General features: G+C 49.6%; 102 protein-coding genes, 4 tRNA genes and 1 pseudogene (2 of these 107 cut by a window edge). 56 read left to right on the top strand and 51 right to left on the bottom strand.

Translation table 11 applies throughout. The features are described from left to right. The 7 genes from PORAS_RS07920 to PORAS_RS07890 form a co-directional block, all read right to left on the bottom strand. Positions 1 to 951: the 5' portion of a leucine-rich repeat domain-containing protein gene (locus PORAS_RS07920; protein ID WP_013760853.1), read on the bottom strand. Its footprint begins 930 nt before the window's first position; 951 of the gene's 1,881 nt are visible here — the first part of the coding sequence; it begins with the start codon at positions 949 to 951; the stop codon falls past the left edge of the window. 231 nt (positions 952 to 1,182) lie between these two features. Beyond that, positions 1,183 to 2,409, bottom strand: coding sequence for a type IX secretion system ring subunit PorN/GldN (gene porN / locus PORAS_RS07915; protein ID WP_013760852.1), 1,227 nt, complete (start codon positions 2,407 to 2,409; stop codon positions 1,183 to 1,185). Between the two features lie 39 nt (positions 2,410 to 2,448). Further along, positions 2,449 to 3,999: a type IX secretion system motor protein PorM/GldM gene (gene porM / locus PORAS_RS07910; protein WP_004331392.1), complete on the bottom strand. Its 1,551-nt coding sequence runs from the start codon at positions 3,997 to 3,999 to the stop codon at positions 2,449 to 2,451. 55 nt (positions 4,000 to 4,054) lie between these two features. Beyond that, entirely contained in the window at positions 4,055 to 5,113 is a 1,059-nt protein-coding gene (gene porL / locus PORAS_RS07905; protein ID WP_013760851.1) for a type IX secretion system motor protein PorL/GldL, read from the bottom strand. Positions 5,114 to 5,166: 53 nt separating this feature from the next. Next, positions 5,167 to 6,531, bottom strand: coding sequence for a T9SS ring complex lipoprotein PorK/GldK (gene porK, locus PORAS_RS07900; protein ID WP_281674186.1), 1,365 nt, complete (start codon positions 6,529 to 6,531; stop codon positions 5,167 to 5,169). A 197-nt stretch (positions 6,532 to 6,728) separates the two neighbouring features. Continuing rightward, on the bottom strand, positions 6,729 to 7,784 hold the full coding sequence (locus tag PORAS_RS07895) for a PorP/SprF family type IX secretion system membrane protein (protein ID WP_052306463.1): 1,056 nt from the start codon (positions 7,782 to 7,784) through the stop codon (positions 6,729 to 6,731). 85 nt (positions 7,785 to 7,869) lie between these two features. After that, positions 7,870 to 8,091, bottom strand: coding sequence for a DUF2795 domain-containing protein (locus tag PORAS_RS07890; protein WP_004331394.1), 222 nt, complete (start codon positions 8,089 to 8,091; stop codon positions 7,870 to 7,872). Positions 8,092 to 8,764: 673 nt separating this feature from the next. On the opposite strand from PORAS_RS07890, the gene PORAS_RS09040 reads away from it, so the two are divergent. From PORAS_RS09040 to PORAS_RS07840, 12 genes are all read left to right on the top strand, one after another. Continuing rightward, entirely contained in the window at positions 8,765 to 8,905 is a 141-nt protein-coding gene (locus PORAS_RS09040; protein ID WP_013760847.1) for a hypothetical protein, read from the top strand. A 200-nt stretch (positions 8,906 to 9,105) separates the two neighbouring features. Beyond that, the gene (locus tag PORAS_RS07885) at positions 9,106 to 9,996 is read left to right on the top strand and encodes an OmpA family protein (protein ID WP_013760846.1); all 891 of its coding nucleotides are present in this window, start codon (positions 9,106 to 9,108) and stop codon (positions 9,994 to 9,996) included. A gap of 55 nt (positions 9,997 to 10,051) precedes the next feature. After that, entirely contained in the window at positions 10,052 to 10,210 is a 159-nt protein-coding gene (locus PORAS_RS09035) for a hypothetical protein (RefSeq protein WP_013760845.1), read from the top strand. 19 nt (positions 10,211 to 10,229) lie between these two features. Beyond that, positions 10,230 to 10,646 carry a tellurite resistance TerB family protein gene (locus PORAS_RS07880; RefSeq protein WP_013760844.1) on the top strand — a complete coding sequence of 139 codons (417 nt, stop codon included), beginning with the start codon at positions 10,230 to 10,232 and terminating at the stop codon, positions 10,644 to 10,646. A gap of 29 nt (positions 10,647 to 10,675) precedes the next feature. Continuing rightward, complete coding sequence (locus PORAS_RS07875) at positions 10,676 to 10,990, top strand: hypothetical protein (RefSeq protein WP_013760843.1); 315 nt, start codon at positions 10,676 to 10,678, stop codon at positions 10,988 to 10,990. Positions 10,991 to 11,077: 87 nt separating this feature from the next. Continuing rightward, positions 11,078 to 11,521 (top strand): OmpA family protein, encoded by a 444-nt coding sequence (locus PORAS_RS07870; protein WP_013760842.1) that lies wholly within the window; start codon positions 11,078 to 11,080, stop codon positions 11,519 to 11,521. A gap of 414 nt (positions 11,522 to 11,935) precedes the next feature. Further along, the gene (locus PORAS_RS07865; RefSeq protein ID WP_013760840.1) at positions 11,936 to 12,580 is read left to right on the top strand and encodes a hypothetical protein; all 645 of its coding nucleotides are present in this window, start codon (positions 11,936 to 11,938) and stop codon (positions 12,578 to 12,580) included. A 13-nt stretch (positions 12,581 to 12,593) separates the two neighbouring features. Next, entirely contained in the window at positions 12,594 to 13,931 is a 1,338-nt protein-coding gene (locus PORAS_RS07860) for a hypothetical protein (protein WP_013760839.1), read from the top strand. Between the two features lie 35 nt (positions 13,932 to 13,966). Beyond that, entirely contained in the window at positions 13,967 to 14,170 is a 204-nt protein-coding gene (locus PORAS_RS07855) for a hypothetical protein (RefSeq protein ID WP_013760838.1), read from the top strand. A gap of 59 nt (positions 14,171 to 14,229) precedes the next feature. Beyond that, positions 14,230 to 14,472, top strand: a complete 243-nt coding sequence (locus PORAS_RS07850; protein WP_013760837.1) for a hypothetical protein — start codon at positions 14,230 to 14,232, stop codon at positions 14,470 to 14,472. A 35-nt stretch (positions 14,473 to 14,507) separates the two neighbouring features. Further along, positions 14,508 to 15,113 carry a pyroglutamyl-peptidase I gene (locus PORAS_RS07845; protein ID WP_013760836.1) on the top strand — a complete coding sequence of 202 codons (606 nt, stop codon included), beginning with the start codon at positions 14,508 to 14,510 and terminating at the stop codon, positions 15,111 to 15,113. Next, entirely contained in the window at positions 15,091 to 16,782 is a 1,692-nt protein-coding gene (locus PORAS_RS07840; protein WP_013760835.1) for an ion transporter, read from the top strand. The genes PORAS_RS07845 and PORAS_RS07840 overlap by 23 nt, the downstream gene beginning before the upstream one ends. Before the next feature lie 219 nt (positions 16,783 to 17,001). On the opposite strand, the gene PORAS_RS07835 is transcribed toward PORAS_RS07840, so the two are convergent. Both PORAS_RS07835 and PORAS_RS07830 read right to left on the bottom strand, forming a co-directional pair. Further along, positions 17,002 to 19,455: a transglutaminase domain-containing protein gene (locus PORAS_RS07835; protein WP_013760834.1), complete on the bottom strand. Its 2,454-nt coding sequence runs from the start codon at positions 19,453 to 19,455 to the stop codon at positions 17,002 to 17,004. A gap of 44 nt (positions 19,456 to 19,499) precedes the next feature. Next, complete coding sequence (locus PORAS_RS07830) at positions 19,500 to 20,219, bottom strand: copper homeostasis protein CutC (protein WP_013760833.1); 720 nt, start codon at positions 20,217 to 20,219, stop codon at positions 19,500 to 19,502. Between the two features lie 563 nt (positions 20,220 to 20,782). Between PORAS_RS07830 and PORAS_RS07825 the strand changes: the two genes are divergently transcribed. From PORAS_RS07825 to PORAS_RS07760, 14 genes are all read left to right on the top strand, one after another. Beyond that, positions 20,783 to 22,999: an InlB B-repeat-containing protein gene (locus PORAS_RS07825; protein WP_013760832.1), complete on the top strand. Its 2,217-nt coding sequence runs from the start codon at positions 20,783 to 20,785 to the stop codon at positions 22,997 to 22,999. A gap of 402 nt (positions 23,000 to 23,401) precedes the next feature. After that, positions 23,402 to 25,681 carry an InlB B-repeat-containing protein gene (locus PORAS_RS07820; RefSeq protein WP_013760831.1) on the top strand — a complete coding sequence of 760 codons (2,280 nt, stop codon included), beginning with the start codon at positions 23,402 to 23,404 and terminating at the stop codon, positions 25,679 to 25,681. A gap of 346 nt (positions 25,682 to 26,027) precedes the next feature. Further along, entirely contained in the window at positions 26,028 to 26,525 is a 498-nt protein-coding gene (locus PORAS_RS07815; protein WP_013760830.1) for a Fur family transcriptional regulator, read from the top strand. Positions 26,526 to 26,546: 21 nt separating this feature from the next. Further along, a complete protein-coding gene (locus tag PORAS_RS07810) occupies positions 26,547 to 27,836 on the top strand; it encodes an adenylosuccinate synthase (RefSeq protein ID WP_013760829.1) in 1,290 nt (429 codons plus the stop codon). Beyond that, a complete protein-coding gene (locus PORAS_RS07805; RefSeq protein WP_013760828.1) occupies positions 27,826 to 29,151 on the top strand; it encodes a bifunctional folylpolyglutamate synthase/dihydrofolate synthase in 1,326 nt (441 codons plus the stop codon). Before PORAS_RS07810 ends, PORAS_RS07805 begins: the two co-directional genes overlap by 11 nt. Before the next feature lie 51 nt (positions 29,152 to 29,202). Then, entirely contained in the window at positions 29,203 to 30,612 is a 1,410-nt protein-coding gene (locus tag PORAS_RS07800) for an MFS transporter (protein ID WP_174258529.1), read from the top strand. 183 nt (positions 30,613 to 30,795) lie between these two features. Further along, positions 30,796 to 31,500 carry an energy transducer TonB gene (locus tag PORAS_RS07795; RefSeq protein WP_013760827.1) on the top strand — a complete coding sequence of 235 codons (705 nt, stop codon included), beginning with the start codon at positions 30,796 to 30,798 and terminating at the stop codon, positions 31,498 to 31,500. A 96-nt stretch (positions 31,501 to 31,596) separates the two neighbouring features. Continuing rightward, a complete protein-coding gene (locus PORAS_RS07790; RefSeq protein ID WP_013760826.1) occupies positions 31,597 to 32,601 on the top strand; it encodes a polyprenyl synthetase family protein in 1,005 nt (334 codons plus the stop codon). A 78-nt stretch (positions 32,602 to 32,679) separates the two neighbouring features. Continuing rightward, positions 32,680 to 33,471, top strand: a complete 792-nt coding sequence (locus PORAS_RS07785; RefSeq protein WP_013760825.1) for a TatD family hydrolase — start codon at positions 32,680 to 32,682, stop codon at positions 33,469 to 33,471. A gap of 198 nt (positions 33,472 to 33,669) precedes the next feature. Beyond that, a tRNA-Ser gene (locus tag PORAS_RS07780) sits at positions 33,670 to 33,757 on the top strand. A 48-nt stretch (positions 33,758 to 33,805) separates the two neighbouring features. Continuing rightward, positions 33,806 to 34,633 (top strand): MotA/TolQ/ExbB proton channel family protein, encoded by an 828-nt coding sequence (locus PORAS_RS07775; RefSeq protein WP_013760824.1) that lies wholly within the window; start codon positions 33,806 to 33,808, stop codon positions 34,631 to 34,633. A 9-nt stretch (positions 34,634 to 34,642) separates the two neighbouring features. Then, positions 34,643 to 35,113 carry a hypothetical protein gene (locus tag PORAS_RS07770; RefSeq protein ID WP_004331418.1) on the top strand — a complete coding sequence of 157 codons (471 nt, stop codon included), beginning with the start codon at positions 34,643 to 34,645 and terminating at the stop codon, positions 35,111 to 35,113. Between the two features lie 26 nt (positions 35,114 to 35,139). Next, positions 35,140 to 35,745 (top strand): ExbD/TolR family protein, encoded by a 606-nt coding sequence (locus tag PORAS_RS07765; RefSeq protein WP_013760823.1) that lies wholly within the window; start codon positions 35,140 to 35,142, stop codon positions 35,743 to 35,745. Between the two features lie 23 nt (positions 35,746 to 35,768). Further along, positions 35,769 to 36,245: an ExbD/TolR family protein gene (locus PORAS_RS07760; protein WP_004331409.1), complete on the top strand. Its 477-nt coding sequence runs from the start codon at positions 35,769 to 35,771 to the stop codon at positions 36,243 to 36,245. Positions 36,246 to 37,261: 1,016 nt separating this feature from the next. Here PORAS_RS07760 and PORAS_RS07755 read toward each other — a convergent pair. The 3 genes from PORAS_RS07755 to PORAS_RS07745 all read right to left on the bottom strand — a co-directional run bounded on the left by PORAS_RS07755 (position 37,262) and on the right by PORAS_RS07745 (position 38,406). Beyond that, positions 37,262 to 37,337 (bottom strand) — tRNA-Gly (locus tag PORAS_RS07755). A 76-nt stretch (positions 37,338 to 37,413) separates the two neighbouring features. Then, positions 37,414 to 37,496, bottom strand: a tRNA-Tyr gene (locus PORAS_RS07750). Between the two features lie 424 nt (positions 37,497 to 37,920). Beyond that, a complete protein-coding gene (locus PORAS_RS07745; protein WP_013760822.1) occupies positions 37,921 to 38,406 on the bottom strand; it encodes a ferritin in 486 nt (161 codons plus the stop codon). Between the two features lie 229 nt (positions 38,407 to 38,635). Between PORAS_RS07745 and PORAS_RS07740 the strand changes: the two genes are divergently transcribed. The 7 genes from PORAS_RS07740 (at position 38,636) to PORAS_RS07710 (ending at position 43,821) form a co-directional block, all read left to right on the top strand. Continuing rightward, a tRNA-Ser gene (locus PORAS_RS07740) sits at positions 38,636 to 38,723 on the top strand. A gap of 359 nt (positions 38,724 to 39,082) precedes the next feature. Continuing rightward, positions 39,083 to 40,324 carry a site-specific integrase gene (locus tag PORAS_RS07735; RefSeq protein ID WP_174258538.1) on the top strand — a complete coding sequence of 414 codons (1,242 nt, stop codon included), beginning with the start codon at positions 39,083 to 39,085 and terminating at the stop codon, positions 40,322 to 40,324. Positions 40,325 to 40,351: 27 nt separating this feature from the next. Next, entirely contained in the window at positions 40,352 to 40,825 is a 474-nt protein-coding gene (locus PORAS_RS07730) for a DUF1896 domain-containing protein (RefSeq protein ID WP_013760821.1), read from the top strand. A gap of 167 nt (positions 40,826 to 40,992) precedes the next feature. Then, the gene (locus PORAS_RS09115) at positions 40,993 to 41,325 is read left to right on the top strand and encodes a hypothetical protein (RefSeq protein WP_044211558.1); all 333 of its coding nucleotides are present in this window, start codon (positions 40,993 to 40,995) and stop codon (positions 41,323 to 41,325) included. 127 nt (positions 41,326 to 41,452) lie between these two features. After that, complete coding sequence (locus PORAS_RS09160; RefSeq protein WP_425357262.1) at positions 41,453 to 42,121, top strand: hypothetical protein; 669 nt, start codon at positions 41,453 to 41,455, stop codon at positions 42,119 to 42,121. A 22-nt stretch (positions 42,122 to 42,143) separates the two neighbouring features. Then, positions 42,144 to 42,560, top strand: a complete 417-nt coding sequence (locus PORAS_RS07715; protein ID WP_013760818.1) for a PcfK-like family protein — start codon at positions 42,144 to 42,146, stop codon at positions 42,558 to 42,560. Then, on the top strand, positions 42,544 to 43,821 hold the full coding sequence (locus PORAS_RS07710) for a PcfJ domain-containing protein (RefSeq protein ID WP_004330610.1): 1,278 nt from the start codon (positions 42,544 to 42,546) through the stop codon (positions 43,819 to 43,821). The genes PORAS_RS07715 and PORAS_RS07710 overlap by 17 nt, the downstream gene beginning before the upstream one ends. 10 nt (positions 43,822 to 43,831) lie before the next feature. Here the strand turns inward: PORAS_RS07710 and PORAS_RS07705 are convergent, their stop codons facing one another. From PORAS_RS07705 to PORAS_RS07630, 16 genes are all read right to left on the bottom strand, one after another. Further along, complete coding sequence (locus tag PORAS_RS07705; protein ID WP_004330612.1) at positions 43,832 to 44,776, bottom strand: HNH endonuclease; 945 nt, start codon at positions 44,774 to 44,776, stop codon at positions 43,832 to 43,834. A gap of 130 nt (positions 44,777 to 44,906) precedes the next feature. Beyond that, entirely contained in the window at positions 44,907 to 45,644 is a 738-nt protein-coding gene (locus PORAS_RS07700; RefSeq protein WP_013760817.1) for a hypothetical protein, read from the bottom strand. A gap of 272 nt (positions 45,645 to 45,916) precedes the next feature. Then, the gene (locus tag PORAS_RS07695; protein WP_013760816.1) at positions 45,917 to 46,348 is read right to left on the bottom strand and encodes a DUF3872 domain-containing protein; all 432 of its coding nucleotides are present in this window, start codon (positions 46,346 to 46,348) and stop codon (positions 45,917 to 45,919) included. Between the two features lie 12 nt (positions 46,349 to 46,360). Next, positions 46,361 to 46,942, bottom strand: a complete 582-nt coding sequence (locus tag PORAS_RS07690; RefSeq protein ID WP_044211448.1) for a conjugal transfer protein TraO — start codon at positions 46,940 to 46,942, stop codon at positions 46,361 to 46,363. Beyond that, entirely contained in the window at positions 46,942 to 47,883 is a 942-nt protein-coding gene (gene traN / locus PORAS_RS07685) for a conjugative transposon protein TraN (RefSeq protein WP_013760814.1), read from the bottom strand. Before traN ends, PORAS_RS07690 begins: the two co-directional genes overlap by 1 nt. A gap of 36 nt (positions 47,884 to 47,919) precedes the next feature. Continuing rightward, positions 47,920 to 49,167, bottom strand: a complete 1,248-nt coding sequence (gene traM, locus PORAS_RS07680; protein ID WP_013760813.1) for a conjugative transposon protein TraM — start codon at positions 49,165 to 49,167, stop codon at positions 47,920 to 47,922. Further along, positions 49,157 to 49,444: a hypothetical protein gene (locus tag PORAS_RS07675; RefSeq protein ID WP_013760812.1), complete on the bottom strand. Its 288-nt coding sequence runs from the start codon at positions 49,442 to 49,444 to the stop codon at positions 49,157 to 49,159. Before PORAS_RS07675 ends, traM begins: the two co-directional genes overlap by 11 nt. Before the next feature lie 4 nt (positions 49,445 to 49,448). Further along, a complete protein-coding gene (gene traK / locus PORAS_RS07670; RefSeq protein WP_004330615.1) occupies positions 49,449 to 50,072 on the bottom strand; it encodes a conjugative transposon protein TraK in 624 nt (207 codons plus the stop codon). A gap of 384 nt (positions 50,073 to 50,456) precedes the next feature. Beyond that, a complete protein-coding gene (gene traJ, locus PORAS_RS07665; RefSeq protein WP_007364700.1) occupies positions 50,457 to 51,494 on the bottom strand; it encodes a conjugative transposon protein TraJ in 1,038 nt (345 codons plus the stop codon). Between the two features lie 32 nt (positions 51,495 to 51,526). Beyond that, complete coding sequence (locus PORAS_RS07660; RefSeq protein ID WP_013760811.1) at positions 51,527 to 52,156, bottom strand: DUF4141 domain-containing protein; 630 nt, start codon at positions 52,154 to 52,156, stop codon at positions 51,527 to 51,529. Positions 52,157 to 52,182: 26 nt separating this feature from the next. Next, on the bottom strand, positions 52,183 to 54,699 hold the full coding sequence (locus PORAS_RS07655; RefSeq protein WP_013760810.1) for a TraG family conjugative transposon ATPase: 2,517 nt from the start codon (positions 54,697 to 54,699) through the stop codon (positions 52,183 to 52,185). Then, positions 54,699 to 55,025, bottom strand: a complete 327-nt coding sequence (locus PORAS_RS07650; RefSeq protein WP_013760809.1) for a DUF4133 domain-containing protein — start codon at positions 55,023 to 55,025, stop codon at positions 54,699 to 54,701. The genes PORAS_RS07655 and PORAS_RS07650 overlap by 1 nt, the downstream gene beginning before the upstream one ends. Further along, a complete protein-coding gene (locus tag PORAS_RS07645; RefSeq protein ID WP_004330933.1) occupies positions 55,025 to 55,330 on the bottom strand; it encodes a DUF4134 domain-containing protein in 306 nt (101 codons plus the stop codon). The genes PORAS_RS07650 and PORAS_RS07645 overlap by 1 nt, the downstream gene beginning before the upstream one ends. A gap of 66 nt (positions 55,331 to 55,396) precedes the next feature. Further along, positions 55,397 to 55,921 (bottom strand): hypothetical protein, encoded by a 525-nt coding sequence (locus PORAS_RS07640; RefSeq protein ID WP_245528020.1) that lies wholly within the window; start codon positions 55,919 to 55,921, stop codon positions 55,397 to 55,399. A 227-nt stretch (positions 55,922 to 56,148) separates the two neighbouring features. Next, positions 56,149 to 56,682, bottom strand: coding sequence for a DUF3408 domain-containing protein (locus tag PORAS_RS07635; protein ID WP_013760806.1), 534 nt, complete (start codon positions 56,680 to 56,682; stop codon positions 56,149 to 56,151). Continuing rightward, positions 56,679 to 57,470, bottom strand: a complete 792-nt coding sequence (locus tag PORAS_RS07630) for a ParA family protein (RefSeq protein WP_013760805.1) — start codon at positions 57,468 to 57,470, stop codon at positions 56,679 to 56,681. The genes PORAS_RS07635 and PORAS_RS07630 overlap by 4 nt, the downstream gene beginning before the upstream one ends. Before the next feature lie 651 nt (positions 57,471 to 58,121). Between PORAS_RS07630 and PORAS_RS07625 the strand changes: the two genes are divergently transcribed. Next, positions 58,122 to 58,532 (top strand): plasmid mobilization protein, encoded by a 411-nt coding sequence (locus PORAS_RS07625; RefSeq protein WP_013760804.1) that lies wholly within the window; start codon positions 58,122 to 58,124, stop codon positions 58,530 to 58,532. Beyond that, positions 58,532 to 59,728 carry a conjugal transfer protein MobB gene (mobB, locus tag PORAS_RS07620; RefSeq protein WP_013760803.1) on the top strand — a complete coding sequence of 399 codons (1,197 nt, stop codon included), beginning with the start codon at positions 58,532 to 58,534 and terminating at the stop codon, positions 59,726 to 59,728. The genes PORAS_RS07625 and mobB overlap by 1 nt, the downstream gene beginning before the upstream one ends. Before the next feature lie 377 nt (positions 59,729 to 60,105). Here mobB and PORAS_RS09155 read toward each other — a convergent pair whose 3' ends face one another. The 4 genes from PORAS_RS09155 to PORAS_RS07595 all read right to left on the bottom strand — a co-directional run bounded on the left by PORAS_RS09155 (position 60,106) and on the right by PORAS_RS07595 (position 65,816). Next, positions 60,106 to 60,309, bottom strand: coding sequence for a DUF262 domain-containing protein (locus tag PORAS_RS09155; RefSeq protein WP_013760801.1), 204 nt, complete (start codon positions 60,307 to 60,309; stop codon positions 60,106 to 60,108). A gap of 432 nt (positions 60,310 to 60,741) precedes the next feature. After that, on the bottom strand, positions 60,742 to 62,208 hold the full coding sequence (locus PORAS_RS07605) for an RNA-binding domain-containing protein (protein ID WP_044211445.1): 1,467 nt from the start codon (positions 62,206 to 62,208) through the stop codon (positions 60,742 to 60,744). A gap of 188 nt (positions 62,209 to 62,396) precedes the next feature. Next, positions 62,397 to 65,579 carry a hypothetical protein gene (locus PORAS_RS07600; RefSeq protein WP_013760799.1) on the bottom strand — a complete coding sequence of 1,061 codons (3,183 nt, stop codon included), beginning with the start codon at positions 65,577 to 65,579 and terminating at the stop codon, positions 62,397 to 62,399. A 42-nt stretch (positions 65,580 to 65,621) separates the two neighbouring features. Continuing rightward, the gene (locus PORAS_RS07595) at positions 65,622 to 65,816 is read right to left on the bottom strand and encodes a helix-turn-helix domain-containing protein (RefSeq protein ID WP_013760798.1); all 195 of its coding nucleotides are present in this window, start codon (positions 65,814 to 65,816) and stop codon (positions 65,622 to 65,624) included. Positions 65,817 to 65,916: 100 nt separating this feature from the next. Here PORAS_RS07595 and PORAS_RS07590 point away from each other — a divergent pair, with 100 nt between their 5' ends. Further along, positions 65,917 to 66,306, top strand: coding sequence for a helix-turn-helix domain-containing protein (locus PORAS_RS07590; RefSeq protein WP_013760714.1), 390 nt, complete (start codon positions 65,917 to 65,919; stop codon positions 66,304 to 66,306). Then, positions 66,293 to 67,333, top strand: coding sequence for an IS3 family transposase (locus PORAS_RS07585; RefSeq protein ID WP_013760460.1), 1,041 nt, complete (start codon positions 66,293 to 66,295; stop codon positions 67,331 to 67,333). Before PORAS_RS07590 ends, PORAS_RS07585 begins: the two co-directional genes overlap by 14 nt. A gap of 113 nt (positions 67,334 to 67,446) precedes the next feature. Here PORAS_RS07585 and PORAS_RS07580 read toward each other — a convergent pair whose 3' ends face one another. From PORAS_RS07580 to serB, 11 genes and pseudogenes are all read right to left on the bottom strand, one after another. Beyond that, on the bottom strand, positions 67,447 to 69,048 hold the full coding sequence (locus PORAS_RS07580; protein ID WP_245528019.1) for a DUF4435 domain-containing protein: 1,602 nt from the start codon (positions 69,046 to 69,048) through the stop codon (positions 67,447 to 67,449). A 6-nt stretch (positions 69,049 to 69,054) separates the two neighbouring features. Further along, positions 69,055 to 69,509: pseudogene (locus PORAS_RS08950) on the bottom strand (PDDEXK nuclease domain-containing protein); the annotation flags it as partial. Between the two features lie 122 nt (positions 69,510 to 69,631). Next, complete coding sequence (locus PORAS_RS07575) at positions 69,632 to 71,143, bottom strand: GH3 auxin-responsive promoter family protein (RefSeq protein WP_013760797.1); 1,512 nt, start codon at positions 71,141 to 71,143, stop codon at positions 69,632 to 69,634. A 17-nt stretch (positions 71,144 to 71,160) separates the two neighbouring features. After that, positions 71,161 to 72,432 carry a type IX secretion system plug protein gene (locus PORAS_RS07570; RefSeq protein ID WP_013760796.1) on the bottom strand — a complete coding sequence of 424 codons (1,272 nt, stop codon included), beginning with the start codon at positions 72,430 to 72,432 and terminating at the stop codon, positions 71,161 to 71,163. 374 nt (positions 72,433 to 72,806) lie between these two features. Beyond that, positions 72,807 to 74,009: a tetratricopeptide repeat protein gene (locus PORAS_RS07565; protein WP_013760794.1), complete on the bottom strand. Its 1,203-nt coding sequence runs from the start codon at positions 74,007 to 74,009 to the stop codon at positions 72,807 to 72,809. Positions 74,010 to 74,070: 61 nt separating this feature from the next. Then, positions 74,071 to 76,653 (bottom strand): DNA gyrase subunit A, encoded by a 2,583-nt coding sequence (gene gyrA, locus PORAS_RS07560; RefSeq protein ID WP_004330347.1) that lies wholly within the window; start codon positions 76,651 to 76,653, stop codon positions 74,071 to 74,073. Positions 76,654 to 77,303: 650 nt separating this feature from the next. Next, complete coding sequence (locus PORAS_RS07555; protein WP_013760793.1) at positions 77,304 to 78,032, bottom strand: glycosyltransferase family 2 protein; 729 nt, start codon at positions 78,030 to 78,032, stop codon at positions 77,304 to 77,306. Then, complete coding sequence (locus tag PORAS_RS07550; protein WP_013760792.1) at positions 78,029 to 79,282, bottom strand: glycosyltransferase; 1,254 nt, start codon at positions 79,280 to 79,282, stop codon at positions 78,029 to 78,031. The genes PORAS_RS07555 and PORAS_RS07550 overlap by 4 nt, the downstream gene beginning before the upstream one ends. A gap of 2 nt (positions 79,283 to 79,284) precedes the next feature. Beyond that, on the bottom strand, positions 79,285 to 80,250 hold the full coding sequence (msrB, locus tag PORAS_RS07545; protein ID WP_044211442.1) for a peptide-methionine (R)-S-oxide reductase MsrB: 966 nt from the start codon (positions 80,248 to 80,250) through the stop codon (positions 79,285 to 79,287). Between the two features lie 4 nt (positions 80,251 to 80,254). After that, positions 80,255 to 80,575, bottom strand: coding sequence for a Dabb family protein (locus PORAS_RS07540; protein WP_004330356.1), 321 nt, complete (start codon positions 80,573 to 80,575; stop codon positions 80,255 to 80,257). Positions 80,576 to 80,606: 31 nt separating this feature from the next. Next, on the bottom strand, positions 80,607 to 81,896 hold the full coding sequence (serB, locus tag PORAS_RS07535) for a phosphoserine phosphatase SerB (RefSeq protein ID WP_013760790.1): 1,290 nt from the start codon (positions 81,894 to 81,896) through the stop codon (positions 80,607 to 80,609). 245 nt (positions 81,897 to 82,141) lie between these two features. Here serB and gltX point away from each other — a divergent pair, with 245 nt between their 5' ends. The 5 genes from gltX to rprY all read left to right on the top strand — a co-directional run bounded on the left by gltX (position 82,142) and on the right by rprY (position 87,250). Beyond that, positions 82,142 to 83,674, top strand: a complete 1,533-nt coding sequence (gene gltX / locus PORAS_RS07530; RefSeq protein ID WP_013760789.1) for a glutamate--tRNA ligase — start codon at positions 82,142 to 82,144, stop codon at positions 83,672 to 83,674. Between the two features lie 53 nt (positions 83,675 to 83,727). After that, positions 83,728 to 84,192, top strand: coding sequence for a S4 domain-containing protein (locus tag PORAS_RS07525; protein ID WP_004330348.1), 465 nt, complete (start codon positions 83,728 to 83,730; stop codon positions 84,190 to 84,192). Positions 84,193 to 84,245: 53 nt separating this feature from the next. Next, the gene (locus tag PORAS_RS07520) at positions 84,246 to 84,821 is read left to right on the top strand and encodes a histidine phosphatase family protein (protein ID WP_004330352.1); all 576 of its coding nucleotides are present in this window, start codon (positions 84,246 to 84,248) and stop codon (positions 84,819 to 84,821) included. Positions 84,822 to 84,959: 138 nt separating this feature from the next. Further along, complete coding sequence (locus PORAS_RS07515; protein WP_155811479.1) at positions 84,960 to 86,450, top strand: sensor histidine kinase; 1,491 nt, start codon at positions 84,960 to 84,962, stop codon at positions 86,448 to 86,450. A 68-nt stretch (positions 86,451 to 86,518) separates the two neighbouring features. Next, entirely contained in the window at positions 86,519 to 87,250 is a 732-nt protein-coding gene (gene rprY, locus PORAS_RS07510; RefSeq protein ID WP_004330344.1) for a response regulator transcription factor RprY, read from the top strand. A gap of 409 nt (positions 87,251 to 87,659) precedes the next feature. Here rprY and nhaA read toward each other — a convergent pair whose 3' ends face one another. The 8 genes from nhaA to PORAS_RS07470 form a co-directional block, all read right to left on the bottom strand. After that, positions 87,660 to 89,024, bottom strand: coding sequence for a Na+/H+ antiporter NhaA (gene nhaA, locus PORAS_RS07505; protein ID WP_013760787.1), 1,365 nt, complete (start codon positions 89,022 to 89,024; stop codon positions 87,660 to 87,662). Between the two features lie 431 nt (positions 89,025 to 89,455). Beyond that, positions 89,456 to 91,006 (bottom strand): potassium/proton antiporter, encoded by a 1,551-nt coding sequence (locus PORAS_RS07500; RefSeq protein WP_013760786.1) that lies wholly within the window; start codon positions 91,004 to 91,006, stop codon positions 89,456 to 89,458. A 147-nt stretch (positions 91,007 to 91,153) separates the two neighbouring features. Then, on the bottom strand, positions 91,154 to 93,790 hold the full coding sequence (locus PORAS_RS07495; protein ID WP_013760785.1) for a DUF5686 family protein: 2,637 nt from the start codon (positions 93,788 to 93,790) through the stop codon (positions 91,154 to 91,156). A gap of 6 nt (positions 93,791 to 93,796) precedes the next feature. Then, positions 93,797 to 95,275, bottom strand: coding sequence for an RNA polymerase factor sigma-54 (rpoN, locus tag PORAS_RS07490; protein ID WP_013760784.1), 1,479 nt, complete (start codon positions 95,273 to 95,275; stop codon positions 93,797 to 93,799). Next, positions 95,269 to 96,645 carry a UDP-N-acetylmuramoyl-tripeptide--D-alanyl-D-alanine ligase gene (locus PORAS_RS07485; RefSeq protein ID WP_013760783.1) on the bottom strand — a complete coding sequence of 459 codons (1,377 nt, stop codon included), beginning with the start codon at positions 96,643 to 96,645 and terminating at the stop codon, positions 95,269 to 95,271. The genes rpoN and PORAS_RS07485 overlap by 7 nt, the downstream gene beginning before the upstream one ends. Positions 96,646 to 96,669: 24 nt before the next feature. Continuing rightward, a complete protein-coding gene (gene coaD, locus PORAS_RS07480) occupies positions 96,670 to 97,134 on the bottom strand; it encodes a pantetheine-phosphate adenylyltransferase (protein ID WP_004330359.1) in 465 nt (154 codons plus the stop codon). 28 nt (positions 97,135 to 97,162) lie between these two features. After that, a complete protein-coding gene (locus PORAS_RS07475; protein WP_013760782.1) occupies positions 97,163 to 99,184 on the bottom strand; it encodes a toprim domain-containing protein in 2,022 nt (673 codons plus the stop codon). A 67-nt stretch (positions 99,185 to 99,251) separates the two neighbouring features. Beyond that, positions 99,252 to 100,379 (bottom strand): protein-tyrosine phosphatase family protein, encoded by a 1,128-nt coding sequence (locus PORAS_RS07470; RefSeq protein WP_004330338.1) that lies wholly within the window; start codon positions 100,377 to 100,379, stop codon positions 99,252 to 99,254. A gap of 254 nt (positions 100,380 to 100,633) precedes the next feature. On the opposite strand from PORAS_RS07470, the gene PORAS_RS09025 reads away from it, so the two are divergent. The 14 genes from PORAS_RS09025 to PORAS_RS07400 all read left to right on the top strand — a co-directional run. After that, positions 100,634 to 100,951, top strand: coding sequence for a hypothetical protein (locus PORAS_RS09025; protein ID WP_013760781.1), 318 nt, complete (start codon positions 100,634 to 100,636; stop codon positions 100,949 to 100,951). Between the two features lie 113 nt (positions 100,952 to 101,064). Continuing rightward, positions 101,065 to 101,979: an aspartate carbamoyltransferase gene (gene pyrB / locus PORAS_RS07460; protein WP_174258537.1), complete on the top strand. Its 915-nt coding sequence runs from the start codon at positions 101,065 to 101,067 to the stop codon at positions 101,977 to 101,979. A gap of 9 nt (positions 101,980 to 101,988) precedes the next feature. After that, positions 101,989 to 102,474: an aspartate carbamoyltransferase regulatory subunit gene (pyrI, locus tag PORAS_RS07455; protein ID WP_004330342.1), complete on the top strand. Its 486-nt coding sequence runs from the start codon at positions 101,989 to 101,991 to the stop codon at positions 102,472 to 102,474. A gap of 38 nt (positions 102,475 to 102,512) precedes the next feature. Continuing rightward, positions 102,513 to 103,133, top strand: a complete 621-nt coding sequence (locus tag PORAS_RS07450) for a LemA family protein (RefSeq protein WP_004330337.1) — start codon at positions 102,513 to 102,515, stop codon at positions 103,131 to 103,133. Positions 103,134 to 103,264: 131 nt separating this feature from the next. Beyond that, complete coding sequence (locus PORAS_RS07445; RefSeq protein WP_004331227.1) at positions 103,265 to 104,557, top strand: TPM domain-containing protein; 1,293 nt, start codon at positions 103,265 to 103,267, stop codon at positions 104,555 to 104,557. 31 nt (positions 104,558 to 104,588) lie between these two features. Further along, positions 104,589 to 105,611 carry a calcium/sodium antiporter gene (locus PORAS_RS07440; RefSeq protein WP_013760780.1) on the top strand — a complete coding sequence of 341 codons (1,023 nt, stop codon included), beginning with the start codon at positions 104,589 to 104,591 and terminating at the stop codon, positions 105,609 to 105,611. 456 nt (positions 105,612 to 106,067) lie between these two features. Further along, positions 106,068 to 107,807 carry a lysine--tRNA ligase gene (gene lysS, locus PORAS_RS07435; RefSeq protein ID WP_013760779.1) on the top strand — a complete coding sequence of 580 codons (1,740 nt, stop codon included), beginning with the start codon at positions 106,068 to 106,070 and terminating at the stop codon, positions 107,805 to 107,807. A gap of 57 nt (positions 107,808 to 107,864) precedes the next feature. Beyond that, positions 107,865 to 108,872: an NAD(P)H-dependent glycerol-3-phosphate dehydrogenase gene (locus PORAS_RS07430; RefSeq protein WP_004331237.1), complete on the top strand. Its 1,008-nt coding sequence runs from the start codon at positions 107,865 to 107,867 to the stop codon at positions 108,870 to 108,872. A gap of 59 nt (positions 108,873 to 108,931) precedes the next feature. Further along, a complete protein-coding gene (locus tag PORAS_RS07425) occupies positions 108,932 to 110,299 on the top strand; it encodes a glucose-6-phosphate isomerase (protein WP_013760778.1) in 1,368 nt (455 codons plus the stop codon). A gap of 20 nt (positions 110,300 to 110,319) precedes the next feature. Further along, positions 110,320 to 111,006: a DUF4290 domain-containing protein gene (locus tag PORAS_RS07420; RefSeq protein ID WP_013760777.1), complete on the top strand. Its 687-nt coding sequence runs from the start codon at positions 110,320 to 110,322 to the stop codon at positions 111,004 to 111,006. Between the two features lie 44 nt (positions 111,007 to 111,050). Beyond that, a complete protein-coding gene (gene murA / locus PORAS_RS07415; RefSeq protein ID WP_004331208.1) occupies positions 111,051 to 112,361 on the top strand; it encodes a UDP-N-acetylglucosamine 1-carboxyvinyltransferase in 1,311 nt (436 codons plus the stop codon). After that, positions 112,354 to 112,899 (top strand): ribosome maturation factor RimM, encoded by a 546-nt coding sequence (gene rimM / locus PORAS_RS07410; RefSeq protein WP_013760776.1) that lies wholly within the window; start codon positions 112,354 to 112,356, stop codon positions 112,897 to 112,899. The genes murA and rimM overlap by 8 nt, the downstream gene beginning before the upstream one ends. 32 nt (positions 112,900 to 112,931) lie before the next feature. Next, positions 112,932 to 114,077 carry a 1-deoxy-D-xylulose-5-phosphate reductoisomerase gene (dxr, locus tag PORAS_RS07405; RefSeq protein WP_013760775.1) on the top strand — a complete coding sequence of 382 codons (1,146 nt, stop codon included), beginning with the start codon at positions 112,932 to 112,934 and terminating at the stop codon, positions 114,075 to 114,077. Between the two features lie 457 nt (positions 114,078 to 114,534). Then, positions 114,535 to 115,343 carry the 5' portion of a PBP1 and LysM peptidoglycan-binding domain-containing protein gene (locus PORAS_RS07400; RefSeq protein WP_013760774.1) on the top strand. 715 nt of this gene lie beyond the right edge of the window, so 809 of the gene's 1,524 nt are visible here — the first part of the coding sequence; its start codon is at positions 114,535 to 114,537; the stop codon falls past the right edge of the window.

The raw sequence follows: 115,343 nt of genomic DNA, 5'->3' as shown, positions 1-115,343 counted from the left end.
CGAGCGCACCTTGCCACGTATGACTAGATTAGGGCTTTCGAGCAGGTAGTAGCGACGTCCATTGGCAGTGCTGTGATAAGTGCCACCCTCGACCTCAAAGTCTTCGTCGGGATAGGCCTCTATACCGAGCGGGATGTAGTTCTCGCCCTGACCGATGGTCAGTGTCGTGGTCAGTCGGATCGTCTCATCGGAGATGTGCTGCTGGTATCCAGAGCCGGGGTACTCCTCGTTGTCTGCTGTCTTAATGATCCAGTTTTTATCCCTTGCTTGTCGCACCTGCTTTGCAGTGCAGACATTGCCTTCGTCTGTCAAAGAGGGGTAAGTGTCTATGACAACAATGTAGCCAGTCGACTGGTCAACACGAGAGGGTAGGGAGGCTATGAAGGCACCCATCTCGGGCTCCTTGATCTGGTTGCGGTGCATAAATATGACGTTGAGGTTGTCGCACCCAGAGACATCTAGCGCAGAGAGATTGTTTCCTCCGATACCGAGTAGAGAGAGCTGCGCCAGCCCCTGGAGCTTGATCTGCTTTAACTCAGCCATCTGAATGCCGATCTTGGTGATGTTGGGACACATCGAGAAGTCCGCCTCTTGAATCGTCTGTTTCCCTCTGTCCCGCTCCTCAGAGAAGAAAACATCTAAATCGGGAGCCTGCTCGATCTGTAGGCTCGCTAGCCTAAATGAGGTTGCCTCGATCTTTGTTATGGATCCAGTGATCTCGACTTCCTGACGAATGACCTTGTACCAATTGCAGTCGTTGCCCACAGCATTGACTCCACTATGGTCTAGCTGTAGCGCATCGCTAATGATCGCCTCGTCATTGACTGCGAGAGCCACCTGCGATCCGACAGGAGCTGATGTGCGCAGGGTGACCTTGTCGCCCTCTGCGTATAGTAGAGCTGGTAGGCAGAGGAGCAGGGAGAGTAAAGTGCGTAGAAGTGTCTTGTACATAGTTATATTCGTAATGGTTTGTTTTGCCAAAGGTACATAATTTCCCAACCCACACAACTACCCCTTCGACACTGTTCACTATGGGATCTCCCTCACTAGTGACAAGGTCGGCTAGTATAAGACTCATATCATAAAGAGAGGGCTGAGCCCGTTGTGACGAGCCCAGCCCTCTGTGGGTGGTTGGTCGCTTAGTAGCTGGTGGCTAGAAGCGGTTGCTTGTGTGGTGTGTGGCTAGAAGCGGTTGCGTACGGAGCGTGTGGAGCTGCTCTTAGACTGCTTCGGCTGCTCTGTCTTAGTAGCTTTGGGGGTAGTCTTTTTAGCACGCTTCTTGTCAGCGCGGCTCTTCTTCTTTGCCTTGGTCGCTTTTGCAGCTTTGCGCTGGTTACTCTTGCCCTCGCGGAGCTCTTGCGAGCGACGGGCACGGGCTGTGTCGAGCTGCGAGTCGTCCTCTCCGTCACGTCCCTCCTGGAGGTCGCTGTCGCTCGTTGCAGAGGTGGTGTACTCGGTGCCGTAGAGGCTCTCCTCAAACTGCTTGAGCTCGCCCTCGATCTGGTTGTGGAAAGCTTGACGAGCAGCCATAGCTGTCGAGTCGCTCATCTCGCTATTGAGCTCAGCGGTCTCACCGCCTAGCGTCATCGAGATCTGTCCACGGTACAGGTTGAGGCTGAAGAAGTCGTCCATCGTAGCTGTCGTGGCGTTATTCTTGGTCGAGAGCATGACAGGCTGCTGCGAGAGGTAGGGCTGCAGGTCGGAGTACTTGACCCAAAAGAGCGGTATGCGTACGCTACCCTCCATAGAGATCTCGTCGTCCATCACGGGGCAGATCGCTACGATCTGACTGCTTACGTCGCTGGTCTTGACATCGTAGTAGTACTCCTCCTTGACGTAGTAGCTGCGGATAGACTGCGTGGGGATGTCTACGGGGAGGATCTTGAAGGAGCGATTGCCAGTCTGGCTGGGGTCTTTGTCATATACGATGCCAAAGCGGTCGAGGAAGTCCTCGAAGCGCAGCTGTCGCTCTGGAGTTAGGTTTTCGTAGCCTAGGTCTTCGTACTCATAGACGGTGATGCTCCCCTCGTTGAAGCGGTTGAAGAGGAGCGAGAAGAGGCTCTGCAACTTTCCCGAGGGACGTACAGGACGGAAGATCGGGGCATTGGCTAGGCTATCTATCGAGAGCTGTCGGTAGACGACTCGACGCCAGGGGGCTGTCTCTGTATCTTTGACCTGCTGGTCGGCGTAGTTCTTGGCGCGCATGGAGATGCCATTGGCCTGTGTCTCCTGCTCCTGCTCTTTCTGAGCACGTCGCTGACGTGCCGTAGGGCGCCGGCGTGGCAGCTCCGTGGCGACTTGTGTCGAGTCGGTCGGAGTAGCGGAGAGCGGGTCGAAGTTTTGCGCCTCAGCGGTCAGTGTGAGCGTGAGGGCAAGGAGTACTATGAGTAGAGACTGAATGCGTTGCATAGTATAGTGGGAATGGGTCTATTCTTAAAGCTGTGAAGACTATCGTACGATTACTTCGATGGCTGGGATCTGTCGCTCGATACCATCGGGACCACGAGCGGTCACTTCGCTCACGAAGAAGCGCTTACCCTTTGCCATATTGCGAATTTTGTCTCGCTGTCTTGCGGAGAAGGTGGGGCCATTGGACACCTCAGGGATAACGCCACCGACAGAGTCAAAGAAGAGGAGCTGGAAGCGCACTACTTGGTAGGGGACGTCTAGCAGATCATCGTCGATAGCTGCTCCGATACCATTAGCGGTGAGGAGGTCGCGCTTGGCGATACGTCCACCCTTAAAGCGCTTGGTCGCACCATTGGCATCGGTGTACTGTATATAAGGTAGCGGGTCGGGGAGTGCTCGTACCCGTAGCGATGTCTCGGCCATCTTGGTGGTTCGTCCGTCTGCCTGCTTGGCCATGACGGTGATGACGGCGGGAGTACCGATCTTAGCGGGCTTAGCTATCCAGCTATTGCCTTGGCGGGTGAGCGTCCCATTGGTCATCGTGGCGGTCACGTTTTGCGAAGGGACGCCAGGCACGGCGATGCTGATCGGGTTGTTGATACCCGCATAGAGCACGTTCATCATGGTAGGAGCGACCGTCGCAAAAGGCTCAGTGACATAGTACTCCGACTGGAAAGGTTGCTTGACAGCAGTCCCGTCGGGCAGCTCGGTCTCGATGTAGCCTGAGATGGGGAAGGTGCCAGCCTTTGTCGCTGTGACACGATAGACGCCCTCTGCGCTCTCGGGGAGCGTAGTGCCATTGACTACGATCTTGGGAACGCGTGTCGAGTCGTAGCTGGAAAGGACGATGCTCGCCTCGTACTGGCTACCCTGCATGACGAGCTGACTGCGTGGGATCACTTGCGCCGCTATCTTATTGACGCGGAGGTCGCCGCTGTCGATATTCTGGACAAGGTCACTCAGTACGTCTCCCTCGACGGAGCGTATGTCGCTCTGGAGCTTCGTGAGCATCGTGAGCGAGGCGATGGTGGGAATGTTTTCAAAGATCTGCTGCTCCCAGCTCAGTCCGCCCGCGCGCTCCGTGCTGAGCATCTCGGAGATATGCTCACGACGGCTGTCGCTACGAACCATCTGCGTGGTGTAAGTGCGGAATGCCTCGATCGACTCCCTTAGCTTAGCGCCTCGCCGTGTAAGAGGGTTGAGCATGACGGTCGTGGGGGCATTCATATCGTCCTTGCGGGCCACTTCGTTGGGATTGGCATCTTTACCATCTGCTTCTTGTGCTATGAGGAGGCGCAGCTGGTCTATCTCGTTATAAAGCGAGTCGGCATAGGCGGTGAGCGCTAGTCCTTTGCGATACCAGGGCTCCGCTTTGCTAGGATTTTTGGCATAAGCAGTCGAGAGCCCCTTCATGATGTTGTCATTGCTCTGCTGCGCTCCCTCGATGGTGTGCGTGAGACTGCGCTCCACGAGGACAAAGCCCGAGAGCACCTCCGAGGAGACATTGAGTGCTACCATCGCAATGAAGACGAGATACATCAGATTGATCATCTTCTGCCTATTGCGGTTGCCACTACTTCCTGCTGCCATAATGCCTAGATTGTGTTAGATGAATAGCTATCGAGTAGATGAAGAGGAAAGCGCTCTACTCTTGTGGCTCCTGTGGTGCGCCCGCATTGCGTGGTGCTTGATAGGGCTGTGATGCGTAGTAGTCAGGACGTGCCGACGGATACTCCTGCCTTGGAGCGTAGTAGCTAGGCTCGTAGCCTCCCTGATAAGGACGACCAGCCATGCCGGGAGCGCCCATATTGACTGTCAGCGCCTCCAGAATGCGAGCGTAGACACGGTTTAGCTCAGAGAGCTGCATGGTCAAGCGCTCATTTTGCGTGCGGAAGGTGGTACTATCGATGGCGGAGTCTTGGTACATATTCTTAATATGCTCCAGCCCTTGGTTGATCTGGTCAATGGTAGCGACCTGTCCTGTGATGCTTGCTAGCTGAGACTCGTAGATCTGGTTGAGACGAGCCAAGTGCTGTGAGGTCGTGTCCATCTGCGTCTGATACTCGACGGCACTCTCACCGAGGGTGCGACCGTCTTGCTGCATAGCAACCCACTGATCGGTCATCTGCTGAGACAGCTCGCCCAGTCGGCTCAGCTGCGAAGCGGCATTGGCTAGCTGATCAATGGCCGAGGAGAGACGCTCCACTTGCACTTCAGAAGCTGGCGCACCGTAGCCACCCTCAGGAGTGACGTAGCTCGCCTGAACTTGTGTCTGAGTTTGTTGTTGTGCTTGCGGTTGAGCAACGTATGCCCTCGCTGGTTCGTGATGCTCACCCTCAGGATAGGCGTAAGAGGGGGCAGGCGCTGCGGCTGCCTCTTGAGCTTTGCGGAGGAGGTACTGTCGGCGAGCCTCCATCTCCTGCTTGTCCATCGGGTTCTTAGAGTCTAGCTCGGGGAAAACCTGCTCCCACTGGTAATGCTCCTCAGGCTGCTCAAAGCCTGAAATGAAGAAGACGAAGAACTCGGTGATCATACCGATGAAAAGCATCTCATTGCCAAAAGGGAAGTGGAGCAACTTAAAGAGCGCTCCTAGGATAACCACTGCGGCACCCCAGCTGTATGCGAAGTTGAGCACTCTGCGCCCTTTCTTACTGGAGAGATACATCTCCAGTCCATTCTTGTAGCGTCTATATTTCTTTGCCATGAGTCGATCTATCTGTAGGGTTAAGCCGTCGTTGGGGCTGTCTGTTGCGTTGCTTATTTGGAGTTGTTGATGATGCTACGTACACAGCGGAAGCCAATGTAAGAGTGTGCCTCATCTTGTGGTGCGTAGATGCGTCGTGTGGATCTGATGAAGCGGAGGACGTCCTTCCACGAGCCTCCCTTGGCGACCTTGCGCCGTAGCATCGTGTTGTCTTCGCGAGCTGCGTTGTAGCGCATCTGCGGATTGACATCGTCCATCATCTCGTAGCTAGAGACGAAGTAGCTTGAGCTGGTCCACTCCGCCACGTTGCCCGCCATATCGTAGAGCCCGTAGTCATTGGGCGAGAAGGTACTTACCTGCGAAGTGATCACCTGCCCGTCGGCTGCGTAGTCTCCCTCGAAGGGCTTGAAGTTCGCCAAGAAGCAGACGTCCTCCGAGTCTAGGTCTTCGCTATTCCATGGGAACTTCGTGTTAGTTCGTCCAGCTCGCGCTGCGTACTCCCACTCCGCCTCGGTGGGCAGTCTAAACTCCGGGACGATAGCTCCGTCTGGGAGGTTCAGCCCCTTGCGGTAGTTGTCCGTGCGCCAGTGGCAGAAAGCGGTCGCTTGCTCCCACGTGACACCCACCACGGGGTGGTTGTCGTAGCGAGGGTGGTTGAAGTAAGTGCGGGTGTAGATCTCATTCTTAGAGTTGGGGTAGTCGTTGACCCAGACCGTCTCATCGGGGTAGATCGCTACGATGTAAGTATTGAGGAAGTCGTACTCACTAGCGAGCTGACGTGTGATCGTCTCACGGATTATCTCGCCACGGTCGTTGACGTAAGCCGTGTCTTTAGAGATCATCACTGGCTCCTGAACGCCCTTGCTAGCACGTACCTCCTGCTGTAGGTTGTTGCGGTAAAGCGCCGCTGCGTGGTAGTCGTAGACCTCATACTTGTAGAGCATCTGCTTAGGATCGAGCTTGCGCTCGCCCGTCACGGGGTTCGTGTAGTAGACACTCTCCATCGCCTCCAGCTCCTGCTCTAATGCACGCTTAGGAGTGGGTAGAGGCTGAGACCAGTCGAGGTAGGGCTTGACGGGATCACCATACTTGTCTGTAGTAATCTTGTAAAGCGGGTTCCCTCCGTAAAGCGGGTCTGCTAGACGCTCGCGAATGATCGAGTCGCGTACATAGTAGACGAACTGTCGCCACTGCGCATTGGTCACCTCCGTCTGATCCATCCAGAAGGCATCTACCGAGATCGCCCTGTACTCTGCGGGTAGTCCCCATACGGTGTCCGCCTCACGCTCGCCCAGCACGATATGTCCTTGCGGTATCTGCACCATGCCATAGGGCGCCGGCTCACTCCACGAGGAGAGACCCACGCCCACCAGCTCGGCGCTCACGCCAGAGCCACGCTTGGGAGCGCAGCCCACCATGCCCAGCACGGAGATAAAGAGTAAGAGTAGTGCCAAGGCACCTAGTAGGGGCAAGGCTCCCGCTCTGATTCTAGTTCTAAGCCTTTGTACGGAACGGGCGTCATGCGCGCTCTCGGACGGACTGCAGTATGTCGGCAAAGCTTCTTTCATAGCTTCTAAGTTGTTTCAGAGTTCTATTTAATAAAGAGACACACGGGCTAGAGGAGTCGGATGCTCTTGTAGCTGTTGGTCCCTTTCTTGTGGCTAGACATCGGGAGTGCATAGGTGATCACCAGCTCGTGACTGCCCCAGTTGCCTCTCGCCAGCTGACTCGTAGGCATCTCAAAGAGATAACCCACGTGACACTTGCCAAAGAGCGCTCCCAGCCGTAGCCCCGCAGCTTGCAAAGGTCGGTACATCAGACCAGCCTCCCATCGCTGAGCAAGGCGCACATCTAGGTTGACATCCACCCGCCATGACGTCAAGTTTGTCGAGGCAAATAGTGAGGGGTGCCACGATAATAACGCACCTGGGGGTGTAATATTGTACCCACAGACCGCATTGATATGTATCGGCACCTTCTGGTAGTAGAGCCTGTCGAGGGTGATGCGCGGCACCGTGAGGTGACGTCCCGAGACACCGATGAAGTAGCGAGGCGTGTGCCATAAGATCCCTGCAGAGAGGTCAAAGTTGCGCCCCGACACAGGCGTCTGTGGCAGCGAAGGGTCATTTGGTGTCATAGCTCCTCCGTCTGGTATGTGCGCCTTGGTGCCGTCATATAGAAGGTTAATCATGCCCAGCCCTGTGCCGATAGAGAGGATCTTGTCTCCCTTCCAGCGCAGCTGAAAGGCATACTCCGCCTGCGCCTCTGTACGGGTAAAGAGTCCCGCACGCTGCGCTACGACCACCAGCCCCACGCCGTGGTAGCTCTTGCCCCACTGCTGCTCCGTATGAGCCGAGACAAAAAGGTTCGCAGGAGCTCCCTCTATACCGATCCATTGCTGATGATAGGCTGCCGTCAGAAGCAGATCTTTCTGCAGACCGATAGCTGCCGGATTGTAGTAGTTCTGTAGCCGTCGGTAGTCCGAGAAGAGCGGATCCACCTGTGCCAGCGAACGCATCGGGAGCCAGCAGGTCACGATGAGCAGACATAGCAGAAGTCTCACGAGAGACTTGCGCCTCCACCTTTCCGTAGCGCATACGCCCCCCTCCGACTGGTGCTCATCTGGCGCAAGCCGTATAGCGCAGATCCGAAGTGGGTGCGTCTGTATCATCCTAGGTGGCGTGTAGTCATAAGCTAATAGCTATGCAGAGACTTCCTGATTATGAGTCAGTGTCTTGTATCTCTAGAGCGACGAGCTAGTACTCCTCCTCGTTGAAGAAGAAGTCCTCCTTGCTAGGGTAGTCCGGCCATATATCCTCGATGGTCTCATACTCCTCGCCCTCGTCTTCGATCTCCTCAAGGTTCTCGATCACCTCGATGGGCGCACCCGAGCGCTGAGCATAGTCGATGAGCTCATCTTTGGTAGCTGGCCAGGGAGCATCCTCTAGCTTTGAGGCCAATTCTAACGTCCAGTACATAGTTAATCTATATCAGTGGTTATATAATAGGGAGTATTCTATCGGAGAGAACGGCAGTGTCGCTAGATTATTGCACACCTCCGCCGACTCGTCCCATAGCGCATCTCCTACGAGCGTGCAAATATAGACAACCTAGACCACATTTACAACTCTTCAAATTTCTACTCCCGCAGATCTCACGAACAGCGACATAACGGGTGACGATTTGTCGGAGGGGGCAAGCGAGATGTGTAGGGATGCACGGGAGTGCCGAGCCGGAAGGCCTCCGTCCATACATGGCGATGTCTTAGCTGTTCGTATCGTGTTGATTTTTTAGTATATACGAGTTCCAAAAATAGTTCCCCTCTTGGAACTTTTCAGTTCCAGCGGAGGAACTTTCTAATTCCAAGGGAGGAACTGAAAAGTTCCTCCCTTGGAATTGTTCACTCTCCACGTGGAGAACGCCAAATTTCCACGTGGCTATTTTCTTACGACGCTCGCTTTTCGGAAATCCCTGAGTCTAGTTAGGAAAATTCGATCAGCTCTTGTGTTGTGTGCTTGTCCAGAATAGGTCTTTACGTCACATCGTTTTCTGATTCTTCATGTAAGTGTTTTTTTTTGTTAAACATTTCGTACCTTTGTCGGTGAAGTTCTTATGGAGTTGCCAATTCCATAACATAATCACTAAAAAACTATGAACTTAGCCACATCCGTACGAGAGAATATAGTTGCAAACTTTGCCAAGACTCAGAAGTTGTGCTTTAACGAGCACAACCTCTGCATGCTACGTGGCTCTGCTGCTGATTATGTGGAGTATTTATATCAGATAATATAACCCCTATGGGACGCAAACGATCGACACCAATACCAGGCCTCTCCTTCTCATGGCAGAGAGCCGTGGGCGTATCAAGGCTCAGACAGCGAGTATCTCGGCGTACAGGTATTCCAACGAGCAAGAGTGGTCTGAACCAAAAGATAGGCCGTGGCATCTTGAAGAAACTATTCGGACGATAAAACTATAACACTATAAACCTCATGGACAAAATCAAAGTATTTGGCAAAGCCCAAAACCGTACAGCGCTAGGCATCGTACATGCCTACATGATTATGTATCCACATGCTACCCTCGCAGACCTGCGCAAAGCATTTCCTAACGAGCTGAATCCAGACAAAGGTGTACCAGAAACCTTTATCTATGCAGAGGAACAGGGAACTACAGCCAATTGGAACGGCTACTTCAAGGCTCCCGACGAGCTACTCACTATGGGTGACGGCAAGAAAGTTGCTGTCGTCAGTATGTGGACCAAGCCAAGCTTCGAGAGAATCGTACGACATGCTACACAGTATGATATTGTGGTAGCAGAGTTTGAAAAAGCTGGACGAGTTGGCGAGAAGGGAGGCTTCCGACTAGAGTATCTCAACGGCTATATCCCCCCAGTGGCTAAGAAGAAAGGACTCCCCTGGTGGCTCTGGCTCATCATCGCACTGCTCCTGATAGGTGCCATCATAGCATTTTTCCTACTTCGTAAGCCCCAGGTGGTCGAGGTGGAGAAGGTCGTCACCGTAGAGAAGGTAGTTTATAAAGACCGTATTGAGGAGATCGAGAAAAACTTCAATGCAGCTAAGTTTGTCCAGGGCAAAGCAGACCTAACAGACGAGACTAAGTTTGTCCTCCATGATCTAGCCAAACTGATGGAGGCTAATCCTGACCTAAAGCTCAAGATCGAGGGGCACACCTCAGAGGAGGGCGATGAGGCCTTCAATCAGCGACTCTCAGAGGAGCGAGCTCAAGTTGCTGTAGACTTCCTCATCAGCCAAGGCATCTCAGCGGACCGCTTGCAAGCTGAGGGCAAGGGTTCTAGTGAACCGATTGATCCAAACAACCCAGAGGTCAATAGACGCACTGAGTTCATCGTCATAGAGTGAACAAGCTGAGGCTAATCATCTCAACGCTACTAATAACCAACTAAGTAATACCACAATGGCAGTAAAACGAACTAAATCAGGTAAGATCGACAAGCGTACCAAGGAAGGTAAAGCTATGCTCGAAAATCTAGCAAAGGCTCGCGCAGCAGCCGCAAAAAAACGTCGTCAAGAAGACGCTAGTCTACTCAGACGTATCAAACGAATGCTCAAATAAAAAAGACAACGACAGAACTATGAAATCAAACATAAAGAATGTAGCAGCTTTTCTGGCTGTAGCCATCTGGGCAGACGGTGTATACTCCGAGGAGGAAAACGAAATGCTTACTGACATCGCTGAGGCGCTTGGCATAGACTCCGCGACTCTCATTCAGCAGGTTCAGGAGGCGGTCAACGCTCTAGAGGAGAAGGATGGTGATGCCGTCCAAGAGTATCTCATCGACAAAGCTTCAGCTATCGAAGAGGATGATACAAAAAAGCTCTTGCAGTGCGCTATCGAGATCGTCATGGCAGACAACGTTGTCACTGTGGATGAGGTGCAGGTTCTCTTTGACCTAGCTGACGCTATGGGCGGAGAAGTCGAGCATGCCGATGTGACGCTCATGCTGCTAGACCTTGTTAAGTACAGCCCAGAGATCGAAGTCGAATTCTAACCATACTAATAACCAATAACTATAATAACATGGCAGACTTTCGCATTGACAGCCGCATGAAGGTTAAGACCCTCAAGGCAAACTTTAAGAAAGAATTTGGAGCTACGCTCCGCGTCTATACGACGGAAAACTGTAAAGCAATGGCCGATGACGAGGCTACAATCGGATCTCTTATGACATCTTCCGCAAAGGGTGGTATGCTGACTGTAGGTGGCAACCTAAGAGTCGGTAACTTCGAGAAGAAGATTGTCGAGCTATACGGCATTGGCGTGCAAGTGGCCAATGCTAAGAACACTGAGCTCAGTAGCGACAACATCACACTAGTCGCTGCAGGCAAGAAGTAACCTAAGTAGATGTCAATGGAGCACTACCCCTCAGTAGTGTCTCCATTGACTATCGTCCCACCCACACGTGGCTAAGCTATATCCCCTATGAGCAAGAAGAAGATTATAACTTACATTGTCCTGGTTCTCATCGGCATCGGATTCATTGGAGATTGTGTTAATAGAAGACAAAGGAATAAACTCTATCGTGAGCGGGTCGAGGAGCTGGAGCAGAACTTCAACGATGTCAAGTTCGCCAAGGGCAAAGCTGATCTGACCAGAGAGGCGCAGCTCGTCCTATGCGACCTTGCTAAGTTTATGGAGAGTCATTCAGGCCTAAAGCTCAAGCTAGAAGGACACACTTCAGAGGAAGGCGATGAGACCTTTAACCAACGGCTCTCAGAGGCTAGAGCTCAGGCAGCTGTGGACTTTCTCATCAGTCAAGGGGTCTCTGCAGAGCGTCTAGAAGCAGAGGGCAAGGGATCCACAGACCCTATAGACCCAGACAGTCTAGAGGTCAACCGTCGCACAGAGTTTGTCGTGATAGAGTAAGTCTCATAAGCTAACAACTAAAACCTAACGAAACTATGGCACGGCGAACAAAGCTCGGAAATCTAGATATGCGGTTCAAGTCAAGCCATAGGATCGTAGCTCGAAGGAACTTCTTCGGATGTCTAGGCTCAGTCCTATCAGTTCCATTTATATTGTTTTGGAACCTGATACGAACTGTGGCTGTGAAGACTTACCCGCAGATCCACAATTCTGTGACATGGTACTCTAGCAGTATCAAGTTACTCCGCCGTGAACTTGGTCCGAAAAAAAATCCGTCTCTGTCTCAAAGTCATTCTTGTCTCTTCTTTCATCCTAAGTTTTATTCTCCTCACTATTCTTACGCTGATATCATTGGGAACCTATTCTTCTTAAGCATTCGCTCTATCCATCTAGAGTGTTATTAGACCCATTCTTATGAGTACGAAGAAGATTATCATTTATGCTGTTCTAGCCCTTCTAGGGATTGCATTCATCGGCAACGTAATCAGCACGGCTTGTAGCAGTAGTGCTGTCAAGCAGTTTAAAAAAGCCCTCGAAGAGGGTAACCTCACCGAAGCATCCAAGTATATTGAGCAGATTGATGACAGCTCCGACAAGAAGAGCTGTGCGCTACGTCTGATACGCGTCTACCTAGAGCTCGACAATCCTAAGCAAGCTATCTACGTATACGAGGTACTCACGCCATATCACAAAGGTCGAGATGATATCTCGTACTCCCTTTACCCCTACGAACGAGATGCTTGTAAGCTACTCAGAGACTACCTAGTCAAGCATGGAGACTACGAGACCGCTTGGAACTACTATCCCCTAAAGGCTCTTGATGAAAGCTATATAGGTAATGCCCCCTGTCTCTACGACTACATGAATGATGTCGTAGTGGCTATGTGTGCTGCTGGACGACAAGATGAGGCTAGTCAGTTTGTAAGGAGCAAGCTATCGTGGTTTGCTACCTATGTAGACGCAAGCAGTAGTCAGTACGCCAGTGAGTATGCGGCATTTCAGAGTGATCAGGTGAGAGAGCGGTTAGAACAGCTCATCGATGAGTCTTATAACTACTAGACAGAGAGAAGGTATGAAATGGCTGTTACAGATACTCTATGGAGGTTTGCTCCTCTGCATACTTATGACTTGTGCTGGGTGTGGGCAAGGCAATAAGGAGGATGCAAAGCTCGACAAGATCTCTGAGCTGGAGCAGATGAAGTATGACAATATATCGCAAAAGCTAGACCTCATCTGCTCAAAAGCTCAAAGCTTGCATTCAGATCAAGACTTAGAGGCTCTCTATACAGAGTTATGTCGGATCGAGTACGACTACAATCCTGACGGTATGGGCGAGCGTGCACAGCAGAAGTGTCAAGAGCTCAAGGAGCGGCTCTCAGAGCTACAAGCAGCTCCGAGTAGTCTACTTCAGTCATCACAGACTGAATCTACATACACTAGTGTATCTACATCAACCCGCTCCTCAGGCAGAGTCCTCATCTCTAGAAGACACATGAAGGTAGATGCCGTCAAGCGTTACCCTTATTACTTCAAGGCTCAAGACAAGCTCAGCATCTCCTTGACCCCACAAGGATCGGTGCACCTCACTCTCTTTGGTATCGATCATCAGAAGCGTATCAAGCAGTGGCGTGTGCGGGGAGCTCTAGAGGAGCTTGTGACTATCCCCTCAGATGGTATCTATATGGTCGAGTTGCGGCCCGATGGTGGGGAGCTTATCACCGATCTCTCGCTCTCATATGAAGGCGTAGATGACGACAAGCGACCACGCGTATCGGAGCAGATAGTGAGCTGTAAGCAAGGAGACTTCCTGGCAGAAGCCACTGAGAGTGTGCGGGTATCGGCGGTGTTTAAAGAGCCTAAGAAAATCGGACTCCGAGGTAATCTCAAGTCTATATTCTCTGGTAAGTCTCGAGCTTTGATATCTGTACCTGTACCTGCTGGTAGTGATGCCATACTATACTCTCTCCGTATATCTACCAATGAGAAGACAGCTCCCAGCGATGGCAAGTTTGCCGACAACTTATCCCTCGCCTCTAAGCAGATCAAGCTTTTGGGCATCAAGGTGTACGAAAAGCGTACCATCAGTAGCAACGTCATCGACCGACTACTCTTTAATACACGTCCAGCTCGTGAGGAGGATGCCTTTTGCAATATGTATGTCTTGACCGATGCTACGCAAGCCAAGAAGTTTCAAGACGAAACAGCCTCTTCAGGACACTACAAGTATGATGTCAATCAGTCTCAGATGGGGACTCAATCATGTAATGGTGAATTAAGACCCCAAGGACATAAGATCATCTACCTAGGCTTCGAAAACGAGCGTATGCGTTACGACAACTACATCTGGCTAGAAGTAGCCTCTTTGACACATACCAAGGAGTATACCAGACCAGTGTATTTCACTAGATAATTCTTAGAACCAAACTAAAACCAACTAAAAGAACTATGGCAAAGAAAACAGTAACCACAGGAGAGTACATCCTCAACAAACTAGACAACGGTAGTATTACCGTGTACCGCGTATACGACAACGTAAAGGGAGCCCTACGTGAGATAGCAGAGCAGGAGGGCTTTGAGTACGACAACGACTGGACGACACGCCAGTTTGGCTCCAAGCTGATGACCTTTCTAGAGGATAGAGAAGGCTAGTATCGTCCTTCCGTAGTCATCCATCATATATATGATAGCATAAGAAGCAAGCAGATGTCATGAGCAAAGAACACTATAAGAAAAAGATCATAGATCTACGTGCATCTATAGCAAGAGAGCGAGAGAAGAAGAAGCGAGACAATGAGTACTACGCAAGTAGGATCAGGAGTGCTTCGTCTCCTTCATCAAAAGCCTCTTACCGCAAGAGCAAGATAGACAAGTCAGCCTATCACGATCGTCAGATTGAGAACTATAAGAGTCAGATCGAGAGTGCTAAGGCTAGCCTCAAGAGGTGTAAGTAAGGACTACAAGAACACGCAACGTGTATACCGTACTTGTGACAGGGTTCGAACCTTACTGGAACTACCCTGAGAACTCATCGTGGGTGGTGGCTCAAGAAGTAGCCACCCACGATCTAGCTGGTGTCCGTATCTATACGGAGTTAATGCCTGTTAGCTTCCATCAAGTGGCGGCGGCTCTCCGTAGGGCTATCGATCAGCACACTCCAGACCTAATCATCATGTTAGGACAGTCTGGAGGTAGCGATCGTGTCAAGCTAGAGCGTATCGCTATCAATATGATGGACTCCAAGCTCCCCGACAACGAAGGCTATCTCCCCGATGAGGAGATCATCTATGCCAATGGAAGTTCGGCTCTATTCACCAATACAGCAATCAAGGAGCTACGCACCACCATCGAGCAGCTCGGGATAAAGGTCAAGATCTCCAACTCTTCTGGACTCTACGTCTGCAACCGCCTCTACTACGAGGCTCTCTCGGTCGCTCAGAGCAGACCGTCCACTCAAGTCCTATTTGTACACCTCCCATATTATGAGGGTCAGCCCTCTGCTAAGCCTGAAAAGCCTACGATGCCTCTAGACGATATGGTGCGGGCTATCGTAGCCATAATCGAACGAACCTGTGGAACGCATCAAGCAATTTAAGCATCAGCTCGGTCGGGTCTTTGATACAAACCTTGATACCAAGCAGTGGGGTAATTATGTCGATTACACCATCGTCGGACTGATTGTCCTGAGTACGCTCTCGGTTTTCATATCCACCTTTGACATATCCGAGGGCTGTGAGCGTGTACTCCATGTGATAGACATTGTCACTGTCATCATATTTACGATAGAGGTGTCTCTACGTATTTGGACCGCTGATGTGCTTAGCCCCAAATACAAAGGTTTTTGGGGTAGGGTGCGTTACTGTCTCACCTTCTACGGTATGATAGATATACTCTCTACCTATACCTTCTATCTTGCATTCGTCTTCCCGCTGCCCTATCAGGTACTCAAGTCTCTACGTGTAGTACGTGTCTTGAGGATCTTTCGCTATATGCGATCGTTCCGTCTCTTACAGCAGGCGATCACCTCAAAGTCCAAAGAGATACTCATCTCACTACAGGTGCTCCTAGTCGTGACTTTGATGCTATCGTTCGTTCTCTTCTTCTATGAGCATGAGGCACAGCCCGAAACCTTTGATAATGGTATGACTTCCGTGTTGTGGGCTTTTGCACAGTACATAGGTGATCCAGGTCAGTTTGCCGAGACCCCGCCAGTAACTCCCGTGGGGCAAGTCGTCGCCTTTGCCGTAGGGATCCTTGGCATCGCTCTCTTTGCTATACCGGCAGGTTTGGTCGGAGCGGGCTTTTCGGAGACACTCGAAGAGGAAGCTCACAAAGAAACTATTAGAAAGAACAAGGAGAAGCTACATAGAGCTTTCGAGCGAAAGCTAGACCGCCCGACAGGTTTTCAGATTGTACCTCAGCATCTCTCTATATGTGATCTACAAGCTCGCATAGGTCTCAAGGTGGGAGATATATTAGATGTAGTGGACGAGGCATATGATTTTCGTCTGATCAACCTTGCGACCACTCAGACCATCGATGAGCGACCACAGGACAAGCTTGCTGTAGAGCATTTTATAGTCAATAAGCCTTACGGCTACTATATAGACAGGGGATCTAAGGTGACGATCATATCTCCATCTAGTCTAGCTGATGCCGCAATCGGCAACTTCTCATACTACCTTGCTATGATCGGGGGATTTAATTACATCAGTCGCGAATTAGGAGAGATGAGACCGTATAAGTCCTACTACTCCTTTGATGATCGTCAAGTCGAGCCCAATCTAGCTCAATATATGGAGGACCTAGAGGTGCTCACTTCACGTCCTGGTAGCTGGACCTTAACCCCACTTGTAGCTAGCGGAGCCAACGAGCCGAGTTATCCGACCATCTTCCACTTCTCTGCAGGAGGAGTTAAGGGCGATGAGAGCTTTACGGGAAACAATCTAATCGTGCAGGATATGGAAGCGTATCAAGCCTTTTACCAAGACTTGACAGCTGAGTTAGAGCAGCGCTTTGAGATGACTTCAGATCATCAGAGGTATCACAACTTGAGCTCTCCACGACTCTTCGCTCGCCACTTTAGTGAGGGACGAGGATCTCGCAATAACATAGTCCTGCGTATCGCGTGGAGTGCCTGCCTGTGGGACTCGAGGCGTATAGCTATCGCAAAGACAATAGCCGATTCCCTAAATCGTCACTTTGAGAGCGACATAGATAAAGAGTATTCACCTGAGCTAAAGATCAAGCGAAGTGGATATTAAAACATAAACACAGGGCTCGGACGCACCGAGTGGTGTGTCCGAGCCCTGTTCGTTTCGAGCAGCACGGCGGGGAGTCGTGTACGGGCGTGAGGGGCGTCCGTTGTGTCCAAGCGACACGTGTAATCCGTTGTGTCAAAGGTTACAGCGCCGTGGTTTTAACGGGGACGGACGCACGAGCCGTGCGTCCCTACAAATCGCTACTCGTGTTGCGCGGCGCTACTACAGTTGCTTGAGTACCTTCACGAGATGCTCACCGATGTTGATGGTGTAGCCCTGCTGGATGTAGACGACTCGATTGAATGTGTCGCAGATGAGGAAGATGGGTAGCGAACTAGACGTGAGCTTCATCTCCTCGCGAATCTCCTTGAGTATAGCGCCCTCTGAGTCTATGCCCCAAACCACCTGAGCGGGTAGATCGAAGCCTTCGTCGATAAATCGTGTGGCGGCGTCTTGGCTCTCAAAGAGTAGTACGACAGACTGGCCCCACTCCTCGAGAGCGGACTTGTAGATGGCGATGTCTCGTAGCGTATGATTGCTCGGCTCGTGATTTGGAGCGATCAAGCCTAAGATGTAGTAGCCACGTCCGGTGGTTGAGATGAGGCTCTTGGTGGTCTGTGTGGCGAGGTCGTAGTAGAGGTTCTCCGCATTAAAGCTGCCGATGACCTGTACCCCCTCATTGCTCTCTCGCATGGTGAGCTGTATGGTAGTGGTCTCCCCACGCTTGATCTCAAAGACTTCGCTATGCGTCAGCACGGCACCGCTGGCCATACGTGTGCCGGTGGTCAGTAGATACCGACCCTCGTCTAGCTTGATGCCCTTGGCAAAGTCACGACTCCAGGTAGCCTCCTCGTCGAAGGTCAGCAGCGAGGTCTTGCCATCGACGATGCGACTGATGGTAAAGTGCGCATAGTACTTAGGATCGCTAATATACTTCGAAGGGGTATAGCTTAATTGGAGTGTGCCCTGAGGGGCGGTGGCTATGGGGCTGGCTTGGTCGTGCCAGAGGACGTCGACCCAGTGATCGTCTGTGTAATATTGTAGCTTGCCATTGATCTCATTGATGCGTGCAGGCCATCCGAGACTACGAGCAGCCGCTACGAAGAAGATATTTCTGCCCAGATCATCTGCCTGTCGCTCGCGGTAGACGCTCATCGGCTGCATCCTCAGGCGTTGCGGGTTCTGGTCCGTTACTAGCTTAACGTTGGCGAGCGTCCAGTCGATCAGCTCTTGTGGTGAGCGGAGAGCTGCCAGCTGCTCACGGAGGAAGTGCTTGTATGGTGTGAGCCACTCTAGCTCTACGCGGGGATTGAGGACGTACTTGCAGTAGATCTCTGACTGATTGGTCTCGGCGGTCTCACTGTCTTGTAGGACTTCGAGGGAGATGTCTCGCAGATCTTTCTTCGTTAGGACGGAGAGGAGCTTCTGGGCCATCTCTTTGTTGTTCGCTTGCTTCATAAACTGCTGAATGGTCACATAGTTGCCTCGTGACTCATCGACCATCGTCGCTTCGTAGGCTTGCCGGATGCTATCCTCGTAAGCTAGGCGCTCGTTGTTGATGCGTCGCATCTCTTCGGAGACTGGAGGCAGGGAGCCTGATATGCTAGGCGGTGTAAGGGTCTCGTCAAGAATCTTCGGCAGGCTCTCGGACGATAGGATCACGGTCTCCACGGGCTTGGCACCGAAGGTGACTTTCTTCAAGGCTATGTCTTCGCCTTTTTCGACCCATACCATCATATCCCCGCGCCCAGCCGTGAGCTTGGCTCTGCCCAAGGCGTCGGTAAACTTAGAGGCTACGGTGTAAAACTCTGCATAGTTGTACAGCTTGAAGTCTACTCGCGCATTAGCTACAGGCTCGCCAGTGGGCGTCTTCACCTCGATGGTGAGGTCGGAGCTGGGGGCATAGTGGTCGATCACATTAATCTCTGTGAAGAAGGGTGTCTGGAGGATCACCTCTTCGGGTCCGTCGTACGCTCCAAACACTTTGGTGTGCATGAGCATACCACGCGAAGCACTCTCGTTGAACCACCCTAGGTTGAGTACGGGCTCAGGTTCACACGCTCCTAAGAAGTACCACTGGCCATCGACCCACGCCTCGACCCACGCATGATTGTCGTCCGTATGCGCCCAGCGAGGCGTGTAGACCTGTCTGGCGGGGATACCCACAGAGCGGAGCGCCGCGACGAGCAGTGTGCTCTCCTCGCCACACCGTCCGTAGGCTGTACGCACCGTTGCTAGCGGGCTACTGGTGCGGGCATCAGTGGGGCGGTAGGTGACCTTCTCGTGGCACCAGTGATTGACCTCCAGCACGGCGTCATACATAGGCATGCCGTTGACACGATTCTTGAGCTCCTTGTAGAAAACCTCTCGGCTATTGTCTAGGTTCTCATTATTCACCCTGATCGGTAGGACGAAGTGTCTGAACTCCCGCTCGGGTATCCGCTTGCCCCACGGCATCTCCTGGCGAGTCTGTAGTGAGAGTCGCACATTGTGCTCGTAAAATGCTCTGCTATAGTCACACCGGTCGGGTAGGGGTAAGTATTGATAGAGGAAGTCTAGGTACTGCTCGACCTGATCGCTACTCGTTGGGGTAGCGGTTGGTTTCGTTTGCGCTAGAGCTAGTGATCCGCTTAGGAGCATCACTGTGATGAGGTAAAGGAGAGCTTTTCGTGTCATAAGATTTAGATAGAGAGTTGTGTTTGCTGTGCAAAGATAAGTGTTTAGTGAATAGCCTTTAGGAAGTCGCGAACGATATCTGCGTCAGTCTCCTGCCGACCATCTGGTAGACGTAGAGAGGCCGAGCCATGTATCTCCTGAGCGCCTGTCTCGGTGAGTATGCGCTTGATGTTGCTCGCCGTCACACCGCCCCCGGGGAGTATGGTAATCGCGCCTGTAGCTCGCTCGATGAGCTGACGAATGATCGGTATACCCAGTTCGGCAGTCTCCCGAGTACCAGAGGTGAGGATACGGGTGCAGCCTAGTGCGCAGATCCTCTCCATATCCTCTAGCGGACTCTGCGACTCATCAAACGCCCGATGAAACGTAAAGGAGACGCCCTGAGATCGCTCCAAGAGCCGTCTCGTAGCGACCACATCTACTGTGCCAGCGGGGGTCATAGCGCCACTGACGATAGCATCAGCGTAGGGTAGTGCCGCCTCGATGTCTCGCTCCATGACGCGTAGCTCCTCCTCGGAGTAGACGAAGTCTCCCTCCCGCGGGCGAATCAAGACATGGATGCGAAGCTCGGGATAGAGGGTGCGCACCTCTCTGAGGAGTCCTAGGGAAGGCGTTAGTCCCCCCACGGATAGTGCTGAGCATAGCTCTATACGCTTAGCACCTCCCGCCACAGCGGCCTGCACACTTCGCATACTTGCTGTACACACCTCTAGCGTGTAGTCTCTTACCTCGCTGCGCTCGCCAAAAGTCACTTCCTGCGTCATACTATAATTGGGTGGATTGTTTCTTTGCCGTGACAAACTTACTAAAAACGGCTCGTAATACACACTTCCTGCTACTCCCCTCGATGTCGCAAATCTCACCATAAGTCAGCCATACGTCACCACGTGTAGTCCTACATCGGACCATACACTTTATATTCGAAGGGCTTTAGAACGATAGCTACGTGGAAATTCTCAAATCTCCACGTGGCTATTTTTTATTCTCTACGTAGGCGCGAAAAAATTCTTCGGACTTATCATTTGATTCCTCCGAAGTTTCATTTCTCGCCCACGTGGAGAATTTTTCTTTTCCACGTGGAGATTCGCAATTCTCCACGTGAATATTGTGCGTGATTATCGAAGATGTCCCCGAACGACAAGACGTCTATCGATTAGCTTTCTAACTTCTAGCTTCTAATCTCTAACCTCTAATCTCTAACTCCCCATCTCTTGCTCAATTCCTAATAAAGGTATAACTTCGCAGAAAACATCATTCATTCGGCAGAGCCATCACAGCTCCCCACCACGCTACAACGAAACACTAACCTCTAATCTCTAGCTACACTATGAGCAAGCAACTACGCATCTGGCTCTTCGTCCTCCTCAGCACGCTCCTCGCTTCCAGCTCCCTCCTCGCCGAAGGGGTCATCACCCTAACCACGACTCAATCATCCGGCGAGACAATCTATCTGACCATTCAGGCAAATGGCGATATTACCATAGAAGGGGTTCAAGAGGCTCCTAGGCTAGACGAATTAAGGAAACCCTATACCCTCACTGGCCATACGGTGACCATCCGAGGCGATGTGACTGCGATTGACTGCTCTTACAATATAGTGACCAATTTGGAGGTGTCGGGTTGTACCTCTTTGACTACAATTCATTGCCAGCAAAACCTACTGGATAGCTTGGACGTCTCGGGCTGTACCGCCTTGACAGAGCTTATATGCTCTGGGACTCACTTGACCAGCTTGAAGATGTCGGGCTGTACTGCCTTGAAGAAGCTTGAGTGCCAGTGGAATCAGCTAACTAGCCTGGACTTGTCAGACAAGCCTTCCTTGACAACGCTCAACTTCGAATTCAATCAGTTAACTAGCTTGGATGTGTCGAGCTGTACCGCCTTGGCAGATCTTATATGCTCTGTAAATCGATTGACCAGCTTAAATGTGTCAGGCTGTACCGCCTTGACAACGCTTGACTGCTCTAGCAACAGGCTGACCACCTTGAACTTGTCAGGCTGTACCGCCTTGAGAGCACTTACGTGCTGGGATAATCCGCTGATAAGTGTAGATTTCTCTAATTGTAGATCGCTAAAGGGAGCTGTCGTGAGTAATGGCAAGCTAACTAGCTTGAAAGTGTCGGGCTGTACCGCACTGACAAGGCTTGCATGCGATGACAATCAACTGACCAGCCTAGATCTTTCGGGCTGTACCGCTCTGACCAAGCTGGACTGCACTAGAAATCCGCTAACAAGTATAAACCTCTCTAATTGTAGATCGCTAACGGAGTTTACTTGGCGCGAAGGCAACTTGACTAGCTTAGACGTGTCGGGCTGTACTGCCTTGAAGAAGCTTGAGTGTCAGAGGAATAAGCTAACCAGCCTGGGCTTGTCAAATACGCCTTCCTTGACAACGCTAAACTGCGAATTTAATCAGTTAACCAACTTGGATGCGTCGGGCTGTATCGCCTTGACAATCCTTCTCTGCAATAAGAATCCGCTGACGAGTATAAATCTCTCTAACTGTAGATCGCTCAAGGAGTTCTCCTGGAAACTTAAAAGATTGACCAGCTTGGATGTCTCGGACTGTACCTCCCTGACGACACTTGCGTGCAACAACGATCAACTGACCAGCCTGGATGTCTCGGGCTGTGCCTCCCTGACGACACTTGCGTGCAACAACAATAGGCTGACCAGCCTCAAGCTCTCGGGCTGTACCTCCCTGACCAAGCTGGACTGTAGCATGAATTATGTGGACCGCCTGGACATGTCGGGCTGTACTGCCTTGACAACTCTTAACTGCAGTGACAACCTCCTGAGAGAAATAGATCTATCAGGCTGTCCTCGCATTGACTCCCTGATTTGCGATATCAATCAGATTAAGGAGCGTGAGATGACTAAGCTGGTCAATAGCTTGCCTGACTTACAAGGTAAAGGCGTGGGACTCTTTAGAGTGTTTAATGAGACGAGTAAGCGTGAAGGAAACGTCTGTCTCTCGGATCATGTAGCGACCGCCAAAGCTAAAGGTTGGAAGACTCAGTTTAAGCGTGGCCGTTATTACGACATATGGTACGACTATGCAGGAGCAGACAAACCTACTTTTGTTGTAACTGATGAGTCAACTCGTGGAGGTACCGTTACGATCACGGGCACTAGCGACCTTAATATAGTCGCATACGGTACCGAGCTGACCATAGAAGCCACCCCTGATGAGGGCTATAAGCTGACGGCACTCACAGCCAATGGTGTGGACATCCTTACTACGATGAAGGTGGTCGTGACGAACAATGTGACTATCAAGGCGACCTTTGAGGATCACACAGGCGTGGAGAGGGCCGTCAAGCAGCAGGTGAAGCTCTACCCGAATCCAGCGACTGACTATGTCATCGTGGAGGGTGTAGCACCTGCCAGCGAGGTAACGCTGCACAGCATGACGGGCGAGCGGCTCTATGCGGGTCGTGCGGATAGTCGTGGCTCGCTACAGATTGACTTGACGCCCTATGCGGACGGGGTTTACCTAGTCTGTGTAGCGGGCGAGACTTACCGAGTGGTGGTAAGGCACTAGAATCAAAAAAGGGGCGAACCAACTAGCGGTTAGCCCTTTTTTAGAGATTAGAGGTTAGAGATTAGAGAGGACGTGTAACGATTTATAAGGGTTCACGAGACGAGTATCCCTTTGTATGGACGCATGGTCGTGCATTTGTTGTGTCAAAGCGAGACAAGTAACCCGTAGGGATGCACGGAAGTGTCTAGTGGGAGGGCGTCCGTTGTGTCAAAGCAAAACGGCGTCAGGGTTTTAACGGGGACGGACGCTCGACCGAGCGGCCCTACACCAGTTACTCGTCTAATCTCTAACCTCTAACTCCCCATCTCTTGCTTAATTCCCAATAAAGGTATAACTTCGCACGGCAGAGCCCTCACAGCTTCCCCCACTTCTAACCTCTAACCTCTAATCTCTAGCTACACTATGGGCAAACAGCTTCGTATCTGGATCTTCGCCTTTCTCGGCACACTCCTCGCGAGCAGCTCCCTCCTCGCCGAAGGTGTTATCACCTTAACCACCTCCAAAGCTGTCGGAGAGAAAATCGGACTGGGCATTGAGGCAAAAGGTAATGTCACCATCGAGGGAGTTCAAGAGGCTCCTCGGATAGACGAGTTTAAGAGATCCTATACACTCACTAGCCAGACGGTCGTCATAAGAGGCGATGTGACTACGCTTGACTGCGCCTTCAATAAGTTGGACAGCTTGAAGCTGTCGGGCTGTACCTCTTTGACCACTATTCACTGCCAGAAAAACCCACTGACTAGCTTGGATGTATCGGGTTCTACCGCTTTGACAGAGCTCGGATGTTTCCTGAATGAGCTGACCAGCTTGAACGTCTCGGGCTGTACAGCCTTGATAAAGCTTGAGTGCCAGTGGAATCAGCTAACTAGCCTAGACTTGTCAAACGTGCCTTCCTTGACAACGCTCAATTGCGAAACCAATCAGTTGACCAGCTTGGATGTGTCAAGCTGTCTCTCCTTGACAACGCTTAACTGCAATTATAATCAGTTGACCAGCATGGACGTGTCAAGCTGTCCCTCCTTGACAACGCTTGCCTGCCAAAGCAATCAGCTAACCACCTTGAACGTGTCAGGCTGTACCACCTTGACAGGGCTTGCCTGCAATAGTAATCAGCTAACCACCTTGAACGTGTCAGGCTGTACGGCCTTGACATGGCTTGACTGCACTAGAAATCCGCTGGTAAGTGTAGATCTCTCTAACTGTAGATCGTTAAAGAAGTTGTCTGTGACCAGTGGTAAGCTAACTTGCTTGAATGTGTCGGCCTGTACCGCACTGACGGAGCTTAAATGCTCTAGCAATCAACTGACCAGCCTAGATCTCTCGGGCTGTACGGCTTTGACCAAGCTGGACTGCACTAGGAATCCGCTAACAAGTCTAAATCTCTCCAATTGCACGTCGCTAACGGAGTTTACTTGGAGCGAAGGCAACTTGACTAGCTTAGACGTATCGGGCTGTACTGCCTTGACCAAGCTGAGTTGTGGTTGGGGGCAGCTGACTAGCTTAAATCTTTCGGGATGTACCGCTTTGGCAGAGCTCTACTGCTCTAGAAGTCAACTAACTAGCTTGGACGCATCGGGCTGTACCGCCTTGACAATCCTTCACTGCAATGTGAATCCGCTGACGAGTATAAATCTCTCTAACTGTAGATCGCTCAAGGAGTTCGAATGGAAGCTTGAGAGATTGACCAGCTTGGATGTCTCAGGTTGTACCTCCCTGACGACGCTTGAGTGCAACAACAATATGCTGACCAGCCTGAAGGTATCAGGATGTACCTCCCTGACCAAGCTGAACTGTAGTATAAATTATGTGGACAGCTTGGACTTGTCTGGATGTACCTCTTTGACAGAGCTTAATAGCTCCAGAAATCAGCTGACTAGCTTAGACCTGTCAGATCAAAAAGGTTTGACAACGCTTAACTGCAGTGACAACCTCCTGAGAGAAATAGATCTATCAGGCTGTCCTCGCATTGACTCCCTGATTTGCGATATCAATCAGATTAAGGAGCGTGAGATGACTAAGCTGGTCAATAGCTTGCCTGACTTACAAGGTAAAGGCGTGGGACTCTTTAGAGTGTTTAATGAGACGAGTAAGCGTGAAGGAAACGTCTGTCTCTCGGATCATGTAGCGACCGCCAAAGCTAAAGGTTGGAAGACTCAGTTTAAGCGTGGCCGTTATTACGACATATGGTACGACTATGCAGGAGCAGACAAACCTACTTTTGTTGTAACTGATGAGTCAACTCGTGGAGGTACCGTTACGATCACGGGCACTAGCGACCTTAATATAGTCGCATACGGTACCGAGCTGACCATAGAAGCCTCCCCTGATGAGGGCTATAAGCTGACGGCACTCACAGCCAATGGTGTGGACATCCTTGCTACGATGAAGGTGGTCGTGACGAACAATGTGACTATCAAGGCGACGTTTGTGGATCACACAGGCGTGGAGAGGACCGTCACGCAGCAGGTGAAGCTCTACCCGAACCCAGCGACTTACTATGTCATCGTGGAGGGTGTAGCACCTGCCAGCGAGGTAACGCTGCGCAGCATGACGGGCGAGCGACTCTATGCGGGTCGTGCGGATAGTCGTGGCTCGCTGCAAATTGACTTGACGCCCTATGCGGACGGGGGTTACCTAGTCTGTGTAGCGGGCGAGACTTACCGCGTGGTGGTAAGGCACTAGAGAAAAAAAGGCGACGCCTTTTTTTAGATATTAGAGATTAGATGTTAGAGATTAGATGTTAGAGGTTAGAGAGGTCGCTGCTCGTGGGCTTTGCGGAGCGGGGATGGCCGAGAGGTGGCGTAAGTAAAGTAATTTGTATAACTTTGCGACATCGGTCAGATCCTGCTACACTCGCTGCTCTCTAGTTAGAGGCGCAGTGACGTGAAGAGGGTTGCCGTGGAGCGTGTCGCACGAAGTGGTGACGCGTCTCGCTGTGGGGCTACGACAGAAGTGGTGGTACTCACGAATGTGTAACGCAGTAAAATGGTAGTATGTCGCGTCTCCTACGATAGGAGAGTGGCGCAGTATGATGTCGGATTTGGTGTCGCCTTTTAAGGCCTTTCTCAAGCAGCACGGCTATCAGCTGACTTCTGAGCGAGTAGAGATCGCCCAGGTGGTCAGTCAGCAACGTCGTATCTTTACGACCGAGGAGCTGATGGCTCAGCTTAAGGAGGGGGGCTATCGCCAGAGCCGAGGCACGGTCTATAGTACGGTGCGTCTGCTAGCTGAGGCGGGTCTGATCGTACAGCTTCCGCAGTCGAGTGAGGCGCATTACCTCACGAGTGAGCAGGCTAGTCTTTATGCTGTCTGTCGCTGTCGTTGCTGTGGCGCTGAGGTGCTCTATAGACAGCCTCGACGTCTTAAGGCGCTACGTCATACTACGATGCATCGATATCGTCTGGCGCAGCCGCTGCTGATCTTCTACGGGCTATGCCAGCGCTGCGAGCGTGAGACTGCTAAAACGAATAATAAGAAGTCGGCGACTCAATCGAGTGGGCTACAAAAAGCCACCTCAAACCGCTGACTGATAGAGATATATTAAGATATGAACAAGAAAAAGGTAGACGTCCTACTCGGACTACAATGGGGCGATGAGGGCAAAGGCAAAATCGTTGACGTCCTAACCCCAGGCTATCAGATGGTAGCACGCTTTCAAGGAGGTCCTAATGCAGGGCATACACTGGAGTTTGAGGGACAGCGCTACGTATTGCGTTCGATCCCCTCAGGTATTTTTCAGGGCAACAAGCTCAACCTGATCGGCAATGGTGTCGTACTCGACCCCGTCCTGCTACGTGAGGAGGCTGAGCAGTTGGCGCAGAGCGGTCATAACATCAAGAAGCGGCTAGTCATATCCCGCAAGGCACACCTGATCCTCCCGACGCATCGTCTGCTAGATGCTGCTCAGGAGCTCTCTAAGGGCGCTGCTAAGATTGGTACCACAGGCAAGGGTATAGGACCCTGCTATACGGACAAAGTGGCTCGTACGGGACTGCGTGTCGGTGATATCGAGCGAGACTTCGCGACCCGCTACAAGGCTGTACGGGATCGTCACGTGGATCTATTGCAGAAGATGGGTGCTGACCTCTCTAAGCTACCTGAGATGGAGGAGGCCTTCTACCAAGCCATTGAGTACCTCAAGGGCTACCAGTTTGTAGACAGTGAGATCCTTGTCAATGAAGCCCTAGAGGAGGGACTGAACGTCCTTGCTGAAGGCGCTCAGGGCTCGCTACTAGATGTGGACTTTGGTACCTACCCCTTTGTGACGAGCAGTAACACGGTGAGTGCCGGGTGCTGTATCGGTCTTGGCATCTCGCCCAAGGCGATAGGTCGCGTCTATGGTATCTTCAAGGCATACTGTACACGTGTTGGGTCAGGTCCCTTCCCCACAGAGCTACAAGATGAGGTGGGGCATATGATGGCAGATCGAGGCCATGAGTTTGGCGCAGTCACGGGTCGTCCTCGTCGCTGCGGCTGGATAGACCTTGTAGCCCTGCGCTACACGATTATGCTCAGTGGCGTGACTCATCTGATCATGATGAAGAGTGATGTGCTCGATACGCTCTCTACGATCAAGGCTTGTGTCGCCTACCGCATAGGAGATAAGGAGTACAAGAATATGCCGTACTCCCTCGAGGCAGACATAGAGCCTATCTACCAGGAGCTCCCAGGATGGCAGACACCGCTAGATGGCTGTCGCTCGGAGCAAGATCTACCAGACGCTTTCCGTCACTATGTAGCCTTCCTAGAGGCACAGCTACGAGTACCTATCTCGATCATATCTGTAGGGCCTGACCGCTCACAGACCATCATGCGCAAGCTCAACAATGAACTATAAAGAAACGGTAGACTATCTCTACCAAGCGACCCCTTGCTACCAAAACCAAGGGGACGATGCCTATAAGCCTGGCCTAGAGCGTATGCAGCAGATGTGCGAGGCTATAGGCAATCCTCAGCGATACATACGTACCATCCATGTGGGCGGTACAAATGGTAAGGGCTCGACTACCTCGCTCATAGCTTCTGTGCTGACAGCTGCAGGCTACAAGGTGGGACTCTTTACCTCGCCACACCTAGTGGACTTTCGTGAGCGCATACGGATCAATGGCGAGATGATCTCCGAGGAGGAGGTGGTCGCTTTTGTCGAGCGGACGCGTCCCCTGATTGAGTCTGTCGGACCCTCATTCTTTGAGTACACGACCTTGATGGCGTTTGAGCATTTCCACACCCATGATGTGGACTATGCTGTCATTGAGGTGGGGCTAGGAGGACGACTAGACAGTACCAATGTGATACTGCCTAAGCTCTCGATCATAACTAACATAAGTATCGACCATACGCAGTATCTCGGTAATACGCTTGAAGCAATTGCCTATGAGAAGGCGGGGATCATCAAGGAGGGCGTCCATGCAGTCATTGGGAATGCTGGAGGCTCTGTACGTGAGCTCTTTGAGCAGGTGGCTGACGAGCGTCATGCACCGATTACGTTCTGCGAAGATGAGCACACGATCAAGCGATACGATGAGCTACACCCTGGTATGCGACTAGACACCGTCGACTATGGTCTCATAGAGACTCCGCTCTCGGGTGATGCGCAGCTGGAAAATGCGCATACCGTCTTGACGGCATTACGCATCTTGGATGACAAAGTACTCGACACACCACTCACTCATGAGGTGGTGGCACGAGGCTTTGCTGAGCTATACAAGCTCTCGGGACTGCGTGGTCGCTGGGAGACGCTCTCGACAGATCCACATATCGTCTGCGACACGGCTCACAATCCCGCTGGGATCGCTGTCGTAGCTCATCAGCTCGAAGAGGAGTCCTATGATCACCTATATATAATAATAGGTATGAGTGCCGACAAGGATATAGATACCAATCTGGCACTCCTGCCCTCATCGGCTCGTTATTACTTCTGCACGACGGCATCACAGCGTACACTACCCGCCGAGGAGCTACAGCAACGAGCTGAGGCTATCGGTCTAAGGGGAAGAGCCTATCCCTCGGTAGAGGAGGCTCTGCGAGAGGTCGTGGCACTCGCCAATGCCGGTGACTTGATCTTCGTCGGTGGTAGCAACTTCATTGTTGCCGAGCTACTCAAGAGCTATCCATTGATACAAAAAGAGCGTCCAGTCCCTATGGAGGGCTAGACGCTCTATCTATAAATACGCATCAACAAACTAAACATACTACATAAAGTAATGACTGAAACTATGCAACTAAAGACCCTGCGAGACAACGCAGGGATGAGATGGCTAGCACTGGCACTAGTCGCACTCACGATGTTCTTTGCCTACATGTTTGTGGACATCCTCTCACCTGTCAAAACGATGGTTGAGTCCGAGCTCAACTGGAACTCCACCGTCTTCGGCACCTATGGAGGTAGTGAGTTCTTTATCAACGTATTCTTCTTCTTCCTCATCTTCGCTGGTATCATTCTAGACAAGATGGGTGTACGCTTTACATTCCTCCTATCAGGCTCTCTGATGGTGATCGGAGCTTTGATCAAGCTGTACGCACTGAGTCCCTCGTTTAATGCAGGAGGCTTCGGGTATAACTTCTTCAATAGCTTCTGGCCAGCTATGCCAGCCTCTGCAAAGCTAGCTTGTGTGGGCTTTGCGCTCTTCGGCTGCGGTACAGAGATGGGAGGCGTGACGGTCTCTCGATCGATCGTTAAGTGGTTTGAGGGCAAGGAGATGGCTCTAGCAATGGGTATTGAGATGGCAGTAGCTCGTCTAGGTGTCTTTGCTGTTTTTTGGCTATCACCGATGATCGCTGAGCAGTATGGTACTGTACGTGCGTCTGTCTTCTTTGGCACCTGTCTCCTTGTAGTAGCACTACTCCTTTACGTCGTTTACTTCTTTATGGATAGAAAGCTCGACCATCAGCTAGAAGCAGCTCACGCTGCTATAGAGCAAGAGGAGGAGGAGCCCTTTAAGTTTAGAGACCTCGGCCATGTCTTTGGCAATTCGATGTTTTGGATCGTTGCGATCCTCTGCGTGCTCTATTACTCAGCTATCTTCCCCTTCCAGAAGTTTGCTACTGAGATGCTTGTGAGCAACGTAGGCTTTGAGGCTGATGTAGCTGCTAAGATCTTTAGTCTCTTCCCAGTAGGTGCTATGGTTATAACCCCAATCTTGGGCTTCTACCTAGATGCTCGTGGTAAGGGTGCGACGATGCTTATAATTGGAGCTATCCTGATGATTGTCTGCCATGGTACGTTCGCTTTCTTCCCATTCAGCACGGTATCTCATGGGCTGGCGGCTACGATCGCTATCATAGCAATCGTAGTACTAGGTATCTCCTTCTCTCTAGTTCCAGCTGCTCTGTGGCCTTCTGTACCTAAGATTATCCCAGGTAAGGTGCTAGGCTCCGCTTACTCAGCTATCTTCTGGATTCAGAACATCGGTCTGATGGCTGTACCTATGCTCATCGGTGCTATCCTCGATGCTAACAACCAAAACGTAGCTCCTGGACAGCCTAAGGACTACTTCCAGGCTATGCTCGTCTTTACTGCATTTGGTGTAGTAGCTCTCATAACGGCTATACTCCTTAAGGCAGCAGATAAGAAGAAGGGCTACGGTCTTGAGTTGCCGAACATTAAGAAGTAACTTATCCATCGGAGAAGGGGGGCTTTTGGTGTGTGACATCGTACCTTTTAGTGAAGACTTAACTAGAAGGTGTAGGCTACTCACAAAAATCTTCGTACATTTGTGCCGAGAGAGCTGGCTTTACTTGATAGCGCGCTCCAAAAGAACTACCCTTCACACCGAAGAAATAAGATAACTCGCTATATGGAAATCAAGAAATCACCCCAAGCAGACCTAAGAAGGACGATACCCTTATCGTTGGCTATAGGTTTCGTCTTAGCTCTAGGTATCCTTTATACCGCTCTAGAGTGGACCTCTACAAAGGACGATAGTGCAGATGAAACGACCGCACTCAATATCGCTGATATGGAGGATGCGCTCATCATCAATGAGCAGCAAGAAGAGCAACCTGAACCAGAACCTGAGGCTCCACAGGAGGTCGTAGAGGTAGCACTACCTGAGGAATTTAAGGTTGTGGACGATAATAAGGAGGTTGCTAAGATTTCAATTGTCTCTGTAGACCAAGATCGTGAGCTACCACCGCCACCCGTTATTGTACAGCCTGTACAGACCGTCGAGGAGCCTGAGGATCAGATCTTCGAGATCGTCGAGAATCCCGCCGTACCACCCATGGGAGATATCCCCTCAATGCTTAAGTGGATTGCTAATCACATCGAGTATCCACAGAGTGCTCTAGACAACAACATACAGGGCAAGGTCGTGCTCCGCTTCGTCGTGGAGAAGGACGGCTCTATCGGAGATGTAATTGTAGCACGCAAGGTAGACCCGGCACTAGACAAAGAGGCTATCCGTGTGCTTAAGTCTATGCCTAAGTGGACGCCAGGTAAGCAGCGTGGTAAGCCCGTACGCTCTTACTTCACACTTCCTATCGCCTTTACCATTGGTTAAGGTGTAACATATAATTACGATGAGATGGTATTGATGTCTCCCTATACTGCTAGTCTAGCTAGGCATTTATACCATCTTCATACTGACTGAAAAGGGATGTCTCATTCATTAGAAGCCAAAGACCTGAAAGCTTGTCGTCAGATAGTGCAGGATACGCTGCAGAGTCTGATGCTAGATAAGCGCACTCCTCAAGCTCTTTACGCTCCGATACGGTATACGCTGGAGCAAGAGGGGGCTAAGCGTGTGCGTCCTGTCTTGGCTCTCTTGATGCAGGCGTACTTACGTCCTGAGGCGCCCTTGGCAGCATCTCCTATAGTAGCTCTAGAGGTCTTTCACAACTTCACGCTACTACATGATGATGTGATGGACAATTCCCCCGTGCGACGTGGCAAGCCGTCGGTCTATGCTAAGTATGGACTGACACCTGCCATCCTCTCGGGAGATGCTATGCTAATTCTAGCTTATCAGATGCTTACAGAAGGTGTCTCTCCTGAGATGCTCCCTGATCTGATACAGAACTTTAATAAGATGGCTACGCTCATCATGGAGGGTCAGCAGTTAGACCTAGAGTATGAGCAGCTAGACTATGTCTCTAAGGAGCAATACTTAGAGATGATCGGCTATAAGACAGCGGTCTTGATAGCCACGGCAACGCGCTTTGGAGCTATCCTCTCTAAGGGGAGTGTTACAGAGCTCGAGTCCTCTTACGCTTTTGGGTGGAACCTCGGGTTAGCCTTTCAGCTTCAAGATGACTACTTAGATCTATACGGAGATAGCGAGACCTTTGGCAAGCCTCTCGGAGGTGACATCCTAGAGGGCAAGAAGACTATCCTCCATACACTCGCCTATGCAACCGCTTCTCAAGCTCAGCGACAAGCACTCACAGAGACGATGCGTAGATCTAACGAGCAGGCTGAAGAGAAGATCTCTGCAGTCAAGACTCTATATGACGAGATGGACATAGCTACCCAAGTGCAGGCACTCGTGCGAGACTACTTAGCAGAGGCGCAGAAGGCACTAGACGCTTTGGAATCCGCTTTGGGTAGAGAGGCTACGCAGTTGCGAGCTTTTGTATCCAAAATAGCTGAGCGCAACACTTAAATGCTTAGTCCTTAGCGAAGGACTAGCAAGCTTGTAGCGAAAGGGAGAGCTTCCCTTTGGTAGAGGTAGGACAGGGATATGCTGATAGATACCCACACACATATATATGGTGTCGAGTATGACTCTGATAGAGAGGCGGTCATCTCAGCAGCCGGTCAGGCGGGGGTAGGCTATATGGTTATGCCCAATGTAGATCTCACGTCACTCCCTCTACTAGTCGAGACGCACCACACCTATCCTGATCGTACAGCGATGGCTCTAGGACTGCACCCCACCTCCGTGGAGACAGACTACGCAGAGCAGCTACGTCAGCTACGCCAATACATAGCTGAGTCTAGTGAGGCAATCGTAGCGATAGGGGAGGTCGGACTAGACTTCTACTGGGATCGTACCTACGTTGACGAGCAGCAGAAAGCTCTCATCGAGCAGGTCGGATGGGCTACAGAGCTAGATCTACCGGTGATACTACATGTACGGTCAGCCCTGGACGAGACAATCGACCTCTTGACCTCTCACTTCGCTCCCGAGAAGCTCCGTGGAGTTTTTCACTGCTTCGAAGGCGAAGAGACACAGCTGCAGCGCATATTGGATCACTTGCCACTGATGATGATAGGGGTCAATGGCAACGTAACCTATAAGCGGTCTCGCACCGCTCGACTACTGTCTCAGATCCCTCTAGACAAGATGTTACTAGAGACAGACGCACCCTATTTGGCTCCTATTCCCCAGCGGGGGAAGCGCAATGAGCCAGCATATTTAGTTCATACAGCTAGCTATGTCGCAGATCAGATTGGCATCTCACTAGAGAGCCTGGCAGAGCATACGACAAGTAACGCTATACGACTCTTTTCCTTAGACTTAATCGCTTAGTCCTAGATGATGAGAGGATCGCAACGATCCCTCGATTAGGTTGAGAAAAGAGAGATCAAAGGTCTAGATGCGTGCTAAGTCGCCAAAATTCTTTAGATTTGCACTACTAAACGGATCAAGAGAACCGATTTACTGAGACACATAGCTGGAAAGAACAAGCAAACATAGTAGGAAAGAACAAGAAGAATAGTCCCATAAGGAGAGATGCTCGAGTGGCTGAAGAGGCACGCCTGGAAAGCGTGTAAACGTCGAAAGCGTTTCGAGGGTTCGAATCCCTCTCTCTCCGCAGTAATAACAATCAAACTAGAAATAATCAACTAACACAACTATCGCAATGAAAAAGTTATTTGCAACGTTATCATGCATGGCTCTACTCACACTGGGCCTCACACAGATGACCTACGCACAGGAGGCTACCGCAGATGCTGTAGACTCTGCAACTACAGAGCAGGTGACACCTACTCCCGTTGAAGAGGCTGTCGAAGTCGACATGGAGGCTGTCATGGAGCAAGATGCTACCGCTGATCAGTCTTTCCACCAGGCTCTTAAGACCAAGTTCATCGAGGGTGGTGCTGACTTTATGGCACTCATCGCACTCGTCTTGATCCTCGGTCTTGTTCTCTGCCTAGAGCGTATCATCTACCTCAACCTAGCAGACAATAACTACGAGGCATTCCTACGCAAGCTCGAGGAGGCTCTCAACCGCGGTGACATGAACGGAGCTAAGGAGATCGCACGCAACACACGCGGTCCTGTTGCTTCCATCGCATACCAAGCACTCATGCGCTTTGATCAGGGCATCGACGTTGTCGAGCGTTCTATCGTCTCCTACGGAGGTGTACAGGGTGGACTTCTTGAGAAGAACCTCTCTTGGATTACCCTCTTCATCGCTATTGCTCCTTCACTCGGATTCCTTGGTACCGTCGTTGGTATGGTCATGGCATTCGATAAGATTGAGAAGGTAGGTGATATCAGCCCGACGGTCGTCGCTGGTGGTATGAAGGTGGCTCTAATCACGACCATCGGTGGTCTGATCGTCGCCATGATCCTACAGGTCTTCTACAATTACATCCTATCTAAGGTTGAGTCTATCCTCAATCGTATGGAGGATGCTTCAATCACGCTAGTTGACTTTGCTATCAAGTACAACCTCCATAAGTAATACGCAACCATGGCAGTAACCAAAATTCGTAAGATCTCTAGCTGGACACTACTAGTACTCTTAGTAGTCTCCGTTGCGGTCTGCCTTGCGTTCTTCGTCGGGGGAGTCGAGCTAGATGCTTCGGGCAATAAGGTCTATGCCAATACAGATTTAGTCTTGTATTGGGGCTATGCGCTTGTAGCGCTGACGCTTATTGCGACCCTTGCATTCTCGATTATCTCTTTGATACAAGGATTCCGCGCTAATCCTAAGAGAGCTCTTCAGAGCCTCTTAGTCTTCATCCTATTGATAGTCATACTTGCTATCACCTATGCTATAGGCGATGGTACCCCTATGTCTGTCAACGAGGATTCAGCACAATACAACACTCCAGGGTGGCTTAAGACCATCGATATGTGTATCTACACTGCATACACGCTCGTGGCTCTTATCATCGTAGGTGTCATCTGGGGTGGCATCCGCAAGCGTCTTGCCAAGTAAGTAATCAAACATATCAGTAAAGAGCAATGTCTAAAACTAAAAAGAAGGTACCCAGTATCAATGGGTCATCCATGGCCGACATCTCTTTTATTCTTCTGATCTTCTTCTTGATTACTACTTCAATGGACACCGATCAGGGACTAAAGAGGCGCCTACCGCCGTTGGTTCCCCCCGAGCAGCAGCACCAAGATATTGAGATACGTGATCGTAACGTACTTCGTATCCTTGTGAACCGCTCGGATCAGATAGCTATCATCAAAAAAGATGCGTCAGGACGTGACGATATGGCTATCGTACCTCTTGATAGGCTTAAAGATCGTACTGTCGAGTTTATCCTTAACCCTCAAGATTTGCCGCATCTCCCAGAGAAGGAGACTCGCTACATCGCAGGACTAGGAGATCGACTCGTGACGATATCTTCGTATGCTATCTCGCTCAAGAACGAGGTCGAGACCAGCTATCAGATGTATATCGACGTACAGAACGAGCTACTTCGTGCTTACAATGAGGTATGGGATATCGTCGCTCAGAAGGAGTATGGTCAGCCGTACAATGACCTTACACCAGACAAGCAGAAGGTGGTAGTCGACTGCTATCCGATGCACATCTCTGAGATGCCACTCAACTCCTAATCTTCAACTTATAGCGCATTATTATGGGTAAGTTCAAACAAGCTGGAGGGCGTACGATGCCTGAGCTGAATACATCCTCATTGCCAGACTTGATTTTTGCCTTTCTGTTTTTCATCATGATGGTGACGAGTATTCGAGAGGTCACTCCGAAGGTAGCCTTTCAGAATCTCCCCACAGCGACAGAGCTAACCAAGTTGGAGGAGAAGTCCCTTGTATCCTTTATCTACGTAGGCAAGCCTATACCTGAGCTCCAGTCTAAGTTTGGTACAGCGCCAGCTATTCAGCTCAATGACCAGATTACTACGGATGCCTCTGCTGTTTATGGCTTTGTCAAGGATCAAGAGGCTCAGATACAGGATGAGCGTCGCAAGCTGATGACCATCTCTATCAAGGGCGATGCCTCTACCAAGATGAAAATCATAGCAGATATCAAGCAAGAGCTACGTCGTGCTGATGCTCTGAATATATCATACTCAGCAAGACCTAAGCGAGATAACTAAAAGAGACACGTTGCGCTAAGCAATAGACTCTATCACTTAATAATGAGGAGGGTGCTACTAAAAGAGATGTAGCTCCCTCCTCTCTTTTTATAGACTCTCTGTGAAGACACTTCATCGAGAGCGTGGCATAAAAAGGAGTCTGTAGTAAAGTGGGGGGGGGGGCTAGTACTTTAGCTATGGATAGGTTTACACGTTTGGAATAGTATAGCGCAAAGATTCATTCGCGCGACAAGTGTATGTGGAAGGGCGTCCGTCTCCATCGAAGCGAAGCGAGTAACCCGCTGTAGGGACGCACGGCTCGTGCGTCCGTTGTATCAAAGATTATGGTGTCAATACGCGTCTTGTCGTTCGACAACGGACGCATACCGTCGGTGCGTCCGTCTCCATCGGAGCGAGACGAGTAACCCGCTGTAGGGACGCACGGCTCGTGCGTCCGTTGTATCAAAGATTATGGTGTCAATACGCATCTTGTCGTTCGACAACGGACGCATACCGTCGGTGCGTCCGTCTCCATCGGAGCGAGACGAGTAATCCGCTGCTTTCTAAGTTCATATGCAAGTAAAATGCGAAGTTTTTTCTCGTTTCGCAAGCTCGGTCGACTTCTCTTCGGGTGAACCGCTCGTCGGGGTGGGGGCTCCCACCGTAGGGGCGGACCTGTGTGTCCGCCCGTCCTCACCTGAGCGCAGTCTATTTTGCGGGCGGACACGTAGGTCCGCCCCTACACAAGCTACGTCAGCACGACAATTCCATTCATCAAACGCTGTAACCTCGATCTGTAGGGACGCACGGCTCGTGCGTCCGTTGTATCAAAGATTATGGTGTCAATACGCATCTTGTCGTTCGACAACAGACGCTCGACCGAGCGTCCCTACAAAGGGTTACACGTCTCGGTTTGATACAACATTATTCGTGTCGGTTTGATGTAATGGATGCATGAGCCGAGCGTCCCTACAAGGTGTTACCCTATGATACGAAAATAGAGCGACAAGTGCCGCTCTATCAATTGTTTATCTACTTGGAGCGGAAGACGGGGCTCAAACCCGCGACCCTCAGCTTGGAAGGCTGATGCTCTATCAACTGAGCTACTTCCGCATACTATGCGACTTTATCTATCCATAGCCTATTGACGGCTTGCAGACTTAGTCGCTTGAAGACGTAAACCTCATCGTGGGCAGTGATGGATTCGAACCACCGTAGGCTTGCGCCAGCTGAGTTACAGTCAGCCCCATTTGGCCACTCTGGTAACTGCCCCCGAGGTCGTACAGATTGCTCTGCTAACGCCTTCGTGAGTGCAAAGGTACAAAAAACTTTTGTCTTTGCAACCATCTAGACCAATCTAAAGAAAAAATGGGCTAATGGCGGCTAATTCCTATGTTGAGGTGGGTGTAGAGGTGACACGTGACAGACAAGATCTTTCAGGGCACGATAGATTTTGCTTTAGAAGGGGGTAGCCCCCCACGTGGAAATTCTCAAATCTCCACGTGGCAAATTAAAAATGCCTACGTAGGAATGAAATGAAACTTCGGAGGAATCAAACGAAACTTCGGAGGAAATGATTCGTCCTTACGTAGGAAATCAAAAATAGCCACGTGGGCAATGTCAAATCTCCACGTGGCTATTCCGTTTTATATTACATTCCTTGAGGACTATGTCTCATCGCATAGTCTTGCTCTATCTATTGTCTCTTAGAGAGGTGTGCGTTGACGAGATAGATACCCTTCTCGCCAGCCATGCGTAGCTGATCGATGATACCGAGTACGCTGTTCTCCTCCTCGACCTGCTCATCTATGTAGCGCTTAAAGAAAGAGCTAGTAGCGTAGTCACTCGTCTCTAGAGCCTCTTTGTATATGTTGTGTATTAGCTCCGTCACATGGCACTCATGCTTGTATGCAGCCTCAAAGAGCTCGATGGGCGTACCAAAGTGCTGTGACATCTCAGGTATGCCTGTGATATGTGGCTGTCCAGAGCGTGCCTGTAGGTAGTGCGCTATCTCTAGGGCATGCTCGATCTCCTCGTGATACTGCTGAAGGAACCAGTGGGCGAATCCATTGTACCCCTCTTCCTCCATTTGAAAAGACATAGCGAGGTAAAGGTATGCTGCGTGAAACTCTTCGTTGACTTGAGCATTGACCATAGCGGCCATTTTTTCGTTGATCTTCATATTGCTTTGATTTAAGTTTTACTGGGCGGGTACTTACCGTCCGCCGCTGCAAATATAGCAAATATTCTTCAGTTCATTGCTACGATCTTTGCCTTTTTTTGAAGGAAGAAACAAGGGGGATAATTCGATCTCGTACGTGCCCGTTTTGAGGAAGCTAACAGTTGCTCATTTGGATTATAGTTGCTACCTTTGTACTCTGTAATTGGGGGTAAGGAACTTCTCCCCCTTAGGAGAGATGCCAGAGTGACCGAATGGGCCGGACTCGAAATCCGGAAAGCGGCTTGTCCGCTTCGGGGGTTTGAATCCCTCTCTCTCCGCTTTAAGTACTCTGGCAGTACCGCTAGAGAGCACTACCGAAAAAGTATAAGTATCGTAATTCCAACGAGTTACGATACTTTTGTTTTATAGTCCTATACCTCTTCAGAGTAGTTACAGAGATAGCCGAAACGCCCAAAATACTCTCCAATGGCTACAATCTGGCTACACTTTTTTCTCGCAAAAAATAATTGTAGCCAAGAGTACGTAGAGAGTCTGTTTAGAGTACTTGTACATTGCTGTAGTTCAAACAATTATGTGCAACTTTGTAGGCGAGTTGTAGAGAGTTATAGCACCATAAATGTGTAGCTTTTCTGGTCGCAAACTTTCTATGCTTGGCTACAATAAAAACAGACAATGTATGCAATCAATTTTCAGAACAGCATTCTACCTTCGCAGCAACTATGTGAACAAGGAAGGAAAAACGCCAGTAATGCTACGCATCTATCTCAACAATGAACGGATGTCACTAGGCTCCACTGGCATCACCATCGTGCAGTCCCAATGGGATCGCGAAAAAGAGCGAGTAAAAGGGCGTCACACCGAAGCTCTGAATACGAACTTGCAACTGGATAACATCCAAAGTGGTTTACAAGCCATCTTTCGCAAGTTAGAAATGACTGATGAGCTTTCGTTAGAGCGTATCAAGTCAGAACATCTTGGCAAAAAACAAGATATAGATACCATCATGCAACTCTTCGACAAACACAATGAAGATGTTGCAGCTCGAGTTGGCATCTCAGTCTCTGCGCCCACTCTTCAAAAGTATAAGGTCTGCAAAAGACGCTTTTCTGAGTTCCTAAAAGATAAACTCAGACGCAGAGACCTCAAGCTCACGGAGCTAACCTATATGATTATACATGATTTTGACCTGTACCTACGCACAGTGGTGGGGCAAAATCCTAATACAGCCACTAAAACGATGAAGACCTTCAAGACTATCGTCATTTTGGGACAAAAGTTGGGCGTACTACATCACGACCCATTTGTCAACTTCCGATTTCACTTAGAACCAGTGAATAGAGGGTTCTTGACTGATGAAGAGGTCTTACAGATCGTCAACAAGGAGTTGAATATCCCGAGATTGGAGCTGGTACGAGACATTTTCATCTTTTCCTGCTTTACAGGTTTAGCTTACATTGATGTGGCTAATCTTACACCCGACAATATCGTGATGCTTGGTGGCAAAGAGTGGATTATGACTAAGCGACAGAAGACAAGCGTGGAGACCAATGTGCTGCTCCTCGACATCCCTAAGCGCATTATCAGTAAATATAGCCACCAAACTTATCGTGATGGCAAGCTCTTCCCTATCCTTAGCAATCAGAAGACCAATTCATACCTCAAAGAGATTGCAGATATATGTGGTATCAAGAAGAACTTGACTTTCCACCTAGCTCGACATACCTTTGCGACAATGTCACTGAGCAAGGGAGTTCCGATAGAGAGTGTATCTAAGATGCTGGGGCATACCAATATCCGAACAACGCAAATCTATGCCCGGATTACCAATAAGAAGATTGAACATGACATGGAGCAGTTTGCTGACAAACTAGGCAAGTTCAATACGGCAATGGGTATCGGGGAGAATAGCTGGCAATAAGTGCAACCATTAAAACCAAATAAGAAGATGAAGACAACGAATAAGAAAGAACTATCCTACTTCCGCTTAAAGCTAGAGAGCTACCTTAGTGAGCATTTTCCTGAAAAGGTGGAAGACAAGCCATTTATCACGGCACGAGCTGATGAAGCTCTTACTACCTACTGTGATGCTGTAGAAGAAGGATTCTCATATCCCGAAGCAGAGAGTATGGCAAGTGAAGTGCTGTATCATGACCTGCATTTCTCCAAATACGACACGCTTGTGTCCGTCTTGGAGAATGAGTTTGAAAAGGAGCTCCCCTCCCCACTCCCCGAACGACTTGCTCCGATATTGCTAAAGAATCGAGCGATCCAAGAGACCTTTGACAAATACAATCTTACGGATGAATTTGTTGCAACACCTGAGTATGATGCGCTCTACACAGAACTGACAGGAACAGTTGTACTTCTTATCGAAGCTAATCAACTTCCCATGATAGGCGATGTGAATGCATTAGAGTAGACAATGTAGATTATCCCTCTCTCGTGAGCCTTTTGAGCTTCAAGAGCCAAGATAGTCTCTCTGCTCCATACGTCAAGAGTATATTCTATCTCTTGTCTTTATGTCGCATAGTCTCTTGGCTCTGCTCTTGAAAACTCTAAAAGACTCCGAATATGAATAAATCTCTCATGAACAAAGACCTGCACAGTCCAGCCTTCATACGGGCAAGTGTTCCTGCAGATAAAGAGGAACCATTACAAGTTGCGTCCAAAACAACTTCGAGCAACGGCATCAAATGGTCTCGCATCATCCGACTTGCCTTACTTATGGGTATCCTATCGGGTGGAGTGTACTTACTCTCTAAGTTAGTCACAGCACAGGTCGTAACGGCTCTATTGATACTGATTGGTTTTGTGGTACTACGATTCATCGTTCGTACCATTCTGCAAATCACATTTACGCTTCTACGCTACCTCTTTTGGATTGTTGTACTAGCCGTAATACTACTTTGCGTGCTATGATATAGCACCTCTTTCTCTTCAGAGAAACAACTCTTTGGGTGACTGGCGCTTTTGTGAGGCTGGTCACCCTTTTTGCTTCTTGTGTTTAGGCATTGCACTTCTGCTTCTCAGTCATAGCTCCCCCGTTATGCAGTGGTCAAATCGGGAGCTGATTCTTTTTCATCGCAAAGGTAGTACGGGGCTTAAAGACTTTCACAAGGTCGGGCCATTCGGTTTGTCTGGAAAATCTCCACACCTATGCTGTTCGCTTCGGGTAGTATTTTCCGCCAAAACCTTGTGTAAGTCTCGCCCCGCTACCTTGTTTTTGCTTGAAAAAAGGAATCAGCATACTCCGATCTTTGAACGCATAAAAAAAAGGTCTCTTATGAATAAGCAGAAAGTAAATATGACATCATCAACGAAAGAAAAAGGATATAGCTCCTCCTCTCATTACCGCATAAGTTCTGAGTTTGAACAAAGTGAGCAGGCGTTGGCTACCAAGTTCGTCCATTGGGACGTCCCCCCATTGGAAAGCCTTTGTGACAGCTCTGTATATCTCCTGAGAGCAAAGCTTAATCGTGGCGAGCGAATGAGCCGTGAGGATAAGGATTGGCTCTGTGAAGCGGTGAACTCAAACACCTATTTCCGCACAGCTGTTCCCCTACAAGGATGGCGATTTGACTTCATCGATGTATTGAAGAAGTGCCTCGTCAATCAATATGGACAGTGGGCAGAGTACTATGCTCCCGACCGCACCAGCCTACGCAACTACCTCTATGGACCTATCAACCAAATCGTAGAGATACCCAAGCAGTAACAGCACTAATACCGATAAGACAATGAAAGGAACAGAACAATTTACCCGAACGATAGCAGAATACCTTAATGGACGTGCGATGACAGACCCTTTGTTTGCGCCCAATCTACAGAAGCCCCATAAGAACATAGAGGAGTGCATTCTCTATATCTTGAGTGAGGTGCAAAGAAGTGGTTGTAATGGTTTTGCCGATGAGGAGATATACTCAATGGCAGTTCACTACTATGATGAAGATGATATAGAGGTGGACAAAGTCTCTGGTTGCAATGTTGTAGTCAATCACGTTGTAGAGCTCTCCGAAGAAGAGAAAAAGCAAGCACGGCAGGAAGCTATCAAGCAATACCCGCAGCTCACCAAGCGAGCTAAAGCACAACAGTCAAACAAGCAGAAGCAGTCACCATTCAGAAGACACTCTTTGACCTATGAAACCAAGAACTAAATTACAGAAAGAGGTGGCGGAACTGAGCCGTCACCTCTCCAAGATAACCGAAACTCAAAAGAATTGGGCAAAGAAGCATTGCTTTCCTCATCTTGCCAAGCGTACTATCAAAGGCGAGTATACTTGTATGGAGTGCGGATACCGCTGGAGCGAACGTCACAATCATAGCGATAGAGTCAGTTGCTTTCATTGCTCCTCAGAGTTGGAGGTGACTACCACCCGACAGAGGGTTTTCAAGCAGTCAGAATATCTCACAATACTTACTACCTACAAGGGTTTCCAGGTGGTGCGACACCTCTTTCTCCAACAAAGTTACATCTATGGTTATTCTGCGGTGTACACGATAACCGAAGTGCTACAGCTCTGGCTCTCCCCAAAGGGCAAGTTCGTAACCATTGCTCGGCTTCGCACTATGAATAGCTGGATAGACAGCTGGTTACTTCATAGTGATTTGGAGGTTCGCCCAAATAGAGACTTTTACGACATCGTACCGACTGAAATCTATCCTCACAAGCGAGTACTACCTATACTCAGGCGGAATGGTTATCGTGATAACTTCCATAACCTCACCCCATTTGAGCTATTCCTCGCACTGCTGACGAATAGCAAGGCGGAGACCCTCCTCAAAGCCGGTCAGCACGAATTGCTCCGCTACCTTGTACGCAACAACGATCGTAGTATAGAACACTATTGGGGTTCCATTCGTATCTGCATCCGCAATGGCTATACGATTGAGGATGCCACTCTTTGGTGCGACCTTATCCGTATGCTTCACATCTTAGGCAAAGACCTACACAGCCCGAAGTATATCTGTCCTAATGACCTCAGAGAAGCTCACGACCAAGCCGTAAAAGCAGTAGAGCGACAGCGGGAGCAGGAAGTGCAGAAGCAAAGACGACTTCAAGCTAAAGAAGCCGAAGCCCTCTTTAGAGAGCAAAAGGGTAAGTTCTTTGGTATTGCCTTTACCGACGGCATTATCCAAGTTCGAGTGCTTGAAAGTGTACAAGAGCACATAGAGGAAGGTACAGCGATGCACCATTGTGTCTTTGCAAGCGAGTACCACCTCAAGCCTAGTTCCCTCATTCTCTCCGCCACCATCAATGGCAAACGCATAGAGACCATCGAACTCAGTCTTGAGACCCTCAAAGTCGTTCAAAGCCGTGGTGTCTGCAACTCCACCACCGAGTACCACGACCAAATCCTCGCTCTCGTCCAACGCAACATTGGACAAATCGCCGAACGGGGCAAAGCGTATAATTAGGTATGAAATCTTATGATTGTTGGAGATCCAGTTCTTCCATATCAGAAAAACTAAGAGTCATAACAATATCTTCATTAATTACTTTTTTCGTTGAAGTAAGGTCATGACACTCTATTGAACAATGTACTTTTTTTTCGTCAAGTGGAGTCGGAATATATGGCATTGTCATGTTAGCTCCTTGTTTGCTTAAGTCTTTTTTGCATAGAGGAATGGCTATCTGAATAAAGAAACTATAGTAGGCAAGGCCAAAAATATATGCTGGAACTTGCATTGAGTCGTTCTTTCGTTTGAATATCATACAAGAATCGAACATAAATGGATTGATCCCTATATACATCCTCTGTATAACAATAAGTTTTCCGCCACAAGTCCTTTTTCCTTGAAGCCATTGTAAGGTGTCGCTGAAATAAATCATTTCTTCTTCGGGCATTATAGATAATGCCATCTTGACAATTGCCTTGAATACATCTTGTGGAATATAACTTCTTTTCCCTGTGATTTTAACTTTTTTATGCTCTTTATCTATATCACACCTCAGGTCTTCTCCTTCAACGCAGGTAACATTAAAGTTTCCATTTTCTACTCTAATATTAGATTTTTCAGAGGAATTGTTTTTGAACTTTGGAACTTTAGAGCCTCCTCCTTTGCTCACCTGTGCAAACACATGGGCGAATTTCATGTATTGGGTAAATTGACTTTCATACTTGCCAAAAAGTTGATTACATGTGTCGCATTCGTACTTTGATTTAAGAGTTCTGTTTCCAATGCTATGTGGGATTGTGTGTGCAGCACTATTAAATGTCACATTTGGTTCTTGTTTGCCACAAAATCTACAACTGGTTGATTCTGTTGAGTCAAGTAATATCTCCTCTTCGGTGTTTAAGTGATAATGCTTTACTATATCATAGTGTTCTATTAAGTTTTTAAGCATTTCATTAAATGGTAATTGTTGCATAGTGTGATTTCTCTTTTAGTTATTTGTTAAGACGGAAATACTAATAGATAATATTCTAAGCCTTCCTGTTTTCTTTTAATCAATAAATGACTCTTGCTTCTGTTAGTAGTTGTTTTATAAAAACCATCACTCAGTTAACTATCTCTAGTCCTCCTTTCCTGTTGGATTTAATTAATTCTTGAAGTTCTTCATCTTTGTCAACTGAAATTGTAGAATGTGAAGGGAGGGATAGTTTGTCAGGAGAAAATATACAATATGTGTTGCTAGAAAATAACTCCATAAATATATACCCTTCAAATCCTTTTTCGCATAGTTGATGTCTGAATTCTATTCCATTTTGGAAATCTGTGAGTAATTGACCAAGTAATGGAGTATGGTTAAAGAAGAACTCATCTATTCTTGTTGCTGCCTTATTTTTAATGGAAGGATCTTGCGAATAAAGTTTTTCTAAGTCAGAGTGGATTGTCTCAAATGTTTGTCCCTTTTGATAATTTGTAAAACTTTGATTTGTGATTTCTATTCTCAATTCATGCAGAAGTGAGATAATATGACAGCATCTAGAAAGACCTTTCTCTAGATCTAATAGCTTAATCTCTTCATTAACAGTTACAGTCGTGATGGTACCGTTTTTAATTGATATCCCCTTATCCTGTTGATTATTTATTGCTGTAGCTAATACTTGTTTGGCAGAAATTTCTTTGTCATATAAGAATATAGCACCTATACAATTCTTATTGCCAAATTGACTTCCTGCATATTCTGTATTATGAAAATTATCGTCCCATTTGCTTGGTAAGCCAGTGCAGATGTCATACCTGTATAACCTGTCTCCTCTTTCTAATATTATCGTGTTGTTCTTCTTTCTCATATATTGTCTACAACAAATAGTTATCTACAAACACTTCTATTTCACAGGTGGTTTGGATTAAACATCCTTTCCTGTGATTGTTGTTTTGCAATAGCAAAGTTACTGCTTTTGTTGTATCAAGACATAACAATATGAAGAAAACAAATTTTGCCATAGATAAATAACTAATGTTTTTAATGTAAATAAACAAGACGACTGGCTATCACAACTAGTCGCCTTGCACATAAAAGTTACTAAAAATACTTATTCAGCAAATCATAAAGAAAATCTCATTATTCTGTACGCTCATTGTTGAAGTTGAAAGTCCGTTGCTGAAGCTGTCCGAAGTTGTCCTCCACGTAGATATCAATCGTTTGTCGATCAGTAGAGCGTGAAGTGTAATAGAGCCGGAAGGCATCTTTCGTGAGCGGATAGCGGTCATTCGGTTTGAATATAGTGCCATCATCCATCTTCAAGCAACCCTTGCCATCCGGCTGGAAGTAACGGATCGTGTATTGCGTATTGGCAAAGCGACCACTTCTTTTGAGACTACAGCGTATTTCAGCCGTTTCCCCCTTAGCTATGGAGTTCTGCACAGGCATCACTTCGAGCGAGAAGTCATAAGCCTGCTGTACATCCAGCTCGCGAGTACAAGCAGATAGACAAAAGAGGGCGAGGGCAACCCCTCCCACAGCCCATATCGTATTCACTAGGAACTTTTTCATTGTTGTTGGTAGTTAGATATTGAACTTGAGTCCTGCTGAGATAGCAGGACGAAAACGATGCAGGTCAGAGCCGAAGAACAGTCGCCCTTGAGCTTTGAGGACGAAGAGCAGATTGTCTGTTAGGAACAGTTCCACCGAGCTATGTATCGCCCCACCATAAGTAAAGCGAGATCGGTCCAGGAGTGTAGCCCCATCGGGTAGTAATCGTTTATCCTCGTTCAGCTCTTCATAACCGCAGAGAGCGGATAGACCCAAGTAGCCAAAGACATTCTTCCCCCGATCTGAGAGTATCGGGTGCATATAGCCAAAATGCAGTAGCGCATCACGCAGTGGAACATTGTAAGAGCGATAAGTCAACCCTTGCTGCTCATATTCCGCCAAGAGAAAAGCGTAGTTCGCTCGCTTGAAGTAGTGTGCGAACGCTAGACCTACCCCAAAGCTCTCCTTTGCGAATAGTTTCTCCCCCTTGATAATCGGCATAGAGCCGACCAGCTCAACGCTATTTTGCCTAGGGATTAGTCTCTGTGCGTACGATGGCATAGCAGCAGCCATAGCCACCATCACGCAGACCATCATGGATAACCATCTCTTCATCACCACTTCAGTTTAAGGTTGTCAATCTTCTTAGTGAGCAAAAGGTCTTCAGGCTCCACATAGAAAGTGAGCGTGCGACTGCCATTTCGCTCATAGAGCGTCACTTCCAGCTGCTTATCCTCCGATAGCGTGAACTGCTCCAAAGCAAAGACTATTCTCTCAGAGCGTCCCGCCCCAATCCACATCACTTGATGAAAGGCACGTAAAGGTTGTAGCATTCGCTCCTGTATAGCTGTATGCTTCGCCACCTTCTTGTCCACCACCTTGAACGTAATGAAGTCCACCGCATACGGCATATTAGACTCATTATCCATACGGACATGGAAGTAAAGCAACCCATTGTGGGCATATAATCCACGAAGTAAGAAGCGCATCCCGAATTGCTTCGCTCCAACATGCTTGATAATTCGCTTATCATTTTGGTAGATGCTCTTCATAATCAGCTTAACCAATATGGGCGACTCACTTCCCAGCTCCTTGAAGTAGATGTCCGCACGATTGCTCGGCAGTCTTCCCTCCGTAGGAGATAGAAAGTCCTTCATCTCAATGCTGAGCTTCTCTGGTTCATCCGCATACTTCACATTGAATGCGTAAAATGAACCATCCTCACAGATGACGCTCATATTGGTCTCCGTCTCAAACTCTCGAACGGCAGCCTTTACACGTAGCACATTCTCCGCATCGTCAGCCTTCCCTGCAATAATGTTTTGCGACCCGAGGTCTACATAGCGTATAGCTGCAGGAAAGATGAGATGCACCGTCTTTTCAAACGTGACCTCCAGCCCGTAGGGCAATACGACCCGTCCATTCGGTATCGATCGGCTCATCCCTTGGTAAAGGTCTCCGCTACTCAGTAGTTGATTGTTTCCCTCTACTTGTTGTGCCATAGCGGGAAGCGTTATCGTAGCACAAACTACGATAGATAAAATCCATTTCTTCATAAGTATATCAGTTGTTATTGTTAGAGTTCTAAAAGCTTACTTCGTCTGTACAAGGAATAGTCTATATCCTCCTTTGAGCGTCACCTTAATCGTGCGGAGCTTCTTCTGTAGTAGTTGTCCAGCTCCCTGCATCACGCCTCTAGTCACCTCGGAGATGATTTGGTCTTTAGCCGAAGAGGAAAAGGTGAAAGAGGTTCCCATTGATCCCCCGACATTTGCCCCCATCTCCTTGAGTGCTGACACCTCTTCAGAGCCAGGAATATAGACTCCCATCTGTCCGTCTGTATCATAGGCAGATAGTTTGACTGGCAGAATGCGACCATTCACCTCTATGCTCTTAATCAGTAGCTGCATTCGGTTGCCATCTATCTTAGCTTGTGCCATCAAGAGACTATGCTTTGGGATTGAAGTTTGCTGCACACGAGCCGTCTCCAGCAGGCGAAGGGCAACGTAGTCACCCTCTTTAAGAGTCGTTGTTTTGTCCACCACTACGCAAAGGGTATTGCGACCGTCAGTGTGTGCGGAGTTATTAGAGAGCGAATGAAAGCTCATATTCCGCTCCTTAGCTCCGTACATCTCTATAAACTCCTCGTCACTCATTGGCTGGTCCAGTGCTGATACCAACGGCTTGTGGTCAGCTATAATCTCCATTGGAGCCTCTTCCTTGGCAGCTCCACCGCTAGGCGGAGAGACCATCTGAGACTGCTCACCCATAGGCATAGCTCCATGGGCAGGAGAGGCACCAGCTGCGGGCAAGTACTTAGCCGCCATTTGGTAGCTCTTCTCCATAAGAGCTAGTTGCTTAGCTTCCTCGTCATCGTCTTGTTGGCTAAGCTCGTGCAGTTCGCGTCTGAGGTCATCAATCTCCTGTTGCATAGCTTCTCGCTCCTCCTCATAAGGGTCAGAGCCGTAGAAGTCCGCTAGCAGACGGTTGTTCTCCTCGTAGCGTTGCATTGAAGACTCAATCTTATTGCCAACGACCGCCTCCTGCGGGTTGCTCTCAGACGAGTTTCCCTCCTGCTGAAAGTACTCCGCCAGTCTCCCCACCTCCTCACGAGCTTGCTCCTCTTGAGTTGTATGGTCAACTAGTTCGTAGGCTTTGAGTTTATTCTCCGTAAGCTTTTCGGTCGTAGCTTGTGGGATGTTGTCATTCAACCCCTCACCAGCGTCCGTTTGCTCCTTAGTGGCGGGTGCAAATATAAACCACATAGCAAGGGCAAAGATAATCCCTAGCCCTGCGAAGACTAACACCTTCTTCAATTGTTCTTTCTGTTTATGCTCCATAGTTACTAATCGCTAAATGTTCCATTCTCTTGATGTAGGTTGTATCCCTCTGTATCGGGCTGTCCACCAGCTCCCCCATAGGGATAGGTGGCATCTCCTCACGGTGCGGGAGGAAGAATTGTGCCACCATCCAGATTGAGCAGACTAGGTAGACGAAACTCAGTCCATAGACAATAATCTGTCGCTGTCTGTTCGTTAGCATATTGCACCGCTCTCTTAGCCGTACCTGCCCCCTCAAATAGCTTCTTCTGAGGGTAGGTCTACTTCTTCGCTTCATAGACTTATCGCTTGTAAGTTTGGATGTCACGATTCTCTCGTACGAGGAAGTGCTCCATCAGAAACCCTTGCGGATTGTTGTCCGAGCGAACCGAGTTTTGCAGCGAGCAACTAGTCACCAAGCTCCGCTCCGTGACATTGCTCTGTCGGATAATAAACTGCCGAGCAAAGGTGGTTACTTCGTAGGGGTAAGAGTCAAAGTCACACCGTATGGAGTCAATCTCTATACGTTGGTTGACATTGCCCGAGATAGCTCGATTGTAGTACCCCTTCTCTGCTAGATCCTTGTAGTAGTTAAAGGCGGACTTGTCGCATAGTTGGAAAGCACGCTCCATATTCTTCTCGATAGCATCCTTGTCGGGCGCAATCGTGAAGAAAAGCTCGTGAAAGCGTCTTACATGCTCTCGAGCCTCCACCGGGCGGTTCATCGAAGCGTCTTGGCTCAGAGCCAGCATCAGAGACTTCCCTTGGTCTAGTACGTACACCTTCTCACGCTGCTTCTTAGCAAAGCTGTACGAAGCGTAGACCGCATAGCTACTGACCGCTATGCAGACTATCGCAAAGATGATGGCGTAGAGCCTAATCTGCTTGAAAGAGGTCTCTATGTTTGTGAGTGATTTGAATTCCATATTCCATTATTCTAATTGTCTTATCTCTAAAAACTTCTGAGGGGTAGTCTAGTGCCAATGCGCCTTGGCACTGTAGTGCCATACGGGTGAAACTCGAGTGCCAACCCCACTTGGCACTGCAGTTTCATACGGAGGGAACTGCAGTTTCATAGGTAGGAAACTCTAGTTTCATAGGTAGGAAACTCTAGTTTCATAGGCAGGAAACTCCAGTGCCACGGGTAGGAAACTGTAGTGCCACACGGCAGGCACTACGCTTACCTCCCCAGCTGCTACATTAACCCACATAGGAGGAGCTAATCCTACCCACCTGACCGTCATACGACCGTCACGTGGTCATCGCATCCTCATCAAGCGTGTCATAGCCACCCTTCGGCTGAAGGGACGCTATTTCCCCTTGATAAGTGCCCCTTTGATACGTCCGCCTACGTTGCCGGCCATAGACCCCGTGGCACCAGCTACCGCTTTACCTCCCGTATAGGCACCTTGAGCACCTCGTTGCGCCGTCTGATTGACATTGCGTCCGTATGCCCCGATACCACCACCAGCCTCTATAATCCAGCCCGCTACCGTAGGAACACAGAAGTACCCCACGATACCAATCAGGAAGAAGACAATGTAGTACCAGCTACCCGAATCGGGCAAATAGTTAGGGTCACTCAATGCTGCAATATCCTTCTGCACCATCAACACCTGTATCTTTGTGAGGAGAGCCGAGAGGACAGAGCTCACGGGTAACCACAGATAGACCGATATGTAGCGTGAGAACCAAGCCGTAAGCGACCCCGACAAGCCATCCCAAACCGCAATACCAAAGACGATTGGTCCCAGTATGCTCAGCACGATAAGAAAGAAGGTACGGAGCGTATCAATAATCAGAGCAGCTGCATGGTATAGCAACTCTATGAGGTCATGGAGTTGCTTCATCAGCCACTGCTTTGTTTTGTAAGCAGCACGTTCGGCATACATCCCAGCGATGGTCACCGCATCGCTCGGCCCGATGATCCCCATCTCCTCTATCTTTTGGTCAAAAGCTTCATTGGAAACCAAGTAAGCCGTCTCGGGATTACGGAGATAGGCAGCCTCTTGTAGTTTGTCACGCTTAGCGATCAACTTGTCTAGTTGTACCGTCTGCTTATTGACCATTCGCTCTGTACCTTGTACCACAGGAGAGAGAATCGTATTCATCGTACCCAGCACAATCGTTGGGAAGAACATAATACAGAAGCCCAGCACAAAAGGTCTCAGTAAGGGGAAAAGGTCAATCGGCTCGGCACGAGACAACGAAGACCACACCCTTACGGCTACATAGAAGAGCGCTCCTAATCCCGCAATCCCCTTGGCAATGCCCGTCATCTCTCCACAGAGAGGCATCATCTCCTGATAGGTGGAGCGGAGTAATTCATGTAGTGATGCAAAGTCCATAGATCCTAACGGCTATCTTTACATAGATGTTCTTACCAATATCGGCTCTCTGGATTTCCATAAAGCGCTTTGACCGATGCCAGATCATTCTTCTCGTGAGCACGTACATAGCTCACGGAGATATTCTTTCGGGTGTAGTAAGAAACAATCGATCGATACTCACGTAGTGTCGTATAGATGCGGTCTATCATCTGCATACGCTCGCTATCATTCATCGAGAACACCTTGCTCTTAGCTACAGACTTCAGCTCCTTAAGACTCTCGCCACTCAGTTCCAAGAGCTTGGCATAGCCAGCAGCCATCGCGGCTAGCTCTGTGGGGCGGAAGTTTGGGTCCGTTAGCATCTTCTTGTAGGAGGTTACATAGATCTCTGATATGTCTCCCACCATTAGGATGCACTCCTTCACCTTGTAGGCATCGCCTATAAGGTTGTTAACCTGCTTGAGTGCATCGTAGTACTTCTTGGTGTCGTTGTACAGTTTCTCCACCTCCTTAAAACCACTTAGCGTGTTTTTGACCGTCTTCGACGCGGTGGCAATCTCCTTAATGGAGTTAGCTATGTTGCCAGCAAAGTTCCCAGGGTCGGTAACCACCCACTGAGCGTGGGCTTGAGGGATAAATAGGCTCATTGCAAAGAGAGCCATCAGCAGATACTTTTTCATTGTCACTAGGTATTTGATTGTTACTATTATTGCTTATCTCTTTTCTCTATGGCGAGCTGTCGGATGGCCGACTCAATGTCTCCTCCCAGATGCTCCGCACGTTGCATGACTTCCAGCTTCTCTCGCTCCTCTGTCGTATAGGTGAGATACTCCTCCATACTCACCTCTGTAGCATAGACGGCACTCTGCATACCTCCCAGCCCGACCCACACCTCTTTGTAGAGTCGGTGAGGATCATTGTTCTGATTGATTGAGAGGATTTGGCTCTTCTCCTTTTCGGAGAGACCCAGCATCGATTGGATACCATCAAACTTGGTCATGTACTTACGCTGGTCCAGTAGGATCTTGCAGTCGGAGTTATTGATGATACTCTCCTTCACTACGGGTGAAGAGATGATATCGTCTACCTCCTGCGTCACCACAATAGCCTCTCCGAAATACTTTCTGACCGTTTTGTAGAGATACTTAATGTAGTCCGCCATATTCTCCGAAGCAATCGCCTTCCAGGCCTCCTCGATAAGGATCATCTTGCGGATACCCTTCAGTCGGCGCATCTTATTGATAAAGGCTTCCATGATGATAATGGTCACCACGGGGAAGAGGTCTTTATTGTCCTTCACTTGGTCAATCTCGAAGACGATAAACCGTTTAGAGAGCAGGTCTATGTTCTTATCCGAGTTCAGTAGGAAGTCGTAACGACCACCTTTGTAGTACTGCTTGAGCGTAGTCAGAAGGTTATTGATATTGAAGTCTGAGAGCGTCACCTTGATATCTCGCTGCTCCATATCTTTTCGATAGACATCTCTAAGGTATTCGTAGAAGCTATTGAAGTTCGGGACAATACTAGCATCTGAGCAGATGAGTTCGATATAGGCATTGACAGCAGAGCCCAGCTCTCCAGCCTCAGTCTTGGTGACCCGCTCATCGGCACTCTTCCAAAGCGTCATCAGTAGGGTGCAGATACTCTCCCGTTTCTCAACATCAAAGAACTTGTCATCCGTATAAAAAGGATTGAAGGAGATAGGATGGTCATGGGTGTAGGTGAAGTAGACTCCATCCTCTCCCTTTGTCTTACGATGGATTAGTTCGCACAACCCTTGATACGAGTTACCCGTATCAACCAAGAGGACATGCGCCCCCTGTTCGTAATATTGTCGTACCATATGGTTCGTAAAGAAACTCTTACCACTGCCGGAAGGTCCCAAGATAAACTTGTTACGGTTGGTAATGATTCCTTGCTTCATCGGCAGATCAGATATGTCGAGATGTATCGGCTTACCAGATAATCTGTCTGCCATCTTAATCCCAAAGGGTGAGAGTGAGTCCTTGTAGTTGGTCTCTGCCGTGAAGAAACAGAGAGCCGGCTCAATGAAGGTGTAGAAAGACTCTTCTGCGGGAAAGTCCCCTGCATTACCCGGGATAGCCGCCCAGTAGAGGGTCGCTGTATCGATGGTGTTATGTCTAGGACGGCACTCCATCAAGGCAAGTGCAGAGCCCACATCATTCTTGACTTGTCGTAGCTCCTCTTCATCGTCACTCCATGCCAAGACATTAAAGTGAGCTCTAATGGAGGTGAGTCCCTGAGAGTGTGCTGTGTTGAGATACTCCTGTATCCACTCTTCGTTGATTTGATTACTACGGCTGTAGCGCGCTAGAGAGTGCATATTTCTAGCCTGCTTCTCAAAACGCTGCAAGTTAGCCTCGCTATCTTCAATGAAGAGGTATTGATTGTAGATATGGTTGCAGGGGAGCATCAGCCCCACTGGAGAGGCAAAGGAGAGGCGGCAGTCCGAGCGGTCTGTTGATAATCGCTCATAGCGACCATCGGTACTGACCGTAGTGGGTAGATCATCCGTATCCGAGAGCGTATGTAGGCACAGCATATTGTCTCCCACACGTACAAGGTCTGCCCCTAGACGTATATCCTCCAATGTGCCGTGTCTGCTATCTGATAGAGTGAAGTAGCGATCTAAGAGAGCAGCTTGCTCCCTAGAGCCAACCAGCTCAGCCTCGCTCATTCGAGCCAGCTTTATCAATTCGGATTCATTGATGATGCGTTCGAACTGATCCACCGACTCCATAAACTTCACCATCTCCTCTTCGTTGGTAATCTCTTTAGGGAGTAGATGACCTCTACAAAGCGTTGAGAAGCTACTCTGCTGTGCCATACGCTGTCGATTGCTCTTCGTGATAAAGAGGTAGACGGTATGGTTTAGATAGGGTCGCTCATTGAAATGTCTCTCAGAGGCACGAGCGAGAAAGCTCAAAGGCTTTTCCTGACCACGCTTGCAAGTTGTATGGTAGCACTCCTTGATGAACCAATCTTGCTTGTGGACGATCGTGAAGTTGGGTAGCACCTTGATTGCTTTATGCCAAGTAGAGTGCATCGTCTCATACTCTGCAGATGTGACTGTAAAAAGCTCGGGTAGCTCCACTCGAAAAGCAACCGTCACATCAGCATCCTTACTGACAATGCACCCATGCTCTACACTCAGCAAGGGGAACTTTGACTCCAAGATGGTTATCTTGCTTCTGTTTCTCATCATCTAGAGCTATTGAGTTGGTGAAAAAGCTGATAAACCGAACGGCGGTTCAAGAGATACCTCGGGTGTCTTCTTATAGCTCCTCGCTTCATCAATCCATATTGACCATACTTGCGATTCATGGCGAACGTTTGCCACACCACAACGGTGGCACCCACTACGCCTATGCCCAAGCAGATGATCTGACTGATGCCACAGAGATAGAGAATCACTACAAGGATGAAGATACCCAGTAATCCTCCTGCAAACAGGAAGAGGTAGTGAGCCTTCAATCCCTTGAACTCCACCGTCCGACCGACTCCTTTATTTACTTCCCAACTAGCCATTAGAGGAAGAAGCTACGCAGGATGGTAGCAGCTACGATGAGGAAGATACAAGCTCCAAACCAGCTTGCAGCTGTCTTGCTCGTATCGGGGTCTCCTGAGCTAAACTTATTGTACACCTTGACACCGCCTATCAAGCCCACCACTGCCCCAATGGCATAGATGAGCTTGGTGGCTGGGTCAAAATAGGAAGTGACCATCTTGGTCGCTTCGTTGATGCCCGCCATACCATTGCCTTGGGCAAAGGCTGTCGCACCTGTCATCATCAGGGTCAGGGCAAGCATCGCTAGGCGTTCCTTGCTAATCATTCGTCTGTTCATTGTCTGTCGTTATATCAAGTTGTTAAAGAATAATCTTGCTGTTCTATTGTTGGGTTACAAGTAGTAAGAGAGCGGTTTCTCTTCTTCACCCGCTTCTGCCTCTACTTGGGAAGGTGCGGGTTCCTCTTCTAGCTCTTCAGCTTTCCGCAGGGCTGCAAAGAGATTGCGGTGAGCTTCCTCCACTTGTAGCGTGTACTCTTTGAGCCGATCCATAAGCTCCGTTCCTCGCAGGGTGCGGAGCGTCTGGCACACCTCCTCTTCATTTTCATTAGTCAGTGAATCCTCTTGCTTGCTCCATTGGCTAATACGAGATAAATCTCTTGCTAAGATGGCGGTCGGGGAGAGTTCGGGCAGTGCTTCGCTGGCAATCTGTAACTCCTCCCGCAGGATGCTCTCCTCATCTAGATCCTCCATCGTGTAGGTGACTTGTATCTCGTTTTCTGCCTCAGGGATAGTTTCGCTTTCCTCTTCTAAAGGCTCTCTAGCGTCATCTCTTTGCGTTGACTTATCACTATCTAACTCTGCAAATGTAGCGGGATTATCGTCCGCTTTTTCAGACGAGGAACTCTTAGGAACCATTGGGAAAGATGAGGAAACAAAAGGCTTACTCTTGCCGACTAGTTCGTCTCTAACTAGGTCCTTAGACTCTTGATTGGAGTCTGCCTTTTCCGTCTTTTCTTTCTTGGCTGTAGCCTTTCTTGTAGGGTCTTGCTTGGAGCTGTTCAAGAGTCTCCGCCAATATGTGATGCCAAAGATTACCCACACAATCCCTAATAAGAGCAGTAAGCATCTCAATGTCTCTTCAATCATAGGTCAATAGTCTTATCTCGTCTCCGCTGAGAGACGATTTGGTTTAATAGCTCCTGGTGCGTTTTCAAGTGATCCAGTATGATGTTTTCAATATAGCTTGTGATGGAGGTCTCTACACGGAGATCACTCACCACATTTCGAAGTAGCTGTAGCACTTCGGTATGAATGCTGAAGCCAGACTTGTTGCGTCCGTCTCGTACAGATGTCAGGAAACGCTCTTCGTATGCTGCAAACTCTAGTGTCGATGAGCAACTCCTAGGATTAGGCTTCTCCTCCCCCTTGTCCGAAAGCTTTCTTTTAGAGCTGTGACGCTGAGATGCTTGAGGAGAGGAGGTCGGAGTAGAGGATGTTGTTTCCTCGGTCTCTGAGACGACATTATACTCCTCTTCAAGCGTTGGCTCTTCATCCAAATCTATCGGCTCATCAAAGTCTGGGATATTCTCTGCGGTACGCTTGGTGACCCCTATATTTGCCATCTCTCTCATCTTAGCTTGGAGCAGTCGCTCTCGCTGTTCTTTAAGTGAGCTCATACGCTTGTACCTTTTTGTAGTTCTAGCTTTTGCATCACCTCTTCGACCCATTCATCCACACCCGTCTGAGGGCGTAGCGTGGTAGCTGGAGGTAGATAAGAGCAACGAAAGACTCCCTTGACACCCCCTTGAGCTAGCTCACGACTGAAGCGAACGGAGTGATAGATACGAGCGTCTAGGATCTTCAAGCCCTGCTCTTGGGCATGCTGACTGAACAGTTCAATGACCACAGTGCTGGCACTGCGATTTACTTTGTTCCAAAGCAAAAAGAGATCTTGGATTTGAGACTCGGCAAAGCCTACACCTAGCTCTTGGATTGTCTTGGCATAAGCAAAGCTTGATGCCAGCGATTGCGGGTCAGCCTCTATGGGGGAGATGATATAGTCCATCATAATGGATAGCTCCATCATAGCACTGGTAGCAACATGACCTGGGAAGTCGAATATGACGAGTTGGGGAGCTATCGGTGCTTTACTCAAGTATTGCTCTGTATTGCTTATCGCCTGCTCTAGATTGCTTCGGATAATCTGGTAAGACTTCTTCCCATATTGGGCAAGTCGCTCGTGGAGTGCTTTCCCTATATCTGGAGAGGTTCCAATAAGGTCTCTGTCACGCTCTCTGAGCTTGAAAAATGACTCCTGCGTGCCATCGCAGTCCACTACGACAAGCGGGATATCCTTCTCGTAGTATAAAATAGATGCTAGCACTTCGGCTAGCGTACTCTTACCGACTCCTCCCTTTTGTGAAGCGAAGCCTAGGTAGAGCGGGCGGTTGTTTGATCTGTCCATATCGTTCTTTGGTTACTACTTATGTTATAAGCCTATGGGGCAATTGTTTCACTCTAAATCTGACTCAAGAGTTAGGTTTTGACTCAACTCAAAATTGACTGAACTCAAGAGTTAGGTTTTGACTTAACTCAAAATTGACTTAGCTCAAGTGTTAGGTTTTGACTTAACTCAAAATTGACTTAACTCAAGAGTTAGGTTTTGACTCAGCTCAAAATTGACTTAGCTCAAGAGTTAGGTTTTGACTCAGCTCAAAATTGACTTAGCTCAAGAGTTAGGTTTTGACTCAACTCAAAATTGACTCAGCTCAAGAGTTAGGTTTTGACTTAACTCAAGATTGAGTTTGGTTGCAAAATAACTAGCTCTTAACCTAAGTCTCAACCTCTAGTGAAGCATGAGGAAAAGGAGTGAAATCATAGGAATATCGTTTATAGTGAATTAGTTACAAGGTCGCTGTAACTTTGCAGGCAGATAGAAGTCGTGGAGCTTTTCTCTCCGAAGTAGACACCCCCGAGGGGTGGATACTTCATCGTATCACTTCTTGATATTGGCAAGGTGTGTCTTTGTAACACAAACCGCAGTTTGTACCACAAAGACCCTTGCCCCGAAGGGGAGATGAATTACTCCAAAGTCGTAATTAGAAAACAAATAGATATGGATAAGAAAGAGGAGCATCGTTCTGAACGAAAAGCGGCAGAAAAACCTCGCTGGGACAACTGGCATGTACGCTTGCCTGACCCGAAAGACCAGCAACGGGCGATTGACTTGTTCTATAAATCAGGGGCGGAAACGAAGTCCGACTTCGTGCGGGCAAGGATATTGGGAGAGCATTTCAAGGTGATAACGGTAGATAAGTCTGCCGTGGAGTACTATCGTAAGCTCTCCGAGTTGACTGCCCAGATACATAAGATAGGCGTGCTGTATAACCAAGCTGTACGAGCCATCAACAGCTATCATGGCGTGAAGACAGCTCAGATACTGCTTGAGAAACTGGAGCAACTATCAGCTCAGATTATTGCCTTGCAGGAGCAGGCTATCTCTCTGACCATTGATTACCGCAAGTAATGATTGCCAAGATTTCAGCAACGGAGAACCTCGGGGGTGCACTCGGCTACAACTTCAAGAAGGTGAATAAGAAGGAAGCGACACTCTTATTGGCACATGGCTTGTACCAAAACAGAGCGGGCGAATATACGATGTCGGAGGTACTTGCAGATATGCAAGCATTGATACCCGAAAAGTGTCGAACAAAGAAGACGGTCTTCCATTGCTCGCTCAATCCGCATCCAGATGAGAAGCTGTCCGATGAAACGCTATCGCAGATTGCTAAGGAATATATGGAGGCTCTGGGCTATGGTAAGCAACCCTACATTGTGTTCAAGCACAATGATATTGCCCGTGAGCATATACACATCGTGTCGCTAAGAGTAGATGGTTATGGTAGAAAGATCAATGACAAGTTCGAGGGCAGACGAAGCAAGAAAATTACGGATGCGTTGGAGAAGAAGTACCATCTAATTCCCAGCACAGAGGTTACAGACAAGTCTCTACAAAAGCTCGCAAGGGTGGATATGGCAAAGGGAAATATCAAAGAGCAGGTAGCATCTATAGCTCGTTCTGTTCTGAAGCATTATCGCTTCTGTTCGCTGGGAGAACTCAATGCCATTCTTTCCCACTACAATCTTGCCGTGGAAGAAGTCAAAACAGAGTTTCGAGGGAAGAAGTACGATGGGCTGGTCTATGTACCGACTGATGATAAAGGCGATAAGGTCAGTACACCCATCCATGCCTCGGAGATCGGTCGTGGTGTGGGCTATACAGCCGTGCAGAATAGGATGCAACAATCTAAGCAAGCTATCAAGCCACTGATACCAGCCGTAAGGGAGAAAGTCCTACAAGTAATGCGTACTTCTCCCCAAACAGAGGAAGTACTGCGACATCGATTGGAGGAGCAAGGCTTGCGAATGGTTATCCGAAAGAATGAGAGCGGGCGTATCTATGGTATTACGTTCATAGACGATGCGAATGGCATTGCACTCAATGGCTCCCGACTAGGCAAGGGGTACTCGGCCAATACATTTAATACCTACCTCTCCAATCCGACCTACAATCCATTTATGGATGAAACATTGTATGGCACTTATTCCTCTCAATTGAAAGAAGAAGTCGGGGATTGGCTAAGACGCATGCACAAAATATACTTGAAGCCATTTGCTACAACATCAAAAGAGCTCCCCAGTTATACCTCAATAAATTATTAGAAAATGAAGAAGCCTCTATAAGAGGAGCGCTTGCTATGAGATAAGTGCTAGAAATCCTCTGTAAAAGCTCATATTTGGAGCTTTTACAGAGGAGAATAATCAAACAACAAGGCAGTTTCTCAAGCCAGATAAGACAAAAATCAGCAAAAAGTCAATCCCAAACGTCTAAACTTGAATGTGCAACAGTCTCTTATAGTCCATTTTATAGACTTTATCTCCGTATTCTGATTATCACCCGCTTCATCGAAAGCACTATCATCCTCTATTGCAATCTCTTGATCTGGTGTTTCGAACATTTCTTTTTTAGAGAAATAGCCTAGATAGGCTAATAAGATGGAAGAGAGTCGCTGTTGTCCATCTAAGAGTAAATTGATTTTCTACTTGTTGGCCTTGTTATACAACCCTATAGTTACAGGCTGAACAAACTGTCCTTCATTGAGTGATTTAATTAGACGCTTAAGGTCTTTCTGATTCCAAACAAAATGTCTTTGATACTCGGGGAGAACAATATTTCCCTTGACCACCAACTCTATCCAGCGTTCAAGAGAATACTCTCCATAGTAAGTTCGATTTCCTATCATAAAAATACAATTTAATGTGACTCTGCAAGGATACAAAGTTATTAGCAGAGGGGCGAAGGGATTTCCCTATTCAAAACAAATCTATATTTATTTACAGTAGATTACGATAGCATGGTACAAATATGACTTCTTAAATCGATTACAAACAATCGGTTATATTGTCTTTATTGCTCTGCTTTCTCAAGTTCTATCCGAGCTGTAAGTTCTTCTTGGTATGTGGTCATAAACTTGTTTAAGTCCATAAAAGCATACCCAACCAAACGATAGAATAGATTCTTGTATTCTATCTTTTCTGTTGCAGTGAACATAGTTTTACCACCTTCTACTGGTTCGAATGTTGCCTGCCACTCTCCTGTGAACATTCTACTATCCTTCTCAAAACTGTAGAAAGAATGTGGTTTCTTCTCTTATGTACAACACATTCTTCACATTTTATTTGATTATTATCCACTTTCCAGCCTTTGTAGAGCCTTCGTGCTTGATAACTCCTTCTTTAACCATCCTCCTAAGATAATAACGAATACTATCCTCCGTTCTGTTTAACCTTTTTGCTAAATCTTTCCTCGTAACTTGCGGAAAGTTTTTTATTTCATCTAATATTTCATCCTCTATTTTTCTTGGGCTTTTCTTGGGTCTTTCTTGGGCTTTTCTTGGGTCTTTCTTAGGCTTTTCTTGGGTAGTTTCTCCTCCAAAGCCTTCTTCAAAATACTTTTGAGAAACATTCTCAACTACCCGAAAAGCTGTAATCAGTGAAAAATCAAAAGAGGCTTGCCCGTTACCGTTTTCTTCCAACTCCTTCTGAACTCGATAGACTCCACGGCTGAATCGGTTCACATAGCCCAAGACTTTCATTGCTTCGGCAATAAAGGGATTCCGATAATCGCTAACATTGGGGAAATTATCGGGACTAACCTTGCCGTACAATCCTCCAGGGTTTTGAATCTCGATGCGGTCGTCGTACTCATAAAACTGAATAGGAGCGTTTCCCTCGTAATCCCTGTGCATGATAGCATTCATCAACAACTCTCGAGTAGCCCAATATGGGTACTTGGGAACTGTTTCTTCCCGAAGTACACTCACAGGAATAGGACGCTTTTGTGAGATACTTGTCTCGACAAAAGCATCAATCTTAGGCAATACCCTACAAAGATTTCCGCTAAACTTATGTTCATTGAGAATATCACCCGCACGATCCTTACCCTTGAAGCGGACATATTGAATATACGCCCCATGTACGTGTCGTTCAGGATTCTTTCCGAATAGGACAATAGCCCCATTAGTCGGACAGTTATAACGCAAATCATATAAGCCAAGAGAGGCAAGTTGATCCGTAATATCTCGTTTGTCTTCACCGAGAACATCCTCTGCCACAGCCTTGGGCAAAAACTCCTTACGAATGTGAGATACATCCAAGTCGTCAATGCTCGTTCCCAAACAAGGCATAGCATCAAAAGTATGAACGTTGGAGAGTCGCCTTTCGGTGAGTATTTTTTCTTCTGCCTCTGTTGCAGTGCTTTTTCGAGGACCGACACGCACCCAAACACGACCACGATAACGTACAGGCGGAAACTCTGAAGGTTGAACTTCTGCAACCAATACATCCCCCTCACCAAAACTGAATTTCTCCACTGTCATGATGGGCTGAGGGAGAATGTTGCCATCCGTCCGAATATTGGCAATCTGCAATAAGAGTTTATCATCAACCTGCAAACCTGACAACTCTCCATTGTCCTTGGCTCCAATAATGAGATAGCCACTCTTCCCACTATCCGAAATATCATTTGAGAAAGCGCATATAGCCTGACAAAACTTATCCATATTACCAGTCGATTCTGTCCTCTCGATATTGTAGCTCTCAGTGTCCGAAAGCATTTGTTGAAGTCCCTTTTTCGTTATCATAATTTTTCCTTTATCTTCATGTGTAGTATTGAGCAATCTTTACCCATCCCATTTTAGGAGAATGTCTAATAATTTTTAAAGTACGCTTACGCATAAAATGCTCATGAGTTCTCATTTTGATTGTTTATATCCAAAGTCATAATAGCAGAACCATCAAATTCTTTTCTCTTATAAGTCATTTTTCATGTCTAATTAGCTCTTAACTTTCGAAACATATCCATTACTTCTAATACAGGTGCTATATCTTTTTTGCTTTCTGGTATAAAAGGTTCATCATCAGGCTCCAATGCTAAAGTTGCCATATCATCTAGTCTTATTTCCCAAGCATTTCGGAATTCGATAGTCGTAAACTTAAATGCATCGTTAAAATTTTCGGGCATTATTATCTGCTTATCGTTATCTATTTGAAATGCCGTAAACCAACAACCACTAAATTGTTTGTATAAACGCTCAAAAGTATCAAGATTCCAATTGTTTCTAGGCTTCATCGTGTGTTTTCGACACATAGAGGCAAAATAGCGACCTTCTTTAATTTCTTCTTTTTTTACATCTGGTGCTACACAAACTCGATAAGATGTTGGATGGTTCCGATCAACACCTCTAATGATGTAAATGATTACGGAATGTTCTCCTTTTTCTAATTTAGCACTCCATTCTGCAACAATATCTCTTCCACGGTCTAAGTTTTCAAAGGCAAGACCAAAAATTGGAGGTGTAGTTCCCAATTTATCAAACATAAATCCACAACCGCTCCAACCAGCATCATCCCATATCTCCATATCAGAATTAGTCGTATAAAATGATACATTCTGTTGCTTTTCGTTACGATAACTCTGTGGCTTATATTCAAATGAATCTTTTCGCAATGGGTAAGTTTTATCTGACTCCTTTTTCCAATTCTCTATTTTATTCTTAAATGTATTTCCAAGGACATTAGATATCGACTGCTTTACTTGCAATAAGTTACTTACTCTATCCATAAGTTTCTCACCGTCTTGTTTACTCTGAAGCATCTTCATCAAATCTTCTTTTGACATAGAATTTCGACTAAAGAAAGATGCTATAAACATAGAAATACATTCCCACAAATCCTTGTCACTATAATTCAAATTAATACAGAGCTCATATTCATTTGATCTTTCTAATGGTCTTAATTCTGACTTGCCCGTTGTTTCAGTAATTTCAATATACACTTTGGGAGTAATGGTTAATACTTCGAATATTTCCATTGTTGCTAGTATTGACTCGATTGCCCCTAAGAATATTTCCGCAACAATTTGGTTTTGACAACTGTTTTCATAAGCAACATATAGGGTGCAGTTATTTACGGTTGTTTGCAACTTTACATGTCCGTTAGTAGAAATATTCAAATCACATAAGAACTGCTCAAACACGGGTTGATTAAGCATTTTATCCTGCCAGCCATCTTGAGCAAAAATATTTCTAACTTCTTCATCTAATCCATCTGCATATCCTAGAGAAAACTTTAAATATTCTGAAGATTGAAACATCCCTATTCTTTCTAGTATATCTGGCAGAAAACTCATCACTGGATTTCCCAAATCAGATGCAGCAAAACGACATGCCCAAGCTCCATCATGAAGTATATTAGTCTTGTTAAAATTTTCCTCTTCAGCAAACTGTCCATTATGGGAAATCGTCATCATTAGTTCATACCAGTTCAAATACATAACAAGCCTTCCAAGCATTAACTCAATCTCACAAAGTTTCTGCAACACTGTCATCAAAAGATGTGGAATATTGCCAGAGGCGTAAAATGTTTTGAGCAACATCGAAGCTGCTTTTACTAGGTAAGCCATTGCACTAAAAGGTAAACCGATCTCATACATTGCAATACCCATCATGCCAGAAGTTTTGATTAACTCTTCCATACATTCTTCTTTTTCAAAAGGATGTATGCAAAAACTGAAATGACGAATTGCTTGCTTAAACATTTTTTTATTTACTAAAGCTATGGCACGATCCATTTCTATTCTTGCAGCTGCTTGCTCTGAGTTTGTTTTCCTCACTATTGACGTAAGCTCATCAACAAAGTCTTCATATTTTGGATTATCATCAATCACTTCGTTTAAATTTGTAATTATTTGGTATTGAACTTCAAAGCCGATTTCAAGATGAGAAGGGGCTTCTAATAGTAGTGGTCTGATTGCATCAATGTCTTCATTTATTTGTTCTTTAGACAATAAACGACTTATTAACCTTTGCTCGGCAATATACAAACGCAAAAATAAGAGACTAGAGGGCTTATCTCCTCTTTTTTCTAATGTATTACACAGTTCTTTTATGTATTTAATTTCCGGTTCTACCTTTTTTGAATCAATTAGCCCTGCTCGTTCTGAATTGATCAAATTAGTTAATATGTTCGTAATCTTCTCTATGCGAATAACAGAACAGTTATCATTTACAAATTCTTTAAGTTTCAAAAAATCCTCGTGAACTGCATCAATATCCTCAAACCAGAAGAAACTAGTCCAAGCATGATCATAGATTATATTGAACTTTTGTTGAGTGGAACCATGATATTCACACTCACGTAACGCCCGACTAAAACGACCTTCAGTTTCAATACGTGGACGCTCTAAACCTCTGCTGAGAATACAAGCCTCTTGCAATTCATCTATATAGCCTGTATCAACATCATTTATTTGACGTGATAAAATACTCTTTTCGATTTCCTCCAGCCGCTCCTGCCTCTGTTTATCCAAGATTCCTATTTTCTCCCTTTTCTTTTTGTACTCATCGGAAAAATTCAAACAATCCAAGGCTATGTCTTTGCATCCATGATGAAAGACTGCATTTATACACCAAAGTGCATCGAAAATCGAAACTTCAATATTGAATTTATTTGATAAATCTGTTTCAACATCAGCTCTTATACTGGACTTTATGAATTGATTAGAGAAAAAAAGAGCTCTCGTATATCCTCGTTTGGTATTTGCAATCTTTTCTATATCTGTTGTAACCTTTGGTTTCCACTGTTTCTTACAGCTAATAGCAAAAGCCCATTTCTCTTTTTCTGATGCACCACCATCAGCTACATACCATTTGTCTGAAATATAGGTCGTTACTTCGTAGGTTTCAGCATCCACCTTGCCATCACCACCTCCATCAGGACCAGTTTGAGGCTTGATGTTAGGTGTAATAAGCCTTTCGACACATCTCACGATGAAATTCTCAAAATTGCTCTGCATCTTTTTAGTAGATAGTATTTCGAGCTGTTTTTCAAATAATTCTTTTGTTAGAGGAATTTCATACTCAATTTTCGAGTCAGAGAATTCCTCAGGTCTTAATTCACGATAATATGCGACGAGTTCATGCTCTGTTGTAATTGTATTTGACTGTTGTTCCATTTTAGGTTCTAGCAGATAGTGTTATCTTATTATCTCTAATCATTATTCTATAAGGTCTCTTGGTTTTACCCCTAGTATCTCCGCTATTTGGAAGAGGGATTCGAGGCTTGCCTGGCGTCTGTTACAGACATAGGAATTTACAATGCTGAAACTCTTGCCGAGTTTTTCAGCAAGCCATGTTTGCTTAATTCCTTTCTCCTCAAGCACTTCTTTTATTCGATTCATAGGTTTATCCATCGCGTTCAATGTTCTTTTGATAGCGCAAAGATACGAAATGAAATAGCATAGTGTCCTCTCCTGAAATAGTACACAGTTGGGGAAGCCAACCCCAACAACTATGAAACAAGAAAAAAGTAAACTAGGACGAAAGGGATATCCCCTAGATTTCAAGTGGAGAGTCATTGACGACCTCCTAGCCACCGGTGACAGCATTGCCACCACCAGCCAGCGCTACGGCATTACCACACGCACCATTCGAAATTGGTTGCGTACCTTTGATGTAGAGTTACCCAACCAAAGCACCAGTAGCACTATGAGCAAGACAAACAAGAACAAAGACGTAGATCCAGAGTACGCAGAACTCAAGCGTGAAAACGCTCGTCTCAAAGCAGCCCTCTTCCAGGCTGAGAGCAAGGCATTAGTCAACAAGACACTACTCGAAGTGGTCTTGAATCGCTACCACATTGATCTAAAAAAAAGACCGATTTGCAGCCGTGAGACAGCTTGAGTCCGCCAAAGAGAGAGATCAAAAGCTCTCCATAACCTACCTTTGTCAGCTGTTAGAAGTCAGCCGCAAAGGCTACTACAAGCACACCTTCACCGAGCAAGACGAAGATGTCAAAGTAGCTTCCGTCCTACACTATTGCCAGTATGTGCGCGGTCAGCTCCCCAAAGCAGGCGTAGACACCATCCAGCAGTGTGCCAACGAATACTTCAAAGGGACCTTCCAAGTAGGTCGAGACTGGCTCTACAAAGTGTTAGGAGCCAACGATATGCTACTAAGAAGTCGCAAGCGCAAGCGTCCACCCCAGACGACCAAGGGAGTGGTCAATCACGGCTTCCAAGACCACCTGAACACCACCCCTAAGTACATAGCCACCGACCATTGCCGGCTCACCGTCTCAGACATAACCTACGTCAAATGTTTAGGGGGCTTCGCATATCTCTCCCTGACGATGGACGCTTATAGCCGCATCATCACCGGCTTTGACCTGCAGCCCACGCTCTCCACAGAGGGTCCCTACAACGCACTAAGACAGACCGTTGACTTCTATCAGAAGCATGGCTTTGACCTCAAAGGGCTCATCTTCCATAGCGACCGAGGCTGTCAATATGTCTCCAAGCAGATGACGGACTACGAGGCCAGCCTAGGCATCGTAACCAGCGTCACCCAGACCGGAAACCCCCTTCACAACGCTATGGCTGAGCGACTTAACGGGATCATCAAGAACGACTGGCTTTACAACTTCGAGGATAAGCCCATAGATCAAGTTCGAGAGATCCTCTCTCAAACGATTGCTCTCTATAACACAGCGCGACCTCATCGAGCCATCAACAAGAAGACTCCGATGCAGATGCTCATACCAAATTACCCCAACCCTCTAACCACCCAACCCTCTAAGAACCAGATAGCTAAGAACAATTCTCCCAAAGCTCTGAGCCTCAAATCTCCGAGCTCATGCCGCTTAACTCCCAACAAAGACCTATCTTTGTGTACCTCCGCAGTAAAGACGACGACAAGTCGTGTACCCTAGCAGGAGCAAAACTAACAGATGAGAACGCTCACAGGATTAACAAAAACAACCCGTGTATCATCTCAGTAACACCTTCCCAACTGTGTACTTTTTTCAGGAAGAGGACAGGGAGTCTATAATTCTTGTACTTCAGGTAGATTAGGACACCTACTTCTCATCGAATCTATAATAGATTTTCCTCTTTCAGTTTTAAGTAAGCGTAAGACTAACTCAGGATAATTATTTGAAGCTAGATCAAAGAATGGAGAGACTCTTTTGTGCAGGCTTTTTCGATTGTATCGTAAAAGGAGTTCATCATAATTCTGTTTTGCTATAATTTGATCAATCTGATTTTCATATTCTTCATACATGCCATTCGTGTCAATTTGCTCAACAAGAGCCTTTAGCTGTTCTCCTATATAAACTTTTGTTGCGTTCTTTCCTACACTATAACCCTTCAGTCTATGGTGTATGTCTCTTTCGCACATCTTACATATTTGCGATTCTTTTTCTTTGGAAAACTCTTTAAAAACAAACGTCTTAACTGATTCGAATTTCTCATCAGCAGATAATCCTTGATTTTCGGCAACAGCTCTGATAACTCCCTCAAGGAGATATAAATTCTCTATTTCGGCAATATGCAATACTTTTATATTGTGATTTTCAAGGCTAGTTATCTCTTCACGAGTCATATAGTCTCTGTCAACAATACCAAATATGTTGTTGTTGTGTAGACTTCTGACTTTTTCATTATTGAAGGCTTTGGTCATGGCAATTACGTTATAACAATTGCCGCAAGGAATTATATTATAGCCATCATAAATATATGAATATAGATGGGTGTCATAACTACCTTTCTCTCCTTCAACGAATAATACTGGTTTTCTGCTTCCAAGAACTTCGAAGTAGAGCCTATCGGGAATATCACCATTAGAGTCAAGAATAGAATACTCCCAAGTCGAGTTCCCTTGATATGATTTTACCCAGATCTTAGTAGAATCCTTTCTAGAGGCTGCAAAATCTAAGTCATGTGTTATATACACAAGAGTTTTATCAGAACAACATTTTTCAATCTCATCCCATAACTTATGCATAATCGTCTTATGTAAATGAATTTCGGGTTCATCTATTACAACAATAGTTTTAGCTGGGGCAATAAGACATTGTCCTATTAAATAAATAGCGACACGTTCTCCATCAGACATGTTATTCGCTTGATATGTCGCAGTTTCATCATTAGGAAGAGCAACTTTAATACAGGCATCCTCTAATTTTATCTTCCGATGAGGAAACACAGAATTCCACACTTCGATCATAAGGTCTGAGATCATTTTAGGGACATTGTTGTGTGGTTTTTCTTGTGCTTCTAATTGTTTACATTCATCCACGTAAGCTTTGTTTTCTTTATTATCCCTAGCGAAGACTGCAGACAATACGCTTTCGTAATCATTTACAAGAGTTGATGTAGGATTTCCCCATCCCCATTTATGATCTTTTCTTTTATCTGTTTCATTTCCGTAGTAAATTTTATTCCAGGAAACTTCTTCGCTCTGTACCATTATCGTTTTAGGGATAGTAAGTGCTCTTTGTGCTGAAATTCTCAACACGTTTATGCCCTCATTCTGATTCTCTTCAATCCAAGCTCCTAAATGGCTCTTTCCACTTCCATTTGCCCCAATAATGACAAAGTTGGACACAGATTCCACCATTTCATTTGGTAATAATAATGTACTCATGTGATTTTAATTATTTATGCGTCTTGTTGTTTTACTAAATTCCGCCTCTACTTCCTCGATCCTGGAGAGGGTGGAGCGAGGGTCGTCGGGAATAGCTTTTGTCTGTTGATAATCGCTGACCCCGATTGATTGATCATAGACAGAGAGGTCATATTGCACTACCTCTTTATCCCTCCATTGCAGAGGAGCAAGCCGATGGTCTTGTTGTCGTGCTCGCTACGGAGAGTATCATCCATTACATTGTTTTAGAAGTTAAGTTGTCCCATATATTCAGGTTTGAAAGGTGTGGCTTTAAGTTCGACAACTACCTATGTATGTAGTTGGGTGTTATAGAGGATGAGGTCGGCATAGAAATCAGAATCGTCCACTTCAAAATGCTTCTGCGGTGCCACAAATGCAAAGCTTCTATCCACTTCCAGAAGATATTTGGCGATATGAGAGACCAGTTGCCGTTCAATGTCTCATTCTGCCATTTATTTGATTTATGTTGTGTTGGTAGATGACAGATAGTGTTTCAGAAATTTCTCCTAATTGTGCAAGAGGTTCTTGCCTTTTGTAGGTTTATACCTGATTGATGTTGTGGCTACTTGTTGAGCTCGATGAGGCGATCGTTGAGATCGGCATTGCTCCGTAGGCGGGGTATCTTGTGCTGCCCGCCGAGCTTGCCTTGCTCCTCGAGCCAGTCGTTGAAGAGTCCTCGACGAGCAACCACTAGACGGGGCTTCAGGAGTGCCATGTCGGCATAGCGCTTTGCCTCGTAGTCGCTATTGAGCGTGCGGAGCTCTTGGTCGATGCGCTCGATGAAGTGGTCTGGATCGGCTGGCGGTGTGTCAAACTCTACGATCCACTCGTGATAGCCATTGGCCGTCTCTAGGCAGAAGCGCGGTGCCACTGTGTAGTCGCGTACCGTGACGCCCATCTCCTGGGCGACGCGCGAGATGGCTGTGGTCGTGTTGTGGACCATCAGCTCCTCACCGAAGGCATTGATAAAGCTCTGCGTACGTCCCGTGATGATGAACTTGTAGGGGTGCAGCTCGGTGAACATGACCGTGTCGCCGATGATGTAGCGGTAGAGCCCTCCGAGGGTGGAGATGACGAGTGCATAGTTGACCCCTTTCTGTACGTCGGCTAGCGGTATGGCCTGACGGTCAGGGACGTCAAACTGAGACATTGGGATGAACTCATAGAAGATGCCGTAGTCCTGCATCAGGAGCATAGAGCTAGAGGTGGGGTCGTCCTGAACGCCAAAGAAGCCCTCGCTCGCATTGTAGGTCTCTCGGTACTGCATCCGCTCGGACGGGACGACTTGGCGGTAGCGCTCACGGTACGGATCAAAGCTGATTCCTCCGTGAAAGAAGACCTCGAGGTGAGGCCACACCTCCGAGAGGTTGTCCCGTCCTGTATACTCTAGAATCGCCATGATGGTCTCGAGCATCCAGCTCGGCACGCCCGAGAGACTGCCCACATCTGCTGTCGCCACCTCCTGGACGATCTGTCGCATCTTGGCGGTCCATTCGCTCATGAGGAGGGTCTGCTTCGAGGGAACGCGGTACATCTGTCCTAGGGCTGGCATGTTTTCCACCAATATGGCGGATAGGTCGCCCGTATGGGTGCCTGCGGCAAACTCAGTCGGCTTGTGGCTCCCCCCGATGACTAAGCTCTTGTGCGCAAAGAACTCGCTGTCGGGTCGTGTGTCTAGGTAAAGCCAGAGCGCATCTTTGGCTCCCTGATAATGGCAACTCTGCAGATGCAACCCAGGCACGGGAAGGTATTTGCTGCGACCTCCCGAGGTGCCACTGGAGGTGGCGAACCAGCGGCAACTACCCTTGATCAGCTGATTGCGCTCTCCCTGTAGCATACGCTCTACCCAGGGGCGTAGTTCTTCGTACTCGACGATAGGGATGATGCGCTGGTAGTCGCTGTAGGTGCGGATAGGTTCGCTCGTGAGGGACTGCTCGTAGGCGGTGCCATTTAGTACACGCATGATGCGCTTGAACTGGCGCATTTGGATAGCTTCGCTCTGCTTAGCGTACTGCTCGATGCTCTTGAGCCGGAGGTACATGAGGCGATAGATGGTTGCGGTCTTTTTGTCCATAGTATTACATCTGGAAGTTACTCTACGGCTACTAGTCTCTGGTAGCGTAGCATGGGGGAGATGAGGTAGACTAGGGTCGTGTATTGGTTCTCTGTCTGGTAGTAGTCGCCCTCGATAGCGTTGCTGGCTAGGGGAGCGGGCGATGGTGCGGTACTGTATCGGTAGCTGACGTAGCCACCCTTGACGAGGAGCGACAGCTCGAAGTAGCCTGTCTCGCGATTGTAGCGCAGCGTGCGCTGCTCCTTGGGCAGTGCGTCGAAGGCTGCCCCCTCGATGAACGGTGTGCCATACCTGAGCGGGTCCTCTAGAGCTAGTCGCCAGGTGACGAGATAGTAGTCTGTTATGGTCTCGTCGTAGTACGGGTCGTAGTCTGTCTGGCGCACCTTGCGATACCCATTGGCATCGGAGAGCGTAATGTAGCTACCATTCGTCGGGTGATCTAGATAAAGGTCAGCCTTAGTGGGTGTCTCCTGACTGTTGAGATGCTCCACGCCCATATTCGCCTCGTAGGGTGACAATATCTCGAAGGCGCGCCACTCATTGCCCGCCGCGAAAGTGGCCCCATCATGCCCCCTGAAGGTGAGACGCCCAGGAGCGAGGGAGGTGGGGCGGGTGAGTAGCTGGTAGCGGGTGGAGGAGCCGTTTTGTCCGACAGTGACGAGAAGCTCCGTGAGCGGATCGGTGGCTAGTGTGGGAGGAAAGGTTAGCTCTAGCTCCACTTGCTGAAAGCGGGAGTAGTTGCCCTGAGGGGTCGTTGGCACCACCTGCTGAGCGACCTCGGCGAGAGGCTCATAGAGGGCAAAGCTGGTGACGAAAATAGGCTCCTCTTGTAGCTCTTCGCACCAAGCGGTGAGACGATAGTTGCCCGAGAGCAGTGGTTGTAGCACGGAGGCCCCTCCGAGGCGTAGCTCGTAGTAACGATAAGCGACGCTCGTGGCTTCTGAGGGGGTGCTCTCGTCCGTTTGCCAGCGCGCTCCGATCCAGCCGTCGAGGTATTCGCTGAGCGCCATACGATCATTGACCTGCCAGTCGGCATCGCACAGCACTAGCTGGTAGTGGATGCGGTGCGGGATAGGGTCCTCGAGGTCAAAGCTCACCACGATCTCCTCATCGCTGCTAGCCAAGCGGGCGATCGGGTAGGGTATAGCGATCGGCTCCCCGTCACGCCACACCTGACACTGTAGAGTCTGTACCTCTGCCGTATAGATGTGATGCGGGAATATCTCTCCTCCCGAGAGTGAGCCTGCGAGGGCTAGGAGGAGCAAGCAAAGCGTCCATAGCTTATTCATCGTCCCAAAGTTACAGATCTTTGACCGAACGACAAAGAGTCCACGGCTGCACTAGACTCCGCAATCCTTACGAGTAACCCGCTGTAGGGGCGGACCGATGTGTCCGCCCGTCCTCATCGGAGCGCAGTATGCCTTGTGGGCGGACACGCAGGTCCGCCCCTACATGGGACCACATCAACATGACAAGTTCAGCCATTAGACGCTGTAACTCTAGTGTTCGCTTTCTAAGTTCAAATGCAAGCAAATCGTTATTCGTAGTATTTGCGTAATTGACTCGTGAGCGCACTAAATAAAAAGGAGACAGACACCCCACGCGTGGGTCTCTGTCTCCTTTTTGTCTAGTTGCTTAGCTCGAGGCTAGCGAGTCTTTGTAATTAGTTGCCGTGAGCAGCTTGGATCTCCTCGTACTTAGCGTTGTCTCCCAGTGCGTAGTAGATATTACCGAGTAGGTAGTAAGATGCGTCTGGATTGATGCTGTAAGCCTTCTGGAGGTAGGGGAGAGCCTTGTTGAGTAGTGCTGTGCGCTTCTTCTGAGCAGCAGCCATACCGCCTTCCTCCTTGTCAGAGACCTCTACAGCTTTGTTGTAGTAGATACGTCCGATGTTACAGAGCGACTCGACGTAGTTGGGATCTACCTCTAGAGCTTTGCTAAACCACTTGATCGCTTCCTCCTCATTGCTCTCCTCGTAGAGCTTACCCATCACGTCATAGAGCTGAGGGTTCTCGGGGTTGAGCTCGATAGCCTGAGCAAGGAAGGTGCGTGCCTCGTCATACTTGTTCTGTACGATGTAAGTATTGATCAGGTTGACAGAGTAGTATGGCTCCTTGGGGAAGAGCTTGAGACCCTCTTGCATGGTCGTAATGTAGTTGGCCGTATCGCCCTCCTCGATGTAGGTCTGTGCGAGGATCTGGTAGACCTCGTTCTGACGATAGCCATTGCCCTTGAGCTCCTCACCATACTTGATAGCCAGCTGCTTGTCCCCAGCCTGATAGGCTGTGATGATAGCAAAGAAGTCCACCATCATAGAGTTGGAGTCGGGCTGAGCGATCTTCTCACCCTCGAATAGAGGGGAGCGCTTGATCTCTCTAAAAGCCTGGAATGCCTTGAGCGCATTCTTAAAGTCCTTCTGCTCCATGTAGTATCCTCCGGCATTGATGTAGTAGAGGAGATTGTCCTCGTAAGCCTTAGAGATCTTCTTCTCAAACTTAGGGCGTACCTTGCCCTTGTCGTTGGGCTGGTGATCGATCTCGTAGGTCTTTGTGTAGTACTCGTGCATAGCGAGTAGCGCAGCGTACATATTGGGGAGGTCTTGAGGCTCACCCTTGAGGCTCTTTTGATTTTCACCTGTGAAAGCCCGCTCCTCGATCAGCCCTGCTGTGTACCATGTCTTGGGGTCGTCCTTTGTCTCAGGGTTTTCAATAGCCTGCTTGATTAGATTGCGAGCCTCGGGATAGTTGGGCTTGCTGCCATCAGATAAGCGGTCAGCGCCTCTGACGTTTGAGGTCTGTGCGCATCCGAATGTTAGTGCACTCATCAGCACGAGTAGCACTAGGGTTACTTTGCGTGTTGTTTTCATATTTCAAGTAGATGTTACTGGTTTATAATCTAGTTCTCTTGTAGTGTCTGGCTGGAGAAGTCTACTCTTGATCTTCACTACCCTCTAGCTCGTCGTCTGGGTCTGATCCTTGGAGATCCTCCTCCTGAGGGACAAACTCAGAGGGGTCGTCTAGGTCAGCCTCATCGAGAAGCTCCGGCTCCTCTTCCTCAGCCACTACATTACATATAGATGCGATTTCGTCCGAACGTTTATTGAGATCTATCATCTTGACCCCCTGAGTAGCGCGTCCCATGACACGTACCTGCTCCATAGAGAGGCGTATAGCGACGCCACTCTTATTGATGATCATGATGTTGTCGTCATCCTCTACGGCACGTATATCGATGAGCTGACCTGTCTTGTCTGTCACGTTGATTGTCTTGACACCCTTGGCGCCACGCTTGGTGATGCGGTAGTCATCGATGAGCGAACGCTTACCATAGCCCTTCTCGCTGATGACGAGGATGGTCTCGTCACTGTTCTTCAAGCGATGTACGACCATACCGACTACCTTGTCGTTGGGATCATCATCGAGACGGATACCACGAACACCTGTCGCTGTGCGACCCATAGGACGTACCTCCTGCTCGTTGAAGCGGACACAGCGCCCATTGCGGTTGGCAAGGAATATCTCGCAGTTACCATTCGAGAGAGCCACCGAAACGACCTGATCATCGCCACGTAGGTTGATCGCACGGACACCCGTCTTGCGTGGGTTGGCGTAGTGAGCTAGGAGCGTCTTCTTGATCAAGCCCTGCTCGGTAGCGAAGACAAGGTAGTGTGTATTGACAAACTCCTTATCGGTCGTCAAGTCCTTGATACGCAAGAAAGCCGTGACACGATTTTCCTCGTCTAGGTCTAGTAGGTTCTGTATATGTCTGCCCTTAGAGCTCTTGGAGCCCTCTGGTATTTCAAAGACTCTGAGCCAGTAGACACGTCCCGTAGCGGTAAAGAGCATCATCGTGGCATGCATCGTCGCCGAATAGATGTACTCGACAAAGTCCTCGTCACGACTATCGGCACCCTTGACGCCGACACCGCCACGTGTCTGCGTGCGGAACTCCGAGAGGGGCGTACGCTTGATATATCCTAGGTGAGAGATGGTGATCACCATATCCTCATCGGCGTAGAAGTCCTCAGGATTGAGATCTTCCGAAGCATATACGATCTCTGAGCGACGCTCATCGCCATACTTGTCGATGATCTCACGGCACTCCTCCTGTATCAGCTCCATACGCATATTGATGTCACTGAGGAAGAGGTTTAGGTAGTCGATACGCTCCTTGAGCTCATTGTACTCATGCTGCAACTTGTCAATATCGAGCTTCGTGAGCTGTCGTAGACGCATATCTACGATAGCACGCGCCTGTAGCTCCGAGAGGTTGAATGCCTCCATCAGTCGGTTCATCGCCTCGCGTGTCTCCTCACTAGAGCGGATGATGCGTATGACCTCGTCAATGTGGTCTACCGCAATGATCAAGCCCTCCAATATGTGGATACGCTCCTGCGCCTTGCGAAGCTCATACTGAGCACGACGTGTCACCACATCGTGGCGGTGATCGACGAAGTGCCCGATAAGGTCCTTAAGGTTGAGCAGGCGAGGGCGACCGTGAACTAGCGCAATGTTATTGACACTAAAGTAGCTCTCCAGATCGGAGTACTTATATAGGTAGTTGAGGACGACACCTGCGTTGGCATCCTTCTTTATATCGATGACAATGCGGATACCCTTATTGCTCGACTCATCGGATATGTCGCTGATGCCATCGATCTTCTTCTCGTTGACCAGCTGAGCAATCTTAGCGACCATATCGCTCTTGCGTACCTGATAGGGTATCTCACGGATGACTATGCGCTCATGTCCATGGTACTCCTCTATGTCCGCCTTGCCACGTATGACGATACGTCCGCGGCCTGTGCGGAAGGCCTCTTTGACCCCCTCATAGCCGTAGATGACACCACCCGTGGGGAAGTCTGGCGCCTTGACATACTGCATCAGCTCATCGACCGTGATCTCACCACGGGCATCTATGTAAGCGATACAAGCATTGAGCGTCTCAGTAAGGTTGTGCGGAGCCATATTGGTCGCCATACCGACGGCGATACCAGCGGCACCATTGATCAGAAGGTTAGGAATGCGACAGGGTAGTACAGTAGGCTCCTTAAAGTCTCCGTCGAAGTTGTCCTGAAAGTCCACCGTCTCCATGTCAATATCTCGGAGCATCTCCTGGGCAAACTGATTGAGCCTCGACTCGGTGTAACGCATCGCAGCGGGTGAGTCCCCGTCGATAGAACCAAAGTTACCCTGTCCCTGTACGAGCGGGTAGCGCATATTCCAGCCCTGCGCGAGACGTACCAGTGTATTGTATACGGAGCTGTCGCCATGGGGGTGATACTTACCTAAGATATCACCGACGGCGCGTGCACACTTGCGGGTAGGATTATTGTAGGTATTGCCACTCTCATTCATCGAGTAGAGTACACGTCGATGCACAGGCTTGAGCCCGTCACGCACATCGGGGAGTGCACGAGAGACGATGACAGACATTGAGTAGTCAATGTAAGAGGTCTTCATCTCGTCCTCAATATCCACTGGGATAATCCTATCTATACTATCTTCCATAGAGTCAATTGTGTTTTATTCGCTTGGTCGTAGAGGCTGGTAGATCAGGTTCGGAGCGAAGAGCCCCGAGTTGTCCACCCTCACTCAGCAGGTGCCACTCATCGAGCTAATAGCTGAAAGAGACCTCTACTTTCAGATGGCTAAGTTACGAAAAATATCTCTATTCGATGAAGATCCGTCCTGGAGTAGGGTAGAGCTGACGTGTGAAATGGCTAATTTCTATTTTGGGGTGCTGAAAGGGGCCTGCACTGACATGTGATCGACAGGATCTCTTATGCCCCGATAAGACTTTCCCTTAGAAGGGGTAGATCTCCACGTGGAGATTTCTAAATCCCCACGGAGGAAATAAAAATTCTCCACGTGGAGACGAAATGAAACTTCGGAGGAATCAAATGAAACTTCGGAGGAATCGTTTCGTCCCTACGTGGAGAATAAAAAATATCCACGTGGAGAATTGAGAATCCCCACGTGGATATTCTGTTTTATAGTCTCAGTTGATTAGAATACGTCAGTCTAAATTATTTCTTCCAGCACCTCAAAATAGAAATTAGCCTATGAAACAGGGTCTCTATCCTGCAGTCTCCTTCGTCATGACCATAAGTTGCGAATAGCTTGCTATGAGATGGTCGTAACGGGCCACGAATCCACTCTTATCGCTGACGACAGAAGAGGAAGCTGACGTGTCGTACGATGGCGGTCGGCCAGCCGTACCGTCGAGCCATGATGCGAAGCCGCTCGAGGAGCGAGGCTCGGTGGTTGCGTGTGGTGACCCCTTCGTTGAGGTAGTTGACGAAATAGTCGTCGATGCGGTACTGGCTCTGGATGGCGTCTATGATCTTGATGCACCAGTCGTAGTCTGCCGAGTAGCGGTAGCGCAGGTCGTAGAGCGGGGCGAGCTTGCGTCGTGGTATGAAAGCTTGGTGGCAGATGAGCATGCCATTGGCAAAGGAGTGCTGCGTCAGCTGATGGGGCGGGCGCAACCTACGAGGATAGAGGTCTTGGTAAGCTCCATCTACAATCATCGTGTCGCCATAGAGGAGGTCGGGCTGGTGTGTCTCAAGGGCAGCACAGACGGTGCGGACCGTGTCGGGTGTGCGTAGCGTGTCGCCCGCATTGAGATACCAGATGTAGGTGCCAGTGGCATGGCGCAATCCCTTATTCATCGCATCGTAGAGTCCATGATCTGGCTCAGAGTAAATGGTAGCACGAGGGTAGAGCGTCTGAACGAGTGAGAGCGTACTGTCTTGGGATGCACCATCGATGACAAGGTACTCAAAGCGTTGGTCGCTCTGCTCGGCAAGGCTGCGCAGGGTGGGGGCGATGGTCGCCTCCGCATTGTAGCAGATGGTGATGATGGTTAGTAGAGGTGTGGTAGTCATCGGTTTGCTCGCTGGGTGTCATCTATTAACTGGGCGTAAAGCTGGGCATACTGCTGGACTATGGAGGTGGGAGCAAAGCGCATGGCGGAGGTGCGGCACGCTTCGGGCTCGTACTCAGTAGCTCCTGTGAAGTGCTGCCAGAGAGCGGTCGCCATCTCTTGTGGTGTGTCGTGTGCCACGAGGGTGCCATTGATCCCATTGATGAGTATATCTGCGGGACCTCCCGAGTCTCTAGCGATGATGGGGGTACCGCAGGCAAGTGCCTCTAGGAGTGTCTGACCAAAGCTCTCGCGCTCACTGGTTGAGATGAGGACGGAGCTCTCAGCGTAAAGGGAGCGTAGTCGCTCCGCATCGGAGATACTGCCTAGATGCTGTACGGGGATGGGGATCTGCTTGAGGCGTGTGCTGTCAGATATGGTGCCAACGAGTGTGAGCTGCATTTGCGCTGTTTGCTTGCCCGCCAGCTCGGCTAGTTGTTGCATAGCAGCGGTGAGGTAGCTCCACCCTTTGATCGGGTCATCGACACGCGTTGCTACGAAGAGGATGCGATAAAGTGCTCGCTCGCTGGAGGATTGGCACCCTTGGCTCTGTGCTTGCTGATAATACTGGGCGGAGAGTACATTGCCAATGGTGCTGATGCCTAAGCGTGGCACGATGGAGGAGCGTGATACGGCGTTTCTCAGGCTATTGGAGACGGTCACCCAATGAATAGGGTAGTGCGCCATTAGCTCGGCTTTGCACTGCTGTACTCGTCGGTCTAGTCGGCGCAGGGGGGCTGACAGTTCGCCAGCCTTGGTCTCCATCTGCTCGATGCCTTGCGCCCACCAGTAGTCATGTAGCGTGATGACGACGGGTAGCCCGAGCTTGCAGAGCTCCTCGAGGGTGCGGAGCGAGAGGAAAGCGTGCTGCGTCCAGTGTAGATGGATGACATCTACATTGGTAAGATAAGGGCGCAGTGTGCGCATAGAGATGCCGAGCCAGCCTAGCGAGGTTTTGAATGTTTGCTCGCGGTTGAAGCCGTTGAGCAAGGCAACGAGGGCGCGCTCGCTCCAAAGCTTGCATTGCCAGGCTCGGTAAAGTCTCCGATCATTGCTTAGGGCGTGTACACCTGCTAGGGGCTCCGAGCTAGAAGCCATGAGCAGTAGCTCAGCGTCTAAGCCGTAGCTCCGCTCAGCCTCTAGCAGTCGCAGAGCTGCGATGCCAGCACCGCTATTAGCTCCATAGGTACTAAGGTGTAGAACCCTTGTCACAGTTACTTCTTGAAGTAGCGCAGGTAGTCGCCATACCCCTCAGCCTCGAGGCTGTCTAGGGGAATGAAGCGCAGCGCAGCACTGTTGATACAGTAGCGTAGCCCGCCTAGCTCTACGGGACCATCCTCAAAGAGGTGTCCGAGGTGAGCGTCCGAGTCTTTGCTACGCACCTCCGTACGCACCATACCATGTGAGCGGTCGGTCGACTCCTTGATCAGTTGGTCGTCGATAGGCTTCGCAAAGGCAGGCCAACCGCAACCCGAGTCAAACTTGTCCAAGCTGAGGAAGAGGGGCTTGCCAGAGACAACGTCCACGTAGATGCCTGCCTCCGTGAGGTCGTAGTACTCATTGTCAAAGGGTGGCTCTGTGCCAGCCTCCTGCGTCACGTGATATTGCATCGGCGTGAGACGCTTGCGGAGCGCCTCGTGGTCTACGTAGCGTACAGAGCTCTCGCGCGCTATCTGCGTGTGCCCGATGTGACAGTAACCGCCTGGGTTCTTACGCAGATACTCTTGATGGTATTGCTCGGCGGGGTAGTAATTGTCCAAAGGCTTGCACTCGACCACTACGGGGTCGGTATAAGCCTGTTGTAGCGAAGTAAGTGCTTTCTCGATGATCGGGCGCTGCTCCTCTTTAGTATAGTAGATACCAGTGCGGTACTGGGTGCCGTGGTCGGCTCCTTGGCGGTTGAGCGTGGTGGGGTTGATGACGGTGAAGTATCGCTCTAGGATAAAGCTCAGCGGCACACGCCCTGCGTCGTAAACTACTCGCAGTGTCTCGGCAAAGCCCGTTTCGCCTGTGCAAACCTCCTCATAAGAGGGCTGTCGTCCGAGCGTGCCATTGGCATAGCCCACTTCGGTAGAGACGACGCCGTCGACCTCTTCAAAGAAGGCCTGCATACCCCAGAAGCAACCCCCAGCGAGGTAGATGGTGTCTAGCTCCTGGGACTGTTCTTTTTCTCTAGCCATAGCGTTAGTGAGGATAATGGTCGTGCAGCTTATAATCAATGCAAGTGCGACCCACTTTATATGGTTTGATAAGGTCATTTACTATCTGGACATGATCGGGGTGTGTGGCATAAGCCGATAGAGCCTCGAGATCCTCTACATCAGCCTGGAGCATAAAGGTAGACTCCTCGCTAGGGTTGCAGTTGAAGAATACCTCCATCGACTCAAGCTCGAGGATCTGCTCGGGGAGGTTCTCAAGGAGACTCTTGATCTTTTCTAGATGAGCCTGCTGCTCCTCAGCGGAGCCTGGTAGTTGTAGCGTGAAGACGACGCAATGACGTATCATGTATTAATAGGGTAGTAAAGGGTTAGACGATTTAGTGATGGGGGAAGAGTGCTGAGCAGGAGCCATCCTTCATGCACTCTATCATCTGCTCATCAAAGAGCGAGTCCTTGTAGCCTAGGAAGTAGAGGATGCCATCGAGACCAACGGAAGATATACGCTGCTCGGCACTTGCCTTGACCTTGGGCTTAGCGTGGAATGCGATACCTAGTCCTGCTAGTGAGAGCATCGGTAGGTCGTTGGCTCCATCGCCCACGGCTACCGTTTGCATCAGGTCGACACGCTCTACTTGAGCGATCAGACGAAGCAGGTCAGCCTTGCGGCGACCATCGACTACGTCGCCTACGTAGCGACCCGTGAGCTTGCCATCGGCCACCTCTAGCTCGTTGGCGTAGACGTAGTCTATATCAAACTTCTTCTGCAGGTAATGCCCGAAGTAGGTGAAGCCTCCCGAGAGGATAGCGGTCTTGTAGCCCATCACCTTGAGCGTGCGCATAAGTCGCTCACATCCCTCGGTAATGGGGAGATTGTGCGCTATATCCTCCATAACAGAGACGTCCAGTCCCTTGAGTAGGGCGACACGCTCTGTAAAGCTCTCGATGAAGTCTATCTCACCACGCATAGCTCGCTCGGTGATTGCTTTGACTTGGTCGCCTACGCCAGCCCTCATAGCTAGCTCGTCGATGACCTCGGTCTGGATCAGCGTCGAGTCCATATCGAAGCAGATCAGGCGGCGCATACGGCGAAACATACTCTCCCTCTGGAAGGATATATCCATATCTAGCTCGCCACTCATCTGTAGGAGGTCTAGCTGGAAGGTGTGGACATCTTTGATATTGCCACGCATGGAGAACTCGATGCTCGCCATCGGAGCCTGTTGCATTGGGTCAAGCGGGATACGTCCCGTGAGGCGGCGTATGTTATCAATGTTAAGTCCCTGCTCGGCAGCAGCTCCAGCGACCGCTGAGAGCATCTCAGCGGTCATCTTGCGTGCTACAACGGTGATGATGTAGCGGTTCTTGCCTTGGGCATTGACCCACTCTCCGTAGTCGTTTGTTGAGATAGGTGTAAAGCGTATTTGGACATCAAGTTCATATCCCTTAAAGAGTAGATCTTTCAGTACAGATCCTGAGTCATCCTCATTCATCTGGAAGAGGATGCCTAGGTTGAGGTGACTATGTATGTCGGACTGGCCGATGTCTAGAATGTATGCGCCATGCTCTGCGAGGATGCTCATGAGCGAAGCGGTCACGCCAGGGCGGTCGTAGCCCTGTATGGTCGCTAGCATAAGTTTGCCCTGAGCATTTAGTAATGGTGTGTTCATCTGATTAGGTTAAAATAAGTCGTTAGAATAATGGTTTTAGCTCTCCAAAGGTAGTGAAAAATCCAAACTCTTGTTGCTTTCCTATGTCGCACAGCTGAACTTATAGAGGGAGACCGCACTTTTTACTATCTTTGTGGCACGTTTATACAGAATCGGCACATAGAGCTTTCTGAGCTTACGTGCTACTAAAAGAAAACAAACTAAAGGGCTGAGTAAGCAACAAATAGTAATAAAGGAAGACAGCAATGGTTCGAGTTAGATTTGCGCCTAGTCCCACGGGTCCACTACACATCGGAGGCGTGCGGACAGCACTCTTTAATTATCTCTTCGCACGTCATAATGGTGGCACGATGGTGCTACGCATAGAGGATACGGATAGTAAGCGCTTTGTGCCTGGAGCTGAAGATTATATCATCGAGGCACTACGGTGGCTAGGGATAGAGATCGATGAGGGCATCGGTAGTGACAATCAGCCTTATGGACCCTATCGCCAGAGCGAGAGACGGGATATCTATCGTGAGTACGTACAGCAGCTCATAGAGCAAGGTGCAGCGTACTATGCCTTTGATACTGTGGAGGAGCTAGAGCAGGCGCGGCAGGAGATGCCAAATTTTAGCTATGATGCCTCTACCCGCTCTAAGATGCGCAATAGCCTCTCGCTCCCTAGCGAGGAGGTGACTCGTCTGCTAGAGTCTGGTGAGGAGTATGTGGTGCGCTTTAAGGTTGACCCTGACCGAGAGGTTGAGGTTGATGACTTGATCCGTGGCAAGGTGGTCATTAGCTCCACACAGCTAGACGACAAGGTGCTCTACAAGAGTGCAGATGATCTGCCTACCTACCATCTAGCCAACATTGTCGATGATCACTTGATGCAGATCACTCATGTGATCCGTGGTGAGGAGTGGCTACCTAGTGCACCGCTGCATGTCCTGCTCTATGAGGCTTTCGGGTGGAAGGACTCGATGCCTCAGTTTGCACACCTGTCGCTCCTTCTGAAGCCTCAGGGTAGTGGTAAGCTGAGCAAGCGTGATGGAGATAAGTTGGGCTTCCCAGTCTTCCCGCTAGAGTGGCGCAATCCTGAGGATGGCTCTATCTCGATGGGTTATCGTGAGCAAGGTTATCTACCAGAGGCTGTGAGCAACTTCTTAGCACTATTGGGGTGGAATCCTGGTACCGATCAAGAGCTTTTTGCCGATCCCCAAGAGCCTATATCCTCCGAGCTAATCTCTGCTTTTTCGTTAGATCGCTGTAGCAAGAGTGGAGCGCGCTTCGATTTTGAAAAGGCCAAGTGGTTTAATCATCAGTACATACAGCTGATCCCCGTAGAGCGTCTCATCACATATATACGCCCGTCTCTCACTGAGCACGGTGTGAACCCTACGGACGAGCATCTGCGAGACGTGCTTCTGACGATCCGCGATAAGGCGCAGCTCCTCCCCGACTTGCTCCCCGAGGTCCTTTACTTCTTCGTTGCTCCCACTGAGTACGATGCTAAGGGAGTCAAGAAGCACTGGAAGGCGGAGACCCCTAGCTACTTACAGCAGATGATCACGCTCCTAGAGGAACTCCCGTGTGAGGCCTCGCTGGATACGATCGAGCAGGCACTCTACGACAAGATCAATGGAGATGAGCTACCTATGGGCAAGGTGATGAATGGTATACGTATGGCACTTGTAGGAGCACCTCGTGGAGCACGTATTCATGAGATCATATACCTGCTGGGCATCCCCGAGAGCATACGACGTATGCAGCACGCTATAGATGAGATCAAGCTATAGCTACACATATTGGAGTAATCAATGAACTAAACTTTATACATAACGACTGAATCATGAGTTTGCGTATCAACAAACTTCTGAGCGATGCGGGTATCGGATCGCGCCGTGAAGTGGAGAAGTACATCGTCGCTGGGCGTGTCATGCTCAATGGCGAGCGAGCTGAGCTAACGGATATTGTGGTGGAAGATGATATCGTGACGCTAGACGGCGAGGAACTCCCTGTCAACGATATCCTGCGTGAAGCTCTCTCGATGAAGCACTACTTGGAGGCTCAGCAGGAGGAGCGAGAGACTAGAGATGCTGATCTGGAATACGCCCCACGAGGCGGAGGTCGCTCCAATCGTCCTGCCAAGTCTGGTCCAAAGAGGATGAGGTCAGACCGATATGGGGATGAGTCTAGAGAGTCCAAGGGACACGCCAAGGGCAATAAACCTTACAAAGCTAAGGGAGGTGATGCCCATGGTCGTCGACGAGACAACCGAGGCAAAGACTTTAACAATAATGATGATAGGTGGTGAGTCCATCACCTATCATATCGCTGGATATGAATAGATAAAAAAGAAGCGAAAGGATGCAGATAACATTGGTCAGACATACCGCCGTATCACCTGAGTGGCAGGTCATTTGCTATGGCAATACAGATATACCGCTGGCAGACACATTTGCCGAGGAGGCTCCTCGTGTGGCAGCTCAGATAGATCTGTCTCTGTATGATCGCATCCTCTCTAGTCCACTGTCTCGTGCGTTCAAGCTGGCGCAGCACTGTGTACCCAAGGAGACCAGTATAGAGGTGGATGATCGTCTGAAAGAGATGAACTTTGGCGATTGGGAGGGGAAGCATTGGAATAGCATCCTCGAGAAAGAGCAAGAGGTGTCAGCCTTCTTTGAGTATTTTATCGATCAGCCAGCCCCTCGGGGTGAGTCGCTACGAGACTTAGCAAGACGTGTCGCAGACCTACTGGATGAACTCTACACATCTGGAGCTCAGCGTGTACTCCTCTTCTCTCATGGCGGGGTCATCAATGCTGTGAGAGCCATGGCGGGTCGCATCACGCTACAAGAAGCTTTTGCTCAGATCCTGCCTTATGGGAGCGTGACGACGATCGATCTAGAGGAGCTCATACATATAGACCAAATCAAGCTCTAATAAGGTATCTTACTTGCGTACAAATAGAAGGTAACTGACGTGGGAAAGCGTATTATCTGGACTATAATCATCTTGCTAGTGACTATTGCAACAGTATCCATATTGCTGCAGTTGAGGAACTTTAGTTATGTCACTGCTTTGTACAACGACTACTTTGAGACTTTGGCTCAGAGAGCATTGGACGAGGTCTCTCGGTCGTTGGAGCAAGATGAGGTGGAGCGTCAGTTACGTTCGGTACTCACACAGAAAGATGTGCAGAAGTTTGGTCTGCAAGACTCTCTCCAGCCTGGTGTGGAGGGGTCAGGAGCTCTCTCAGCAAGCTATATGTCAGACGGTAGCGAGGTGTGGAATGGTTATGGCAACTCTCAGCGGGCGACCTGTCCCCCATGGGCAGAGGCTCGTGTGAATAGGCGGGGCAAAGAGCACACAAAAGCATTGCAAAATAAGCTACTCAACACTTACTTCTATCATCGTAATCTCCTTGATGAGGCGGTACTACGTACCATCCTCAAGCGTAATGATCAGCCTCTCAGACAGAGGGTCAATGTAGATTTCTTGCAGAAAGCATTAGTGCGCGAGTTGGCACAGGTCGGGATAACGGAGGCTTTTGAGTTTACACTCTATGATAGTAGGGGGCAGTCGGTCTATACGACCGTACCTGACACTTACGTCCCCTCACGAAAGGCTCCTCTAGTGTTGCGGAGGGATCTTTTCGTCCAATCAAATTCCTATCTAGACACACAGGATGAGCTACAGTTGCCTTATATTGAGTTGATCTTCATGGATCATAGCCACCATATGGGCAATCTAATCTATACGCTCCCCTCAGCTGCTACGCTGCTAGTGATTGTGATGCTCAGCGCACTGGCAATCGCGATCCTTGTACGACAGCAGCACTACTTGCGAGAGCGTAAAGACTTTGTAAGCAACATGACTCATGAGCTCAAGACTCCCGTGAGCTCCATACGTCTAGCCTGTGAGATGCTCGAAGACCCGTCTGTGGAGGAGTCTGAGGAGAGACGCAAGCGTATCACTCAGACGATGCTTAAGGAGGTAGATCGACTCACGCTACTAGTAGATCAAGTCTTGCAGTCCTCAACGATGGAGCGTGGTGTGCTCAAGACCTACCCTGTGGAGCTAGATGCTCACGAGGAGATTAGAGACCTAAGCAGTGCCTATGTCATGAAGCTCACAGAGGCGCATGGAGAGCTCGTGCTAGCTCTGGAGGCTGAGCACTATAGAGTCCTATGTGATAAAATCGCCTTTCAGAACGTTATATCTAATGTGATAGACAACAGTCTGAAATATCGCAAGGAGGATATACCTCCGATCATCACCCTAACCACACGAAACGATGATACCTACCTGATCATAGATATCCAAGATAATGGTATCGGTATCTCTCGTCAGGATAGAGCGCATATCTTCGATCAGTTTTATCGTGTCCATACGGGTGACCGCCATGACGTGAAGGGCTTTGGTCTCGGTCTAGCTTACGTACAGCGAGCTATCCAAGGTATGGGAGGCGAGGTCAAGGTCTTCAGTAAGCTGGGAGTCGGGACGAAGATGTCACTTCGCATACCATTCCTAGCACAGAGTGAATCTAAAAAGAATGATAATGAAGATTAAACTATTGCCGCTCAAGAGTATCTAATCGACAATAAACAGAATAATTCACAACAAATCAAATAATAGCTATGAACAACAAAGAGATTAGAGTATTCCTCTGCGAAGATGATGAGAGCTTAGGCTTGATGCTTCAGGAGTACCTTATAGCAAAGGACTATGAGGTAGACCTCTTTACAGATGGCGAGACGGGGCTAGAAGCCTTTGGTAAGAAAGAGTATTCACTCTGCCTTATCGACGTTATGATGCCTAAGATGGATGGATTCGAGCTAGCTAAGCAGATACGTGATGCTAACCCCAATATTCCTATCATATTTGTCACGGCAAAGGATCAAAAGAAAGATGTACTACGTGGCTTCAAGCTCGGAGCAGACGACTACATCACAAAGCCCTTTAGCATGCAAGAGCTGGAGGCTCGTATCGCAGCAATCATGCGACGCATCATCGGTGAGGAGCATGAGGAGCAGCAGTTCTACCAGCTAGGCAAGCTACTATTCGATACGAAGAAGCAGACCCTCACGACTGAGGATGGTAAGGTACTCACCTTAACCACAAAGGAGAACGAGTTGCTCTCTCTCTTTTGCGTCTTTGCTAATGAGACCCTCGAGAGAGACTATGCTCTTAAGACTATCTGGGCTGATGCCAACTACTTCAACGCACGCAGCATGGATGTCTATGTGACCAAGCTTCGTAAGATCCTCAAGGCCGATCCCTCGCTAGAGATCAAGAACGTGCACGGAAAGGGTTATCGTCTCGTGACTCCGATGAGAGAGATCCCCAAAGAACAGATTAAGCGAGTCTAATCACCTCATAAGATAGAGGTAAAACATCACAAGCAAGTGGCGACGAGGGTCCTAGTGCCTTCGTCGCCACTTGCTGTTTTGTAACCTATAAGCGACCTAACACAAGCCAAATACAGCGTAAAGGTCAAAACACCACTCATAGCTAAGTGCCTATCGATCCAGACTTGTGTCAGGCTATTTGTGATCAGGAACTACAATCTAAGATCTCCATGGGAGGATTTCGGGATCCCTACGGAGAAATTTCAGAATCCCTACGTGGAGATCAAATATTCTCCACGTAGGGAAGAAATGAAACTTCGGAGGAATCAAATGAAACTTCGGAGGAATCGTTTCGTCCCTACGTGGAGAATAAAAAATATCCACGTGGAGAATTGAGAATCCCCACGTGGATATATATGAGCATTGTCTCTTAGTTTGCTTTTTGAGCCATCTTCTTTTGATGCCGCTTACCCACAGCCAGCACCGTGATATAGCCTATGATGCCCGAGATAAGGCTCCCTGTTAGGATACCCAGCTTGGCCTCGCTGAGCCAGTCTAGATGCAGCTGTACATCGTATGACAGACTAGCGATAAACATGGAGACCGTAAAGCCGATACCACCCAATATGGAGACAGCGAAGAGCATGGCGGGATAGACCCCGTCACTCCACTGATGCTTCGTGAGAAGAATGTAGACATAGGTAAAGAGGAAAATGCCAACAGGCTTGCCAATCAATAGTCCCAAACTCACTGCAAAGGGAAGTGCTGAGATACTATCCATAGTGAATGTGGAGAAGTCGATCCCAGCATTGACAAAAGCAAAGATAGGGAGGATCAAATAGTTGACCCAACCCGTGAGTGCATGCTCTAGGCGCTGTACTGGAGGGATAGCTCGTGAAGCAGATTGGCGCAAGCTGTTGATCATGGCAATATCAGCTCCATCTAGGTGTGTGGTCTGATCTTTTTGTGTATTCTCTGTATGCGGTAGCATCCTAGAGACTGTACCAGCGAGATTGCCTAGCTGGTGGCAAGAGACAGAGGTCGTCATAGGGACCGCCAGTGCTACCATGACACCTGCGATGGTGGTGTGGATACCGCTCTGTAGGAAGAAGAACCATACGATAAAGAGTCCGATCATGTAGATCACTATATGGCGCACTCCTGATCGACCTAGGAGAGCTAGCAGAGCAACTGTCGCCAAGCCTAGACCTAGCATCAACAGGTTGATCCCAGAGGAGTAAAAGAGCGCTATCACGATGATACCTCCTATATCATCGGCTACGGCTAGCGTAGTCATAAAGACACGTAGCGAAGCGGGTACATGATCCTTCAGTACCATCAGTACCGCTAGGACGAAGGCTATATCTGTAGCCATCGGTATGGCAGCACCTCGGCTGGCATCACCAGCAGGAGCAATCAGCAAGAAGAGGAGGATAGGCATGATCATACCGCCTATAGCCCCCACGACAGGCATCATCGCTTTCTTGACTGAGGAGAGCTCCCCAACGAGAAGTTGCTGCTTGATATCTAGTCCGACAACAAAGAAGAAGAAAACCATCAAGACATCATTGGCAAAAACCAAGAAGCTCATCGGCTCGCCATGATAATGAAATATGTCTAGCCCTAGGATGTTGAGGTTGATCGGTATAGCGAGCAGCGTATGGTATAGATCTCTGAGAGGGCTATTGGCCACAATAAGTGCTACGATGGTCGCAAGAAAGAGTACGACGGTGGAATCTACTTTGCGGATTGTAAACCGCTGAATAGGTCTAAGAAGGCGGTTGTTTGGAGACATGAAGTACTGGTTCTGTTATGTGTTAACGTAGGCTCAAGGATGGATGCCGTACGTATAGTGGTAACATACAATGTCCAACTGAGTCTGTTTAAGCGAAAATAGAGAGCTGTCTTAGAGCAATAAGAGATTGTGCTGAAGTAGCATCTCATAATGCCATTGCTCTCGGGACAAAGATAGCGAAATAAATGGGAACTATTTACATAAAGTAGGGCTACTCGTAAGATTGGCGAAATTGAGGTCTGAGTCACGGCTCTCGGCTGACACAAACCAAAGAGCCCCCTCACGAGAGCTTCGTAAGTGGGCCTAGATTTCGCAAATCTCACGAGTAACCTGGATACTACCGTGTGTCCCTGCACATCGATACTCGTCTCATTGGGCTACTTGATTTGTGGATTTGTTTAGGTCTATTAGCTGAGGATAGATATGGTCATCTAACTATCGGACCTCTTTTTACTCTTATGGCTAGTGACCTGTCCAAGGGTTTTCCTCAAGCGTGTGAAGAGGTCTGCGTTCGGGATCTCTAGGTACTTCTGCTCAGAGTCATTTCGCTCGGAGACGATGAGGAGGATGTCGTTAGGGTTCAGGTGTAGTCCACCCTTAGGCACTATGTAGCGATCGTGGCGACGTACGAGGATAACCAGTTCGTCGGGATTGAGTGCTAAGTCCTTAAGCAAATGTCCTTCAGAGAGCATCTCCTCTACGACAATACGCTCCTCCATGCTTGTATTGGTCTCCTCAGGGATCTCGACTCCCATGAAGTAGCCCTCAGGGGGTGCTGGCTCAGCTAGATGCAGAGCACGAGCCACTGGGGTGATCGTCATACCCTGACAGATGAGTGATACCAGTGTAATGACGAAAACTATGGTAAAGATATGATTGGACTGGGGCACCTCGGCTAGTACGGGATAGGTGGCAAAGAGGATGGGTGCCGCTCCACGTAGACCAACCCAAGAGGTGAAGAGGCGAGCCTTGAAGGATAGCTGACGAAAGGGGAGTAGCGTCACAAAGCAAGCGAGCGGACGAGCGACAAACATCATCAGTACAGCAATGATGAGCGTCGGAAGCAATACGGGGAGCATATCGCTCGGATTGACCAGTAGCCCTAGCATGATGAAGAGTACGATCTGTACTAGCCAGGTGATACCATCGAAGAAGCCGTACACAGACCTTCGTGCCGTGATCTTACTATTCCCTAGATAGATGCCTGCGATATAGACTGCTAGATAACCATTACCACCTATATACCACGTGCTCACGTAGGTGATCATAACGAGGCAAAGCAGCGCGATGGGGTAGAGCACCTCGTTCTGAATGTTCAGATTATTGAGCATCTTGACGCATAGCCAGCCAAAGAAAAATCCACCGATGATGCCAAAGAGAAACTGCAGTACGAGGCTCCCCGCCACGCCCCATAGGGAGGTATCGCCTCCCATGACGAAGCCAATGAGTGCGACGGTAATCATATAGGCCATCGGATCGTTACTACCACTCTCCAACTCTAGGAGTGGCTTGAGGTTTTCCTTAAGATGCACACGCTGCGAGCGTAGGATCGCAAAGACTGAGGCGGAGTCGGTACTAGACATCGTGGCCGCCAGTAGGATAGCGATAGGTAGCGAGAAGGTGAGCGAGGCAAAGAGGTAATGCGTCACGCAGAAGATGAGTAGTCCTGTGAAGAGGGTCGTGAGCAACACTCCGATGGTACTTAGGGCAATACCTTCGCCTATGACGGGACGTATCTGCGAGAGCTTGGTCCCCATACCACCCGAAAAGAGGATGATCGAGAGCGCTACAATACCGATGGACTGCACGCCCCGCATGTTGCTAAAATGTATTCCGATACCATCTACGCCAAAGAGCATACCCGTCAGCAAAAAGAGAAGTAGGGCTGGCACTCCAAAGCGAGCTCCAACCTTACCTAGTAGGATACCGACGAAGATGACGATGGAACCAATAATTAAAAAGGTCTCAGTGGGTAGGAGCATAAACTGGTGCTGAGTAAATAGTGAGAATACTGAAAGGATTGTATGATGAGTACTGTACGTCTCTGCTAGATGACGTATAACTTCCTACAAATATACGGAAGAAAAAAGAGAATCTCACGAGACAAAAGAAGACTACTCTCAATTATGTCAGAAGGAGACGGAGATACCTAGGCGGATGGAGTGGCGCTGACGAGCGGGAAGCCCCTTGCCTGTGATGCGGTAAAAGTATTGGACGGAGAGCACCTTGAAGATGTTGCTCAGACCTGCCGAGAGCTCTAGGTGTAGGTCGTTGCGCATAGGCTCGGCGTAGGTAGGCAAGAGGATTTGTCCTGGGCGTGGGGTGATGTGTCGTGGTGATGTGTCGCCCCAGTAACCATGGATGCCGACGAGCTCCCGCAGTCCGAGTCGCTTGACGAGTGGAATGCGGTTAAAGAGCAGACCCTCCATACGATAGAGGAGCTTGAAGTCGAGGTATTTGTCAGCGGTGAACTCTAATGGTTGTATGGTCTGAAATGCGTCGGGGACGAGTAGCCAGGCACGATTGCCATAGGGCGTGAAGAGCTGTGACTGTGGGGTGTTGCCTAGAGCGATACCACTCTGAAGGGTTATGTCTAGTGCACCTAGGATGCTGAGGTATAGTCTCTGGCTGTAGGCGAGATGGAGTGCGCCGTGGGTCTGATCGTTGCCCCATAGACCTCGTGGGTAGATCGATCCAGAGATTGTGAAGGAAGGCTTGTAGATGTCTGCCGAGACGATGCTACCTGGCTTTCGTCCAGAGTAAGGGGTGCGACCAGGTGTCCAGCTGAGCGAGGCTCCGATCTCGGTCTGTCGTAGTTCATCGACTTCGTACTGCTTGCCCTCGGCATCGATCGTGTAGTAGTGGAGTGTGCCTGTGGGGCGTTGGCGCTGGTAGTCGACCCATATGTTGGAGTATAGGCTGGGTGACCAGTCTATCTCGTGCGAAGCCTCTATGTCTAGTCCGTAGTAGCGTCGCGTGATGCCGTAGGTGCCAAAGATTGAGGCGATGCCATCTTTGTATAGTCCGTAGCTCTCCTCACCTGGGAAGAAGAGGTCGTTGCGTACAGAGAGCGCAAAATTGTTTCGGGGGTAGCTATGGGGGTGCAGCTCTTTGGGCTTAACAGCGTAGGTGAGGCGGGCGTAGTACTTCCACTTTTTGTCCTTAAAGCCATAGGTGACATACCCCTCGGCAAAGAGCTGATTGTGCAGTCTGGCAGTGGTCATGCCCCCAAGGCGAAGCCGTACGCCCTCGATCATGTTGGCACTGATGAGGGTCTCCAGAGGACCTAGATCTACATAGACACGCTCACGGTGTAGTGGTTCGGCGGGTATCGGGATAAAGCCTACGGAAGCCATCCTAGCTCCTAGCGAAAAGAGTTTGTACCCAGGGTCGTGAAGGACATAGTCGACGAGCTGTGTGGCGCGCAGCTCGGTAGAGTCGATCGGCTCGGGACGAACGACCAGCCCGTAGTCGTCGATGACGCGTGTCATGAGCTGCTGGAGCGTGTCTGCAGAGAGGAGGAGACGGGGATCAAGTGTCTCAGGTCGTAGCGCTGTAGCGCCTGTCTGGTAGTGACTATAGATGGAGGTGACACGTGCTAAGACTGAGATGTCTAGTCGCTTGGATACGCGAAAGAGTGCGTCGAGCCGCTGCCGCTCGGGGAGCCATAGAGTGTCACGTCGTCCGTCTGGGCGTGTGATGCTCTGCGGGGCGTAGTCGATGGTGATCTCTAGGCGATCTACCCAGTTGACATTGGCGATGGTGGGCAGGCGCATCTCTACACCGTGGATGCTGTAGTCCACGGTGTCTACCAGTAGTGTACCCGAAAAGCCTGCGTCACGCATCTCTATCGGTACGAACTGTATCTGATAGCAAGCATTGCCCGAAGCATCTGGAATAGTGTCTAGGAGGTAGTACTTGTAGAAGGTGATGCCGAGCTGCGAGTGCAGGGGTCCGATGATCTCTTTGGAGAGTAATGGCAGGTCGTTGTCGTAGATGTCTACGGGAGCGAGTAGTGCGTCTATATTGCTCGATAGCAGCCCCTCGTCGACAATCTGCTCGACCCCTTTGTGTCGTGTGCCGAGGAGTAGCGGGTTCTCAGTGCGTCTGGCCTGCTGTGCGTAGACGGTGTGTCGCTCACGTAGGGAGAAGGGGAGGATAGGTGTCCTAGCGAGTGCTGAGCTATCGACGAAGCTCTTCATGCGCCACTTGGGGATGCCCCAGTAGCCCTTGCCTCGTGTGATATCGCCCTGAGCGAGGAGGGTCTTCTGGTAGAGCTGGTAGGAGTAGTCGGGCAGGGAGGATAAGTGGTTGTGCTCCTTATGCTGCATCACTTGGCGCATGATGGTCACAGCGGGGTTCCCTTTGCGTCGGTAGCGTTCTTTTTTGGGCTTGACGACTACTGTCTCCATGTCTGTCGCTTTACGGATGAGCGGGATGCGACCTAAGCTGTGATTTTGGTATTTGTCCAAACGCAAGGTCCGTCCCTCATAGCCTATACAGCTAATCTGTAGCACGATGGTATCTTGCGCTATTTCCTCGTGTCGTACCTTGATGGTAAAGGCTCCTTTGTCGTCGCTCGCTGTGCCTGAGACGCTCTGGCGTGTCTCAGTAGAGATGGAGGCGTAGGGGACTGGCTCTCCTGTCTGCTGGTCGTAGAGGATGCCCGATATGGAGGTGCTGCTAGAGACTTGTCCGGCGAGGAGGGTGGGGAGCAGGCACAGAAAGCTCCAGAGCAGGATCAGCAAGCTACGCTTCGTTTGCATAAGCGATTACTTAGTCAGCTTGCGACGCAGGCGAGCTGTGGGGAGTCCGAGCTGCTGTCGGTACTTAGCGGTGGTGCGACGCGCTATGTCGTAGCCTTGCTGTGAGAGTGCTTCTGTGAGTTGATCGTCCGTGAGCGGGTGAAGAGGGTCTTCCCTTTCGATGATCTGCTTGAGGCAGTCTTTGATCACTTTGGTAGAGACGTCGCTGCCATCTTTCGCTTGCATGCTTTCGCTAAAGAAGAACTTGATGGGGTAGATGCCCCACTGGCACTGCACGTACTTGCTATTGCTCACACGTGATATGGTGCTGATATCTAGTCGGGCTAAATCGGCAACGTCCTTAAGGATCATGGGACGCAGGTCTACGATGTCGCCCGAGAGGAAGAAGTCTCGCTGTAGCGTCATGATGATGGTCATGGTGGTGCGGAGGGTGTCGTAGCGCTGCTGCAGGGCGGAGATGAACCACTCAGCGTCCTTGACGCGATCACGAGTGTACTGTATCGTCTCCTTGAGCTTGGCTCGTTCACTAGTTGACGCATCACGGTAGTCGGCGATCATCTGCTTGTAGCTTGGCGACACGGTGAGGGCGGGTATCTCGCGCTGGTCTGTGAGGGTCAGGGTGAGCTCGCCCTCATGCTCTGTGATGATGAAGTCGGGTGTCACCTTCGAGAGGAGCGTCTCAGCAGAGGAGTCAAAGCCGTTGCCAGGCTTGGGGGAAAGTTGGTGAATGAGTGCCGACACCTCTTCGAGTTGCTTCTGGTCAAAGCCTCGCTTAGTGAGTCGCTCGAACCGTTTGTAAGCAAAGTCATCGAAGTAGTGAGAGACGATCTTCTCCGCATTGACGACGGTCTCGCTCTGCTCCATACGGTGCAGTTGTAGCAGTAGACACTCTTGTAGCGACCTAGCACCTACGCCTGCGGGGTCTAAGCTCTGAATGATCTGGAGTAGCTCGGTGAGCTCCTGCTCGGAGGCGTCGACGCACTCTTTGAGGAGTAGATCCTGAGCAATGAGTGGTAGTGAGCGGTCTAGGTAGCCATCCTCTCGAAGGTTGCCTACTATATAAGGTACGAGTAACTGCTGCCGCTCGGTGAGCTCTAGGGTGGAGAGCTGATTGTCTAGGTAGTCTGCGAGAGATAGTCCGTGTGCAGCAAAGGGGATCTCCTCACGCTGCTGCTCTCTCTCGGCGATCATCCTCAGCCGATAAGCTGGGATCTCGTCGTCATTGCCGAACTCGTTGCGCGCCTCGAGCCGATCTTGGTCGGACTGGCTCAAAGAGGAGTCGATCTGGTCGTTGGTTGCGTTACTTTCATTTGAATCGTCATGAGCAGTATACGCCTCCTCGAGAGCAGGATTGCGCTCGATCTCAGCGCTGATGCGCTGCTCCAGCTCGGTGACAGGTAGCTCCAGCAGTTGTATCTGCTGTATCTGTCGCGCTGTGAGGGTCTGTCGCTGCTCTAGCTGCTGTTGCTGGCGATTCTTTAGCATAGCTCCGCAATGGACGAGAGATGGTGCGAGTTAGAACCTTTGATCAGGATAAAGCTGTGCTGCGGTTGGTGTCTGGTGAAGTATTGCTTGAGAGCAGTCGCCGAGGGAAAGAAGATAAAGTGTTCGCTCCCGTAGCGAGCCTGCAGAGCAAAGAAGTTGGGCCCGCAGAAGTAAGTGACCATCTTAGGATAGCGCAGGAGATAGCTCTGTATCTGTCTGATGACGGTGATATGCTCGCTCTCTGCTGCATCGCCTAGCTCGTTCATGTCACCAAGGATAAGCATGCGATTGAGCCCCTGACAGTCCATCGTGAAGTAGCTACTGAGTGCTACCTCCATGCTAGAGGGGTTAGCGTTGTAGCAGTCGAGGATGACACGGTTACCCTGCGCTGTCGGGGGCAGGACTTGGGATCGCTCATTGCGTGGCTGGTAGTTGGTCACAGCCTCATTGATCGTCTTAGGATCTAGACCGAAGTGTAGCCCCACGGTGATGGCTGCCAGGATGTTGTTGAGGTTGTAGTCGCCGACTAGCTTTGTCGCTAGCTGGTAGCTCTCGCCAGTCTCTTGGTCACACCACTCTATCTTTAGTAGTCCAGACTCATCGGTTGGGAGTACGGCGCCAGTGACGCGTGGCGACGTGGTGCCGTTGTAGTAGACCGTGGGTAGTCCATTGAGATTGCTGATGAGCGTCTTATCCTCTCCATTGCAGAAGGCTTGTCCGCTATGCTCTCGCAGATAAGCGTAAAGCTCGCTCTTAGCCTTGATCACCCCCTCGGGCGTGCCAAAGCCTGATAGATGAGCACGCCCCACATTCGTAATGATGCCGTACTGAGGCTGGGCGAGCTTGCAGAGCGAAGCTATGTCTCCGATGTGCGAAGCTCCTAGCTCGACGATGACAAACTGATGCTCAGGGCGAACCTGCAGTAGGGTGAGGGGAACGCCTATCTCGTTATTGTAGTTGCCCTGGGTGGCATGAACCCGATACTTTGCGGACAAAACAGCAGCCACCAGCTCCTTAGTAGTCGTCTTGCCATTGGTCCCTGTGATTGCTATGAAGGTTGCCTCAGACTTTGCCCTATGTAGGAGCGCCAGCTCGTGAAGCGCCTCAAAGCCCCCATCTCTGTAATAGATAAGTCGCTCACGAAGGTCGGCGTCAGACTCGTCGACTTCATCTATATAGCTAAGGTCGTCAACGAGTGCATACTTGCACCCTTGCTTGAGTGCATCCACCGCAAAGCGATTGCCATCGAAGTGGGCTCCTCGTAGCGATACGAAGAGCGAGTCAGGACGCAGATGTCTCGTGTCGGTGCAGATACCGTCACTCTGGAGGAGTAGGTCGTAGATATGATTGATGTCAGCTGATTGTCGCATAGTAAGAGGATAGGAGATAGCTAATTAGTCAAAAGTCAAAGGCATGCCACTGGGTACGTAGTCCGATACATCTAGATTCCAGCTCAGCAGCTCCCGTACCATAGAGCTAGAGATGTGGAGCAGACCTTGCGCCCCAAAGAGTAGCACCGTCATAGGTCCTTGCAGATGATCATTAATCTGAGAGATACTCTGCTCGTACTCGAAGTCGCTCGTGGAGCGTACGCCACGTATGAGAAACTGTGCGCCACACTGCTTCGCCGCCTCGATGGTCATGCCGCTATAGCTCACGACACGGACACGAGGCTCCTGCGCATAGACGGTCTCTATCTGTAGAGCGCGCTGCTCGGAGGTGAAGAATGGCTTTTTCGTCGGGTGCGTGCCGATACCTATGACCACCTCATCAAAAATCTTGAGAGCACGTGCCACTATGTCCGCATGCCCTAGTGTAAAGGGGTCAAAGGAACCCGCAAAGAATCCGATACGCTTCATATCTGTCTGCTAAGCTAGGTGAGGAGCCTTAGACAATCTCCTCGTCGATGATTAGGTTGTCTATGATAAAGTCTTGACGGTCGGGCGTGTTCTTGCCCATGTAGAAGTGTAGCATTCGCTTGAGATTGTCCTCCTTGCGGAGCGACACCTGACGGAGCTTGATGTTTTCCTCCGTGATCAGCTCCTTAAACTCATTGGCACTGATCTCACCCAGACCCTTAAAGCGGGTGATCTGAGCTGAAGCTCCCATCCGCTCTACAGCCGCATTGAGCTCCTGATCACTATAGCAGTAGGCAGAGGTCTCCGTCTCAGACGCTGGCTCACTGGTCGCCTTCTTGCCGCCCTTCTTCTTACCCGCTGAGGCAACACGTGCTGTGATACTCTTCTTGCGCTTGGCTGGTAGCGAGACACGGTAGAGTGGTGTCTCCAATATGTAGACATGTCCACGCCGTACCAGCTCGGGAAAGAACTGCAAAAAGAAGGTCAGCGTCAGGAGCCGTATGTGCATACCGTCATCATCGGCATCGGTAGCGATGATCACCCGGTTGTAGCGCAAGCCCTCGAGACCGTCTTCGATATTGAGCGCAGCCTGGAGGAGGTTAAACTCTTCGTTCTCATAGACCACCTTCTTGCTCAGCCCATAGCTGTTGAGCGGTTTGCCTCGCAAGCTAAAGACCGCTTGGTAGCGCGCGTCTCTACTCTGTGTGATCGATCCACTGGCCGAGTTACCCTCTGTGATAAAGATACTGGTCAGCTCAGGGTTCTTAGCCTTCGGATCGTTGTAGTGCTCGGTGCAGTCACGCAGCTTCTTGTTGTGAAGGCTAGCTTTCTTAGCACGTTCACGCGCTAGCTTGGTGACGCCGCTCATCGCCTTGCGCTCACGCTCGTTGGCCTGGATCGTCTGGAGCATCACCTCGGAGATGTCGGGGTGCATGTGGAGGTAGTTGTCGAGCTTCTCCTTGAGGAAGTCACCGACGAACTTCTGTACCGTCACGCCCCGCAGTGGTTCGTGCTCAAACATAGGATCTTGGGGTACCATCTCCTTGGAGCCTAGCTTGATCTTCGTCTGACTCTCGAACTCTGGCTCGATGATGCGGATGCTGATCGCCGCCGCCATGCCAGAGCGAATGTCTCCATACTCAAAGCCCTTGCCCGAAAACTCCTTGATGACACGAGCTACCTGCTCGCGAAAGGCTGTCAAGTGGGTACCTCCCTGTGTGGTGTACTGACCATTGACGAAGCTGTAAAACTCCTCTCCGTACTGCTCAATGTGTGTGATAGCGACCTCTATATCAGGCCCTGTGAGACGTATGATCGGGTAGAGCGGATCGCCCGTGATGGTGTCTGAGAGGAAGTCTTGTAGCCCGTGACGGCTGACATATTTCTTATCGTTGAGGTAGAGCGTTAGCCCCGTGTTGAGGTAGCAGTAGTTGCGTACGAGCGCCTCCACATGGCGGAGGTCGTAGTGCGAGTTACGAAAGACCTCAGCGTCTGGTGTGAAGGAGACCAAAGTGCCGTGTACCCCCTTGTCCTCGCACGGCGCTGCAGGCGTATGAGCGACCATCTCAGCCCGCTCGTAGGTGACTGAGGAGGTCTCGCCCTCACGCCAGCTCTGGACAGTAAAGGTCGAGGAGAGCGCATTGACCGCTTTGAGACCGACACCGTTGAGACCGACCGACTTTTTGAAGGCTTGCGAGTCGATCTTGGCGCCCGTATTCATCTTAGAGGTCGCATCGACGAGCTTGCCGAGCGGAATGCCACGACCGTAGTCTCGTATCTGCACCTCGTTCGTCTCGCTGTCGATCGTGATACGTATCTCACTACCCACACCCATGACAAACTCATCGATGGAATTGTCTATCACCTCTTTGATGAGGATGTAGATACCGTCATCAGCCTGTGTACCATCACCGATCTTACCGATATACATACCAGGACGCTTGCGAATATGCTCGCTCCAGGAGAGCGTCCGAAAGTCATCTTCGGTATATCCAGCTACGGTCGCTTGGTCTAGGAGTTCGGGCTGGTTAAGAGGTTCTTGTATAGGCATTGATGTCAGTTAGTAGAGGGGTATATGGTGTATGCTAGTCGTAGGCTTATGTTAGAGCTGGCGTAAGTTAGAGTTCTTTGATGAAGACACGGCGCGTCTTGTGGTGCTTACGCTCGAAGTAGCTCCACTGCAGCTGCACCGCTGTATTAGTCTCTAGCTCAGGATTGCTCTCAGCGACCTCGACCCCTAGCTTGTTATAAATCGGTATCAGGTCGGCGAAGATGAGTGCATTGATCCCCTTGTTTTGATACTCTGGTAGGACACCTATGAGGTAAAGGTCTACCACCTTGGGCGGAGTCTTGAGCGCATTCAGTAGCGGTATAAAGCCAAAGGGGTAGAGTCTTCCCTTGGCAGCGCGCATCGCCTTACTTAGGTTGGGCATCGTGATAGCGAAAGCGATCATCTGCTCATCACGCTCTCTAACGATAGCGGTAAAGAAGTCTAGTCGTAGCAGAGGTAGGTAGGCATTGGCATAGTACTCCATCTGTGCGGGCGACAACTCGCTAAAGCCGTAAAGCGGTGCGTACGCCTTATTGAGCGTAGTGAAGATCTCGTCAGCGTGAGACATAATCTCCTTGCGGCTCTTGTACTTAACCACCTTGAGACCATACTTCTCCTTGACTAGATTGGCGATACGCTGATGCTTCTCAGGGATCTCCTTGGGGATCTTGATCAGGTACTCCTTCCAGTCGGTACTCTTGACATATCCTAGTCGCTCAAGCTGCTTAGGGTAGTAAGCGTAGTTGTAGAGTCCTACGGTCGTACCCATCTGGTCAAAGCCCTCTACAAGCATCGCCTCCTGATCCATATCGGTGAAGGACATCGGCCCGTGCATATAGTCCATACCCTTGTTGCGTCCCCACTGCTCGACAGTCTCAAAGAGCTTGTCGACCACCTCGTCATCATTGATAAAGTCAACGAAACCAAAGCGAGCGTAGTTTTGATTCCAGGTCTCGTTGGCCTTATGGTTGATGATCCCAGCGATGCGCCCTACGATCTTACCATCTTTGTAGGCAAGGAAGTAAGCAGCCTCACACACATCGAAGGAGGGGTTCTTGTCCTTATCTAGTAGGTCTATCTCATCCTTGATAATGCCAGGGACGTGGTAAGGATTGTTTTTGTATAGCTCGAGGTTGAACTCAACAAACTTCTTCAGCTCCTTGCGTCCATCTATTTGTCTGATTTCTACTGCCATGATTTAAGCTTATGGTTTGCGTTACAACCCTCCACACAATAAGGTAGGGGTGCTGTGGGGTAAGTGTAGTGTCTGTACTACAAGTGCAAGCAATAGAAGAGCGTCCGAAACCTTAGGTAGTGAGGCCTCTCACCCTCTTACTGCTCTGGCGACAAAGTTAGCAAAATAAGCGATACGGATAACTCTCTGGATGAGCTTATCCCCCTCCCGTATAAAGCTTCTGCTCCTAGCATCGCCACAATTCGTCGATCTTTATGGAGACGGATATAGTTCTTCCCCTCATGAAACTTTCGGTTTACTTAGGAGGCCTCGATGTTTACGCTGATTTAACTCCAAATATTCTCCCCCCCCGCAATAAAATAGTCACCGAGGAAAAACAAAATATTCAGGTGGCTATTTTTTATTCTCCACGTGGGGACGAAACGATTCCTCCGAAGTTTCATTTGATTCCTCCGAAGTTTCATTTGACATCCACGTGGAGAATAGTTTTTCTTCACGTGGAGATTCCCAAATATCCACGTGGAAATTTCCAAATATCCACGTGGATATCGTTTCCTCCGACAAATGCATAGGAGAGTCTCCTGCGATGATCGATTAAAATCACATCACTCTTGACCTGTCTCCTCTGTAGTCTGTCCCTTTTTTGTACCTTTACGGGTGAAATGAATATAGTCTGTGCCTTATGATGAAGCATATCGTATCTATCGAGCAGTGCGATGAGCAAGATATACTACGTATCTTGGATCGTGCTGCACTCTTTGAGGCCAATCCTAATCGCCATCTAATGGATGGGATGGTGGGTGCCACCTTGTTTTTCGAACCGTCGACGCGTACCCGACTGAGCTTTGAGACGGCGGTCAATAGGTTGGGCGGACGAGTCATCGGATTCTCCGATCCTAAGTCTAGTAGCTCGACGAAGGGTGAGTCGCTGAAAGACACTCTACTCATCGTCTCTAACTATGCCGACGTGATCATCATGCGGCACTACCTGGAGGGTGCCGCTCTCTATGCTACGGAGGTCTCACCCGTGCCGATCGTTAACGCCGGTGATGGTGCCAATCAGCACCCCTCGCAGACGCTCCTCGATCTCTACACAATCCGCTCTACACAGGGTACTCTCAAGGATCTACACATCGTGATGGTGGGTGACCTGCGCTTCGGACGTACGATCCACTCGCTCATAGAGGGGATGCGCTTCTTCTCACCACGTTTTACCTTTGTCGCACCGCCTGAGCTGCGACTTCCCGAGGAGTACAGACAGTATTGCGATGAGCACCATCTACGCTATGAGGAGACTTCTCTCTTTACCCCTGAGGTAATTGCCGATGCTGATATACTCTATATGACTAGGGTGCAGCGAGAGCGCTTTACTGATATGGAGGAGTATGAGCGTGTCAAGGATGTCTACATACTCAATAAGGAGATGCTACAAGGCACCAAGGACAATCTACGCATCCTCCACCCGCTGCCCCGTGTCAATGAGATCGCGACCGATGTAGATAGCAGTCCTAAGGCGGAGTACTTCCGCCAAGCTCAGAATGGACTCTACATACGTCAGTCGATACTCTGCGAGGTACTCGGTATAGATGTTGATAAATAACTGTACACTATGAAAGCTAAGACTCAAGACGCACTAAGCAAGCAGCAAGAGGGCATGCTGGTCACTGCCATCTGCAATGGTACCGTGATAGATCATATACCCCCCAAGAAGCTCTTTAAGATAGCCCATCTCCTACAGCTCGAGGATATGGAGGAGCCTATCACCATCGGCAACAACTTAGATAGCCACTATCTAGGCAAGAAGGGGATCATCAAGATCTCCGGACGGATGCTATCCGATGAGGAGGCGAGCCGCATAGCACTCATCGCTCCTGATGTACATATCAATATCATTAAGGACTACGAGGTGGTGGACAAGCGGACGCTACACCTCCCAGAGGAGATCATTGGCTTTGTTAAGTGTCCTAACGCTAAATGCATTACGAATAATGAGCCTATGCACACGCACTTTCACCTCATTGACGCTGAGCATGAGGTACTATGCTGTCACTACTGTGGACGCAAGGTCACCGAGGATCGCATCGAGCTACTCTAATCAACAAGCTTACTAACAAACAAATATTTAATACTACTATGACAAATCAAGCTACAGCCCCCAAGTCTCGTCGTGGTCTGACAACGACAATTATCATCGTGGCGGTCGTACTGCTCCTTGTCTTCTGGGGCGTGGGACAGTATAACTCGATCGTGGTACTAGATGAGCAGGTCAATACCTCGTGGAGCCAAGTGGAGAACCAATACCAGCGCCGTGCCGACCTAATCCCCAATCTTGTGGAGACGGTCAAGGGCTACGCCTCTCATGAGCGCGAGACCCTCGAGGGAGTGATCAACGCCCGCGCTAAGGCTTCACAGCCCATCGTCCCATCTGGCGAGGGAATGACTCAAGAGCAACTCAATCAATTCCAGCAAGCTCAGGGAGACCTAACTAGTGCGCTTAGCAAACTGATGGTTGTCGTGGAGCGTTACCCCGAGCTCAAGGCAGACGAAAACTTCCGTCAGCTACAGGCTCAACTAGAGGGTACGGAAAACCGTATCACGACGGCCCGTATGGACTTTAACAACCAGGCACAGCAGTACAATACGAAGATACGTCACTTCCCGACGAATATCTGCGCCGGTATCTTTGGCTTCCGCCAGCGTCCTTACTTCCAGGCTGAGGCTGGTGCGGAGCAAGCCCCTCAAGTAAAGTTTTAGTTGTTATTAGAGGTAGAGGGATAGGACTTCACTAGAGCCTCTAGTGGCACTAGTGGCACTAGTGATCCTAGCCCTCATCTCTCTCTAACCTCTAATCTCTAACCTCTAATTTCTAACCTCTAGACTCCCCCATGAAGCGCACTTTACTCTTACTCGGACTACTGCTATCATTTTGGGTACTACCTGCTCAGAAGGCTGTCTCGTGGGAGGATATTCCCAACGTACAGCTACAGGACAGCACGCAGTTTGTCTCCGACGTAGCGCACATCATCGAGCCCGAAGCGCAACAACGAATCAACGAGACGATCCTAAGCATGCGCCAGACGCATGGCGTGGAGGGAGTCGTCATCACCCTTCCCTCCATCGGTCAGAGTGGCTCTATCGAGGATCTCGCACGGGAGATACTCCGTGGCTGGGGCGTGGGCTCTAAGATAGACAATAGTGGCTTTGTCATGCTCATCTCGCTAGATAGTCGTCAGATACGCATAGAGACGGGCTACGGACTAGAGGGCGTGCTACCGGATGCCCTCTGTAGTCAGATCATAGCTCATCGTATGGCACCACACTTCAAGCGTGGAGACTATAGTACAGGCATCCTCTCTGGCGTGCAGGCGATACAAGAGACGATCACGGCAAACTACGAGGGGGCGACTCGCACAGATCGTGCCGAGGAGGATCAAGTGGCGGATGGCGTGTTCAATGGATTGGTGGTCCTCTTGGCGCTGATCCTCTGTGTCGTCATGCTGGTCTCTTACAAAGACGAGCAGACAGCTCCAGAGCAGCGGATCAAGCGACTCAACAGGCAGATCCTAGGCTTCCTATTCATAGCTTTGATCTTAATGATCGGTGGAAGCTTCCTCTTGATAGCGGGAGCCATTGTCGTACTCCTCGCTCTTTATGCGATCTTGCGCCATCGGCTCTCTCAGGAGGCTCTCCGCTGTCATACATGCCATCAAGATCAGTTGCAGCGTCTCTCTGATACGGCTAAGCTATCGCTCCTGACGCCAGCACAGCAACTGGAGGAGCGACTCGGTAGTGTGCACTACCTAGTCAAGCAGTGTGATAACTGTGGTGCTGTAGAGCGTTATGGCGAGGTAGCCGGTAACTCCCCCTACAAGCGTTGTCCGCACTGCGGAACCTATGCCATGCAGCGCATCGGGACACTCCGTCTGCGCTCTACTGATCGGCGCATAGCCTACATCCATCGTCAGAAGTATCACTGTCTCTACTGCGATCAAGACCACCACGAGGACGAGACTGTCTATAAAGAAAATGACTCTGCACTAGGTGGAGCTATATTAGGCGGTATCATCGGTAGCTCTCTCGGACGAGGTGGCTTCGGAGGTGGCTTCGGCGGAGGTTTCGGCGGCGGAGGCTTTGGCGGTGGTTCGGGCGGTGGCGGTGGTGCCACTGGGGGCTGGTAAACGTGCGTTACACCTTTATATCTTAGGCATTATGTCAATACTACTCTACTTCTTACTGCTCATCTTAGGCTTGGTCATGATCACAGCTGGGGCCAACTTCCTTACCAATGGCTCTGTGACGATCGCTGAGCGACTAGGCGTGTCTCAACTAGTGATCGGTCTTACGATCGTAGGTTTTGGTACCTCAGCTCCTGAGTTGGTCGTGAGCATCACCTCGGCTCTAGCCAACAAGCCAGACATCGCCATCGCCAATGTGGTGGGAAGTAACATCTCCAATATCCTCCTCATACTAGGCGTCAGTGCTATGATCTACCCGATCCGTGTGACACACGATGCTATGAAGCGTGATATACCGATAGCTATGCTGGTCACAGCCATCTGTCTCGTTATGGCGAGCGACCATCTCCTCACGGGAGGATTCTCGGGCAATATCATCGATCGTGGCGATGGTATCGTGCTCCTCTGCTTCCTCATCTTCTACCTTTATCTAGCCTTCATGTCTGCGGCTAAGGAAAAAGCACCCGAGACTGATCTCTCATCGCTAGAAGAGGATCTAGATAAGTCTAAGGCAAAGCATGCAACTAGGACACTGCTACTCTCTATCGCTAAGGTCATCGGGGGACTCGCGCTACTGGTCTTCGGTGGACGTCTATTCGTAGACAATGCCTCTAGTATAGCACGCTCGTGGGGTGTAAGCGAAGCAATCATCGGACTCACCATCGTAGCCATCGGCACCTCACTGCCAGAGCTAGCCACATCTGTCGTGGCAGCCGTCAAGCGTCAGCCAGACTTGGCCATCGGCAACGTCGTGGGGAGCAGCATCTTCAACATCCTCTTCATCCTCGGCGCCTCTGCCACGATCACGCCCCTGGTACCAGCAGGTATACAGTTGCTGGACTATCTGATGATGCTGGTCGCTGTCTTCCTCCTCTTTATCTTTAGCAACGTCCTCGGACGAGCTATGATCAGCCGCAAGGAGGGCATTGCACTGCTCGTCGTCTACGTAGCTTATATGACCTACCTCATACTCCAGTCTCTCGGCATCGGAGTGTAGCTCCCTTTTTAAGAATGAATTGGTCTCGTCCTTAGAGAGTTGTTGCCCAAACAGTCTAAGATCTTCGTTGAGGTAATAAGCAGTAGAATCCTTGAACGTTTGAGCATTTCCCCCCCCAAAAAAGGAAGGCGCCAGGCTTCCTCGTCTGTGCTTGAATGGGGATAAACGATTCGCCCCGTATTATGATGAGCGACAATGGTTTGGTAGATATGTGAGGACGCACATTGGTTCGTTGAGCTGACTTGTAATGAGACTCGCGGAATCTAGGGAAGGATGGCTTTTGGTAGTGAGGTCTAAAATGAGTACTTTTGCAGAGGGTGTATTGCAGATACGCCTCAGCTAGCTTGAGCCTATCGCTCCTCCCCAGCTGATCTGAGGAGGACGGGATGGGTATTTACCACCTAATTATTGCTGTATGCTCAGCGGGTGGAAGCGTTTTTATACTTAACTATAGTTATGGACTTACACTTACTAGAACTTAGTGACCAGGAGATAGCACGTCGCAACAGCCTAGACGAGATACGTCAGATGGGCATCAACCCTTATCCAGCAGCCGAGTATGTCGTGACGGCGCATGCTCAGGAGATACAAGACCAATATCAAGATGAGGCACCTCGCCAGGAGGTGAGCATCGCTGGTCGTGTCATGAGCCGACGTATCATGGGTAAGGCTTCCTTTATGGAGCTACAAGATACCTCGGGACGTATACAGGTCTATGTGACTCGTGATGACCTCTGCCCAGGAGAGGATAAGGATCTATACAACAAGCTCTTTAAGAAGCTTCTCGACATTGGCGACATCGTCGGTGTCAAGGGCTTTGTCTTCCGTACCCAGACGGGCGAGATCTCGGTGCATGCTGAGGAACTGACCTTGCTGAGCAAGGCTTTGCGTCCGCTCCCTATCGTCAAGGCTAAGGATGATCAGGTTTTCGATGGCTTTACCGATCCTGAGCTACGTTACCGCCGTCGCTATGTGGACCTGATAGTCAATGATGAGGTGAAGGGGATCTTCGTCAAGCGTACGAAGATCTTCCAGTCGATGCGCAACTTCTTTAATGCGCGTGGCTATCTAGAGGTGGATACGCCTGTCCTGCAGTCTATCCCTGGTGGTGCTGCGGCTCGTCCCTTCGTAACTCATCACAATGCGCTTGACATACCGCTCTACTTACGCATCGCCAATGAGCTTTACCTCAAGAGACTGATCGTAGGTGGCTTCGAGGGGGTTTACGAGTTTAGTCGTAACTTCCGCAATGAGGGTATGGACCGGACGCACAATCCTGAGTTTACCTGTATGGAGATCTATGTAGCCTACAAGGATTACCGCTGGATGATGCAGATGACGGAGCAGATGATCGAGCATATCTGTCAGGAGGTGCTAGGCTCTACGACTATTCAGGTAGGGGAGCACACGATAGAGTTTAAGCCTCCCTATCGTCGCCTCACGATGATCGACGCTATCCAAGAGTATGGCGGGGTCAACATCGATGGCATGGACGAGGCTGAGCTACGCAAGATGTGCCAGTCTAAGGGCGTGGAGATCGATGACACGATGGGTGTCGGCAAGCTGATAGACGAACTCTTTGGTGCAGTCGCTGAGCCACACTTGGTGCAGCCGACCTTTATTATAGACTATCCTAAGGCGATGTCTCCGCTCACTAAGGAGCACCGCGATAGGAGCGATCTGACAGAGCGCTTCGAGCTATTTGTCAATGGTAAGGAGCTGGCCAATGCTTATTCGGAGCTCAACGACCCGATAGATCAGCGTCATCGCTTTGAGGATCAGCTACGCCTGAGCGAGCGTGGAGACGATGAGGCGATGTATATCGATCACGACTTCCTGCGCGCTCTAGAGTTCGGTATGCCCCCCACATCTGGTATGGGTATCGGTATGGATCGCCTCGTGATGCTCCTGACGGGTCAGGAGAGTATTCAAGAGGTCTTGCTCTTCCCACAGATGCGTCCTGAGATACAGCCTAAGCGTGACAAGGAGGAGGCTTACGAAGCCGTTGGCATTGACAAGACTTGGGTGCCACTCTTGCAGAAGGCTGGCTACCTCACGGTCGCAGACCTTGCGGGCAAAGCTCCTGGCAAGGTGATGCAGCAGATGATGGATATCAATAAGAAGTATAAGTTAGGCTTGCAGATCCCTGCACTGGAGGAAATATCCAAGTGGGTGGGCGAGGAGTCTACGAAATAATTTAAGTTCACCCATCTCTCTCGTTAGAGGGAATGGCGTGTATACGGTACAGTCAATATGGATATTGGTCGCATAGGCATACTAGGTAGTGGTAGCTGGGCTACTGCACTGGCTAAGATCTCTCTAGAGTCTACGCCTGAGATAAATTGGTTTGTGCGTCGTGATGATCAGGTGCAGCGCTTTAAGGCTACGGGACACAACCCCGACTACCTCTCGAGTGCTGCCTTTGATCCAGAGAGGATAACCTTCTACACCGAGGGTTCGATCAATCCTTTCTTTCGCAATAGTGACACCATCATCTTGGTGACCCCTTCGCCCTACATCAAGCACTACCTCAAGAAGGTGAAGCGTAGTAGCATGCGGGGTAAGCTGGTCATCAATGCGATCAAGGGCATTGTGCCTGACGAAAACCTTTTGGTCTCGGAGTTCCTTATTAAAGAGTTCTCCCTGCCAAAGGAGCAGATCGGTGTGGTGAGTGGTCCTTGTCACGCTGAGGAGGTGGCGCAGGAGCGTCGTAGCTACTTGACCACAGGAGCTTACAGCAGTGAGCTGGCGCATCTGATGGCTGACACGCTCTCGTGTGACTACATCACCTGTACCACTTCAGACGATGTGGTCGGCATTGAGTTTGCTTCGGTGCTAAAGAACATCTACGCCATTGCTGCGGGTATCTGCAACGGACTCAACTATGGAGACAACTTCCAGAGCGTGCTCATCAGTAACGCTATTGCTGAGATGAATAGCTTTGTCAATACGGTGCACCTGCTCAATAACCGTGTCATTACTAACTCGGTCTATCTAGGCGACCTGCTCGTGACCGCTTACTCCAACTATAGTCGCAATCGTACCTTCGGCACGATGATCGGTAAGGGGTACAGTGTCAAGGCGGCGCAGGTGGAAATGGAGATGGTGGCGGAGGGCTACTATGGTGCTAAGTGCGTGCGCGAACTCAACACAACACGCTACCGAGTCAATATGCCGATCATGGACGCTGTCTACGAGATACTTTATAACAAGCAGTCGGCTAAGGAGACCATTGAGCGGCTCTCTCTCAAGTTCCGCTAAACTCTTGCTCAAGCCCCTGCTAACGGACGAACCCTATCTAACCTAACATACGATACACTATGAAGACAGCCGCATCGCTCATTAAGATCGACACAACACATGCGCAGGCTCATCTATCGGCAGAGACCATCCGTCAGGCGGAGCAAGATGCGCTCGCAGCGATTCAGACGTTACACACAGGCTCAGGAGTTGGTAACGACTTCCTAGGCTGGCTCACGCTCCCCGAGGAGATGCTCGAGCGTGACCTTTGCAAGGAAGTACAGACGGTAGCCGATAAGCTTCGCCATGAGTGCCTATATATAATATGTATAGGCATCGGGGGCAGTTACCTAGGAGGTAAGGCTGTCATGGAGGCACTCGGAGACCACTTCTCCACACATCGTAAGCCTGATCTGGGGCGTCCGCAGGTACTCTTCGCTGGGAACAATATCAGCAGTGACTATCTGCACGATCTGATGGATCTGGTCGTGGACAAGCCTTTTGGCATTGTCAATATCTCTAAGAGTGGTACGACGACCGAGCCAGCTATTGCCTTCCGCATGCTGAGCCAATACTTAGTGGCTCGTGATGGTCAGGAGGTGGCTAAGCGGCGTATCGTTGCCATTACCGACAAGAAGCGAGGAGCTCTGCGTCGCCTAGCAGACGAGCAGGGGTACGACACTTTCGTCATACCGGACAACGTAGGCGGTCGCTTCTCCGTATTGACTCCTGTGGGACTCCTGCCGATTGCTTTGGCAGGCTTTGATATTGAGGCATTGCTCCAAGGCGCCAGCGACACGGCTCTCCTGTATAGTAGCACGGAGCATCCGCTAGAGACCCCGGCGGTGCAATATGCCGTGACAAGACAAGCCGCCTATCGAGAGCGTGCTGTGAGCGAGGTGCTGGTCGCCTTCGAGCCTCGGCTGAGTGCCATCGGGCAGTGGTGGATGCAGCTCTTTGGCGAGAGCGAAGGCAAGGAGGGCAAGGGACTACTCCCGCTCTCTCTGACCTACACGACCGATCTGCACTCGATGGGGCAGTGGATACAGCAAGGCCCCCACAACATCCTCGAGACGATGATCGTGGTCGACACGCCGCGAGACACCATAACCATCCCGACAGATGAGCAAAACTTAGATGGTCTTAACTACCTAGCAGGCGAGACCATGCACTATGTCAATGAACAGGCGCATCTAGGCACGCTCTTAGCGCACGAAGATGGCGGCGTGCCAGTCTTACAGTTGCAGTTGCCGCAGATCGATGCTAGGACGATTGGCGCCTTCATCTATACGATGGAGTATGCGGTCGCCGTCAGTGGCTATATGATGGGGATCAACCCCTTTGACCAGCCAGGCGTGGAGGACTACAAGCGCAATATGTTTGCCCTCCTAGCTAAGCCAGGCTTCGAGAGCGAGACGAAAGTGATGCGCCAGCGGCTCAACAAATGAACTTACGACAGATTACAACAATGACAGATACGATACAAACAACCCACAAGAAAAGCTACCACGAGGTCATCCCTCTCCCTGAGTATGGACATCATATCCAGCACATGGTAGACCACTGCTTGACCATTGAGGACCGCGACGAGCGGACTCGGTGCGCTCACGCTATTGTCAAGGCGATGGCTATCATACAGCCCGAGCAGGCTAAGAAGTCGGAGGATCACAAAGTCCTCTGGGATCACCTCGCCGTCATGTCGCACTTTGCGCTAGACATTGACTATCCCGTAGAACCCATTCACGAGGAGGCACTCCGTGGTGCGCCTGAGCCTTTGTCCTATCCCGAGGACGACATCATCTATCGCCACTATGGGCACATCATTCAGGAGCTGATCAAGAAAGCGTGCGAGATGCCTGAGGGTGACGAGCGCGAGGCTTTGGCACTCTCCATCGCCAACCGTATGAAGCAAGCTTATATCCTGTGGAATAAGCGTGCCGTCGATGACTACACCATCTTTAAGGATCTCTACGAACTCTCTGGCGGTAAGCTCGTGCTGAACGAAGAGGAGCACCAGCTAGATGCTACCACACGACACACGCCTCAGATGCGGGGTGGCAACCGATCAAGACGACAGTACAAGCGTCCAGCACGTAGCAACAACTCTAGAGGAGGTGGTCGCCGAGGCGGTCGCCCCAACCGTTCTAGACGTTAGCTGATACAGATACATCTCACTTCTTACCCTTGCGACACTAGCTTATGGCATCTTACATCATCGAGGGAGGTCACAGACTCCATGGCGAGGTAACCATACAAGGAGCTAAAAACGAAGCGCTCCAAGTCATCGCCGCCACCTTACTAACCAGCGAAGAGGTCATCCTAGAGAATGTACCTGACATCCTCGATGTCAACAACCTCATCAAGCTCGTACAGCTCCTCGGTGTCGAGGTGACACGACTCAGCCACGACAGCTATCGCTTTAGGGCTCAGGAGATAGATCTAGACTTCGTCGACTCCCCGCAGTTCCTCCATGAGAGCAAAATCTTGCGAGGCTCCGTCCTACTCGTCGGTCCTCTCGTCGGGCGTTGTAGGCATGCGGTCTTTCCCAAGCCCGGCGGTGATCAGATAGGACGTCGTCGACTAGACACGCACTTGATCGGCATAGCCACCCTAGGGGCGGAGTGCGAGTATGATCAGGAGCGTAGAGCCTTTCGCATAGAGGTGCCACAGCTACGAGGAGCTTATATGCACCTCGAGGAAGCCTCCGTGACAGGCACTGCTAACGTGATCATGTCGGCAGTCCTTGCAGAGGGCAAGACGACCATATATAATGCTGCTTGCGAACCGTACATACAGCAACTCTGCCGTATGCTCGTCTCTATGGGAGCCCGCATCTCTGGTATCGGCTCTAATCTGCTCACCATCGATGGTGTCGAGCGACTACACGGCACGAAGCACCGCATCCTACCCGATATGATCGAGGTAGGTAGCTTCATCGGCATCGCGGCCATGACGCAGAGCGAGCTAACGCTCAAGGACGTTGGTCTGCCCGACCTAGGACTCATCCCGCAGATGTTTCGCAAGCTCGGCATCGAGATCATAGAGCGAGGCGATGACCTCATCATACCCGCCAGAGAGAGCTACGAGATAGAGACCTTTATGGATGGCTCTATTCTCACCATTGCCGATGCGCCGTGGCCGGGACTAACGCCAGACCTGCTGAGCGTCTTCCTTGTTGTGGCAACACAAGCCAAGGGAACCGTCCTCATTCATCAGAAAATGTTTGAGAGCCGTCTCTTCTTTGTGGACAAGCTCATCGATATGGGCGCACAGATCATCCTCTGCGACCCACACCGAGCAGTCGTCGTGGGCAAGGACCACCAGACCCGCCTGCGTCCTGCCGTGATGGCTTCACCAGATATACGCGCTGGTATCGCTCTCTTGATAGCAGCACTGAGTGCCGATGGCACCAGTGTGGTCAACAACGCCGAGCAGATAGATCGTGGCTACCAGCATTTACACGAGCGGCTCAACGCTCTAGGTGCTCACATTGAGAGACGCGATGAGTAGTACCACCGCCTTTACTGTGCCGGAGCTCACGCCCATTGGCCACTTAGGCAAGCCACACGGCGTGCGTGGTGAGCTAGTCGCTTACCTAACCATCGAGCTAGAGACACTATGCAGTGATCCTAGCTGCGAAACCTTTTACCTCTTTGCCGAGATCGATGCGCTACCCGTGCCGTACCAGCTCCTGAGCTATCGCAGCAAGGGTGACAGCTACCTGCTCACCCTGGCGCATGTCGCTGACCGATCCATCGCCGAGCAGATGACTGGGTGGCGCCTCTTCGTTCCCACGGAGCTACTAGCAGAGAGCGAGGTCGCTTATAGCTGGGATCACTTCATCGGCTTCCGAGTGGTCACTCCCGAGGAAGAGCTTGTCGGCACGATCCTAGAGGTCAATGACCAAACGGAAAACATCCTCCTCACCATCGAGAGCTCCGACGGCTCCCAGCGCTTGATCCCTATCCACGAGGAGCTCGTCGAGGCGATAGATCCTGAGAGCAAAACCATTCAGCTACATATACCCCAAGGGCTACTAGACTTGTAAGCCCACTCCTTTTCTCAAGCAGACTACACACTATGCGACGCATCGCACTCTTTGGCTCGACAGGCAGTATCGGCACCCAAGCACTGGAGGTCATCTCCTTTCATCCCGAGCTGCTCTCCGTCTATGCCCTCACCACTCATCGCAACGTACCCCTCCTCGTAGAGCAGGCGGAGAAATACCATCCGGCCATCGTGGTCGTAGCTGACGAAAATGCCGCCACAGAGCAGGCCGCACTCCTCAAAGGACTAACCTGCACCGTGCTCGTTGGCGCCGAGGGGCTCTGCGAACTGGCGCAGCATAGCGACTACGACGTCATGCTCTCCGCTCTTGTTGGCTTTGCCGGTCTGCGTCCCACTCTCCTAGCTATTGAGAGCGGTCATGAGATCGCTCTAGCCAATAAGGAGACTCTCGTGGTAGCTGGTCAGCTCATTATGCGCTCTGCTCGGGAGCATGGTGTGCGCATCCTCCCTGTGGACTCAGAGCACTCTGCCATCTACCAATGCTTGATGGGCGAGGGGACCCCTCTGGAGCGTATCTGGCTCACGGCTAGTGGAGGTCCCTTCTGGCAGATGCCTCTCGACAAGCTAAGTCAGGTCACCGTAGCTGACGCCCTCCATCATCCACGCTGGTCAATGGGCGCTAAGGTGACGATCGACTCGGCGACGATGATGAACAAAGGCTTTGAGATGATGGAGGCGTGTCACCTCTTTGCCGTCACGGCAGATCAGATCTCTATCTTGATACACCCCGAGAGTGTCGTGCACTCGATGGTGCAGTTTGCCGATGGTTCGGTCAAAGCGCAGCTAGCCGTCCCCGATATGCGTCTCCCGATCAGCCTAGCGCTCCATGGTGGCGTGCGAGAGCCGCTGCCCATAGCTCGTCAGCCGTTTGTCGGAACGACGCTACACTTTGAGGAGCCAGACGCTGCTCACTTCCCCTGCTTGGGTCTCGCTTTCGAAGCGTTCCGACAGGGAGGAAATATCCCCTGCTTGCTCAATGCTGCCAACGAGGTCGCTGTGCGCGCTTTCCTCGATGAGCGGATCGGCTTCACCGAGATAGCGCAGCTTATCGAGCCCATTATGACTGCTGTCGCCTATGACGCTACCCCGACGCTCGAAGCTTTGCTACACTACCACGACGTAGCGACCGCCTTAGCCACGGAGCAGCTTCCACGCTAGTTATCTTGCCAAACAAACATCTGTGAGTCCTCGTAGTTTTTACTACGGGGACTTTTGCTTAATTCCTATTTTGAGGTAAAAGGTTCGAGGTCGGCGTATTTTGATCAACTGAGACCATAAAAACAGAATATCCACGTGGAGATTTTCGATTTCCCACGTGGATATTTTTTATTCTCCACGTAGGCGCGAATCATTTCCTCCGAAGTTTCATTTGATTCCTCCGAAGTTTCATTTCGTCCCTACGTAGGCATTTTTCATTCTCCACGTGGAGATTTGAAAATTTCCACGTGGGGATCTACCCCTTCTGAGGCAAGTGCCTATTGTGGCATAAAAGATCCCTATCACATGTTAGTGGTTCCCTCCATCACCTAGGTGAAACTAAAATCCCTTGGGGCGAACGGTTGACCAAGAGTGCTATTTATACTACCTTTGTCTCTAGTAAAACAAAGATGAACCGATGAAACAGATATTACAGCGTCTCCTCTTGCTCGTCGTGAGCCTGCTCCTGGTCACGACGACGCTCATGGCACAGGCTCCTCTGCGGCATGTAGTCAAGAAGTTGGAGACCGTCTACTCAATCTCCAAGCGCTATGGTGTCTCCGAGGAGGAGATATACCGGCTCAATGAGGGCAGTCAGTTGGGTATCCGTGAGGGACAGACGCTCCTGATCCCTCAGCGTAAGCCAGACACGATTTATGTCGAGGCTCCGGCGGTCGCCCAGGTTGAGCCGGGCATTCACGTGGTGCAGTCTGGCGAGACGCTCTACAGCATCAGCCGTAAGTATGGGCTGACGGTGAGCCAGCTCCTAGAGCTCAACCCGCAAAAGCATGATGCGCAGATCGCAGTAGGGGAGCGGGTGATAGTAGTCTCAGGAGCTAAGCTTGAGCAGGGCCCCAATCCGCTGAATGGTACTCAGATAGAGCAGGTGCGGGTAGCTCTGATACTACCTCTGCGAGAGAGTGGGCAGCCTAGTCGCTATCTGCACTTTTACGAGGGAGCACTCCTAGCTATCGAGCGGTTGCAGCGTCAGGGCGTGAACATTGATCTGCAGGTCGATGCCGCCGTCAATCGCTCAGCACTCGAGCAGCTCCTCAAGAGCAAGGAAGGAGAGCAGTACGACCTGATCATCGGCGGTGACTCAGAGCAGAGCGTAGAGCTACTGGCTCAGCACGCTAAGGCACAGCAGGCGGTCTATCTCTCGCCCTTCATATGGCAGAGCGGTAAGGGGCAGCTGTATAACCACTTCTTCCAGCTCAACCCCGCACA

It is taken from the genome of Porphyromonas asaccharolytica DSM 20707 (genome assembly GCF_000212375.1).
In the GTDB taxonomy this organism is placed as follows: Bacteria; Bacteroidota; Bacteroidia; order Bacteroidales; family Porphyromonadaceae; genus Porphyromonas; species Porphyromonas asaccharolytica.
The sequence above is the reverse complement of the archived record's forward strand: the minus strand, read 5'-3'. Positions and strand labels throughout refer to the sequence as shown.

Excerpts from the sequence above, each read along its gene's own strand:
- porN (WP_013760852.1), bottom strand. The coding sequence starts at position 2,409 with ATGCAACGCATTCAGTCTCTACTCATAGTACTCCTTGCCCTCACGCTC.
- porM (WP_004331392.1), bottom strand. The coding sequence starts at position 3,999 with ATGGCAGCAGGAAGTAGTGGCAACCGCAATAGGCAGAAGATGATCAAT.
- porL (WP_013760851.1), bottom strand. The coding sequence starts at position 5,113 with ATGGCAAAGAAATATAGACGCTACAAGAATGGACTGGAGATGTATCTC.
- porK (WP_281674186.1), bottom strand. The coding sequence starts at position 6,531 with ATGGTGGGCTGCGCTCCCAAGCGTGGCTCTGGCGTGAGCGCCGAGCTG.
- PORAS_RS07895 (WP_052306463.1), bottom strand. The coding sequence starts at position 7,784 with ATGATACAGACGCACCCACTTCGGATCTGCGCTATACGGCTTGCGCCA.
- PORAS_RS07890 (WP_004331394.1), bottom strand. The coding sequence starts at position 8,091 with ATGTACTGGACGTTAGAATTGGCCTCAAAGCTAGAGGATGCTCCCTGG.
- PORAS_RS09040 (WP_013760847.1), top strand. The coding sequence starts at position 8,765 with ATGAACTTAGCCACATCCGTACGAGAGAATATAGTTGCAAACTTTGCC.
- PORAS_RS07885 (WP_013760846.1), top strand. The coding sequence starts at position 9,106 with ATGGACAAAATCAAAGTATTTGGCAAAGCCCAAAACCGTACAGCGCTA.
- PORAS_RS09035 (WP_013760845.1), top strand. The coding sequence starts at position 10,052 with ATGGCAGTAAAACGAACTAAATCAGGTAAGATCGACAAGCGTACCAAG.
- PORAS_RS07880 (WP_013760844.1), top strand. The coding sequence starts at position 10,230 with ATGAAATCAAACATAAAGAATGTAGCAGCTTTTCTGGCTGTAGCCATC.
- PORAS_RS07875 (WP_013760843.1), top strand. The coding sequence starts at position 10,676 with ATGGCAGACTTTCGCATTGACAGCCGCATGAAGGTTAAGACCCTCAAG.
- PORAS_RS07870 (WP_013760842.1), top strand. The coding sequence starts at position 11,078 with ATGAGCAAGAAGAAGATTATAACTTACATTGTCCTGGTTCTCATCGGC.
- PORAS_RS07865 (WP_013760840.1), top strand. The coding sequence starts at position 11,936 with ATGAGTACGAAGAAGATTATCATTTATGCTGTTCTAGCCCTTCTAGGG.
- PORAS_RS07860 (WP_013760839.1), top strand. The coding sequence starts at position 12,594 with ATGAAATGGCTGTTACAGATACTCTATGGAGGTTTGCTCCTCTGCATA.
- PORAS_RS07855 (WP_013760838.1), top strand. The coding sequence starts at position 13,967 with ATGGCAAAGAAAACAGTAACCACAGGAGAGTACATCCTCAACAAACTA.
- PORAS_RS07850 (WP_013760837.1), top strand. The coding sequence starts at position 14,230 with ATGAGCAAAGAACACTATAAGAAAAAGATCATAGATCTACGTGCATCT.
- PORAS_RS07835 (WP_013760834.1), bottom strand. The coding sequence starts at position 19,455 with ATGACACGAAAAGCTCTCCTTTACCTCATCACAGTGATGCTCCTAAGC.
- PORAS_RS07830 (WP_013760833.1), bottom strand. The coding sequence starts at position 20,219 with ATGACGCAGGAAGTGACTTTTGGCGAGCGCAGCGAGGTAAGAGACTAC.
- PORAS_RS07825 (WP_013760832.1), top strand. The coding sequence starts at position 20,783 with ATGAGCAAGCAACTACGCATCTGGCTCTTCGTCCTCCTCAGCACGCTC.
- PORAS_RS07820 (WP_013760831.1), top strand. The coding sequence starts at position 23,402 with ATGGGCAAACAGCTTCGTATCTGGATCTTCGCCTTTCTCGGCACACTC.
- PORAS_RS07815 (WP_013760830.1), top strand. The coding sequence starts at position 26,028 with ATGATGTCGGATTTGGTGTCGCCTTTTAAGGCCTTTCTCAAGCAGCAC.
- PORAS_RS07810 (WP_013760829.1), top strand. The coding sequence starts at position 26,547 with ATGAACAAGAAAAAGGTAGACGTCCTACTCGGACTACAATGGGGCGAT.
- PORAS_RS07805 (WP_013760828.1), top strand. The coding sequence starts at position 27,826 with ATGAACTATAAAGAAACGGTAGACTATCTCTACCAAGCGACCCCTTGC.
- PORAS_RS07800 (WP_174258529.1), top strand. The coding sequence starts at position 29,203 with ATGACTGAAACTATGCAACTAAAGACCCTGCGAGACAACGCAGGGATG.
- PORAS_RS07795 (WP_013760827.1), top strand. The coding sequence starts at position 30,796 with ATGGAAATCAAGAAATCACCCCAAGCAGACCTAAGAAGGACGATACCC.
- PORAS_RS07790 (WP_013760826.1), top strand. The coding sequence starts at position 31,597 with ATGTCTCATTCATTAGAAGCCAAAGACCTGAAAGCTTGTCGTCAGATA.
- PORAS_RS07785 (WP_013760825.1), top strand. The coding sequence starts at position 32,680 with ATGCTGATAGATACCCACACACATATATATGGTGTCGAGTATGACTCT.
- PORAS_RS07775 (WP_013760824.1), top strand. The coding sequence starts at position 33,806 with ATGAAAAAGTTATTTGCAACGTTATCATGCATGGCTCTACTCACACTG.
- PORAS_RS07770 (WP_004331418.1), top strand. The coding sequence starts at position 34,643 with ATGGCAGTAACCAAAATTCGTAAGATCTCTAGCTGGACACTACTAGTA.
- PORAS_RS07765 (WP_013760823.1), top strand. The coding sequence starts at position 35,140 with ATGTCTAAAACTAAAAAGAAGGTACCCAGTATCAATGGGTCATCCATG.
- PORAS_RS07760 (WP_004331409.1), top strand. The coding sequence starts at position 35,769 with ATGGGTAAGTTCAAACAAGCTGGAGGGCGTACGATGCCTGAGCTGAAT.
- PORAS_RS07745 (WP_013760822.1), bottom strand. The coding sequence starts at position 38,406 with ATGAAGATCAACGAAAAAATGGCCGCTATGGTCAATGCTCAAGTCAAC.
- PORAS_RS07735 (WP_174258538.1), top strand. The coding sequence starts at position 39,083 with ATGCAATCAATTTTCAGAACAGCATTCTACCTTCGCAGCAACTATGTG.
- PORAS_RS07730 (WP_013760821.1), top strand. The coding sequence starts at position 40,352 with ATGAAGACAACGAATAAGAAAGAACTATCCTACTTCCGCTTAAAGCTA.
- PORAS_RS09115 (WP_044211558.1), top strand. The coding sequence starts at position 40,993 with ATGAACAAAGACCTGCACAGTCCAGCCTTCATACGGGCAAGTGTTCCT.
- PORAS_RS09160 (WP_425357262.1), top strand. The coding sequence starts at position 41,453 with ATGCAGTGGTCAAATCGGGAGCTGATTCTTTTTCATCGCAAAGGTAGT.
- PORAS_RS07715 (WP_013760818.1), top strand. The coding sequence starts at position 42,144 with ATGAAAGGAACAGAACAATTTACCCGAACGATAGCAGAATACCTTAAT.
- PORAS_RS07710 (WP_004330610.1), top strand. The coding sequence starts at position 42,544 with ATGAAACCAAGAACTAAATTACAGAAAGAGGTGGCGGAACTGAGCCGT.
- PORAS_RS07705 (WP_004330612.1), bottom strand. The coding sequence starts at position 44,776 with ATGCAACAATTACCATTTAATGAAATGCTTAAAAACTTAATAGAACAC.
- PORAS_RS07700 (WP_013760817.1), bottom strand. The coding sequence starts at position 45,644 with ATGAGAAAGAAGAACAACACGATAATATTAGAAAGAGGAGACAGGTTA.
- PORAS_RS07695 (WP_013760816.1), bottom strand. The coding sequence starts at position 46,348 with ATGAAAAAGTTCCTAGTGAATACGATATGGGCTGTGGGAGGGGTTGCC.
- PORAS_RS07690 (WP_044211448.1), bottom strand. The coding sequence starts at position 46,942 with ATGAAGAGATGGTTATCCATGATGGTCTGCGTGATGGTGGCTATGGCT.
- traN (WP_013760814.1), bottom strand. The coding sequence starts at position 47,883 with ATGAAGAAATGGATTTTATCTATCGTAGTTTGTGCTACGATAACGCTT.
- traM (WP_013760813.1), bottom strand. The coding sequence starts at position 49,167 with ATGGAGCATAAACAGAAAGAACAATTGAAGAAGGTGTTAGTCTTCGCA.
- PORAS_RS07675 (WP_013760812.1), bottom strand. The coding sequence starts at position 49,444 with ATGAAGCGAAGAAGTAGACCTACCCTCAGAAGAAGCTATTTGAGGGGG.
- traK (WP_004330615.1), bottom strand. The coding sequence starts at position 50,072 with ATGGAATTCAAATCACTCACAAACATAGAGACCTCTTTCAAGCAGATT.
- traJ (WP_007364700.1), bottom strand. The coding sequence starts at position 51,494 with ATGGACTTTGCATCACTACATGAATTACTCCGCTCCACCTATCAGGAG.
- PORAS_RS07660 (WP_013760811.1), bottom strand. The coding sequence starts at position 52,156 with ATGAAAAAGTATCTGCTGATGGCTCTCTTTGCAATGAGCCTATTTATC.
- PORAS_RS07655 (WP_013760810.1), bottom strand. The coding sequence starts at position 54,699 with ATGAGAAACAGAAGCAAGATAACCATCTTGGAGTCAAAGTTCCCCTTG.
- PORAS_RS07650 (WP_013760809.1), bottom strand. The coding sequence starts at position 55,025 with ATGGCTAGTTGGGAAGTAAATAAAGGAGTCGGTCGGACGGTGGAGTTC.
- PORAS_RS07645 (WP_004330933.1), bottom strand. The coding sequence starts at position 55,330 with ATGATTAGCAAGGAACGCCTAGCGATGCTTGCCCTGACCCTGATGATG.
- PORAS_RS07640 (WP_245528020.1), bottom strand. The coding sequence starts at position 55,921 with ATGGTTCCTAAGAGTTCCTCGTCTGAAAAAGCGGACGATAATCCCGCT.
- PORAS_RS07635 (WP_013760806.1), bottom strand. The coding sequence starts at position 56,682 with ATGAGCTCACTTAAAGAACAGCGAGAGCGACTGCTCCAAGCTAAGATG.
- PORAS_RS07630 (WP_013760805.1), bottom strand. The coding sequence starts at position 57,470 with ATGGACAGATCAAACAACCGCCCGCTCTACCTAGGCTTCGCTTCACAA.
- PORAS_RS07625 (WP_013760804.1), top strand. The coding sequence starts at position 58,122 with ATGGATAAGAAAGAGGAGCATCGTTCTGAACGAAAAGCGGCAGAAAAA.
- mobB (WP_013760803.1), top strand. The coding sequence starts at position 58,532 with ATGATTGCCAAGATTTCAGCAACGGAGAACCTCGGGGGTGCACTCGGC.
- PORAS_RS09155 (WP_013760801.1), bottom strand. The coding sequence starts at position 60,309 with ATGATAGGAAATCGAACTTACTATGGAGAGTATTCTCTTGAACGCTGG.
- PORAS_RS07605 (WP_044211445.1), bottom strand. The coding sequence starts at position 62,208 with ATGATAACGAAAAAGGGACTTCAACAAATGCTTTCGGACACTGAGAGC.
- PORAS_RS07600 (WP_013760799.1), bottom strand. The coding sequence starts at position 65,579 with ATGGAACAACAGTCAAATACAATTACAACAGAGCATGAACTCGTCGCA.
- PORAS_RS07595 (WP_013760798.1), bottom strand. The coding sequence starts at position 65,816 with ATGGATAAACCTATGAATCGAATAAAAGAAGTGCTTGAGGAGAAAGGA.
- PORAS_RS07590 (WP_013760714.1), top strand. The coding sequence starts at position 65,917 with ATGAAACAAGAAAAAAGTAAACTAGGACGAAAGGGATATCCCCTAGAT.
- PORAS_RS07580 (WP_245528019.1), bottom strand. The coding sequence starts at position 69,048 with ATGAGTACATTATTATTACCAAATGAAATGGTGGAATCTGTGTCCAAC.
- PORAS_RS07575 (WP_013760797.1), bottom strand. The coding sequence starts at position 71,143 with ATGGACAAAAAGACCGCAACCATCTATCGCCTCATGTACCTCCGGCTC.
- PORAS_RS07570 (WP_013760796.1), bottom strand. The coding sequence starts at position 72,432 with ATGAATAAGCTATGGACGCTTTGCTTGCTCCTCCTAGCCCTCGCAGGC.
- PORAS_RS07565 (WP_013760794.1), bottom strand. The coding sequence starts at position 74,009 with ATGAAAACAACACGCAAAGTAACCCTAGTGCTACTCGTGCTGATGAGT.
- gyrA (WP_004330347.1), bottom strand. The coding sequence starts at position 76,653 with ATGGAAGATAGTATAGATAGGATTATCCCAGTGGATATTGAGGACGAG.
- PORAS_RS07555 (WP_013760793.1), bottom strand. The coding sequence starts at position 78,032 with ATGACTACCACACCTCTACTAACCATCATCACCATCTGCTACAATGCG.
- msrB (WP_044211442.1), bottom strand. The coding sequence starts at position 80,250 with ATGGCTAGAGAAAAAGAACAGTCCCAGGAGCTAGACACCATCTACCTC.
- PORAS_RS07540 (WP_004330356.1), bottom strand. The coding sequence starts at position 80,575 with ATGATACGTCATTGCGTCGTCTTCACGCTACAACTACCAGGCTCCGCT.
- serB (WP_013760790.1), bottom strand. The coding sequence starts at position 81,896 with ATGAACACACCATTACTAAATGCTCAGGGCAAACTTATGCTAGCGACC.
- gltX (WP_013760789.1), top strand. The coding sequence starts at position 82,142 with ATGGTTCGAGTTAGATTTGCGCCTAGTCCCACGGGTCCACTACACATC.
- PORAS_RS07525 (WP_004330348.1), top strand. The coding sequence starts at position 83,728 with ATGAGTTTGCGTATCAACAAACTTCTGAGCGATGCGGGTATCGGATCG.
- PORAS_RS07520 (WP_004330352.1), top strand. The coding sequence starts at position 84,246 with ATGCAGATAACATTGGTCAGACATACCGCCGTATCACCTGAGTGGCAG.
- rprY (WP_004330344.1), top strand. The coding sequence starts at position 86,519 with ATGAACAACAAAGAGATTAGAGTATTCCTCTGCGAAGATGATGAGAGC.
- nhaA (WP_013760787.1), bottom strand. The coding sequence starts at position 89,024 with ATGTCTCCAAACAACCGCCTTCTTAGACCTATTCAGCGGTTTACAATC.
- PORAS_RS07500 (WP_013760786.1), bottom strand. The coding sequence starts at position 91,006 with ATGCTCCTACCCACTGAGACCTTTTTAATTATTGGTTCCATCGTCATC.
- PORAS_RS07495 (WP_013760785.1), bottom strand. The coding sequence starts at position 93,790 with ATGCAAACGAAGCGTAGCTTGCTGATCCTGCTCTGGAGCTTTCTGTGC.
- rpoN (WP_013760784.1), bottom strand. The coding sequence starts at position 95,275 with ATGCTAAAGAATCGCCAGCAACAGCAGCTAGAGCAGCGACAGACCCTC.
- PORAS_RS07485 (WP_013760783.1), bottom strand. The coding sequence starts at position 96,645 with ATGCGACAATCAGCTGACATCAATCATATCTACGACCTACTCCTCCAG.
- coaD (WP_004330359.1), bottom strand. The coding sequence starts at position 97,134 with ATGAAGCGTATCGGATTCTTTGCGGGTTCCTTTGACCCCTTTACACTA.
- PORAS_RS07475 (WP_013760782.1), bottom strand. The coding sequence starts at position 99,184 with ATGCCTATACAAGAACCTCTTAACCAGCCCGAACTCCTAGACCAAGCG.
- PORAS_RS07470 (WP_004330338.1), bottom strand. The coding sequence starts at position 100,379 with ATGGCAGTAGAAATCAGACAAATAGATGGACGCAAGGAGCTGAAGAAG.
- PORAS_RS09025 (WP_013760781.1), top strand. The coding sequence starts at position 100,634 with ATGGAGACGGATATAGTTCTTCCCCTCATGAAACTTTCGGTTTACTTA.
- pyrB (WP_174258537.1), top strand. The coding sequence starts at position 101,065 with ATGAAGCATATCGTATCTATCGAGCAGTGCGATGAGCAAGATATACTA.
- pyrI (WP_004330342.1), top strand. The coding sequence starts at position 101,989 with ATGAAAGCTAAGACTCAAGACGCACTAAGCAAGCAGCAAGAGGGCATG.
- PORAS_RS07450 (WP_004330337.1), top strand. The coding sequence starts at position 102,513 with ATGACAAATCAAGCTACAGCCCCCAAGTCTCGTCGTGGTCTGACAACG.
- PORAS_RS07445 (WP_004331227.1), top strand. The coding sequence starts at position 103,265 with ATGAAGCGCACTTTACTCTTACTCGGACTACTGCTATCATTTTGGGTA.
- PORAS_RS07440 (WP_013760780.1), top strand. The coding sequence starts at position 104,589 with ATGTCAATACTACTCTACTTCTTACTGCTCATCTTAGGCTTGGTCATG.
- lysS (WP_013760779.1), top strand. The coding sequence starts at position 106,068 with ATGGACTTACACTTACTAGAACTTAGTGACCAGGAGATAGCACGTCGC.
- PORAS_RS07430 (WP_004331237.1), top strand. The coding sequence starts at position 107,865 with ATGGATATTGGTCGCATAGGCATACTAGGTAGTGGTAGCTGGGCTACT.
- PORAS_RS07425 (WP_013760778.1), top strand. The coding sequence starts at position 108,932 with ATGAAGACAGCCGCATCGCTCATTAAGATCGACACAACACATGCGCAG.
- PORAS_RS07420 (WP_013760777.1), top strand. The coding sequence starts at position 110,320 with ATGACAGATACGATACAAACAACCCACAAGAAAAGCTACCACGAGGTC.
- murA (WP_004331208.1), top strand. The coding sequence starts at position 111,051 with ATGGCATCTTACATCATCGAGGGAGGTCACAGACTCCATGGCGAGGTA.
- rimM (WP_013760776.1), top strand. The coding sequence starts at position 112,354 with ATGAGTAGTACCACCGCCTTTACTGTGCCGGAGCTCACGCCCATTGGC.
- dxr (WP_013760775.1), top strand. The coding sequence starts at position 112,932 with ATGCGACGCATCGCACTCTTTGGCTCGACAGGCAGTATCGGCACCCAA.